Source organism: Novipirellula herctigrandis (assembly GCA_007859835.1).
GTDB classification, from domain to species: Bacteria; Planctomycetota; Planctomycetia; order Pirellulales; family Pirellulaceae; genus Novipirellula_A; species Novipirellula_A herctigrandis.
This window is the reverse complement of sequence record SJPJ01000001.1, coordinates 1,065,795-1,157,702: the sequence shown is the minus strand read 5'-3', so window position 1 is coordinate 1,157,702 and position 91,908 is coordinate 1,065,795. Positions and strand designations below refer to the sequence as shown.

At 52.7% G+C, this 91,908-nt stretch carries 64 protein-coding genes, 1 tRNA gene and 3 pseudogenes (1 of these 68 cut by a window edge); 33 read left to right on the top strand and 35 right to left on the bottom strand.

Translation table 11 applies throughout. The features are described 5' to 3' along the window. Nucleotides 1-631: 631 nt before the first annotated feature. Complete coding sequence (locus tag CA13_RS03930; RefSeq protein WP_146394690.1) at nt 632-1,255, bottom strand: IS110 family transposase; 624 nt, start codon at nt 1,253-1,255, stop codon at nt 632-634. A gap of 1,067 nt (nt 1,256-2,322) precedes the next feature. Here CA13_RS03930 and CA13_RS03925 point away from each other — a divergent pair. Continuing rightward, a complete protein-coding gene (locus CA13_RS03925) occupies nt 2,323-2,940 on the top strand; it encodes a hypothetical protein (protein ID WP_146394689.1) in 618 nt (205 codons plus the stop codon). Nucleotides 2,941-3,319: 379 nt separating this feature from the next. On the opposite strand, the gene CA13_RS03920 is transcribed toward CA13_RS03925, so the two are convergent. After that, nucleotides 3,320-3,550, bottom strand: a complete 231-nt coding sequence (locus CA13_RS03920) for a transposase (RefSeq protein WP_146394688.1) — start codon at nt 3,548-3,550, stop codon at nt 3,320-3,322. A 117-nt stretch (nt 3,551-3,667) separates the two neighbouring features. Here CA13_RS03920 and CA13_RS34620 point away from each other — a divergent pair, with 117 nt between their 5' ends. Next, nucleotides 3,668-3,835 (top strand): hypothetical protein, encoded by a 168-nt coding sequence (locus CA13_RS34620; protein ID WP_419193911.1) that lies wholly within the window; start codon nt 3,668-3,670, stop codon nt 3,833-3,835. On the opposite strand, the gene CA13_RS34615 is transcribed toward CA13_RS34620, so the two are convergent. Continuing rightward, nucleotides 3,832-3,957: a hypothetical protein gene (locus tag CA13_RS34615; protein WP_419193910.1), complete on the bottom strand. Its 126-nt coding sequence runs from the start codon at nt 3,955-3,957 to the stop codon at nt 3,832-3,834. The genes CA13_RS34620 and CA13_RS34615 overlap by 4 nt on opposite strands. A gap of 1,146 nt (nt 3,958-5,103) precedes the next feature. Here CA13_RS34615 and CA13_RS03915 point away from each other — a divergent pair. Together CA13_RS03915 and CA13_RS03910 are read left to right on the top strand one after the other, a co-directional pair. Beyond that, nucleotides 5,104-6,558: a right-handed parallel beta-helix repeat-containing protein gene (locus CA13_RS03915; RefSeq protein WP_146394687.1), complete on the top strand. Its 1,455-nt coding sequence runs from the start codon at nt 5,104-5,106 to the stop codon at nt 6,556-6,558. A gap of 395 nt (nt 6,559-6,953) precedes the next feature. After that, complete coding sequence (locus CA13_RS03910) at nt 6,954-7,625, top strand: ankyrin repeat domain-containing protein (RefSeq protein WP_419193909.1); 672 nt, start codon at nt 6,954-6,956, stop codon at nt 7,623-7,625. Nucleotides 7,626-7,643: 18 nt separating this feature from the next. Here the strand turns inward: CA13_RS03910 and CA13_RS03905 are convergent. From CA13_RS03905 to CA13_RS34610, 3 genes and pseudogenes are all read right to left on the bottom strand, one after another. Further along, a pseudogene (locus tag CA13_RS03905) lies at nt 7,644-7,898 on the bottom strand (transposase); the annotation flags it as partial. A gap of 26 nt (nt 7,899-7,924) precedes the next feature. Beyond that, nucleotides 7,925-8,326, bottom strand: a pseudogene (locus CA13_RS03900) (transposase); the annotation flags it as partial. A gap of 170 nt (nt 8,327-8,496) precedes the next feature. Continuing rightward, entirely contained in the window at nt 8,497-8,661 is a 165-nt protein-coding gene (locus tag CA13_RS34610) for a hypothetical protein (protein ID WP_419193908.1), read from the bottom strand. Here CA13_RS34610 and CA13_RS03895 point away from each other — a divergent pair, their 5' ends adjacent. Both CA13_RS03895 and CA13_RS03890 read left to right on the top strand, forming a co-directional pair. Further along, on the top strand, nt 8,662-9,921 hold the full coding sequence (locus CA13_RS03895) for a type I restriction-modification enzyme R subunit C-terminal domain-containing protein (RefSeq protein WP_419193907.1): 1,260 nt from the start codon (nt 8,662-8,664) through the stop codon (nt 9,919-9,921). It begins immediately after the preceding gene. Nucleotides 9,922-9,975: 54 nt separating this feature from the next. Next, the gene (locus tag CA13_RS03890) at nt 9,976-10,368 is read left to right on the top strand and encodes a hypothetical protein (RefSeq protein WP_146394684.1); all 393 of its coding nucleotides are present in this window, start codon (nt 9,976-9,978) and stop codon (nt 10,366-10,368) included. Between the two features lie 59 nt (nt 10,369-10,427). Here CA13_RS03890 and CA13_RS03885 read toward each other — a convergent pair whose 3' ends face one another. The 3 genes from CA13_RS03885 to CA13_RS03875 form a co-directional block, all read right to left on the bottom strand. Continuing rightward, entirely contained in the window at nt 10,428-10,631 is a 204-nt protein-coding gene (locus CA13_RS03885; RefSeq protein ID WP_146394683.1) for a hypothetical protein, read from the bottom strand. A 142-nt stretch (nt 10,632-10,773) separates the two neighbouring features. Continuing rightward, entirely contained in the window at nt 10,774-11,016 is a 243-nt protein-coding gene (locus CA13_RS03880; protein WP_146394682.1) for a hypothetical protein, read from the bottom strand. Nucleotides 11,017-11,125: 109 nt separating this feature from the next. Then, nucleotides 11,126-12,340 carry a hypothetical protein gene (locus CA13_RS03875; protein ID WP_146394681.1) on the bottom strand — a complete coding sequence of 405 codons (1,215 nt, stop codon included), beginning with the start codon at nt 12,338-12,340 and terminating at the stop codon, nt 11,126-11,128. A gap of 361 nt (nt 12,341-12,701) precedes the next feature. Between CA13_RS03875 and CA13_RS03870 the strand changes: the two genes are divergently transcribed. After that, the gene (locus CA13_RS03870; protein ID WP_146394680.1) at nt 12,702-13,904 is read left to right on the top strand and encodes a hypothetical protein; all 1,203 of its coding nucleotides are present in this window, start codon (nt 12,702-12,704) and stop codon (nt 13,902-13,904) included. Between the two features lie 3 nt (nt 13,905-13,907). Here CA13_RS03870 and CA13_RS03865 read toward each other — a convergent pair whose 3' ends face one another. From CA13_RS03865 to CA13_RS03835, 7 genes are all read right to left on the bottom strand, one after another. Continuing rightward, nucleotides 13,908-16,772: a hypothetical protein gene (locus CA13_RS03865; protein ID WP_146394679.1), complete on the bottom strand. Its 2,865-nt coding sequence runs from the start codon at nt 16,770-16,772 to the stop codon at nt 13,908-13,910. Between the two features lie 349 nt (nt 16,773-17,121). After that, nucleotides 17,122-17,949, bottom strand: a complete 828-nt coding sequence (locus tag CA13_RS03860; RefSeq protein ID WP_146394678.1) for a LysM peptidoglycan-binding domain-containing protein — start codon at nt 17,947-17,949, stop codon at nt 17,122-17,124. A 539-nt stretch (nt 17,950-18,488) separates the two neighbouring features. After that, a complete protein-coding gene (locus CA13_RS03855; protein ID WP_146394677.1) occupies nt 18,489-19,964 on the bottom strand; it encodes a hypothetical protein in 1,476 nt (491 codons plus the stop codon). A gap of 14 nt (nt 19,965-19,978) precedes the next feature. Next, on the bottom strand, nt 19,979-20,932 hold the full coding sequence (locus CA13_RS03850) for a thiamine pyrophosphate-dependent enzyme (RefSeq protein ID WP_146394676.1): 954 nt from the start codon (nt 20,930-20,932) through the stop codon (nt 19,979-19,981). 4 nt (nt 20,933-20,936) lie between these two features. Beyond that, entirely contained in the window at nt 20,937-22,844 is a 1,908-nt protein-coding gene (locus CA13_RS03845) for a 2-oxoacid:acceptor oxidoreductase subunit alpha (protein ID WP_146394675.1), read from the bottom strand. Nucleotides 22,845-23,180: 336 nt separating this feature from the next. After that, on the bottom strand, nt 23,181-24,413 hold the full coding sequence (locus CA13_RS03840) for a glycoside hydrolase family protein (RefSeq protein ID WP_146394674.1): 1,233 nt from the start codon (nt 24,411-24,413) through the stop codon (nt 23,181-23,183). A gap of 482 nt (nt 24,414-24,895) precedes the next feature. After that, nucleotides 24,896-26,413, bottom strand: coding sequence for a sulfatase family protein (locus CA13_RS03835; protein ID WP_146394673.1), 1,518 nt, complete (start codon nt 26,411-26,413; stop codon nt 24,896-24,898). A gap of 575 nt (nt 26,414-26,988) precedes the next feature. Here CA13_RS03835 and CA13_RS03830 point away from each other — a divergent pair. Then, nucleotides 26,989-34,551, top strand: coding sequence for a right-handed parallel beta-helix repeat-containing protein (locus tag CA13_RS03830; protein ID WP_419193906.1), 7,563 nt, complete (start codon nt 26,989-26,991; stop codon nt 34,549-34,551). 132 nt (nt 34,552-34,683) lie between these two features. Here the strand turns inward: CA13_RS03830 and CA13_RS03825 are convergent, their stop codons facing one another. From CA13_RS03825 to CA13_RS03810, 4 genes are all read right to left on the bottom strand, one after another. After that, on the bottom strand, nt 34,684-35,265 hold the full coding sequence (locus tag CA13_RS03825) for a YeeE/YedE thiosulfate transporter family protein (RefSeq protein ID WP_146394671.1): 582 nt from the start codon (nt 35,263-35,265) through the stop codon (nt 34,684-34,686). Then, nucleotides 35,258-35,797 (bottom strand): YeeE/YedE thiosulfate transporter family protein, encoded by a 540-nt coding sequence (locus CA13_RS03820; RefSeq protein WP_419193905.1) that lies wholly within the window; start codon nt 35,795-35,797, stop codon nt 35,258-35,260. The genes CA13_RS03825 and CA13_RS03820 overlap by 8 nt, the downstream gene beginning before the upstream one ends. A 761-nt stretch (nt 35,798-36,558) precedes the next feature. Then, nucleotides 36,559-39,252, bottom strand: coding sequence for a sensor domain-containing protein (locus tag CA13_RS03815; RefSeq protein WP_146394669.1), 2,694 nt, complete (start codon nt 39,250-39,252; stop codon nt 36,559-36,561). A gap of 517 nt (nt 39,253-39,769) precedes the next feature. Beyond that, on the bottom strand, nt 39,770-40,885 hold the full coding sequence (locus tag CA13_RS03810; protein ID WP_146394668.1) for an AI-2E family transporter: 1,116 nt from the start codon (nt 40,883-40,885) through the stop codon (nt 39,770-39,772). A 178-nt stretch (nt 40,886-41,063) separates the two neighbouring features. On the opposite strand from CA13_RS03810, the gene CA13_RS03805 reads away from it, so the two are divergent. Next, a complete protein-coding gene (locus CA13_RS03805; protein WP_146394667.1) occupies nt 41,064-41,432 on the top strand; it encodes a potassium channel family protein in 369 nt (122 codons plus the stop codon). Between the two features lie 49 nt (nt 41,433-41,481). Here CA13_RS03805 and CA13_RS03800 read toward each other — a convergent pair whose 3' ends face one another. Beyond that, nucleotides 41,482-43,962: a glycogen/starch/alpha-glucan phosphorylase gene (locus CA13_RS03800; RefSeq protein WP_146394666.1), complete on the bottom strand. Its 2,481-nt coding sequence runs from the start codon at nt 43,960-43,962 to the stop codon at nt 41,482-41,484. 599 nt (nt 43,963-44,561) lie between these two features. Here CA13_RS03800 and CA13_RS03795 point away from each other — a divergent pair. The 6 genes from CA13_RS03795 to CA13_RS03775 all read left to right on the top strand — a co-directional run bounded on the left by CA13_RS03795 (nt 44,562) and on the right by CA13_RS03775 (nt 49,303). Then, nucleotides 44,562-46,130, top strand: a complete 1,569-nt coding sequence (locus tag CA13_RS03795; RefSeq protein WP_146394665.1) for an FMN-binding glutamate synthase family protein — start codon at nt 44,562-44,564, stop codon at nt 46,128-46,130. Next, the gene (locus CA13_RS03790) at nt 46,127-47,374 is read left to right on the top strand and encodes a sensor histidine kinase (RefSeq protein WP_146394664.1); all 1,248 of its coding nucleotides are present in this window, start codon (nt 46,127-46,129) and stop codon (nt 47,372-47,374) included. Before CA13_RS03795 ends, CA13_RS03790 begins: the two co-directional genes overlap by 4 nt. Before the next feature lie 41 nt (nt 47,375-47,415). Next, the gene (locus CA13_RS03785; RefSeq protein ID WP_146394663.1) at nt 47,416-47,961 is read left to right on the top strand and encodes a response regulator; all 546 of its coding nucleotides are present in this window, start codon (nt 47,416-47,418) and stop codon (nt 47,959-47,961) included. After that, a complete protein-coding gene (locus CA13_RS03780; protein ID WP_146394662.1) occupies nt 47,958-48,482 on the top strand; it encodes a hypothetical protein in 525 nt (174 codons plus the stop codon). Before CA13_RS03785 ends, CA13_RS03780 begins: the two co-directional genes overlap by 4 nt. 344 nt (nt 48,483-48,826) lie before the next feature. Beyond that, the gene (locus tag CA13_RS34605; RefSeq protein ID WP_419193904.1) at nt 48,827-48,961 is read left to right on the top strand and encodes a hypothetical protein; all 135 of its coding nucleotides are present in this window, start codon (nt 48,827-48,829) and stop codon (nt 48,959-48,961) included. Between the two features lie 9 nt (nt 48,962-48,970). Further along, complete coding sequence (locus CA13_RS03775) at nt 48,971-49,303, top strand: hypothetical protein (RefSeq protein ID WP_146394661.1); 333 nt, start codon at nt 48,971-48,973, stop codon at nt 49,301-49,303. A gap of 70 nt (nt 49,304-49,373) precedes the next feature. Here the strand turns inward: CA13_RS03775 and CA13_RS03770 are convergent, their stop codons facing one another. Beyond that, nucleotides 49,374-51,602, bottom strand: coding sequence for a GH39 family glycosyl hydrolase (locus CA13_RS03770; RefSeq protein WP_146394660.1), 2,229 nt, complete (start codon nt 51,600-51,602; stop codon nt 49,374-49,376). 627 nt (nt 51,603-52,229) lie between these two features. Continuing rightward, complete coding sequence (locus CA13_RS03765) at nt 52,230-52,475, bottom strand: hypothetical protein (RefSeq protein ID WP_146394659.1); 246 nt, start codon at nt 52,473-52,475, stop codon at nt 52,230-52,232. 43 nt (nt 52,476-52,518) lie between these two features. Between CA13_RS03765 and CA13_RS03760 the strand changes: the two genes are divergently transcribed. Then, entirely contained in the window at nt 52,519-53,022 is a 504-nt protein-coding gene (locus CA13_RS03760) for a hypothetical protein (protein ID WP_419193903.1), read from the top strand. Between the two features lie 77 nt (nt 53,023-53,099). Further along, the gene (locus CA13_RS03755; protein WP_146394657.1) at nt 53,100-54,620 is read left to right on the top strand and encodes a sialate O-acetylesterase; all 1,521 of its coding nucleotides are present in this window, start codon (nt 53,100-53,102) and stop codon (nt 54,618-54,620) included. A 64-nt stretch (nt 54,621-54,684) separates the two neighbouring features. Here the strand turns inward: CA13_RS03755 and CA13_RS03750 are convergent, their stop codons facing one another. Then, nucleotides 54,685-56,415, bottom strand: a complete 1,731-nt coding sequence (locus CA13_RS03750) for an alpha-L-fucosidase (protein ID WP_419193902.1) — start codon at nt 56,413-56,415, stop codon at nt 54,685-54,687. A 281-nt stretch (nt 56,416-56,696) separates the two neighbouring features. Here CA13_RS03750 and CA13_RS03745 point away from each other — a divergent pair, with 281 nt between their 5' ends. Beyond that, the gene (locus CA13_RS03745; RefSeq protein ID WP_146394655.1) at nt 56,697-58,082 is read left to right on the top strand and encodes an outer membrane protein assembly factor BamB family protein; all 1,386 of its coding nucleotides are present in this window, start codon (nt 56,697-56,699) and stop codon (nt 58,080-58,082) included. Nucleotides 58,083-58,405: 323 nt separating this feature from the next. Next, on the top strand, nt 58,406-63,625 hold the full coding sequence (locus tag CA13_RS03740; RefSeq protein ID WP_146394654.1) for a glycoside hydrolase family 2 protein: 5,220 nt from the start codon (nt 58,406-58,408) through the stop codon (nt 63,623-63,625). 135 nt (nt 63,626-63,760) lie between these two features. On the opposite strand, the gene CA13_RS03735 is transcribed toward CA13_RS03740, so the two are convergent. Both CA13_RS03735 and CA13_RS03730 read right to left on the bottom strand, forming a co-directional pair. Then, nucleotides 63,761-64,840 (bottom strand): glycoside hydrolase family 62 protein, encoded by a 1,080-nt coding sequence (locus CA13_RS03735; protein WP_419193901.1) that lies wholly within the window; start codon nt 64,838-64,840, stop codon nt 63,761-63,763. A gap of 117 nt (nt 64,841-64,957) precedes the next feature. Further along, complete coding sequence (locus CA13_RS03730) at nt 64,958-66,418, bottom strand: FMN-binding protein (RefSeq protein ID WP_146394652.1); 1,461 nt, start codon at nt 66,416-66,418, stop codon at nt 64,958-64,960. 271 nt (nt 66,419-66,689) lie between these two features. Between CA13_RS03730 and CA13_RS03725 the strand changes: the two genes are divergently transcribed. From CA13_RS03725 to CA13_RS03695, 8 genes and pseudogenes are all read left to right on the top strand, one after another. Continuing rightward, nucleotides 66,690-66,881 carry a hypothetical protein gene (locus tag CA13_RS03725; RefSeq protein ID WP_146394651.1) on the top strand — a complete coding sequence of 64 codons (192 nt, stop codon included), beginning with the start codon at nt 66,690-66,692 and terminating at the stop codon, nt 66,879-66,881. A gap of 1,416 nt (nt 66,882-68,297) precedes the next feature. After that, nucleotides 68,298-69,113, top strand: coding sequence for a hypothetical protein (locus tag CA13_RS03720; RefSeq protein ID WP_146394650.1), 816 nt, complete (start codon nt 68,298-68,300; stop codon nt 69,111-69,113). Nucleotides 69,114-69,190: 77 nt separating this feature from the next. Further along, the gene (locus CA13_RS34600; protein ID WP_419193900.1) at nt 69,191-69,376 is read left to right on the top strand and encodes a hypothetical protein; all 186 of its coding nucleotides are present in this window, start codon (nt 69,191-69,193) and stop codon (nt 69,374-69,376) included. Further along, a complete protein-coding gene (locus CA13_RS03715) occupies nt 69,369-69,620 on the top strand; it encodes an excisionase family DNA-binding protein (protein WP_419193899.1) in 252 nt (83 codons plus the stop codon). The genes CA13_RS34600 and CA13_RS03715 overlap by 8 nt, the downstream gene beginning before the upstream one ends. 222 nt (nt 69,621-69,842) lie before the next feature. After that, nucleotides 69,843-70,538, top strand: a complete 696-nt coding sequence (locus tag CA13_RS03710) for a hypothetical protein (RefSeq protein ID WP_419193898.1) — start codon at nt 69,843-69,845, stop codon at nt 70,536-70,538. Next, a complete protein-coding gene (locus tag CA13_RS03705; protein ID WP_146394648.1) occupies nt 70,538-72,277 on the top strand; it encodes a DNA polymerase in 1,740 nt (579 codons plus the stop codon). Before CA13_RS03710 ends, CA13_RS03705 begins: the two co-directional genes overlap by 1 nt. A gap of 141 nt (nt 72,278-72,418) precedes the next feature. Then, the gene (locus tag CA13_RS03700) at nt 72,419-72,841 is read left to right on the top strand and encodes a helix-turn-helix domain-containing protein (protein ID WP_146394647.1); all 423 of its coding nucleotides are present in this window, start codon (nt 72,419-72,421) and stop codon (nt 72,839-72,841) included. Nucleotides 72,842-72,954: 113 nt separating this feature from the next. After that, a pseudogene (locus tag CA13_RS03695) lies at nt 72,955-73,989 on the top strand (tyrosine-type recombinase/integrase); the annotation flags it as partial. A gap of 331 nt (nt 73,990-74,320) precedes the next feature. On the opposite strand, the gene CA13_RS03690 reads toward CA13_RS03695, so the two are convergent. Next, a tRNA-Val gene (locus CA13_RS03690) sits at nt 74,321-74,394 on the bottom strand. 536 nt (nt 74,395-74,930) lie between these two features. Between CA13_RS03690 and infC the strand changes: the two genes are divergently transcribed. After that, nucleotides 74,931-75,461 (top strand): translation initiation factor IF-3, encoded by a 531-nt coding sequence (infC, locus tag CA13_RS03685; RefSeq protein WP_146394646.1) that lies wholly within the window; start codon nt 74,931-74,933, stop codon nt 75,459-75,461. Nucleotides 75,462-75,601: 140 nt separating this feature from the next. Continuing rightward, on the top strand, nt 75,602-76,432 hold the full coding sequence (locus CA13_RS03680) for a Nif3-like dinuclear metal center hexameric protein (protein ID WP_419193897.1): 831 nt from the start codon (nt 75,602-75,604) through the stop codon (nt 76,430-76,432). Between the two features lie 67 nt (nt 76,433-76,499). On the opposite strand, the gene glgB is transcribed toward CA13_RS03680, so the two are convergent. The 4 genes from glgB to CA13_RS03655 all read right to left on the bottom strand — a co-directional run bounded on the left by glgB (nt 76,500) and on the right by CA13_RS03655 (nt 82,451). Beyond that, on the bottom strand, nt 76,500-78,752 hold the full coding sequence (gene glgB, locus CA13_RS03675) for a 1,4-alpha-glucan branching protein GlgB (RefSeq protein WP_146394645.1): 2,253 nt from the start codon (nt 78,750-78,752) through the stop codon (nt 76,500-76,502). 141 nt (nt 78,753-78,893) lie between these two features. Then, nucleotides 78,894-79,649 (bottom strand): ribonuclease H family protein, encoded by a 756-nt coding sequence (locus tag CA13_RS03670; protein WP_419195080.1) that lies wholly within the window; start codon nt 79,647-79,649, stop codon nt 78,894-78,896. Nucleotides 79,650-80,044: 395 nt separating this feature from the next. Next, nucleotides 80,045-81,088, bottom strand: a complete 1,044-nt coding sequence (locus CA13_RS34595) for a DUF308 domain-containing protein (protein ID WP_419193896.1) — start codon at nt 81,086-81,088, stop codon at nt 80,045-80,047. Nucleotides 81,089-81,200: 112 nt separating this feature from the next. Continuing rightward, nucleotides 81,201-82,451 carry a hypothetical protein gene (locus CA13_RS03655; protein WP_146394642.1) on the bottom strand — a complete coding sequence of 417 codons (1,251 nt, stop codon included), beginning with the start codon at nt 82,449-82,451 and terminating at the stop codon, nt 81,201-81,203. Between the two features lie 190 nt (nt 82,452-82,641). On the opposite strand from CA13_RS03655, the gene CA13_RS03650 reads away from it, so the two are divergent. After that, nucleotides 82,642-83,517, top strand: a complete 876-nt coding sequence (locus CA13_RS03650; protein WP_419193895.1) for a DUF6263 family protein — start codon at nt 82,642-82,644, stop codon at nt 83,515-83,517. A gap of 33 nt (nt 83,518-83,550) precedes the next feature. Here CA13_RS03650 and CA13_RS03645 read toward each other — a convergent pair whose 3' ends face one another. Further along, a complete protein-coding gene (locus CA13_RS03645) occupies nt 83,551-84,504 on the bottom strand; it encodes a lysophospholipid acyltransferase family protein (RefSeq protein ID WP_146394641.1) in 954 nt (317 codons plus the stop codon). Nucleotides 84,505-84,776: 272 nt separating this feature from the next. Then, nucleotides 84,777-85,751: an SPFH domain-containing protein gene (locus tag CA13_RS03640; protein ID WP_146394640.1), complete on the bottom strand. Its 975-nt coding sequence runs from the start codon at nt 85,749-85,751 to the stop codon at nt 84,777-84,779. Nucleotides 85,752-86,388: 637 nt separating this feature from the next. Here CA13_RS03640 and CA13_RS03635 point away from each other — a divergent pair. Together CA13_RS03635 and hemE are read left to right on the top strand one after the other, a co-directional pair. Then, the gene (locus tag CA13_RS03635) at nt 86,389-86,838 is read left to right on the top strand and encodes a DUF2721 domain-containing protein (RefSeq protein ID WP_146394639.1); all 450 of its coding nucleotides are present in this window, start codon (nt 86,389-86,391) and stop codon (nt 86,836-86,838) included. 96 nt (nt 86,839-86,934) lie between these two features. Next, entirely contained in the window at nt 86,935-88,854 is a 1,920-nt protein-coding gene (gene hemE / locus CA13_RS03630; protein WP_146403386.1) for a uroporphyrinogen decarboxylase, read from the top strand. 97 nt (nt 88,855-88,951) lie between these two features. Here the strand turns inward: hemE and CA13_RS03625 are convergent, their stop codons facing one another. Next, the gene (locus tag CA13_RS03625; RefSeq protein WP_146394638.1) at nt 88,952-90,319 is read right to left on the bottom strand and encodes an EF-hand domain-containing protein; all 1,368 of its coding nucleotides are present in this window, start codon (nt 90,317-90,319) and stop codon (nt 88,952-88,954) included. A gap of 92 nt (nt 90,320-90,411) precedes the next feature. Further along, entirely contained in the window at nt 90,412-91,038 is a 627-nt protein-coding gene (locus CA13_RS03620; RefSeq protein ID WP_146394637.1) for a bifunctional 4-hydroxy-2-oxoglutarate aldolase/2-dehydro-3-deoxy-phosphogluconate aldolase, read from the bottom strand. A 520-nt stretch (nt 91,039-91,558) separates the two neighbouring features. Between CA13_RS03620 and nifJ the strand changes: the two genes are divergently transcribed. Continuing rightward, a protein-coding gene (gene nifJ / locus CA13_RS03615; RefSeq protein ID WP_146394636.1) for a pyruvate:ferredoxin (flavodoxin) oxidoreductase crosses the window boundary here: on the top strand, nt 91,559-91,908 show its beginning. The gene runs 3,214 nt beyond the window's last position; the window shows 350 of its 3,564 coding nt (coding positions 1-350); it begins with the start codon at nt 91,559-91,561; the stop codon falls past the right edge of the window.

Sequence of the window (91,908 nt, the reverse complement as noted above, 5' to 3'; positions counted from 1 at the left end):
GCAGCCACGGTTACACCAACTCAACCCAATTCAGTTGCCAATCACCCCGCGAAGCAGCGGCCGTGAATAATCCGGGCTAGCGGTTCTGTTGGCAGAAGGTGCTTGGCTTCTTCCTCGAGGTAGAGTTGAGGCGGTTTGCTTGGTGGTCGGTTGCTAGTGAGGTTCTTCTGGGGATGTCGATTCTGTTGCAGTGAAGAAACAGAAGTCGCATCAAACATCTATTTAGGCTCGCTACCAGTAATCGTTTCTAATCAGCGGTAGGTCTGACCACGTGATGCACGCAGCAATCACGTGTCCGAGAAGTACGGACTAACGGTCAGACGGCTTGAGAATCTCATCTTGATCCGGGGAGGTCCACTCAATGCGCCGTGGGCTCGGAGTTTCACCAGGTCAACCTTGGTCGTCGGGCTGCGTCGATGTTGACGCTGCCACGCTCCGCTAAGCAGTCGGTTGTCCTTCGTCGGTGATTCCTCGCAGCGTGCCAGTTATCCGCCCGAGCTCTGATGAGAACGACTGTGTCTTATCGAAACATCAAATTCACATCGAATGCTTGGCCCCGTTTAAGCATGTAGTAGACCGCCCGTCCAAGTTTGCACGACAGCATTGACATCGCGCGAGCCTTTCCGTGTTTCTATTCGATCCGGTTGCTGTAGTCCGTTGCGGCAACAGATTCTCGCTCGAGCAGATTGCAGGGATCACTGAGGCCTTCGCCATTGCCAACTCGGTTGGCTTTGTACTTGATGTTTTTGGGCTTGGGGCTTTGGGGTTTGGGGAGGTTGGGCTGCAAGTGCAGAAGCTGGATATGGGTCAGCGTTTCGGCTCGCCGACGGACGAGATGGGTGCTACGCCGCATCAAGTCTCGCGCCGCTCGTCCTGCTTTGGGATACACATGGGACAGCGGAAAGTTGCCGCCGCGAATCAGGCGTGCTAGTTTTTCCGAGTCAATCGCGTCGGATTTCGTTTCACCACCGTGAATCGCCTTTAAATACAACGCGTGTCCCAGAATGAAGGGGAAGTTGTGTTGGTCGCAAGCATCCGCGAGCCAGTACCAGTTGAACGTGGGCTCACATCCGATGACAATGTCTTGCGTTTGGAATTCGCACAGCCGTTCAAAGAGCCGCTCAGCATGTTGACACTGAAAATACCGATGTAATCGTTTTTCGCCGAGCTCATCGACGACACAAACGTGCAACGTTTTAGCGCGCAGATCGATTCCACAATACAATGGGTGTTGTTGGTTGTCCAATTTCATCATGGACTGCTTGGGTGGTGGTATATCTAGCCAGACCGAATCAGCCTACGAGCTGAGTGGAAAGGTACCACCGCGCGGGCCATGATGAGTATCAATTCGTTGCACACGGAGCCGCGAAGCCGGGCGATTCGGAATGGAAAGTCAACTCCCGTGACTCGGTTATCGCGGTCGTTATCCGATTGAATTATGAACGAAAAAGAACCCTACGTCCCGATCGCTGACAGGCTAAACCAAGATGTTTGGCATGACAATTTCGTGCCGAAATACAGTGCTCTTTCAAACGTAAGACCCAGCCTTCTCGTACTCGTCGGCGTCTGGATGCTATTCGCCCCCACTGCAATTGGCTCTGCCTGTTTTGCGTTGTCTACGCTTGTTGGCTCCGACGATCTCGGTGTCCGATTAATTCTACTTTTCAGTTCTGTCGCCTGGAGCGTTCTGATTTTCGCTATCCTACTCAAACAGACGAAGCGCTACTTGGACCGAGATGGCGCCGGTGATAGCGTTGACTGTGATAGCGTTGACTGTGATAGCGTTGACTGTGATAGCGTTGACTGTGATAGCGTTGACTGTGATAGCGTTGACGGGGATGCTTAGGCAAAGCTCGAACCGGTGTGGTGCTTTTTCCACGGCGGATAACAACGCCATGAACCGCCGTTTGCTCCGTCTTCTAGCACGCAAACGCTTTGACCTTCGATTGCATTTTTTTCTTCACTAAACTTTTAACTGTTGGCCCGCAAACGCGGATATCGCCAACGTTCGTCGACAGTAGCAATACCGAATACGACCAAACACTATTGGGACGGGGGCTTTATGCCATTCTCTTAGCCGTCCTTAGTCGCCTCTTGGGCTGAGCGTGGAACCCGAAAAGAACCTCGTGTCTCTTTCTTTTCCGATACCGATTTCACGTTAATCGAGCTGATTGTTTCGCCAGTGCCACAGAAAAAAACAACTGTAGAATCCAGGGTGCAAACCATATCGACTAGATTTCACCGGAATTCAGGGTCATAATGTTCAGGTTGCTCAGCAAACGAGTGCCGTTACTTCACCTAAGGTTTTTAACAAGGGCTGCCATGAGACACCAACTCCTTCCCCTGAACGTCATCGTTATTGCCATCGTCGCTTCGCAATTCACGATCGTCAATTCTGAGGAGGCGGCAAAGAAGGTATCACCTGAATCAGTCGTGCCTACAGAACTTGACCGACACGAAATCCGCATACGATCGCTGGATCGATCGTATCGTGAATCGATCATCAGTCTGAATGAGGCCTATCAGATGGATCGCGAGTCCCTTCGAAAAGCGATCACGAAGAAGTTGACAAAGCAACAAGAGTTACTCACCGAACAAGGTAAATTGGACGAAGCGGTTGCTGTGCGCGATCGCATCAGGCAAGTGAGTTCAGCGCGAATCTTGCCACCCCTGGCGGTTGGCGTCACGTCAGACTTGCCGACCCATGGAATTGTGGGAACTTGGCGTTGGAATAACGGCGTCGACGTGCGTAATCTTTCCGATGGAAAGACAAACGGAAACTGCACATGGAAATTGGTCGATGGCAGTAAGAACGAGTACCTATTCAATTGGACAAAAATCCCAGCCGACCGCGTCAGGCTTTCTGAGAACGGTCGCGTTTTGGAAGGCACGAAAGCAAACGATCTAACGTTTCGCGTCTGGGCCGTGCGAATCGACTGATTCCATTGCGCCGGCCTCGATTCACTTGGTTTGAATTCTTTGATCAATCGGGCATGTCGATGTTTTGAGTCCACCCTACTCCGCATTCTGTTCAAAGGTCTTTTTATTGCAGCACTGATGCATCACAACCAGACTGATTTTCAACTCTCTTTGGGTTTCATGTTTTGCAGCGAGTTGTTGGGAGCCGGTGACATTCGGCCGAACGACTCGGTAACTCGGATCATTTGATTGGGATCCCATTCTTTGTCGTCTCGCAGCATCGCGCAGGCAACCACAGCGATCTTGCGAGCCAGTGCGAGGCCAGTGCGACGCCAGTTTTGGTCTTGCGTGTTGTTTGTTTACCACGGATCCGTTCGTAGACGCCTTTGGCCCATTGGTTTTATCGTAGTGAGGCCCAACCACACTCGACCAGGATCGTGCGTGCCAACGGGGGGCCTCGCTTGGTGATGCGTCCGTTGCGATCGGTTTCCCCCGACTGATATTGCTGCGGAACCAAGCCGAAGGAGCCCGAGACTTGTCGTCCGTTCTCAAAGCGATGTGGATCGTCGATGCACGCGACCAGGATCTCGGCCGTGCGTGGCCCGACGCCGGGAATTGTCATTAACCGCATGATTCGCGAATCAGCCTTGCCGATGACTTCGAATTTCTTGACGACGGCGCCAATCTGCTGCGTTAGCGAATCAAGGATAGTCCGTTCGATGTCGAGTTCGTCTTTCCAAAGCTCGTCGTGCCGACACTGGGCCAGCGGCTTGCGAAACGAATTGATGCGATCACGTCCGGTGTGCCAAGCTTTATCGCCCGTGTCAATCGTGATGCCCTAATTAGCGATCCAGGCTCGGATGATGTTCTTGGTTTTGTTGATGCGTCTGTCGAGCGTCTTACGATACTTGACTAACGATCCGAATTGCGTTGACGGCCACTGCGGTCTATTTTCCCGTTTTCCTTATCGCCTGCTTCCTGGATGATCGTGTATCCGATGTTCCGTGACTTCTTGTTGCCACCCTCAATACCATTCATTTCGCGGTGATGTTTCTGAACCTTACAGCCTTACTGCTTACTGGCTGCGACTGGGACTTTCGCAAATTCAAAACCCAAGCCGGTAATCGATGGTGGCTTGTAGCTATCGTCATGACTGGCGGCGTTGGTTAAGTTTGCTACATTGTTAAGTTCAAGGTGTGGCGGCACAACGATCAATCCGCTGCACAACATCCGCTGCACAACATCCGCTGCACAACAAATTGGCGTGCACCCGAGCAGTGGTCGGGCTGTTCTACGGGATCAACGTCGGTCGGCGCAACCGGGGCATGCTAAACGTTATCTGGCGCTGACCCCCGGTCAGCCACTTGTGAACTCAATGGAACTGTCCACACAAAGCAGAAACTCGCAAGCGGTTAGCCGAGGGGATTGGCTGGCTTTCGGCGTTTGGTGGATTTTGCTCATATTCGGATATTTCTATGTAGCCGGGGTTCTGTGCCAAAGAGACAATCCGTTCCGATCCGGCAATCCTGGATTCCGCGATTTCGTTCTCGTGGCATTGGTTGGCCCTCTTCTCTTCTTTGCCGGCCCGAGACACAATTGGAAACCCGCCAGGTTTTCTGTCAGGGACATTTTCCGGTGGAACGGTCTGTGTTACCTGCTTCCCTTCTTTTTAGCCCTCCATTGGGAATACCTGGGAGACGCGATTGGTGCTCAGTTCTCATTAAAACCTGCGGATCTCCATTCATTGGATTCGCGTGCCACAACAGTGTTGGCGGTTGCGGTTTGCATTGTCATAACGCTTCTGACATTCCACCTTGTCTGGGCACACCGGGCAGCAATTCTCTATCCGTACATTACCTTCCTGTGTGGCATTCCCTGCCTCATTTGGGCCATCACGATTGTTCTCGGGGACTCGCATTACCTACATGTGCATCATTATTGTCTGGGTGCGTTTCTCTTCCCCTTTTTCCGGTTTCGCAACTTCCTGTCGCTCGTTGCTCAGGCTACATTTCTTGGCTTAGCAGTTGAGGGGATCAGCCGCTGGGGCATGGACCCCATGTGGTACTCGGCAGTGGCCAGATAACCATCGCATCCATAGCAGTAGCGGTGGCCAGCGGATTTTGAAATCAACGTCAACTCACGGCGCCCGGTGATGCGGGCGTTATGCTCAGAAAGGAACACACGATGCCTCGTTGTCTCACATTACTATTCTGCTGTTTGCTTGGAGCGTTCTTCCGCCAGGACGTCCGGTCCGCAGAATACCGTGTCGATTCGCAACAAGTGTTTGATCACCTGAAGGCCAAGACCTTCATGCCTGGTGATTCGATTCTCTTCAAGAAGGGCATCCGTTTTACAGGGATGTTCAACCCCAAGGGTACAGGTAGAGAAGGGAAACCTATCATCATTGATGCCTACGGGAAGGGTGATCTTCCGGTTATCAATGCCAACGGAACGCATCGTGCAGGACTTCTTCTAAGAGATCCATCTTTCTGGGAAGTCAACAGGCTTGAGATCACGAATACGAACGGGTCAGATGACGATCAAGGGGAGCTGTTTGGTATTTACGTTCTGGCTGACGGGTCGGAAGGTGTGTTTGAGCACATCTACATCAACGATTGCTTTATTCACGACGTGAACGGGAAGGTTGCCGGTAAGCAACGCGGCGGAATACACGTTCACATCAAGAAGTTGAAGGCATCAAGATTTCACGACTTGCGCATCACCAACAATCGAATCGTTCGCATTGGCGGAGTCGGCATTGGGAACGCTTCATCTTGTGGAAACGTCACCATCCTAAAGGATGGGAAGGTGGAGTCCGCACACTTGTGGACACGAGTTTACGTTTCGGACAATACTGTTGATCACACCGGACGGAACTGCATCATTGCCAGGGTGAGCAGAGACGCGATCTACGAGCGAAATATGCTGGCCAACAGCAGTCGCTATAGTACTGGGCACAGCATCTTCAATTTCGATACTGACGGCATAAAGATCCAGTACAATGAAGCATATGGCAATGTTGGGCCTGGGGGCAAAGACCGTGGTGGATTTGACGCAGATTACAGTAGCGCAAACACGTATATCCAATACAACTACAGTCACGACAACCAGTGGTTCTGCGGCATCATGAAGAAACCCAACCACAATGTGACGATACGCCACAACATCAGTCAAAACGATAGGCATGGCATCTATTTCTATGGCTTCGAGAAAGAGCAGAAAGCCTCACGAATCTACATACACAACAATACTCACTTTGTGAGCAAGGACCTGTATGTGAAGGTCTTTGCTGAGGACCGGACGCCACTCAATTCGACTTTCGAGAAAAACATCTTCTACTTTGAGGGGAAGGGCGAATGGGGCGAGAAAGCGAAAGGCATCGGGACGCTCTTCAGGGACAATGTGTATTACGGGATCCCTCCCCACGTGTCTGACAAGCAAGCCGTCACCCGCGGTCCCAAGTTTCGCGAAACTGGCACTGCAGGTACTAATATAGACCTTAAGACAATGAAGGCCCTTTCGGGATACCGGTTGGACGATGGCTCTCCCTGCCGAGGATATGGCGCAAGCCTGCCCCGTTGGCGAGAAACGGAGGAACAAAATGAGGATAACAAGCGGGACGCACAAGACGGTTTGTAGCCGCGTGTGCCTCCGCGACGCTCTGTTGCCAACCCAGAATCCACACCATTCATGGAGGCACATGGCGCCATTTTAAACTTCCGAGACGCGATCAACTGCTCCTACGCAAAATGGCGATGCATTCAAGAGCCTTCACTCATGACTCGGCGCCGACCCACGAGGTGGTATGTCAGGGCACGGAGGCGTCCTCGGGTCTTTTAGAGGAGGTACGCATTCATTTACAGGAATGGACATTCGACAAGTTCGTCCGTTTTACCGACAGTTGGTAGGATGAGTGTCCGCCCTTTTGACCACGTCATGCTGGCGCAAGCACAATCAGATCGCCGTGCAGTCGTTGCGCTATCGAACATCACATTTACCGTTCGCGACATCCAACATCGCAACGGAACAAACGCATGCACCGAAGCCGAAGCGGCCGTGCAGTCTCGCTTCGCTCGTTCACGTCTACTTCCGGCCCGGTGATGCGGAACGTTCTGTACCAACATGGACCTTGCACCTTGGAAGCATCCGACAAGAAAATGCCAGATATCGACACCTTCATTGAATTAATCCGCGACCATCGGAATAGGGAAGCGTTGGAAATGCTCAAAGCGTCCCCAGCGCTGGCTACGGAACACTCCGATCAATCGGGAGAACTTCACGGCGCTTCACCACTTCATTGGGCCGCGCATCGCAATGCCACGGAAGTGTGCCAACGTCTCATCGAACAAGGTGCAAATGTGAACGATTCGGCAAGTGATTGGTGGCTGACACCACTCTCGTGGGGCGCTGACGCTGGCAGCGCCGAAGCGGTTGAACTACTGCTCAAACGCGGTGCCGATGTCAACCAAAATGCAATTGTGGGAACAACGGCCCTTCACGCGGTCGCGATGGGTGGGTCAACGCAAGGCAAAGGTGATCCGAACGCATATGAAACGACGGCTGAAATTCTGATCCGCAATGGTGCGGACATCAACCGACGAACAAATAAGCACCGGACCCCGTTGGATGAATCGATCGACAACGAAAATGATGCCGTCACAAAGGTACTGCGGCAACACGGGGCGATGGCTTCCAAGACTACCTAGAAAAGGGTCCATCACGGTTTAGTGTGGGTGTAAATCCAGTCCACCGCAGTAAAAGAAGATCGCTGTTTTGTAGTTTTCTTTGTTGCGGTAGCAACCGACGGGTCGCTTGACGGACTGTATCTTGCTGTTGATTCCCTCGCCCACCGCGTTGGTAATTCCATGAGTGCAGTAGCTGACCACGTTGGCCAGTCGCTCTTTGATGGTCCGGGCGAACTTCTTCATCGGAGCAAGTTTGGTGTAAATCACACTGCGGTACCAAGCGTCGAAATAGGCCTTTGCCTTAGCGGCCGTCTCGTGGTGCCAAAGATCCCATAGCCCGCATCGGACATGATAATCGAGTTAGGGGGTAGTTGCTCAAGACCCTGGCGAGCAAGTTGAGTTTCGGAGACCGCCTCGGGCCCGTAAATCGGTCCAACTTGCGGAAGCATCGCTGCGCCGCTGGCGAGTTCATGGAAGACCGTCAACAGGGCGCAAGGCCAGACGCCTTCACCCATTTGATTGCTCGCTATTGGAAACGCTTGCTGTAGTTCTTTCTCCGGTGCAAGAGCCATCGTGGTTCCGTCGATCAAAAACACGCGTCGACCGTCCATTGTCGGCTCGGTGGCAGAAATGACACCTGAGCTAACTTCCTGGGCAAACCAACGAATGACTTCCAAAGGCAATTGAGATCGGGCACGACTGTAGCCGCCCGAGGCGGTACTCTCGGCAAGGCGATCATCGTTGCCAAAATCCAAGCTCACGCTGATTTCATCAAAGAACGGTTCGACATCAACTGCCCGCACTACAACGGCGAGTTCGCTCGCGCAATCAGGTTCAAAACCGAGTACGCTCAATCGCTGATCGATAGCTTTTGCAACAAAGACAAAATGCCTCAAATTGCGATCTCGGTCGACATGCTCAATACGGTAATCGATGTTCCGGAAGTCGTGAACCTCGTTTCTTCAAACTCATTCGGTCGAAAACCAAGTTCGGGCAAATGGGCGGTCGCGGCACTCGACGGTGTCCCGAGTTGTTCGGTCCAGGCAAAGACAAGCAATTGTTCTACCTCTTTGACTACTGCCGGAACCAGGAGTACTTTAGCCAAGAACCGCCGAGTTCAGGTGGTTCGCTTAGTGAATCCCTTCGGGCAAAACTGTTCAACGCTCGGTTGGAACTGATCGGGGTGTTGGAAACCCGGCCGGCGATGGTGAAAGAAGTAAAGAGCGGATACGTTGCGGAATGTGAAACGGTCGTCCCGCAAGCTGACGAAGATGACTTCGATCCCAAATCAAAAAGACTGGTCCAGCGACAAGTAACACGAAGGCTCTACACCCAATTTGCGTCGATGAACTTCGAGAATTTCGTCGTCCGTACGCATCGGCCAGTCGTTGAGAAGTTCGCGAAGGCGGAAGCTTGGGCGAAGCCGAGTGACACAGACAAAGACGAGTTGGCTCATCAAATCGCTGGATTGCCGACGCAGTTGGATCGGGAGTCGGAAGACGCCAAACGGTTCGATTTGCTGGTCCTGAATCTGCAATTGGCTCTGTCGAGTCGTGAACCATTTTATGAACGCTCGAAAAAGCAGGTCGTAGCGATTGCGGGACTGCTGGAGGAAAAATCAACGATCTCGAAGGTGAGGAAGCAGATGAGTTACATCCAGGTTGTGCAAACGGACCCATGGTGGGAGGACGTGACCGTGCCGATGCTGGAAGTCATCCGTCGGCGATTGCGTGATTTGGTTCAGTTCATCGAAAAGAAAAAGAGACAGCCGATCTACACTGATTTCGAAGACTTGCTTGGCGACGAGACGGAGGTCGGATTCCGCCAGTTTGCGGGCCAGGACACCTTTGAACGGCTCCGCAGTGAAGCACAAGCTTCCCTGCGGGAGCATTTTGACATCGACGCCGTGCGGAAGCTTTGGACCAGTGAACCACTTGCCCAGCACGATTTGAATGACTTGGAGAGCATTCTGAATGACAATCAGATCGGCAACCCAGAATACGTCGAACAAGCGAAACAAGAATGCGAGAGCTTTGGGTTATTTGTTCGTTCGCTTGTCGGACTCGATCGAGAGGTTGCGAGGAGGCTGTTTGGTGAGTTCCTGCAGGGCAGCGAATACAACGCCAATCAGATCGAGTTGATCAACATGGTCATCAACCATCTGGTCGACCACGGTGTCGTCGGCGTTTCGATCTTGTACGAGTCCCCGTTCACCGACGTTTCGCCCCAAGGGCCTGACGCGATCTTCAGTGCGGAACAAATAGACAAGATCACGCAGTTGTTGGAGGAGATCCGCTCGACGGCGGTTGCTGCGTAACATCGGTTAAGAGAAAGGAAAGCCAGAGTCCGTATCGTTAAACCTGCAGCGGAGATGTCGTTTGACGACGACTGTTTACAGCTTTCGGGCTTCGCCGATCAGCTTGAGGGATACTTGCAAGTCGACCACATCTTTGTTCCTGGCAGCTTTGTTGTTGGCTTTGAAGCACCTTTTGAATTGGGTAAGACGGCATTCTTGGCAATGTGGTTTATACGCATGCGCGGCGAATTGAAAAACGATTCCGACGGACCCATTCCCGTTCTCCTGAATGTTTGGGCAGGCGACTTCGCTGGGGACTCTCTTCTATCGATCGTGCTTTCATTTGTTTCCGAACTTGAGCAAATGCAGAGTGCGCCAGCGAGTGATCTGAGTGCATTGAAGAAGGTGGCCAAACAGGTCGCGTGGTTCGGAGTCGGTTACGACAGGCGTTACACCCAAGCTTTCTAATCCGCTCTTTTCAAATTCAAGTTCCGCTTACTTTGAATCATGGCGTTCGCGAACTTCGGTCAACAACCGAGCTGTATCCTCGGATACAGTTGTGGTTGCCTTATCTTTCGTCTCTCGTGCACGTCCAGCAGAATTGCAGTCCAGGCATCGGTAACGTCGTCGGGCAAGTCCAACGTACCGCCGTCGCTTCCTTCGACCTTAACGGCAGTGGCCAATCGCTCCACGGCATGGTTTCGTGAAGACGCGGGAATCGCGTTTTTCATCTTTATTGAATCTATTCAAGGAATTTTGGTAACCCTGTCTCAGATCACCTATTCCGCTTTTTGAGAAACGTGCTCGCAAGATGAGCAACCGTGCAGAATCTTTTCACCTGCTGGCGAGAGCAATGTGAACGCGATCATTCATTTACGCGGTCAGTTGAGGTACTTTCCAACCTTTGCGGGGAACGTTAATCAGCAATCCCAATCGACCAGCGCGGTGCAGGTGCGTTTTGATTGTTACGTAGTCGCGTCGCCGTTTTTCGGCGACATCCTTCGTTCGAACCGGCCTCTCGCCGTCGAACATCTCCCGCACCACCTCTGCCATCTTCTCCGGTTCGGTCAACGGGCGATCCAAATCTGCGTCGGTGAACTCAAGCACATACTTCATAGTTCCGCTCGATTAGACCATCAAGACTATAGCAACCTCTCCGTCCCGAACGCCACGGCAACACGTTGGGTTTCGATCAACCAGGACGGAGCGTTTCACAATGGCTTTCCTATTGGTCCGACGTCTTTTTGTCCGACTTGGGTTCCGGTTTTTTGTCGGTGTTCTTTGATTGGTCTCTTGGTGGTGGCCCAGCACCATCGCGCGGACCACGGCCACCACGATTGCCACGGAATCCATCGGGTGGTCCCGCGCCGAAGCCTCGTCGAGAGTCGCCCAATTTTTTGACTCTTGAGGTGAGTTCTTCTCGCGAAATTTGTGCGTCATCGTCGCCATCCGCAAGTCCGATTCGATCCCACATTGAGTCAGGGGCTTCGTCCTTGGAAAGCTTGCCGTCATTGTTGGCATCGTGAGTATCGAAAATGCGATCGATGATAGCTGCTACGGGAGGACCGTCTTGCCCCATTGGTGGGCCACCACGAAAGCCACCACGCATGTCTGCGCTGGGTGGCCCACCGCCGGGACGCCGTGAAGCGTCAGGGCGATCGGGTCGCGGTTGATCGGGTTTGGCGCGCTCCGTTTTGGCTTGTTCCGGTTTGGCTTGTTCCGGTTTGGCTTGTTCCGTTTTGGCTCGCTCCGTTTTGACGCGGTCGCTGTCACGTTTGCCCTCTTTTCGCTCGAGACCTCTTGCTTGTGGACCTCTTGCTTGTGGACCTCTTGCTTGTGGACCTCTTGCTTGTGGGCCTCTTGCTTGTGGGCCTCTTGCTTGTGGGCCTCTTGCTTGTGGGCCTCTTGCTTGTGGGCCTCTTGCTTGTGGGCCTCGATTCTTGCCGCCATACCAGTGAGGACCTGCCGGTGGTCCGAAACCACGGCGTGAGTGTCCCATTGCGTAGCCTCGCCCAGCGAATCCCCTGCTATGTCGCATTCCGAACGCCATTGCTCGTGATGGCCCGCCGCGGCCTCGTTGCATCATCGGTCTCGAACCTCGTTGGCTTCCACGTCGACCTTGATAGCCGTCACCGCGGCGGTTTCCTTGGCCAGAGCGAGTGCCGGCAAGCTTTGGTCTAAGTTCTTCCGCCGTTAAAGCATGGTCGTCGTTCTTGTCGAGCGTGCGGAGGGCGTCGGCTGAATTTTTGATCTCGTCATCCGAGATCGTTCCGTCTTTGTCTTGATCGAGTGCAGCCATAATGGGGAGATGTTGCATCATCCCTTGTGATGGCGGGCCTCCACGTCGGCCTTGTTGCCAAGGCGGTTGTGCATCGGCGACCGCAATCGGAAGCCAACTGAGTATCCCTGTGACAAGCAGGACGCGTTTGAGTTTACACATGAGTGGATAGTTCCAATGAGAAGAGTGATGTGCGTTACTAGTATTTAGAACACCACAATCGGTCGGAGGTTTCGCAGAGAATCAATGAGTGCAATTGTCCGTGTGCCCGCTAACCGCAAACTATGCCAGCCCTGCAAAAAGCGTATTGGGCAATTCGCGGCAGTGACTGCCATGGTTTGTCAAAGAACTACCATGGTTTGTCAATGAAGTTGTTCGTGGACCGAGCGAACCGCCCCTCTTAGGTTTGAACGCAGATTTGAAAATAGGACTTGCACCAACTACCATGCGAATACCTATGGTGATGGACGCTACTGAAACGGTATAACTGTGCGTCTGTATCCACTGCAACGCTGAGGAATTGATGGCAAACAGAGAAGAACTGAATTGGACGGATCGTCACCGTGGTAATCACGTATTGGCCATTGGTGAATATGCCAATCGCATCCGTTCGGTTGTCCTGTTTTTCCTTTTGTTTGTAGCGGCGTTTTTACCTTCTCTCGCCGCCGAATCTCAGACGACAAAAGGTATCTCCCGCCGTGTCACTCTCGATGGCCCTGGGAATTCAGGAGCGATCCCCTGCGACGTGGTCCAAGTTTTGGACCCCGGTGGAAATCTAAGAGAGTATTTCATGGATGTCGATTCGGTTGTTTGTGCTGACGCAAAGTGTGAAATTGTCACCGTTCGCATCCACTTCGACCCATTAGGCAATTACTTGCAGTACGAAATCCCGTCGGGTGGCAATTTGACAAAATGGGGGCACCAACCTTTTTCACGCGCGGACCATAATCGTCTGCACCAAATCCTCTTGGACCCCTACTCCCAATTGAAGTCGATCGGGTGGGACCAGATCACCATGCCAAAGAGTGCCGCAACGGGCAGCGACGCTAGCGATGGAATCTCTGGGGCAACGATGCTGTCGAAGAAGAGTGTTGTCGTGGTCGGGGCCGCCTATACATGTTGCACCCTTTGGCATTGGAGCCATGGTGAAGTCGAGAATGTGATTCGCAACATGACCGCCGATGCTTGTGGCAAGCAGGATTTGATCCAGTATTTGCGTAGCGGACGCGAAAAGTATGTCGTGTTCGCAGCAAACCAATTGCAAATGCAACGCAGGTTCGATACTGAGACGTTGTCTGCGGTGGTGCAAATCATGCGTCAGGGTGACGCGAAACTTGTCGATTCGGCGTTGGAATACTTGGAAAAGGCATCGGCCGAATCAGGAATCGACTTTTTCTTTCGTTGCAGCGTGGAAGAAAGTTTGCTGACCGATTCCACCAAGAGAGTTAGGTTTCTTGAGGCTTTAAGGGATTCCACTCAAAAGTTTCCCGCGGGCTATTTGGATCAATTTAGCGGTTGGCTCGGGCGAGCGGACAGTTACTACGAAGTCCACTTGCTACTGAGTCTGCTAGAGCAGCAAAGTCCGCCGACCGATGAAGCGGTCAACGAAGCGATACTGCTGCTCCGAAGCCGCAACTCGCTCGTCGTTCGTCGAAGCTACAAGTATCTAAATTCGATGGAATTGACTGCCTCACAACAACGCAAATTCGATTCGTTCGAGCAATAATGTCTATTGCTTGACCTCGTCCTGAGTACCGGATTTCAACTGCATGGTCGCGCGCAGACCTTCGTCTTGAAAGGATAACGAGGTTTCGATCACGTCGGTCGGATTGAACATCAGTCCCAGAACGGGGCCTTTCTTAGGGTCGAGGTGGTAACCCTGTAGTGTCGAAACGTAGGATTGGATCTGGTCGTCCCATTCGTATTGGCCACCGCTTGGCTCGATCAACGTTTGTCCAAAAAGTTGGCGGTACACTTCCTTTGGTTCACGGTCGGGATACCGGTGGCGCAAATAGTTAAGGATCGGGATGTTGCCCCACGACAAACGATGCATCCGATTCATCCCCGAGCGAGAGTTGACGCTACTAAGCACTTCTGCGCCCGTCCCCGAGATGTGAGTTTTTAGCTGAGACTCGAATGCCGTTTCCTGTGTGCTCTTCTCTTCGTCGATATCCACGGAGGAAGCGTTTTCTTTTCGCTGAAGATGGCGATCGATGGCTCGGCGGATAACGTTTTCATTGAAACTAACCGTCAGCCCATCCGGCGTAGTGACGTAGTAAATATTCGGCAAATCCCTCGCATTTCCGATCGGTGTTGAATCGGCCGCGGTTGCCTTGGCGAACTCGATTTCCTTGTATTGGATCAAATCCCAACGGACTAAATTCGGCGCGGACCGTTCAAAGAATCCACGAACTGCGGCGACAAACATTGCTTGTTTGAGGCTGTCTTTGGACGGAAAGAATACTCCGATTGGAAACTCTTTGGCCATGTCTTCCGTTTTCCGTTGCCACGGCGAGCGATCGGCCATGCGTTGGATCCACGCTTCGTCTAGGTCAACGTAGAGATGTACGGCATTGTCGATCCAACTGAGGATATTGATCCTTAGGTTGCCGTTGGCAACATTGGTCGTCCCGCCGCCAAGAAACGCCGACACAAATTGAAATTGTGGCGCGTTCAAATCTAACGCCATCACAAACGACAACAATTCTTCTTCGTGTCGATCGCCAGCGTGTGGCTTCAAATGAATATCGCCGATGAGCGATTGCCAAGTTCGATATTGGGTTCCCAACATCAGCGGGATCACTGACAAGTCGGCCGCAAACGCATCGTCCGAAAGCGAGAGTTTCAAGGCGATTGGATCAAACACATTTCGCCACCGGCGTTGGTAACGGTCTCGCCAAGTGACGTACAATCCTACTTCGCCTGCGGTAGCCGTCTTTAAATCTAGCTCAACAATCGGTGTTTGAAAATCAAGTGTTCCGTAACGATCCGATTGGACACCAGCGGAAGTGAGGGTCAACGCACCTGCTGCGTGCATGTTGCTGTCGATGTGTATTTGCGTTTCTCCCTGAACGGTTTTACGCACCAACGCATCCGCATTCTGCATCGATATTTCAGCGACCGACGCGCGAGCTCGTGTTCGGCGGGATGCACTGATTCGCCATTTTGGGCCGCACCATCGGCGAATCGCCGCGTCGGTGACAATGATCAGAGCGGATTCCGCTTCGCTGCCACGTCGATAACGTTGGCGAAAGAATTTGTACTCGTCCAATTCCATCATGGATGTCGATCGATCGGCCACGGTGTTGAGGATTGCCATCATCTGGGCAATTGAATTCGAAACAATGACTGCGTCATCAACCACAGCCACGAGGCTGCAAAAGTCTCGTCGTTGGTTGGACCACTGGGCGATCAAGTGGTCGTTAACTTGATGGTCGATACGTTTGACATGATCATGGCGTGATGCTTGCAGAGCAACTTGTGCGAGGAGTGCTTGATGCAGTAGCGCCGGTTGGCTTGTCTGCATCAGTACCGCGACGTCGGTTCCCGTTCGGAAATAGGGATCGGACCCGGTCACAACCACTTCGTCAATTAACGCCTCGCCGACTTGACGGGTCAGAGCGTCAAGCGGAAGTCCGAGTTGATCTTGGTAAAATCCGAGTACATTGGTTGTTTGGCTTTGCGGTTCGAACCATTGGACAATCGGGCGTGCGAGTTCACTGCTGCGATCGATGATCTGTGTTAACTTGGTGAATGATGGAACAAAGACGGCGTATTGGTCGTGCGGAATGATCGCAGCGAGCGGATCGAGTTCGGTCGGTTCCTTGGACAGTCGCCGTGTCCAGTTGATTTCGCGAACGGTGATGCCCTCCACATCGGCGAGGTCTTGTAGTTCGTCATTGGCAGAGTCGGCTCCGGCCAATTCTCGATCAAGTTGCAAGTTCTCGCTCACCGCTCTACCACCGCTGACCAATTGAATCGTATCATCAATGCCGGTCCTTCGTCGCAACGGCCAATTGGGGCCAATCGGTGTGGCGGTTTCACCAACCTTTTTAAGCGACTCGATTGCCAAGTGGCGAAACATCGCTGAGCCAGCATAGTCGGTAGACCAAAAGAGTTGAAAATGACGACCTTTGGCTTGATGGAAATCGCTCGAATCGCAAGGCACGATGGAAGTTTCATCAATATGAAAATCAAATTTTGCAAGCGACGAATCCCGAGGATGATCGGGGTGCCGGCGAAGCAAGTAGAATTGGCCATCGACAGCAACGCCCTTTGGCTTGGCTCCTACGATTCGATACCCGCGGTACTCGTTATTTCGATCTTCGGGTTCGATCAGGTAGGCTTCGGATCCGATCGGGACGACGACTCGCGGAGTCGTTTCCATTTGGTAGAACGACGGCTTTAAGACTTCCGGATCCGAAACAATGTGCGTCTTGTCGAAATCTTTGATCAACTCACCGACATCGATCGAATAATAGTCTCGATCCTCGGCGGGTTCTTCGGCCGCGACGTCGCCGTGTGTGAATCCGCACGGTTGTGTTGCAAAAATGGCAAGAAACAGGATGCCGACGTGATTGTAAAAGCGTGACACGGTTTACCTCGATTTCGATGAATGAGCTATGTCGAACTAGCTGTCATCTTACCAAAGAGCCCATGCCGGCGATCACCGTGCGCAAAACAAATTGCTTTTTCGCTATTTCATTTTCAGCGTCGGTGAAACGTGGAAATGTGTCGCTCGGACGCCCATTTTCAGGACGAAGTAACGGAGCATTTGTCACGAGCAGATAAGAACGGTGTCGGATCGGCAGACACCTGTCGGCTTCCGCCGGCAAATTTGCAGCTGTCTCAGCGCGAATGAAACGAGCCTTCCCGTCCCTAAACGGACCAGACCAACAATACCGTTCCACGTTTCATGGGTTGCTAAGCGGGTTTCGGAGTGTCTATGGAACTCCCTCACCGGTGGAGAAGACAGATACATCGCCAAACTTGTATCCACCCCATATGTGGATACCGGCGCCGGCGAAGGGGATGGGAAGGGTGTAGACGCCCTTCTTTGTGATTCCGGCATTCTTGATTGCATTCTCTGTCAAATACCTGAGCTTCTTGAACTTGTCTAACGTGTCGACGGCCTTACCGAGTCCTTTGATCCCTTTCAAGAAATCCCCAAGTTTCGTATAGATCGCTAGGTCGAAGTCCCAACCACCGGAGACACCGTTCATCTGCGCGGCATTCTCGTAACCATGGGCAATCACAAAGACGGCTCCAATGCTAGCGCCCAAGCCAGGTCCAAACTTAAATCCATTGATGTTGAGCCATGCATTTCGAACCTTCGATGTGTCGTCGCCAATGTTATAGATCTTTGCCGTTAAGTCATGCGCCCCGATCACAAACAAGTCGCCCGAATGCGATTTTCCGAGTCCGGCCCAAAGTGTTGATTTTTTGGCAGGCACATTCCCCGGAATGGTCATCGGGGGCGTCTTAATGACTCGCAATGGAATGTGGATGATTCCTGGATTCGCTCGTGATGTGAACGTCCAATTGTTTCCATCACGCGTGCTTTGCACACAGCCCACATTTTCTCGCAAATACCAATTCACTTCGGCTGGATTACGCGTTTTGTAATTCGCGACAATCAGATCCCAAACCGGCATGTTGTTCGCCTTTGCCACGCTCCACCAATTGTCACCATCGCGAACTTTGTAGGGAGTACTGTTCGGAGGTTTGTAGTTCTTTGGCAATGGATTCTTTGGACGCTTTTCGATTGGCATCGGACTTACTCCTACGATTGGGTCAAAAGCAAAACTGGCGCGGAGCTAGGTTGCTAAATTTCGCTTCGTCGTCTTCACACCAACCTGCTAGAGCATTTTTGTCAGTGATGTCGAAGCAGCCCAAGCGAGAACCTCTCCTGGTGCCGCAGTGCTAGGACAAACCTCTGGCGTGATTTGTGTGAAGAGAAGTGCGTGTGTTCAATGCTTTGGCACGTTGACCAAATTCGTTACATGAACAGAGCGACGCAAAGAACGTGCCGGGAATGGGAAAGCTAAAAACCACTTTGGTGTTGCGTGGATTTTGCAGTCAAAATTCTCCACCACGGCGTGTTCTCGTGCCGAGAGGTTTTTGTGGTGAGTCGGTACAGCACTGCGGCTGGGCTTATGCACACACATTCGAGTAGGACGAAAGTAGCTGAGCCAAGTGGACTCATCGATCGGTTGCTCTTTCGCAGACCGATTGAGTTGGCATTCGCGATGATCCGCTCGTGGTTAAGGATCTTTAGCGTGCGAGAAACAGAGGCCGTAATTGCAAGGACTCAGCTCACGTTGATTTCGGACGGATCGACGCCGGTTAGATGAGCTACGAATCGGCGTACGGCTTCGGCGACTGCGGTTTGTTCGCGACAGGTGGTTTCCGCTTCCATTTGTTCCTTTAGGCTGTCCACATGCACTCCGAATTCCGCGTGCAGTTTCGTGTGGGCTTGTTGGATATGCGGGTTATCGATCCCGGCGATTTGCTGGAGCGTTCGCCACAGGTGCATCCGGTCGGCGGTCTGAACGACGACTGCATCGGAGGCGGTTTTTTGCGCCGTTTCGCCGTTGCAGTCGATCACCTCAATGAAAGGAGTTCTGCCAACGCGTTGCCGACGATTAAGTTCAAGGTAATCCGTCATCGGAATCACGTGTTCCGGTTTCTCAGCTTCGGCGATCAAGTCAAATTCGGCTACGAATGACGCTTCACTCTCTGCGAAGTGCGCGAAGGTGTACTCGTCGCCTTCCGTGCCGTTGTCGCCGGCTTCGGCAGACGCGTTCACCCAAACATCCTCGACCGCAGGGTTGTTTGACAGATCGAAGCAATTCACAAAATGCCGCGAGGCATCGGGATCATAGAAACAAAGCGGAAATGCCCGTGAACGCACGGCACGCTGTGCACGTTGGTGAAAATGATCAGCCTCTTCATGATCGAGAGGACTCAGCAGCGATACAACGCCTGGGCGCGGCGCGGTTAGTCCGGCAAACAGGTTTTCTTCAAACTGTGGATCGGCGACACAGGTTTGGACGAAGTGCACACCGCGCATCGCCAGCGGAATCATTTCAACGGCCATCGATACGGGCACGCTTGGATCGTGTACTGATGCGTATTGGGTACGTAGATCGGACCGCACGGTAACAATCTTGATCGGTTGCCGGCTCTCAAGCAGCGACATTGCTTTTCGCAGTTGTGCACTCTGGTTCGCGTTGATACGTGCGACAACGATAAATGGCGGACACAGCCGCAGTTCCGCAGGGCTTAACTCTTGCCAGTCAAAATTGGCGAAGGCAACATCATGGATTTCCGGTTGATACTTGGATCGAATTTCTAGTTGGGCAATCCGCAACGCGCGGAACACGCTGGCCATGTGATGGAGATGCTTCTCGGCTGCTTGATGAATGCGAAGTTCGTCCTCTTCAATGTCAACCGATTCACAGCCGGAAACCGTCAGGCTGCCATCGTCCTTCATCGATTCCAACGATTTCAGAAGTTCGTTGATCCGGTCGAGACGAACCGAGTCCATCGCCAATGCACGGGCGCTGGGGCCGAGTACCGAGGAAAGCGACGACACATCCAAACTAGCCGTTGCGTAGGGACCAAGGGCCTCTTCAAGTTTTTCGGTGTTGTGTCCATGGCGGTGATAATCGTCGAGTCGCACAAGATTGTTCAACTCGTGAATCGTGTGCGTGATCGCTTCTCCGAGCGCGGCACAGTGATGCTGCCAAACCTCTTGGACGGGTTGAAGAATCTTGGTTTGCATGATCCATCCTGCTATCAAACGGTGAAACGATCCAGAGTCTTATCGAGTAGATCCACAAAGGTCGCATGATCGGGACGTTCATGCCTTTCGTGACGGACGTCCTCGTAGACGGGGAGCTCGGGATTGTGGTAAATCAGCCCCATGGGAGCGGGGTCGACCGTCACAGCAACTTTTTGTGCTGCGTTGATGTTACGTTGATCGTGTGCTTGCGCCGGACCGCGTTTCAGCAGCCACGGGTCGATCGGGACGCCTTCATTGTTTTCAAGGAATACCACGGGGAAATTGCGTCCGCCTTCACCGAAGGCTTGTGGCATGAAGACCGGACAACGCTGCAAAATACGGACAAAGGACAGCCCGCGATGCTCCCATGCTTTCTCGATCGTTTGGTCGAGGTGAGTGGGTAGCCAAGTTGCCGTTTGCGCGACGAAGGAGACATTCGTCATTCCGACGACGACACTCAGTGGGTTCATCGGCTGCAGGTAGGTTCCTCGTGGCGTCGTATTGCTGTGAGTGCCGTCGGGCGATGTGGGCGAGACTTGGTTCTTGGTCAGTGCGTAGATCGCGTTGTCGAGCACAAGGACGACTGCGTTGATGTTGTAGCGAATCGCGTGAAGCCAGTGGTTACCACCGATGCTAAAGCAATCGCCGTCACCCATGGTCACGATCACCGGCAACTCAGGTCGTGCCAATCGCACGCCGGTCGCGATCGGCAGCGCGCGTCCGTGGATGCCGTGAAATCCGTAGGTCCGAAGGTAATGCGGCAGACGACTCGAGCAGCCGATCCCCGACACCGCGACGGCATTTTCAGGCTCGACGTTGTTCTTTTGCAAAACACGTTGCAAGGAGGCGAGAACTCCGTGGTCTCCACAGCCTTTGCACCAGCGAGGATTTTCAGATCCGTAGTCTTCGAGGGAGTGTGCTTGGACAGCATTGCACTCGTCGAGGCACTCTTCAGCGATCGTTGACATGGCTTCAGTTTCCTTTTTCAGTAGTATTCATGGAAACGGCGTTAGAGACGTTTTCGGGTTCAAGGTCGAGAGTTTGGCGAATCTCGTCAGTGATTTCGACAGGCATGAAAGGACGACCTGGGACTTGAGCGTAGCAATCGATATCGATCAGCGTCGCCGCGCGAAGGATCCACGCCAGTTGTCCGTAGCGCCGATTTTCGTCGGTGATGAACGGATCGTTCTTGTCATCGCTGTAGTTGATCTCGACGGTCATGATCTTTTTGAAGCGTGAAAAGATCGCTTTCAGGCCTGGCGGCAGTGGACTGAGGAATTGGATATGAAGAGAGGAAACCGAGATGCCATCGGCGCGGGCCGAGTCGACCGCTTCTTCGATCGCACCACGTGTACTGCCCCAACCCACAATCAGTAAATCGCCCTCGTCCGCACCATAGACCGGCGGTCTTTTTAATCCTTTTTGCAGTGCCGCGAGTTTCCGGCTTCGCATCGTGTGTCCGGTCTGATTGCGAACCGAATCGTAACAGGCCTTGCCATTGCGATCATGGTTGAGCGACGTGGTGACACCCATCCCGCCTGCTTGGCCAGGGATCAGACGCTGTGAAAGTCCGGTCTCCGAATCCCAATCATAGGGCAGAGCACCCGGTTCCACGGGGCTCAAATCCAATGGCGGCCGGCGTGGAGTCATGCTCACATCGGGACGGTCAAAGATCTGCTGACCGGTGGCCAGATTCGCATCCGAGAGCACGATCACAAGCATCCGAAACTCTTCGGCGATTTTTCTAGCGAGTGATAGAATGTAGTAGCACTCCTCGATCGAGCTGGCGGCCATGACCACTTTCGGTGCATCGCCCGGTGCCCCATAGATCGCGTGTAGCAAGTCCGATTGTTCAACCTTGGTCGGCAATCCCGTACTAGGGCCACCGCGTTGCACATCGACAATCACAAGCGGCGTCTCGGTCATCACCGCAAGGCCCTGAAATTCGGTTTTCAACGCCATGCCGGGACCGGACGTAATTGTCAGGGCGGTTTTTCCTGACCAGGAAGCACCGACGGCTACACCGATTGCCGCGATCTCGTCCTCGGCTTGATGTACAAATCCGCCGAACTCCTCAAAGATCTCCGACAACATATGCGAGGCCGACGTGGCGGGAGTGATCGGATACATCGAACAGAGTTCAAATCCGGCCGCGACGGCACCAAGGGCAAGGGCCGTGTTTCCATTCATCGCGACTTTCGTCGTGCCCGCCGGAATCGCTTCGATCTCGTAGCAGGTCTCGAGATTCTCGATGCCATATTGGTAGCCTGCCTCGGCAAGCGTCACTGCCGTAGCGATGACCTCTCCGGATTTCTTTTTGAAAATGCCTTGAATGACTTTCTTGAGTACCGGCAATTCTTTGCTGTAAAGTGCACACAGAAGCCCGACGGCAAACATGTTCTTACCGCGACCGGTGTCGTCGACATACTTCGCCGTTTCACTCTCAAGAGGGATCTCAATGATCGTCGCGCCTTGCGACTTCGCCTGACTCAGAACTTCGCGGTAGCTCTGTTGGTATGCCGTGTTCGGATGGGTGGCCCAGTGGTCATCGATGACGACAAGCACATCATCGGCAAGGCCGCCGGTTTCAAGCCGCGACAGAAGGGCCATTTCATTGAAGGCCAATACCATATTTGCGCGGTTACCGGAGTTCGTCACGCGGCTTCGCGAGGCAAGTCGAATGCGGTTTCCGCTGGCGCTGCCGGTCGTGTGAGGTGGGGGCTGGATCTCCGAGGGAATGATCTCCACAGTCCACAAGCCGTTGCCAGATTTGGCACACAACTGTGCGAACGCCAATGCCGCCTTTTGGGCACCTTCGCCGGCGTCGCTGACGATTTCAACAATGTGTTCAGGGAGTTTGACGATGCTCGGGCCGCTCATAAGCAATGAATTGGGGTAGAGAGAATCGGAATGGACTCGGGTTTCGCTGCACGATCTCAGTTTGTCAAACAAAGATTATAAGGGTTTTTCGGTGAAGGAAACCCTCTGGAGTGGTATCCGGTCCAGACTCGCCCTTCCTCTGGATCTCACTGTCGGGTTGAAGGGGTTAAGGAGGGTAGAAGGGACGGAATTCACACATTCGTTCCGCCTGTGCGACAATTACGCCACCCCCCGCGGTTGACGGTTGGCGTGCAAAAGGCGTCTCGAAATTGACAAGTTGTCGCAGTACGCCCGCCAATCAACCTTCCGCGATTCATTGTGGTCCCCTTCGGGCAACTACTTTTTGCTTTGCGGATTGACCAAATGTTTGATGCTACCTCGGAAAAGATCGTCCGGCGTCATGATGTCCCGGCGGTATTGGAATCCCGTCGCTTCCACATTCGTGATGGAAATGGTTTCCTCCTCCGGTTGCATGTTGGCGACTGCCGCGATGGAGGGACCGCGGTACCCCGGCTCCGAACCCTCTTCAATACGGACAATGGAAGCGTGGAGCTCTTTTGGATAGTACTCCAAATGTGGGTATCGAGTGACGATGGGACCATCCCGATAGACCGCCTGTACGCCCTCAACTGTGATTGACTTGAAGCTGCCAGCAACCTTCTCCGTTTCGGGCCCATACTTCTTCTTCGAGACGAACGGGTTGGCGATGTAAACGCAAAACTCGCTGCCGTCGGAGCGGATGTTGCGTGCGACCACATCGCCATGTTTCATCGTGTGCGGCTGAAACATCAACGCCGCTTGCCCGTTCTTGCTCGACACGTTTTCGACAAGAATATTGAACAGGCCACCAACGCCGGACAGGTTCATCTTCTTGTAGCCCGTTTCTAGACGCACGCCGACGCCGCCGACACTCTTGATGTTCCGAAAGATCATGTTTTCGCCTGAGTGCGCTTGAATCGCGCCGTAACCGTAATGCGCATCGTTCGCAGTGAGGTTCTCGATCAGGCCGTTCCGGGCGATTTCTGCAACACCATCACGGACACCACCCCATCCGAAGGTGAACGAACTGTAGACCGTCCGATTGTCGTTCACCGTGAAATTCGCAACGCGGAAATTGTTACAGTCATTCACACAGACTGCCCTTAGGTTCGACGTCATTCCTGTAAAGTCAAATACGGTTCGGTCATCAGACCCGATCAATGATGTGTTTTGAACGGCCTCTTTCATGCCAAAATTGAACAGGTTTCCGTCCTCCTCATTTCGAGGCCGAAGGACAACCCCGCTTTTGAAAATCACATGAACATTGCTTTTCATTTGGATGTCCATCAGTCGGTACTCGCCTGCGGGAACAACAACGTGTCCTCCGCCGCCAGCGTGAACATCGTCAATCGCTTTTTGAAATGTTTTGCTGTTATCTTGCGACTTTACGGGGTAGTGTGCGGATCCAATCGCTACGGTGAGCTTGGGATTTTGGTAGCTATCCGAAGCGATATAAGCCGCATTTGAACCAGTCGCATCTAGAAACGGGATTGCAAATAACAACGCCAAGATAAATTTGTTGATGTTCATGTCTCTAATTTGCGTAATGGGATGTTTGCGTTTGTAATGGGATGGGTCCGTTTATGACCCTGGTGTTTCCACCCGATTGGCGAGGTCCGTTTTCTCCTGAACTCGGTTTGCGTTGCCGTTGATGTTTCCGGTGGCGAGACTCGTCAATTGTTTTGACTGAAAACGAGAAAAAATTGTTTTGACTGAGAACGAGAAAACGCCAAACATCTCGACGAGTTGGGCTACCACTCTACACCCGATATCAAAGGCGAGACGGAATCGACCAAGGTGGCGGTGGATGGCAAAAGAGAGTTCTCTATTACCGACTTTTCTCGGTAAGTGACTGTTCGGCATTGATGGATTCTTGAACGGCGTCCGAAAAAGGACGATGCAAACTTACCGCAGAATGAATCTCGCGAAGCGACGCCCGCGAGACTGCCCTGACAGACGAATCCAAATTTGCATCATTCGATCGGCTTTGCTGATGCCAGGTGCATCTCGTACTATCCCGCCTTCTTCTTGCTGGCTTTGTCACGTTTGAGACGCATTTTTTCAATTTCGGTATCGTCCAACCGCTCCATTTCCGCTGTTAGTGCTTGTTTTAGCTCTTTGATCTTACCCGCGTATTGAGGGTCGTCGGCAAGGTCGTTCATCTCGTTTTGATCGTTCTTGAGATTAAAGAGTCGGTAGACAGGAACGTCGGGGTAATAGATCAGTTTCCAATCGCCTTTGCGAATACTGCGCGAGACATGAAGGTAACCGCCGTAGATCAAATCACGTCCTTTGTCGGATTCTCCTTCGACAATGGGAAGAAAACTCTCGAATTCAATTTCTGGTTTTGGCACTTCCAAACCAGCCAATTCCATCGTGGTCGGAACAATGTCTTGGATGTAAACATTCGCATCAACCGTTCGGCCTGCTTCAATGCTTGGGCCTTTGACGATCAAGGGTGCGCCAAGGCTATGTTCATAGACATTTTGTTTTCCCATTAAGCCATGGTGTCCGACGGCTAGTCCATGGTCGGCCGTGTAGAAGATATAGGTGTTCTCGTACATGCCCCGCTTCTTGAGTTCGTTGAGGATGATTCCAAGTTGGTCGTCGAGATGCGTGATCAATGCGTAGTACTCTTGGCGATTGACCTGGATAGCATATTCCGTTCTCGGGAATGGAGCGAGGCGAGCGTCACGCAATGCTTTGCCGCATTTGATTTCGTCTTGATACGGATATTTGGGCAGAAAGTTTTCTGGGACCTTGATGCTATCGACGGGATAGCGATCCACATAACTCTTGGGTGCCTGCCTTGGATCGTGGGGTGCGTTAAAAGCGAGGTACATAAAGAAAGGTTCGTCTTTCTTTTCAGCGGCCTGATCAATAAATCCAATCGCTTCGTCTCGCAGCACTTCGCTCCAGTGTTGTCCGCCTTCCCAGAAACCTCCCTTGGACGTGTCCCAGGGGAGCCAGGTCTTGTCGTTCTTGTCTTTCGGGCGAAGGTAACCTTCTTGGGTATCCTTCGGCATGCCGGGACGTTCGGTTCCCACGACATCGAATACCTCGTTCGTTTTGAAGAAGGGAACATGCCACTTGCCGGCAAAATAAGTGGTGTAGCCGGCCGACTTCATCCGCTTGCTCCACGAGGTGCTCGTATCTGGATAAGGATTGGGCATCGATTTATCGCGGTTCCTCGAGTTCCATTTGCCGATTTGTTGGTTAACCGATCCGCAGTGCCAAACCGTGCGCCCTGTGTTAAACATGGCGCGACTGGCTAGGCAGACTGCTCCGGAGTAGGAACCCATGTTGTAGGCTCGAGTGAACCGCACGCCACTTTTGGCAAGTGCGTCCAGGTTGGGTGTTTGGACTTCGCCGCCTTCACACCCCAACGTTTCCCAACATTGGTCGTCCGCCAGGATGAAAATGATGTTCGGCTTCTCTGCTGCGTTACAAACGGTCGCAGCCGGCACGAGCAGAGTGAGTGCGACGACCGCAGCCAAGAATGAGATCGTTGGGCAGGATTTTTGATTCATGGTTCATTGCCAAGAGTAATTCGGAAGGTCGAGTGAAGATATTGGACTAGGTCAGTTCTAAAAAAACTACTTTCCATGACCGTCATTCGCAAGTCGAGAGAGCAAAATCACCATCGAGGGAATTTGTTCTCAGTGAAAACGAATTCTTGTCCCTTTGTGCGATAACTTTCGATGTTTTGGGGCCTTCGGCAATGCTCGGACGGGTGAAAGTAATCTCGCTACGAATTGTGCCGTACCGGTCGCGACGCGGGGCATGGCATTGGTCATTGGGGTTCTTGCACAGTCCCACATTGTACACGTGTTCGCCGGGGAGGTGCGCAATCACGCAAACGTGTGTCCTTTCGGGCCGTTTGGCACATGACTTGATCCACTGAATGCGTTGCTACCCGCTTTTTGGTAAAGAGGCTGCGGAACGCGAAATGAAGCGAAGGAATGTGAGGCAACATACGGAGAATTGATGTGCAATTCAATTTGCAGAGAGTGAATAAACAACAATTCGAATAGACCATTGTGTGCGGAAATTCAGCAGTCGTGCTTCTGTGCACATGTGCAAACCGTTTACAGCGAGAAGTACAATGCGAAAGTCTACTTTGCTCAGCAAACTTCGAAGACGTCGACGCACCAAGAGCTTGGAACCGATTCGCCAGAAACGGAGTCGTCGCCACATCTTGCCAATCGAGCAGTTAGAGGACCGACGATTGTTAGCCGTGTGGTCCGGGACATTGAACGCCGATACGACTTGGACAAACGCCGAAGTCCAAGAAATCTCCGGAGACTTGACGGTCGCCAGCGGCGTCACGTTAACGGTCGAGCCTGGTACGATCGTCAAGCTCCCATCGGCGAACGCTCATTTGTATGTCAATGGCTCTTTGAATGCGCACGGCACCACCGCAGAGAAAATTATCTTCACGTCGATCCGAGATGACATCGGGGGCGACACCAATGGCGACGGGAATGCAACCACACCCGGAAGAGGCAACTGGGCAAGAATCCAGGTGAATGGAACCGCAGCGATCTCCAATGCCGAAATTCGCTATGGCGGCCACTACTTTGGTTCGATGCTCGAAGTCAATGGTGGCGATCTGACGTTAAGCGACAGTACCGTGCGCGATTCGGAGACCGACGGTGTAAGAGTGATCGGCAGCGATTCGGTTCTTACCAATATTGCCTTCAACAGCAACAGTAACGCAGCGATCAGTATGGATTTGAATTCAAATCCATCGATTACTGGATCCACTATGGTGGGGAATGGAATCAATGCCATGCAGGTTGACCCGGGGACGCTAACAAGGGATCTCACTTGGGATAACCCAGGAATCGTCTACCGGCCGGATGGCGATATCACCGTTCCAAACGGAGTCACGTTGACGATTAATGCGGGCCAGATCGTCAAACCGTTCGGCAGCAATACGCACTTGTTCGTCGACGGCGCTTTGGACATCGCGGGAACGGCTGAGGATCCCGTTGTGTTTACTTCTGTTTCGGATGACACCCATGGCGGTGATACCAATGGTGACGGCGACGCGTCGACGCCAATATCCGGTCACTGGGCACGGATTCTGATGCGGGATGAGAGTACGAATAATCGCATCGACCACGCTGAGTTTCACTATGGTGGACACTACTTCGGCGCAATGGTGCAAGCGGTAGCCACGGATTTGACAGTATCCAACAGCAAATTCGTTAACTCGGAAACCGATGGTTTACGGCTCGATGGGTCCGATGCGATCATCACGGACAACTTCTTCGAAAACAACGCTAACGCCGCAATCAGCATGGACTTGAATTCCAATCCCGACATCAACGGCTTCACTTGGTCGGGCAATGGGATCAATGGCATGCAGGTGGATGCGGGTCCGTTGCAAAAGGACTTGACTTGGAACAACCCCGAAGTGGTCTATCGACCCGATGGCGACATCACGGTTCCCACCGGAACGACACTCGCGATCGATGCGGGCCAGATCGTCAAACCGTTCGGCGCCAACACACACTTGTTCGTCAATGGCACTTTGGACATCACGGGAACGGTTGAGGATCCCGTTGTATTCACGTCGATTCATGATGACACCCATGGTGGCGACACCAACGGTGATGCCGACGCAACGTCGCCCTTACCCGGTCACTGGGCGCGGATCCAAATGCGGGACGACAGCATCAACAACCGCATTGATTACGCGGAGTTTCACTTTGGTGGCCACTACTTCGGGCATATGGTGCAAGCGATCGCTACGGACTTGGCGGTTTCCAACAGCAAATTCGTTAATTCGGAAACCGATGGTCTACGGCTCGATGGGTCCGATGCGATCATCACGGAAAACTTCTTCGAAAACAACGCCAATGCCGCGATCAGCATGGACTTGAATTCCAATCCCGACATCAACGGCTTCACTTGGTCGGGCAATGGGATCAATGGCATGCAGGTGGATGCGGGTCCGTTGCAAAAGGACTTGACTTGGAACAACCCCGAAGTGGTCTATCGACCCGATGGCGACATCACGGTTCCCACCGGAACGACACTCGCGATCGATGCGGGCCAGATCGTCAAACCGTTCGGCGCCAACACACACTTGTTCGTCAATGGTACTTTGGACATCACGGGAACGGTTGAGGATCCCGTTGTGTTTACGTCGATTCATGATGACACCCATGGAGGTGACACCAACGGTGATGCCGACGCAACGTCGCCTTCACCCGGTCACTGGGCGCGGATCCAAATGCGGGACGACAGCATCAACAACCGCATTGATTATGCGGAGTTTCACTTTGGTGGTCACTACTTCGGGCATATGGTGCAAGCGATCGCTACGGACTTGTCGGTATCCAACAGCAAATTCGTTAGCTCGGAAACCGATGGTTTACGACTCGATGATACCGATGCGGTCATTACGAACAACTTCTTCGAAAACAATGCCAATGCCGCGATCAGCATGGACTTGAATTCCAATCCCGACATCAACGGCTTCACTTGGTTGGGCAATGGGATCAACGGCATGCAGGTGGATGCGGGTCCGTTGCAAAAGGACCTGACTTGGAATAACCCCGAAGTGGTTTACCGACCCGATGGCGATATCACCGTTCCAGCGGGGTTGATGCTAACGGTCGATGCGGGCCAGATCGTGAAGCCTTTTGGGACGAACCTGCAATTCTATGTTCGTGGCATCTTGGACATCACCGGCACCGCATCGGATCCGGTCGTGTTCACTTCGATCTACGATGACACCCATGGTGGCGACACCCTTGGAGATGGTGACGCATCGATGCCCTCACCGGGGCAATGGGCGCGGATTCTGTTGCTGGACGGTTCCGTCGACAGTCACATTGAACATGCCGAGTTTCACTATGGCGGCCACTATTTTGGCGCGATGGTTCAAGCGGATGCGAGTGTGGTGACGATTGAAAATAGTCTATTTCGAAATTCGGAGACCAATGCGATTGTTGGTTCAAACAACGCGTCAGTCGATGCTACGAGTTGTCTCGTGTTTGATAATGTCGGCTCGGGGGTTGTTGCTGCCTCCGGTGCATTCGTTACGGTGGTCAACAATACGATTGATAGGAATTCGCGTGGGATTCTTTCGAGGGGAACTACGTCAAATGTGAATTTGGTCAACAGCGTTGTGTCGTTTAATACCCAGGGAGTCGTCAGCGAATCCGGTGGCACGGTCACCATGCAGTTCAATGATGTGTTCAACCCGGACGGAACCAACTTTGTTGGCGTAGATGACCCAACGGGAACTGACGGAAATATTTCCGCGGATCCAAAATATATCGATGCCATCAATGCCCGCTACCAACTTCTAAGTGGTTCGGCAGTGATTGATGCAGCCAACGGAGATCTTGCGCCAGCGACTGATTACGATGGCAATTTGCGATTCGATGATCCCGGTATTGCGAACATTGGTATCGGTGCTGAGCCGTGGTATGACCTTGGAGCCTTTGAACGCCAAGAAGGCTCGGACCCGAAGAACCTCGTCATTGAAAATGTGGCGGTCGACAAAATGCAGGTCGGAATCGGCGATCCGATCAGCATAAGTTGGACCGTGCGAAATGACGAAGTGTTGCCCATCGACGGTGGTTGGATTGATGTCGTTTTCGCATCCTCGGATGAGATTTGGGACATTGGCGATGTGCCGATTGCAGAGATCATGCGAACCGACGTGCTTGCACCAGGTGAATCTTACAATCAACAAACCAACATCAATGCGCCTCCTAGTCGCCAAGGTGATTTGTTCTTTATTGTTCGCACCGATGCGCGCCAGCAAGTTCGTGAATCGGTGGAAAGTGATAATCAAGCCTTCACTTCGACCGAGTTGGACGTTCCTGAATTGGTCCTTGATACGCCGCTTGATTCATCGTTCTTGGGCTCAGGCGAATTGCAGTACTATCGTATCGACGTTCCCGGCAACCGGACGCTCACCATTTCGCTCGACAGTGAGGCGACCAGCGGATCGACATCGATGTTCTTGCGTCAGCAGGACATTGCGTCGTCGGTTACTTTTGATGCAGCCAGCCCAAGTGTTTTTTCGCCCGACCAGCAGCTTGAGTTGGCTGAAACGGACCAAACCACCTATTACCTTACTGTTCGCGCGGACTCGGGTGCTGCGGCATCGAGCCCGTTCACGCTTAATGCCACCCTGCCGGGATTCAAACTCAGTGCTGTCTCACCAGCGGTCGGCGGCAACTCGGGTGAATTGACACTTGATGTGGTGGGAACGGATTTGACACGCATCGCAAGAGTGACGTTGGTCAGCGAAGACAACACGGTTGTCACGCCTATGCAAACGCGGTTTACCGATCCAACAAGTCTGTCGGTCACGTTTGACTTACAAGGGGTGGCTGCGGGTAGCTACGATGTACGAGTTGTCTCGTCGGTTCCGGTAGTCGAATTCGATGAAGAGGGAAATCAAACCACGGGCGAAGTCATTGATGGCGATGCGACCTTGGTTGACGCATTTGAAGTGGTGGATGAGGAACCGACGCCATTGACCACACGATTACTTCTACCATCGGCAGCACGATTCGGTCGAGTGTTCCCAATCCATCTAGAAGTCATTAACGAAGGAATGAACGACGTTACTTCACCGCTGCTATTGGTTCATAGCCCATCGGGAACGCCGCTTTCGCTAACGCCGGATTTCAATGCCAATACACCGAGCCAAGTTCAAGTGATGCCGCTCAGTGATCGTGGATTACCGACGGTAATGAAACCCGGTGACCGAGTCTTGATCCCGGTGTATGCATCGGCAATAACGGAACCGGATTCAACCTTTGTCGTCCAGGATCTGACGGTTCCTTCAACAGCACTTGCTTGGGATGATGTCGAAGCGTATTACCGTGACCAGACAACCGATGCTCAATGGGCCGAAACATGGGCCAATTTCAAGAGTCTTGTTGGTGACAGTTGGGGCGAACTTCATGATGTGATGCGAATGGCGGCAACCGAGCGCGTCATGCTTCAGCCACAGACGACGTTTGTGGCGGGGGCCGAATTGATTCGTGATCTTATGATTCGTGCCTCCTTTGGGGAACAAGACACTAGTCAATTTTTGACGTTCCCAAACGGCATGCTCGATCCTGACCCATTTGGGATTGGGGGGGCGGACGAATCGGCTGCTTTAGGCGAGCGATTGACAGCTCTGGAAGAGCCGATCCTTGCATGCTCATTTGCAGCCGCGGAACGGGGCGCTAGCGGGGAAGATGTCGATGAGAATGAGGATGGTTGTGCGTACTTCCGACCTCGGAATCCCGTGATTTTGGCGTCGATGGAAGCGTGGGCGCAAACCTCCGTGATTGCTGCGCTATCGGGGCGAAACGGCACGCTCGCGTCAAGCCTGTTTGTCGAGTTTCTCAATAACGACGCTCCGTCTTACCATACGTTTAGTGAGAGTCACGAAGTCGTTGATGGTACCCTTGCACACGCCGGATTCCGAAACAGTTCCGTCACGCGGAGAGTTCTGCAAACGGTTTTCAATGATGCGACGCATGAAATTGGTCGACGACTTGATCCTAGACTGGCGGCCGGATCACCAATCACCGCGGAGCAGTTACCACCATTTGAGTCCGTCTCGTTTCCAGTTGAAAGTTTCTTTAGCCAAGTCGGACAACTGGACAGCCGATTGAGTCCGTGGAGTACAAAACGTGGTGGTGACAACGAGAGTGTTTACTTCGCCGATGCGTTGCATTACGGTGGAAGTGGCGATACCTTTTCGATTCCAAACGCAATCGCCGGCGGTGTCGGAAAAACGGATAAATCACTTCCTGAAGAGTTGCAGCGCACCTATGGCAGTGACGTTTTTGGTGATGACGAGCGGCGGATTTTTGGCAACATTATCCTCAAACGGATCGTCGACGAAAACGATAAGACGATCAGGATCGAAGCAAAAAGCGATTTGCGTGTATTTATCAAGGACACGATCGATTTCTGTCCTGGTGATCTTGGCGACGGGTTGACGGTCAAAGCAGCTACCGTCCCCCTGGCAAACCTCGAAGCCAATGGCTGGGCCTATGATGTTGGATTTCAAGTTGAATTTGCCAGCGAAGTGATGAACGGTAGCATCCGAATCCCACGAGATTTTGACAAGGATCCGGATGATCCGGAACCGCCTCCCGAGCCCGAGCCGGAACCAGAACCGCCAACGACTTGCACCGGAGAGAATGTGCCAGGTGAACATCCTGAGTGTGACCCCGGTGACCCGCCTGACGATGTACCTACCGTTCGTCCGCGTGATCCCAATGACATTCGGGGACCCGCCGGTGTAGGAGAAGAGGGGTGGATTCGGCAATCGGAACTACTGCCCTATACAATCCGATTTGAGAATGATCCCGAGCAGGCCACCGCAGCGGCACAAGAGGTGATCGTCTCGAATCCGCTTAGTGATAACATGGATTGGGAGACACTCGAACTTACTGGTATCGGGTTCGGTAGCCAAGCGGTTCAAGTTCCCGCCGGGCGTCAAGAGTTCTCGACCATTATGCAGACGACCAATGTCGACGGCACACCTCTTGATGCGATGGTGGACGTTGTGTTTGATCACGAAACCGGAACTGTCACTTGGTCCATCCGTTCCGTGGATCCGCTAACAGGCTTGTTGCCAGCAGATCCGTTTGCAGGGTTTTTGCCCGTCAATGATGAATCAGGCAGCGGCGAAGGATTCGTGACCTATACAATCCGATCCAAGGCGGATGTTGTTACCGGTGATGCCATTGAAAACCAAGCGTCGATCGTTTTTGACATCAATGATCCGATTGTCACCAACACCGCTCTTAACACCATTGACGAACTGGCACCGACCAGTAGTGTATCGCAACTGCCCGAAGCGTTTAGTACGACCGCCTTCATGGTTGAATGGTCAGGTACCGACGGCGCCATCGGCTCAGGGGTTGCCGCTTATGACGTCTATATGTCAATCAATGATGGTTCGTTTCAATTGGCACTCGCTGACACTCCCGCAACGAGTCACGAATTCACCGGCGAATCGGGCAACACATACTCATTCGTCAGTACGGCGGTAGATCAAGTTGGCGTGAGGGAAACAAAGACGCTCGTCGCCGAAACGACAACGCTCGTCATCATTGGCGCATGGGTCAACAACGACAATATCTATGACGTGGACAAAAGCGGTGACGTGACTGCGTTTGATGCCTTGCTAGTCATCAACGAATTAACGGATCAATTGGTGCATGACTCGGAAACAAGCCGCTTAACGCCACTTCAACCCACGGGCTACGAAGACCGCTTCTTTGACGTGGAAGCAGACGGGATGTTAACGGCGCTCGATGCACTGCGAGTCATCAATGTCCTGCTAATCCCTGACTTGGTCGCGGGTGAATTTGCTCAGGATACCATCGAGCCGATTCCATTTTCTGTCGATTGGCTGGGTGATTTGGTCGACGATTCGGACAGCGATAACGATCCCTTCGGTTCGCCTTGGGGCGAACCGGGGATGACTGCAATTGACCAACAATTTGCCTCTCAAGATTCCTTTGAATTTGACGAATCGGAAACAAGTCAACTTCGGCCGATGATCCAAGCCAGTAAGTCAACGACAGGCGAATCGGTAACAGATGGATTAGAGAGTAGTCTTCGCATGTTTGCTGATGATGTCGCGGAACAATGGAGAGTCGATCAGTGGTATCGTTAGGTGTCTACTGAATTGTTTTTCCGGTTCTGCTTTTTGGCTCCTGTTTTTTCGATGCACGCTTGCTACGTGGTTTGCCATCGTAGCTCTCAATCAACGGCTTTTTCCATTCTCAAAAAAGCTTTGCGATGACAACTAGGTGTTGTCGGCTTGCGGATTGGAATCCTCCGCTTTACGTTCCGTCCGATTCAGAAAACGGAACAAGAGGACTGCGATGATGGCCAACGCTGAAATGAAAATCCACGGTGACAGTCCTGTGATATCCGGCAAGGTTACCTTGCCATAGTCCCACACGGAAAGCAGGTTTGCTTTGAGCATCGCATACACTTCGGCATACGCCGCAGCTCCGACGAGCATGCCCACTATGCCGGCAATGGCGTGCCGCGATCCATCACCGAGTGCGGCCACCCCCGTGCCTGGGCAATAACCAAGTACCAACATGCCAATTCCAAATAGGATGCCTCCAAGAGCATTCGCCAAAAGCGTCGCAGCTTTGACATGCAATGCGACATCACCCAATTGGTGCATTGCATAAACACCGACTGAGCCGACGACGACGGCCGTTAACATGGTTCGTAAAACGGTGTGATCAACCCATAGAAATTGGCCGACGATTACACGGTAACGAGTCACGGCTCCGCGCTGTAGAAGCATGCCAAACACGATGCCGGTTGCCAATCCAAGGATCAAGTTTGTTGGCGTATCAATACTAAACATGGCGTTGTCCTTCCTTTCCAAATAGTACAAACGCGGTCACAATCCCGGAGGCAAAGAAGGAGATGAAGAAGACCCAGCTGCTAACACTGAATTGAAGTCCGCCGCTGATGCCATGCCCCGACGTACAACCGCCTGCCATGCGAGATCCAAACAGCACCAAAAAACCGCCAACGAATGCGCCGGCATAACGTACCAACCGGCTTGCCCCAAATCGCCACTTCCACAAACTGGGCACATCCTCGGGTTGATAGGAGCGACTCAGTAGTGCTGAAATCAATGCTCCAATTGGCAACCCAATCACCAGCATCATTTGCCAATCCAATGCCGGTTTGTCCACCAGGTACTTAACGTAATAGGGGTTGCCGGTAACGTGTTCTATGGAAAAGATCGATTCGATCAGTCCAGCCCAACGCACAAAAGTCGTGCTTGTTCCGAGAGCCTTTCCCATGAATCCGAAAGTAATCCAACTTAAAATCCCAAGTCCGGTTCCTACAACGTAGGGTGACCAGCGGGACATCTTCAAGTATTTCATCACAGCATCCAATCTCCACAATTCGTTAATCAATCTGGAAGCATTCTCTATCTTAAACACTTCGGCCGAGGCCATGTACTGACACGAGCCCGACAATTCTTCGTTGTCGATGGAAATGTCCCGCGAGTGTGCTTTCCTGTCACGACATCGCGTTCGTAGCGGAAGGTTTCCTAGCGAGACGACTTTGAAATCGGGTGTCGGCCCCCACGGATTGGCAACTTGCGTTTTGGCGGGTTGCGCCGGTGCCAATTGTCGTGGCTGCTAGGTGAATCTCTAAATGGCCGGTCAAGAACGCCGGTCAAGAACGCCGGTGAATGTGGGGCCGGTGAATGTGGGGCCGGTGAATGTGGGGCCGGTGATTTTCAATACGGATAGGTAGGTATTGCTTGGCTATGCCTTCTCATTTCCGTCGCGATTTCTATTGCGGAACGGATGAGGCGCACAGCCATCTGTTTTCGAAACGCAGTCGCACGATACTGAGCAAAGCGGAATCCACAAGAGCGTGATAGCTCCGTGTTGGAGAGTCATTGATCGGACAAGATGATCTCGGCGGCAGCTTCAATCCGCAATCGATTAAGATGTTGCATCGGAGTCGAATTGGTCAGCTGGCGACAATTGTCGGTGAAGCGTGTTAGGCCTAGCCCAGATGCTTGGGGCATGCGGTGCACGGGCGATTGTTGGGCTCGGTGCAACTCGCTGTTTCCGAGATCCTTATGGAAAGTCCGACGCTACGCTGAGTCGCCGGGATTTTCTATGGTTACTTACATCGATGAGAAAGGAACCATGTAGGTCATCTTCTGCGCCCAGCCATTAGCAAAGGCCATCGCGCCCGTCGTGCAGGCCTGTAATCCCATATTTGTTTTTAGGAAGTGTTCCAGGTTTTCGACAGGCATTGGTCGAGCAAAATAATAACCCTGCATTGATTCGCAGCCGAGTTCCTGCAATGCCTTTAGCTGCTCGAAGGTTTCCACTCCCTCGGCAACTAATTTAATACCAAGGTTGCGGACCATCACTACTAACCCATGCAGTAGGGCGGCTTCGCCGGTCGAGTCTTCGATGTTATCGATTAGAGAGCGATCCACCTTCAATACATCGACAGGAAATTGATTGAGTGCGGCAAAAGAAGCTGTGCCTGAGCCAAAATCGTCGATGGCAAGTGTGACTCCCAACTCTCGTATCGATCTCATTGTGCGAGCTGCTTCATTGACGTTCAATGCAAATGATTCTTCAGTCACTTCCAGTTGAAGGAATTCGGCTGGTAAACCGGTCTTTCGGAGTACACTCGAAATGTCGTTCGGGAGATTCGGGTCTTCGAATTGTTTGCGAGCCAGATTGATGTTGATTTGCCGCGGTGCGACACTGCCTAGTGTTTTCTGCCAATCAGCACACTGTTGGCATCCCGTCGATAGCACCCACTCACCAAGACGTAGGATCATGTCCGATTCTTGGGCGATTGGAATGAATTCAGCTGGACTGATCGATCCAAATTTCGGATGCTGCCATCGCAGTAACGCTTCGACTGCGGTTATTTCGCCGGTGACCAACGAAACGATAGGTTGATAGTGTAGTGACAGTTGGTCGGTTCCGATCGCGTCACGCAGTTCATTCTCCAACTGCATGCGACGATGGACTTGGGTATGCATTTTGTCATCAAAGATGACATGCTGTGCCCTACCCGCACGTTTGGCTTCGTACATCGCGGTATCAGCATCCCGCAAAATGTCTTCACCGCGATCATAAGTCGAAGGTCCGTTGACGATTCCGATACTGGCTGTCGAGAAAAACTGTTGAGCTCCCAATTGATACGGCTCAGCGAATCTCTGTTGCAGCTTTTCCGCGAAAGTGGCGGAGTCTTCCGCTTGATCCAAGTCCTCAAGTACCACGACAAATTCATCGCCACCAAGGCGTGCGATGACGCTTACGTAGTACGATGCAGCGGGATCATTCACCTCGCCCTCGGTACGCAACCGATCTGCTATTTGTCGAAGTAGTTCGTCGCCGACATCATGGCCCCAACTGTCGTTAACTGACTTGAAACGGTCGAAATCTAAAAATAGGCAAGAGAACTTTGTTCCGCGTTTTTTTGATCGAATGATTGCCCCCCGCAAATGGTCCAGTAGCAGGACGCGATTAGGAAGGCCTGTCAAAGAATCGGTGACTGCCGCTGCAGCGAGTTTCTCTTCGTAGTGCTTTTGTCGCGTGATGTCTTTAGCGATCCCAAGGTAGCCCGTGATTTCGCCGTTATTGTCTCGGAGGGCTGTGACTCCCAACATCACTAACACATGGGAGCCATCTTTTCGGACGTACGTCCATTCAAGTTCGTTAGGCAAACCCAAATTGGTTTTGCAAACGAAAACATCGAAACCTGGCTCTAGGTCGATTTGCAAATCGTTGCTGAAAGTTTTTGCCCGAGCCGCGACTTCGGATTCAAGGTGGAAAATCGCAGGCGTGTGCTGGTCGACCAATTCCTCCGAAGTGTATCCGAGCAAACGTTCAGCGGCTGGGTTGAAGTTCGTGATGGTCCCAGAAGGTGTCGTAGCGATGATGGCGTATGCCGCAGAATCAAAAATTGCTCGCTGCAATGCGTTTGCCTTTGCGGCTTCCGCTTCTTTGGCAAGCCGTTCGGTGATATCCATGATGATCGCCAAGAAGACTGGGCGATCCGCCATCATCGACATTTGCAATCGTACTTCGACGTCGTAGTCGGTCCCGTTTGCTCGACGGTGAACGGTTTGAAAAACGAGGAAGTCCTTGGTTTTATTGCGCAGAGGTTCGATCGACTTTTCGAAATCCAACAAGTCGAATGTTGGTTTGATATCGACGGGCGTCATTTGACGCAGTTCGCTCATGGCATAACCGAGATTGCGTCGAGCGCCCTCGTTTACGAATTGGAACAGCAACGTCTCGGCATCAAAAATGAAGATTTCATTGAGGCTGCGTTCGAGGATCACGCTGTGTTCATTGCGTTCCAACTCCAATGCTCGACGTTCCGTGACGTCCTCGATATAGCCAATGTATCCGCCATCGTGGAATTGATCGGTCGTAACCGGTCGTGCGCGGGCGCTGAGATGGCGAATCTCGCCATCGGGTCGCCGGATGCGAAACTCCATTTGATACTCAGAACCGGCTAAAAAGTAGCGGTTCCATTGATCCATCACTTTGGAAAGATCCTCAGGATGTATGCACTCTAGCCAACCGCTGCCAAGCGTCTGCTGCGACGTCATGCCGGAAATTTGTTGCCAAGCGTGATTCGTATAGACGTTCGCACCGCTCGCATCACACTTGAAGATTCCGATCGGTACAAACTCAGCAATCGAATGTAACTGTGTTCGGCATGAAGGCTCGTCAAGTGTCAGAAGTGAGTTCGGCACCGTTAACGGAGCAGACGCAGCAGTCCCGTGCGGCCCTTCAGGGTCCGTCGGATCGCTGTGTATGGCTTCGTCGTTTTGGATCATGTTGTCGTAGTTCTTTGCCGCCCGTGAGGCGGTTGGTCGTTCAATTGCCCAAGTGACCGCTATTGGTTTACGGTGCAATCTGATTTTGGGGGCCGCATCGTTCGTTTGGGATTGTATGGATCGTGAGCTTTCTGCGGATCGAAAGGCTTCCACCTTGGCTTGGGCCAACTTTTGACTTGCTCGCTCCGCTGTGTGAGGAATTGGAGAAAGCTACCAATTCAGTAAATACTTGGTCGCAATCTATCCGTGCCGCTGATTGAGCCCCACTTTTTGGCAGATGGTGAACGGTTTCCGGGCATCGCTAACGACTGTCAGGGCTGTAGTGATTTCTCTACACCGGTGTAGGTCACGTCCTGACTGGAATAGTGGAGCTCAGGCGAAGTGTTTGAAAAAGCACGAACAGCGTTAACGCTCCGCAGGGGTGGCGTGAATTCGCTGAAAGGGGGGGCGAGATTATGGCAATCCACGATCGACCTTCCTATGCTCGAGACCTCCTGAGCCTAAGTCGTGCGTTCCGTTAAGTGTCACCCCATCGTCCGGCGAGCATGCTGGAAATCGGTTTAGTGGCTTGAAAGCTTTCCAACGCGATTTTGATTCCGGCGGTGATCGGTGTTGCTAAAAACATACCGGTAATGCCCCACATCATTCCCCAAAACATCAACGCGAACAAAATCACCACAGGGTGCAGGTCAGAGGATTTACCCATTAGTTTTGGCTCGATTAGATTGCCACTAAGGATTTGTATCGCGGAAGTCGTTCCAATAGCCGCGAACATCCAGCCGAAGGTTCCGTCGGGATGCAGCAGAATAAACGGAATGGGCAGCAACGTGGCAACAATCGGTCCCACGTTCGGGATGTAATTCAACAGGAACGCCAACACGCCGAACGTTAGCGACATAGGAACGCCGAATAGCCAGAGTGTTATCCCAAAAACGCCACCGGTAATGATCGAGATGATGGTTTTAAGAGACAGGTACGAACGCACTTGTGTATTGATTCGATGGATCGGAGCACTCGTTCGATGCACATCCGCAGATCCGAGTAACAGAAAGAAAACGTAGATCAGCACGACCACACTGGTCGTCGCCAAGTTGAATAACTCAGACGACAACCGAGCTAATCCATTTCGCAGGAACTCATCAACGGTCTGCTGCAGATTTTCAAGCGACTGACCGATAGGTCGTCCTTTTGGTTTTTCGATGTGCACCGACGTTTGGTTTGGCAAACGTTCGCTGTTAGCTTCCGAGCCTGTCTCTTCGATTTCGGCCCAATTGGGTTTGGCAAAGGTCAGTTCGATCTGCTTTTCAATCGAAACAATCAGTTCGTTAACCCGATTTCGGTACGCGTCTCCCTTATCAGCCATTTGAACAACAGAGAGCCACAAGCACAGGCCTAGTACTACCATCATCGCAAGACCTAAAAGAAACGTAATCGCAGCAGCGATCAGACGATTCACGCCCAGTCGTTTTTCAAGTGTTTCCAGCAGTGGGGTGATCCCGCTGACCACAAACAACGCGACCACAAACGGCACCAACACGGGCCGTAGCCAATAGATCATGTAAGTCGAAACTGCGGTGGCAATCACAGCCAAACAAACCGTCTCGATACTTGGGTAAGATTTTTGGGATTCCATTGCGTTATCCGAGTTGGGCTACGCCATTGTTTTCGACAACCTGAGTGGTTGCATCACGGTTTTGTATGGCGACGAGGCATCTTGAATCGCATTGTACCGATTTCGAATCACCGTAAGACTGTACAATGCGGTGTCGAATGTCTGACCCTAACATTATTGTCCACTTCGTGTTTGAGTTATGCCTGAACGTAAGAAGCCTCGTCTGAAGAACTTTGTGATTTTTAGTCGGTATCTGTTTCGCTATACCGTCTACGTACGCGAAGTCTTGTTTGGTTTGCTGTTGATCATCATGCTGTGTGGCATTGCTATCTCCTACATCGAACGGATGGATTTGGGGGAGGCGATTTACTTTGCGTTCGTGACCGGTTTGTCCGTTGGCTATGGGGATATCGTTCCTGTGACACTCGGAGGACGCATTCTGAGTGTGTTGGTTGGATTGATTGGGGTTGTCTTCACCGGTTTAGTTGTTGCGATTGCGACGCGTGCCTTAGCGGATGCGACGGCCCACCGTTGGGAAGAGCTCGAGCGTATGCAGAAGGACAAGTAGTCTTGTCGCGATTTGCTCTCGTCGCAGCATGGCTGCCTATGCCTTATGTCTAATGACTTATGGGGCATGGTTTGGCGTCCCAGATGTCGGCGGCGTATTCGGAAATCGTTCTATCGCTCGAGAACTTTCCTGACGTAGCAACATTGATGAGTGCTCTGCGAGTCCAAGCATCGGAGTCCGCATACAACTGGCCAACTTGCTGCTGAGTTTGTGTATAAGAGCTCAAATCAGCAAGGTGCATGAAGAAATCGCCTTTCAGCAGAAGCGATTCGCGAATCGGTTCGAATATTCCAGGCTCATCTTTGCTAAAGTGATCATTGAAGATGGCGTCAAGTGCGGCTCGTGTTTCTGGTTCGTTCTCGTAATGCCAGATTGGTTTGTACCAACCACGCGTTGAAACAACTTGTTCCGCCGTCAAACCGAACAAGAAAAAGTTTTCTTCGCCAGCTTCCTCTGCCATTTCAATCGTCGCTCCATCACGCGTACCGATCGTCAGAGCCCCATTCATCATGAATTTGATGTTGCCGGTTCCACTGGCTTCATAGCCCGCTGTCGATATTTGTTCAGAAAGATCGCTGGCAGGGATCAACCGCTCGGCGAGTGACACGTTGTAGTTCGGCAGAAAGACCACCTTGATTCGTCCGTGGCAAACAGGATCGGCGTCGATCTTTCGAGCGATATTGTTGATCAGCTTGATGGTAAGTTTCGCTAAGCGATACGAGGGAGCCGCTTTGCCGGCGAAGAAAAACGTACGCGGTGGCATCTTCGTTTCCGGATTCGAGCGAAGGCGGTTGTACAAAACGACGATGTGAATCGCATTGAGAAGTTGACGCTTGTACTCGTGGATTCGTTTGATTTGGCTATCGAAAATCGACTTTGGGTCAACCTCATGCCCCAGGGCTGACTTCAACCACGAGGCAAATCGTTCTTTCGAGACTTGCTTCGTCTTGCGAAAACGAGCGATGAAATCGGAGTCATTGACCAATGGCAAAAGGCGGCGGAACTCCGTGAGGTCGGTTACCCATTTGTCACCGATCGCTTCACTGATGAGGGCGGATTGGTCTGGGTTGGCTAGCTTGATCCAGCGTCTCGGCGTGACTCCGTTGGTCTTGTTATTGAATCGCTCGGGGTACATTTCGGCAAAATCATGAACGACTCGACTGCGCAAGAGATCCGAATGAATTTTGGCGACACCGTTGGTGCTGTGCGTGCCAATGATCGCGAGGTTAGCCATCCGGATTTGGCGAGCGGGTCCCTCTTCGACAATGCTCATTCGCGTTGCACGGTTTTCGTCACTCGGGTGCGACTTTTCTACATCGTCGAGAAACCGGCGATTGATTTCGTAAATGATCTCCAGCAATCGTGGGCAAATCAATTCAAAAAATCGAACGGGCCATTTTTCGAGTGCCTCGGGCAGTAGCGTATGATTCGTATACGCCAGCGTGCGAAGCGACAAATCCCATGCTTCGTCCCAGCTTAAGTTGGCATGATCCAACAAAATTCGCATCATTTCTGCGACGGCCATTGCAGGATGCGTATCATTCAATTGGATTGCTACTTTGTCTGGCAAATGCTGCCAATCCTTATTGGACTTCTCATAACGCGCAACAATGTCGGCGAGCGAACAGCATACGAGGAAATACTCTTGAACGAACCGCAATACCTGCCCCGCTAAGGTCGTGTCACTTGGATACAGTACGCGCGTCACGGTTTCGGCAAGCAGTCGATCGACGATTGCACCAACAAAATCACCTGAGCTGAATTCGCCGAAGTCAAAAAAATCGGGTGTTGCAGCGCCCCACAGACGCAGTGTATTGATCGTTCGACCTCCATAACCAACGACGGGGCGATCATAAGGGACACCGAGTAGTTTTGATTCGTGTCCTGGGATCGTAACGAGGACTCCCTTCTCCATGCCAAAGCGACACCCCACCGGCACTTGAACCGTTTCACTACGCCGAGTTACTTCCCAAGGATCAGGCCGAGCCAACCAGTGGTCCGGTTGTTCTATTTGAAAACCATAGTTAATGGTTTGTTTGAAGATGCCATACTCATACCGCAAGCCATAACCGATCGCGGGAATCTGAAGCGTAGCAAGCGAATCGACAAAACAGGCAGCAAGACGCCCCAGCCCGCCATTGCCGAGTCCCGCATCGGGTTCTGTTTCGATGACGTCGGTCCAATCTTGTCGTGGATCCGAACGCAAATCGTCGCGAACAAACTTGTCGACACCGAGGTTGATGATATTGTTCACCAAGGTGCGACCCATTAAGTATTCCATGGAAAGGTAATAGACGCGTTTAGGGTTTTCCTTGTCGTGCGTTTCCTTGGTTAAAAGCCACCGCTGAGTCAACAAGTCACGCAGTGATCTGGCGACCGCCTCGAACCGTTCGCGTTGGCTCGCCGCATCCATGGACACGACATGATCAAAGACGACGTGACGGTCATAGTATTCATGTTTTGCATCGTGCGGAAATTGGAACTCACCGCATTCGTATTGCTTAAGCGGGTTCGGATTTGAGGAGTTCATGGATCGACCAACTTGTTGGGTAGAAAGGTTAAGTTGAGTGATTTCCAATCCTTGGTAATTATCGAGCCTTCGTTCACATGTTCCGTTTGACGTCGTGAACGAATGTTTTTGAGTAGACAAAGTGACGCGGGTCTCTTTCCTCTTCTCAGTCGTGCGTTCTCAACAATATCGTTTATAGCATCATGCTTCGGGCCAAGGAGTCGATTGGGGCTTGTTTGCCCTGGGATTATTTCCTGCGTTGAGAGTCACCACGCGGAATCGGAATGGAAAGAAGCCCCAGAAGCTCTTGGTCGTTTTGCGAAGGAAACCAAACGCTAACCCGTTGCGGCTGAATTTTACGGGACTATACCTTGTGCGGTTGAGAGCCTCCGCGAATGGAAATCGGTGCATTTGGTCGCGAAAAACGTCGCTTTTGTTGCAAAGTGCGGTTGCCCAAGATTCCATTTCGACCGTTGTGGACGGAACACGCCGCGTTCGTCGCCCATGAAAAACTCTGATATCTTGTTGGCTTCCATGGGCTTGTGGCAAAAGCTCTACTAAGCATCACTGCACATACAACGCACTGCACGTACGAAGCCCCGCACAGGAGAGAGTTAGAAATGTGGTATTGGTGGACAGGCCTTGCCGTTGGCGTGTTTTTTTTGGTCGTTGTCGTCTATGACCTTGTCCAGCGGAAGCACGCAATTCTACGGAACTTTCCAATAATCGGTCATTTCCGGTATCTACTGGAAATGGTGGGGCCAGAATTGAGGCAATATATTGTCACCAGCAACGACGAGGAGCGACCATTTAGTCGTGATCAGCGTCGATGGGTCTATGCGTCGGCGAAGAAGCAGAATAGTTACTTTGGCTTTGGATCGGACAATGAGATGGAGCAGACGGGCAACTATTTGATTCTGAAGCACGCTGCGTTTCCATTACCTTCGCCTAAGGCGGGTGAGCCGGGGTACGATCCCGGGTATCGAATTCCCTGTGCCAAAATTCTTGGAGGTCATCGTCAGCGAACCAAGGCGTTTCGCCCTGCTTCGGTCGTCAATATTTCGGCCATGAGCTTTGGCTCGTTAAGTGGTCCCGCGGTGGAGGCGATGAATCGCGGTTGTAAGCTAGCAGGTTGTCTACATAATTCTGGCGAAGGAGGGATTGCACCCTATCATCTTCATGGCGGTGAGTTGATCTGGCAAATCGGAACCGGCTATTTCGGTTGTCGCGATGCAAATGGCACTTTTAATCTCGAGAAGCTGAAGGACTGTGTTTCCAAGTATCCCATCCGCGCAATCGAAATTAAACTTAGCCAAGGTGCCAAAGCGGGTGTTGGTGGTATCGTGCCTGCTTCGAAGGTGTCCAAAGAGGTGAGTCAGATTCGAGGGGTTCCAGTTGGAAAAGACTGTGTCAGCCCATCGACGCATTCTGCGTTTGACGGACCGGATTCGATGTTGGATTTCGTTGAAAGGCTTGCCCAGGAGACGGGGCTTCCCGTCGGCATCAAATCGGCTGTTGGGCAAATTAGTTTTTGGTCCGAGTTGGCAGACTTAATGTCGTCTTCCGATCGAGCGGTCGATTTTATTAGTATCGATGGCGGCGAAGGAGGTTCCGGGGCGGCTCCACTTGCTTTTTCGGATCACGTCGCGCTACCATTTAAGTTGGGGTTCGCACGTGTGTACCGCCAATTTGCTGAGCTGGGTTTGCATGAGAACGTCGTGTTCATTGGGGCAGCAAAATTAGGGTTCCCGGAATCTGCTATGTTTGCGTTTGCACTGGGATGTGACATGATTGCGATTGCTCGCGAGCCGATGATGGCGATCGGATGTATTCAGGCCCAACGTTGTCATACCGGTCATTGTCCAACGGGAGTGGCAACGCAAAATCGTTGGCTGATGCATGGGCTTGACCCCACCGACAAGGCTGCTCGATTGGCAAACTATATCGTGAATTTGAGAAAGAAAATTTTGATGCTCAGTCGGACATGTGGCGCACTGCACCCGGGACTTATCAGCGGCCAGCATCTTGAGATTCTTAACGGCACATTTGGTTCGAGTACTCTTTCGGAATTGTTCGGATACCGAGACGATTTTGGAATGCCAGGGATAACCGATCGACAATCCATTGAATCAATCATGTTAGCGCATCAAGAAAATGGCTTGGCCCCAATAGAATCGACATCGCTATGAAAGTACTCGTTGCCGAAGATAGCATCGTCATGCGTACGGTCTTGGTCTCACACCTCCAAGAGTGGGACTACGAGGTCTTTGAGGCGCGAGACGGCAAAGAGGCTTGGGAGCTCTTCCAAAGTGAAGACTTCTCGCTGATATTGACGGATTGGATCATGCCAGAGATCGATGGCTTAGAACTCATCCGACGGATCCGAACTTCGACGCGACCAGGTTATTGCTATTTGATTTTGCTGACTGCGAAATCGGATAAAGAGGATCTGATCACGGCGATGGAGGTTGGAGCCGACGACTTCCTGGTTAAGCCTTGTGATCGCGAGGAGTTGCGAGTTCGGCTTCGCGAAGGCGAACGTATCATTCGATTGCAGCAAGAGTTGGCCCAACAAAACCAACAGCTTCGCGAAACCCAGGCCGCGTTGGTCGAAAGTGAAAAGTTAGCGAGTCTGGGCCAATTGGCGGCGGGCATGGCGCACGAGATTAACAATCCCATCGCATTTGTAACGAACAATTTAGCCGTGCTTCGACGTGAACTCGGCCCTATTATCGAGTTGGTCAGGAAGTACGAACAGACGCGTGATTTCCTTGATGATGCGCCTGCGGAACTGCTTGAAGACTTGCATCGGATCGAAGCAGAATGTGATCTTGATTGGGTTGGCGAACACTTGCCGCAATTGCTACAGTCGTCAACTCAGGGGCTTACGCGTGTCCGCGACATCATCAAGAACCTTCGTGACTTTGCACGTTTGGATCAAGCCGGCTGTGATGATTTGGACTTGGGCCAAGCCGTCATGTCGACACTGCAAATCCTCAAAACCCAAATCGATGAAAAACGTATCCGAGTGGAATTGGACGCAGGGTCGGTGCCAACCGTGTTGTGTCGTCCTGACAAGATTCTTCAGGTCATCTACAATGTGATTCTCAATGCGGTTCAGGCCAGTGAGTTGGGTGCGGAAGTGATGGTTCGCTTGATGTCGAATGATGAATCAGTGATTATCGAAGTTGAAGATAACGGTTGCGGAATGGAGAAGGAAACACTTTCTCGCGTATTCGAACCGTTCTTTACCACCAAGCCCGTCGGAACGGGGACCGGATTGGGGATGGCGGTTAGTTATGGGGTTGTTGGTGACCATGGTGGGGCGATTACGATCGATAGTCAACCGAACCAGGGAACAACCGTGCGAGTTGTCTTGCCAATCAAACCGTCTGACGACTCGATGACGGCGTCCCTGTCCAAATCGACTTAGATGCCAATGACTTTGTCCATAGCCACACTCGGAGTTAATCGATGCCAGCGACAACCAAACACGCAATCTTAATCGTTGATGATGAGCCTGACGTGTTGTTCTCGCTGGCTGCGTTGCTGCGTCGCGATTTCCAGGTGTACACTGCGGCCAGTGGCTCAGAGGCGTTGGAGGTCATGGCCGAACATCCGGTCCACGTCATCATGACGGACCAACGGATGCCAGCGATGACGGGTGTCGAGTTGATGCAACGTGTGTGCGCGGAATACCCTCAAGCGGTTCGGATTGTTTTTACCGGCTATGCCGACACGCGCGCAGTGGTCGATGCGATCAACAGCGGAGACCTCTATCGCTATATCACCAAACCGTGGGATCCTGATGATCTCGTTGATTTGCTGCGTGATGCGGCATCGCAACACGATGCAATGGCGGCAAAGGTGGAACTGCTCAATGAATTGGGTAGCTACTTTGAGGATGCCTTGCGTGTGACCAATGACGCTGCGGCAAGGGATTCAGAGTTTCTGCAAGAATTCCAAGCTCGTACGCTAAAACTTCGCCGCCAATTGGAACTCATCGGAGAGGCCCAATGAGCGATCGCGAGCCCGCGTGGCTAGTCGTTTTGATTGACACCGAATTGCTGCGTTGGTCCGCCGTCGGCATTGACAGTCGTGGTCAGGCGTTTCCATTGATTCAAAGCGAAGCGGGAAATCTTGATGAATACAAAGAATTGGCAGCGGATGACCAAGTCTCGTTTCTAAGGCATCGCTTGTCAGGTGTGCTGCAGCGAGGGTTTGATCGATTCTATGCAAGAGGGAAAAAGGCCAGTCACATCTTGCTGATTTCGGATGGCCCCTTTCCCAATAGTGCCGAAGGCGTCACCAAACAGTTGGCGGAGCATTTTGTCGAGTGGATGATAAATCCGCCGGTTGCTTTCCTGATGACACCGTCCGCATTCAATGTCGGGCATGAGGCTAAATTTGACGTCATTGCGGGTGATTTTCTCCGATCGAATTTGGTGACGCTATCGAGGGCAATCGATGGAATCGTTTCCCAATTAGGGCAACCTGAATGCTGGGAATTGATACCCAATGCAAAGAAACATCCGGGCTGAAACGTACATCCATTTTCGGGTGACGCGTTCTGAGCGGGTGGCTTCGGGGCGACCGGCGGTAATGGCATTTGCAAGCGACCGAGTGGGCTCCGGTGTAACCGTTGTCATCGCGACTGATAAGCGGAATCAGATTGGTTCTGCTACTCATTGTTGGGTGCGAGATGCGATGGCTGTACACAAAAAGTGTCCGTTTTAACCCCGCGTTGTTTTTCGTGTGGTGTAGGCAACTAGGTCGTAGGCACGATAGGGCACGATCATGCTCGCAGTCTTCAGTACGCTGATTGTGTTAGCCGTATCCCTGACTGTGCTTCGTATCGCGACTGTGTCGGTGATGATGACAGGGCGTGTCGAAAGACCTTGCTCAGTTTCAAACGCTTTCGGCGTTCACCGGTGCAGGCTTCACCACGAATGAATCCGAGGACATCGTCAATCATCCGTTACGGCGACGGATCATGATGTACTTGATGCTTCTTGAGTAGATTGGTGTTGTGGTAACGATCCCCTCGGCGGTGCTGGCTTTTCAAAACACGGGCGGAAGTGGGGATTGGACGGGGCAATTGACGGAATGGATTGGCGTCTTGATCGCTGGTTTGCTCCTGCTCCTGCTCCTGTTATTTGCGAGCAGCCGATCGATTGAACGAATCATGTGGGCTATAAACAAGTGGGGCCTGCGGCGATTTGCAAATAGGGAAGTCCACGACTACACACGTCTGCTGCGAGTTGGTCGAAACGACGTGATCCATGTGTTGGCGGTAACCAATCAATTGGATTGCACCGAAGAAGAAAGGCAAGCAGAGTTCAGATCGCCTAGAGGTGATTGAGTTGAGGTTGAGACCAATCATCATGCGGCAACGCGTTGCTTGATCTTTGGTGATCCATTGTGGAGATGGGTTAGTGCCTACGAGCAATCTTTAAAAAGCGTACGCTATGCCCTGGCATCGAGATGTTCATCGTTGCCATCCCATCAACAATCGTTAGCGATTGTTCATCCTGTAAGCGACTGGGCTGAGCAAGTTGATTGTAGAGTTTTCGGTTTTCTGCTAACAGTTTAAACACTGCTGGACCAAAACGTCTCGACGGCTGGCCTCCGAAAATGGGCGATTTGGGTAGAGGTTCGAGTCCCGCACGTTGGCAATCTTCGTACAATTTGTGCATGAACACGCCGTGTTCCTTATCAATAGCCCACTCGGAAATGGTCCATTGGTCGTCGTTGTCCAATTGTTGTGACTTCAATGTCAGATCGATCTGTTCGGGGATATTTGCATCTCGCTGAGGGCGATGGTTATAGAGCAAGATGAAAAACGTGTCGTTCTTCAAACAAGCCAATGCACCGGCTTGAGCGGCCGATTCGCCTTCCACCGCGACCGGCAATCGCTGGCCATTGTGCATCTGCTGTAGCATCCCAATCACATTGGCTCTCGGACGCAGGATCCCAGAGGTTGTTTGTGACCATTCGTGAACTTGCTCGACATTTAAATCGTAAATGCGATCCGCTATCGCCGCATACCAACTGGCACTCCACTCGGTTCCTTCACCGCCGTACAAGCGGTTTCCGTATTCATCGGCTAATACGCCAAATTCAGCAATCGATATCGGAGTTCCCTGCAACGACGGATAGCGATCCAATCGGTCTTTCATCCGTTGTATGGCAATGTTGATCGAGTCTATGGATCCTCCGACGCGACCATACCACGAACATTGCAAAAAGGAAATTCGCGTACAGGGTTCCGTTGCCGTACTTGTCATTCCTGTCCAAGTATTCGTTCCCGCGCCGCAGTGATCGACAATGTCCAAGCCCCATTTCGTCTGACCGTGTAAGTTTACTTTGTTAGAATCCGAGGGATTCAATACGTTTCCAGGACCGATCTGAGCATTAGGAATCACTGAACAAACCGCATCGACGGTACAGTCATAGTGACGCAAGTATTCCTGTTTGGTTCCTTGCCAATGCCCAGGATACAAATCAGGTTCGGTACCAACTCGAAATCGCCACTTTGCAACGGTTTCTATTCCAAACGAATTGGTCATTGCAGTGACGGCTTGTTGAACGTATTGATGCCAAACGTCCAAATCGGTGGCCGGTCGCGTATTGCCGTATTTCGCGTTCTCACCCGATTCGCTCATTGCGAAAGGGATATTGTCGAGCACGATTCGCGGCGTGTACCCGGCGTCGAGAATGCCTTTCAAATAGACTGTCATATCAGTGAAATTCGAGCTGACGATCTTCTGCCTTGTATGCTGCTCAGTGACGCCTTGGAACCATTTGTTTCGGCCGTCAACACGACCACCCAGCAGTCGCACGCAATTGACTTCCTTCATGAACGGCTTTTCCTGCTTGACCCTTTGGGCATAATGAGGATCGGCAAACATGTGCTGGCTTGTGAAATTATTGATCGACCAAAAGTTGTAACACTCGCCCACGGCGCGGTCTCCGTCGACGACGACGGTTCGGCGACCGGGCAGCAACTCCGCCGGTGTGGAATACAGGCTCGAAAGCGTCGCAGAATGAAGGGTGCCCAACCAAATTTGTTGACTTCGGCGAGCACCTAAATATCCAACGTTCGGCCAATCTTCAATCAACTTGCCCGTTTCTTGGCCGACCAACTTGCCGTCAAGTTCCAGGTAAAACCGAATCGTATCGTCCTTTGTATGCCAACCAAAAATGGCTTCATGATTGGTGAGGGCAATCCATGACTCGGATTCGCGATACTGAATCGATGCATGATGATCCCGGTCGGATTTGTAGACTGCCGTCAAACGACCTTTCTCTGCAAACAATGTCACGTGAGTATGTGAACGGTCTCCCACATGAAAGAGCGTTTGGCGAGCTTCTGATGGCCAATTTGACGAGAGTCGAAAACTTATACGGATCGTTCCTGATTCTGCGGAAAGTGAATCGGCAAGCGAAACCGATATGCCCTTATGGCTCAATCGGATTTCTGCATGACCGTCGGCGGATTGAACCCGCTGGGCATCGCCGATTTGAACTCCCTCAGGTGATTGCGCAATCGAAGTGGCGTCGATCGTGACATCCGCATTCGCAGAGCTAAACGACGATCCGCAGATGAGAGCGACGAAAGACAACAGACAAGCTTTGTCGAAGAATCGGGTTTTAATCATGTGAGAGTTCTTGTTCGCGATAGTGGGTGAGAACTGGACCGGAAATCAAGTGCCTCGTCTATTCAATCCGGTCTATTCAATCCGGTCTATTCAATCCGGTGTATACAATCCGTTGCATTCGGCAGCTCTCGTTCAGTAAACGAGTTCCGGATGGTAGAAATTTTGATTGCCCGGTTTTCTCGGAAAACCGCTGGTGAGAAATTTGGTACCGATAACAATGTCCATCTCGTTGCGTATTTACATCCGTGACTGTCATTTCGTTTAGTAGACTACAATGTTCATGGCATTGCCATTAAAGAAAGAGGAAGGAAGGAGGGAAACGTCAATCGAACGGCGCCAAATCAAGTCAAACGGTCATCTTGACTTTTAATCCCGCAACGTCATGCGATGTGCTATTCTACACGGCGTTGCTTCCGACTCCTCTCGACCCCCTATCGATAAGGCTAGTGCAATGAAACGTTACGAAGTTCTATCACGTAATGCACCGATCATTCGAACCATGGTCATTGGCTTGGTCTTTTGCGTACTAGTTCCATGGACGAGTGCAGGCGACGAAAATGAGCAGCCGAACAGAGCCGCAACCGATGCGGATCGTTACCACCAAAAGAGTGATGACGACAGCGATACTCAGTCGTCATCGGCCAGTGTATCATCGGCCAGTGAATCATCGGCCAGTGTATCGAGTTCGTCGTTCTCGGAAGGCCTGTCCAATGGAAGAACCCGTAGCAAGAGCGCTGTCACAGGGCGTACGTCCGGGAATGCCTCGGGTGTTGGCTCGGCCAATAGCAACGCTAGATCGGAGAGGTTGCGAGATGGCGGGCAGGCTCGGTCAAGTGATGCATCAAGTTCAGCGAGTGCAAGATTTGGCGGCACCAACAGGTTCTCAAGGCGAAATAGCCACTCGAAGAATCAGCCCATGGCATCCAACGCTTCCTCGTCAACGTCAACAGTCATTAAGAACGGTATCCGAATTACGCGATCGGTTCACGCAGATGAGGACCAGAAGGTGTCGAAGCTCAATGTGGTTGACAAAACACAAGAGATCGCGGTTCGCGAAATCAGTGATGGGGCGATTGAAATCCGAGTACGTAGTCTCAAAAAGAACGCCGATGGAAGTATCACCGAAAAGGTTTATTCTGCGGTATCGCGTGACGAGTTGAAAGAGCAAGCTCCTGAATTGGTTCGCAACATCGAACGCTACGAAAAGATGGCTGGATTTGCGTCTGCGACTGTTGGTCCTAACGGTGGCAACGCGACGAGCCGCGCCGGGAACAATAGGTTTTCAGTGCCGATTCCCAATGAACATCTTGATGCGAAGGAAATGATGCAGAGTCAATTGCGCAAGATGTTGGAGCAACACGCTGACCATCCTGAAATGCAGCGCATGATACGAAGGATGATGCTAGACGTCGGTAAGTAGCGAAGACTCGTTTGGAATTGGATCAGGTCAACGTGTGTGCTGACGATATGGCACACACGGCTAGAAATGTATAGGAAATGGCAATGAAGAACGCGATGTTTTCGATCGGCCTTGTACTAATCGTGCCTCTATTTGCAATCGGTGCAGAGGAGGCCAAGCTTGCACAGGTTTTCTCGGATCACATGGTCTTGCAGCGAGAGAAACCGATTCCTGTATGGGGATGGGGTGGCAAAGGGGATCACGTCAACGTTGAGTTTGCCGAACAAAAAAAGGGTACCACTGTTGATACCCATGGCAAGTGGATGGTAGAGCTCGATCCGCTGCCTGCCAATGCAGAGCCGAGCGAGTTGGTCGTGACGTTTCCCGACGGGGCGGCAGTGACGATTCATGACGTGCTTGTTGGTGAAGTTTGGCTTGGGTCTGGGCAATCCAATATGCAAATGACGGTCAGCGCCGCAAAGGATTTTGAGACCGAACAAGCGGCTGCGGCGTTGCCACTGATTCGTATGTTCAAAGAAGTGTCAAAAGCCGAGAAAGAGCCGAATTTAGACGCCAGCGGTGAATGGTTGGTCTGTTCACCGAAGACAGTCGGAAGCTTTTCAGCGACGCTGTTCTTTTTTGGTCGTGAACTTCATCGTGAATTGAATGTTCCTGTTGGGCTAATTAATTCTTCCGTTGGTGGTACGCCGATTGAGTCGTGGATTGCCGCAGAATCGCAACGACAACATCCCCAATTGCGATCCACACTCGAACCGACTCGCGCCGTTGCTCCGACGGAGGAGCAACTGAAGGCGAATTACGCAAAGGCACTACAGAATTGGGAGAAGAGATTGGCCAAAGCAAAGGCAGAGGGCAAAAAGGCTCCGAAAAAACCGAAGGATCCTCTGGTAACCTTGGCGCGTAAAGGGAAAGCAGGACAGTTGTTCAATGGAAAAATCTCGCCGTTGGTTCCCTATGCCGTCCGAGGTGCCCTTTGGTACCAAGGCGAAGCCAATTCGCATCCAGGTAAGGGATTCGCATATCAATACCAATTGCCGCTGCTCGTTTCTGATTGGCGTGCACGTTGGGGCGACGAGTTTCCGTTCGCTTGGGTACAGCTTCCAAATTACAATCGCCCCGGAGAAGATTGGTCGCTGGTACAAGAGGCGATGCTAAGAACGCTCCGGCTTCCGAAGACAGGTATGGCGATCACTGTCGATATCGGTGAACCAACGAACATTCATCCCAAGAACAAACAAGAAGTCGGACGCCGACTATCGTTGTGGGCGTTGGGGGATGTCTACGGTAACGAGGTCGAAGCAACCAGTGGGCCACTGCCGACGGGCCATCAAATTCGTGGATCGAACGTCATCCTCTCTTTCTCGCATACTAACGGTGGTTTGAAAGCGAAGGGGGGCGACTTGAAAGGCTTCGAGATTGTCGGTGAAGACAACAAGTGGGTTGCCGCTGACGCCCGAATTGAAGGCAGCAAAGTCTCCGTTTCGAGCCCGTCCGTGGCCAAGCCCATCGCAGTGCGATATGCGTGGGCGCCTAATCCGGACTGTAACCTTTACAATGGTGCCGGATTGCCTGCGTCGCCGTTTCGCACTAAGGAATAGGGTGCATTGCCGGGTGGTGATCTGCTCGGTCGTGTTTTTTGGTCAAACCGAAAGTGATTTCGGTTTACGGTTCCACGACGAGGATCGAATACAGGTCTAAATGTGGCATCGTGACTATTGCGCGACCGTTTTGCCACTCGATTTCCAGCGACTTGCCTTCCGGTTGCATCACAATGGATTTCGGAGGTTGATCCAAACGGATTGACACGGTTAGTGGGCCAACGGGTTTGATCTCTTTGATTCCTTCGTCCGGCGCGTTCGCGTGCGGACCGGACGAGTTGACGAGATGAACCGTAAGGTTTCCATTCAACATGCGTGGACTCACATCGACATCTTTTGAACCCACCACTTCCACAATCGGATTGGGGAGTCCATGTCTCAGTGCGTCTGGAAATGCGGCGTCGACCTGATCAACGACGACGATCGAGGAATCGGCGATTTGAGCCAGTTCCTTATCAAAAAGCTTTTTCGGGCCGGTCCCGATTAGTATTAGACGACCACCCGATTGCGCATAGGCAGCCAATTCGTCGCGAAAGTCGGCTTCAAGAAAAGTCCATCCCGGGATGACGACGACAGGCCACTCGGACAAGTGCCCGCGCAGGTGATGCTCGCTAAGTATTTGCACGCCATATTGGTTTTGCAGCATTTCCGTGAGAGCCATTCGCAGCACTTTGACGCCGTTGGTGCCGTTCCAATGGAATAGGCTTGGCGATGCTCGATAATGTCCAGCGGTCGAGTAAAGCAGTGCGATTTGCGGCACGGCAACGGAGCGGTGACAGTAGGCTTGACGGTCACGACAGAACTTTGCAACCTCGGCCATGACGTCCATCTCGGCTGGGGAGCGAATCGCGCCGTCCCGATCCTGTTTGAAGTAGGCTTGATACCCACCGCCGATGGCAAGTACTTGCGAGGCTTCTTGCATCAGTTGCACCGCAGGTTTTTGTTTGTTGTTTTTGCGACTGAATGACCATGACATCAAGTCCCAGGGGACGCCCTGATTTTCAAGACAACGACCGGCAAAGCGAGCGGAGTTGACACTGTTGTCCGGTGCGAAATCACCCGACAAACCAGCGACATTTGCAAACACAGGTTCGGGCATATGATCACTGAACGCCCAATTGCTGATCACTTGAAAGTCCGGGTGGGACGCCTTCAGTTCATCCACGTAATGACGCAAGTAATTGCGAAAGCCTTCGCGATGAAAATCCATCCACTCGTTCCAATAGGGATCACTCTGTTTATAGGGAGCGGATTTTGCACCCGTTTGGGCGCAGAATTTTTGCACGGTCGCCTCGCTGTAGTCCGGCGTCGTTCCCCAACAATCGCCATCCACCCAGGCACCGTCCACACCATATTCCCCCGCCAGTTCACGGAGTTGGGGAATCATCAGTCGATCGGCGTATGGCCCGAACACGGAGGTCGCTTTCGCGTTGGGTTTTCCGTTGCCATCCACCGCAGCCCAATCGGGGTGGTCGGCGACGGCCTTATAGTCCCATACCCCCGAGTAGTGCATGAAGAGTGGAATTCCCCGCTTCCGTGTAACCTCACGCCAGATCCGCAATGGATCGCCAATGAATCCGGGCGCAGGATTTCCCACCTTGGTTGGATAACTTGAATAGCCGCGATGCCCTTTGCAGTCGATTTGAATGTAGTCGGGGTTGACCTTGTCGATCACCATCTCAACCATCTGTGGCGTGGTTCGTTTGCCAATGCTGTTGCAATCGTCGCCCGCATGAAAATCAAAATGGATACCTAGAAAAGCATCCGCACGTTTCATGCGTGGCGAAGGGCCCACGTGAGTCTCTTTTGCGACGGCGGGCGAAGCCAACATCGAACAAGACAATAGCAAGCACCAGCGTGCGGAACGGGGACAGTTTTTTTGCATCAATAACAACAGATTCATTGCATGTCTCAGCGGGAGGTGGGATTGGCAACGCCCAAATGCCGATCGTAGTGCACGATGGCAGCTTCAAAACATTGCCGGAGGGGAGCATCGGAGTGTAGCAAATTTCGCTCGGCTTTACACGCTAAATGAAACCGTTATTGTGAATGGATTGAACTTGAGAATCTTGGAGCATGCTTTTGAATCCTATTCACTTGAGTCGAAATACGGACGGTGGCTACATCGTTGTAAGTCGCGAGTTGATCGCGATTTGTTTCTTGACGCTTGCAGCGATGTTGTGCGTGCCAGCAAAAAGCGAGGACTGGGAACAGGACTGGGAACATTGGCGCGGTCCGACGCGGAATGATATTTCGACGGAAACATCGGGCTGGGACGGCAACCGTTGGATCAAGGGCGAACTATGGCAAGCGTCCGTTGGCGAAGGAAGCTCGTCGCCTCTTGTCATTGAAAAGCAAGTCTATTTGACCGGTTGGTCGAATGGCCGCGACACGCTTTTTTGTTTGGACGCGGATAGCGGCAAGGAATTATGGCGTCAATCCTACAAGACGCCTCGCTATGGTCGCGTTGCTGTAGGCGACCAATCTCTCTATTCGGGGGCCTGTTCAACACCGGAATTTGATTCGGAAACCGGCTTGTTGTTTACACTCAGTGCCGACGGGGACCTCAACGCTTGGGATACTCGCAAGCAAGGGAAACGCGTTTGGTCCTTGAATCTGTACGAGCGTTACCAAGCGTCGCAACGTCCTGAGGTCGCCAAACGCAAAAAGACTCGCCGTGACTACGGTTATACAAGTTCGCCACTGGTCGTCGGCGATCAATTGATTGTTGAGGTCGGTGGAAAGAGCGGCAACCTCGTCGCATTCAATAAACGTGACGGGATCGAAGTGTGGCATAGCGAAAACCGCGACGAGGCGGGGCATACCGGCGGCCCGGTGCCGATCAAGGTCGAAGGAGTCCCCTGTTTGGCCGTGCTGACACTGCGAAATTTGGTCGTCACTCGAATCGATCGCGGCAACGAGGGCAAGACGGTCGCGGTCTATCCCTGGACGACTGACTTTGGAAACAACATTGTCACAGCCGCAGTCTTTGGTGATTCGGTCATTATTACTTCGGCTTACAACCATTCGGCGATGTGCCGACTTAGGATTTCACTTCGTGGTGCGACAAAGGTTTGGGAAACCGATGGAATCGCGTCGGGAGTCTGCACTCCGATCATCCACAAGGATCGAGTCTATTGGGCGTGGCGAGGTGTTCACTGCGTTGACTTCAATAGCGGCGTCGAATTGTGGACCGGTGGCCAAGTTGGCTCACAAGGTTCCTGTATTTTGACTAGCGATGAGCGTTTGATCGTCTACGCCAACCGAGGTCAACTATCGCTTGTTAACACTGCAAAGCAATCGCCTACAAAGTATTCGGAGCTCGCCAGCAAGACGGTGTTTGCATCGACCGATGCATGGCCACATGTTGTGCTGTCGGGTGGCCGGCTTTTTTGTCGTGATCGAGACGGAAGCGTCCGATGTTTTACCGTCTCATCAAATCCTCTAAACGCCAAGCAGTAAGCACCGCCATCCGCGATGGTGATCGAGTTTATTGTCACATTCAACACGGTCACACGCAAAACGAATGGTCCGCTTTGATCCTGTGCGTCGATTCGTAGTGACCGTCTAAGGAAATCGACAAGTCAAGAATTCGTCCGACACGACGTTTGCCATATTTAACCACGCATTGTCGAAAATTCGATATACTTGGGACTAAATCGGTTCGCAAAGCCTTGGCCACGAACCGTGGCTTGACCTGACGAACCGAGCAATCGCCCACCGTTGGTTTTCCGCCCCTCCCCTCCCGCCGACACTTCCTTCCCTCTTTTTGCCGAGATCATCCGATGAGGATCCCTACTTGCTTTGTGTTTGTCTGCTGGATGTCGCTGGCGACGTCGCTTTCCGCAGCCGATTACGTGTGGATCGAAGGGGAGCAACCGGCGACAACGCCTGCCTTGAAACAAGTCGAAGGCGTTGAGCAAGTTTCGCCCCGCAACGGATTCGAATTTAACGGTTGGGGACGAACATCGATCATTTCGAACGAAGTTTTGCTACATGTGACTGTCTCCAGCAGCAACGTTGAGAAATATGTGCCCGAAGAAGGAATGGTATTCGGATATGACTTTGTGCTTGATCGTACCGGTGAGCAGAACATTTGGGCGAGAATTGGCTACGAATGGGTTCGAAGTGATTTCCAGTGGCGAATCGACGATGGTTCTTGGCAGATGTGTTCGCGCCGGACCCCGACGACCAATGTTCAACCGCTGCAAACATGGAACGAATTGGCTTGGATTCAGCTAGGCAAGATTGACTTACAGGCTGGCAAACATCGCATCGAGACGCGGCATAGCGTTGCCAAGGAAACGGACTCGCGCGGCGAGCAGCGAACCGCTCGTATCCTTCACATGCTCGATGCCATTTGTATTACGCCCAACGTCTTTTTACCGAACGGCAAATGGAAACCGGATGATAAGTATCAAGAGGACAGTGACCGGCAGGCGGTGGAACAGGTGTACGACATTCGTGCCGACGAAACACCTGCCGACAACGCACCTGCCGAACGGTTCGAGACGGTTCTAAACGGTCTTTGGGCGATCGCCCCATGGGATGAGAACGACGTCACGGATCAGAGCCGCTTACAGGCGACCGAAGAATTACCCGATCTCGATAAGTTAGCCTGGTATGGTTATCGGGTTCCCAACGACCGCGACGTTGACCGGCCTGAGATGAGCTTCTCTCATCGCTACCTCGTCCGAACACGGTTGGATGTGCCTGCGCCGCTTGAGGGTCGTGGGTTCTTCCTTGATTTCCAAAACTTTAATCTTACGGCTAGCGTGTTCGTTAACGGTCGGTTCTGTGGTTTTTCGAAAGCGCACAGTACGGCTTGGCAATGTGACATCACGCCGGCCGTTAAACCGGGCGAGATCAACGATTTGGTTGTTGTCTTTAAGGACGCCTATTACGGATTGAGTACGAAGTACGCCGACAAAAACGAGTATGCGATTGGTCCGCGACGGTTTTGGAATCTGCCACGGAGCATGATCACCCATATGTCGGGGGGCCAGCACCTTGACATGCCGACCGCCTGGGATACCCGCACCGGGATGCTTGAACCTGTCACGCTAGTCGTGGCGGGGCCCGCCTACACCACCGACGTGTTCTGCAAACCTTCGGTCGATGAAAAGAAGCTGACGTTGGCCATCACGCTACTGAATCCTGATGACGACGACGTGACACTCCAGGTCGAAAACCAAGTCGTGCCATGGAACGGCGGCAAAGGTGGAGAGGTCGAGAAGACTTTTTCTGTGCAAACAGTGACGATCGAAGGCGGGGCGGCCAAGACGCTGCAGACGGAGGAGCCTTGGGCCAAGCCAACATTGTGGTGGCCTGATCGCCCACACTTGTACTGGGTCGTCACCACGCTGAAGAAAGATGGCAAGGTCGTGGACGTAAAACGCACTCGGTTCGGATTCCGCCAATGGAAATGGGACAGCCATATGTTCACGCTCAACGGTGTGAAATGGTCGATGTGGGCTGACACAAACTACACCGTCAGCCCACAAGAATTCATAAAGCTATGCCAGACCAGCAACATGAACCAAATGCGTTATTGGCGTCAAGGAATGTGGGGTGGAATGACTCGTCGACAAGTGCTCGACTACTTTGACGAAAAGGGAATGATCGTCCGTAGTAGTGGTGTTTTCGACGGCCAAGGAGCCAATTATGGCGGTGGTCTACGCGTGCCGGATACTTCGCAGCCCAAGGATGATCGCGGCCGCTATCCATTGAAGGCGAAGCCGGAATTATTCGACAACTGGAAACATCAGATGACCGCGTGGCTCCGCGAGGAAAGGAACCATCCGTGCATTTACATCTGGTCGGTCGAAAACGAAATCGCCTACATCAATTCCAACAACTTGGGCCAATGGCGAGAGGTGGAACCGGCACTTCGCGATGCTGTTGAGCACGTGATGGGGATCGATCCCACGCGTCCGGCAATGGTCGACGGTGGCAACGCATTGCGTGATGAGTCGCTGGCGGTTAACGGAGCCCATTATACGGAATTTATGGGTACCTCTTTTCGCGATTTTCCCGACGCTGCGTATACGCGAGATCCTTTTTACAACACGGTGCAACGCGATGCATGGCGGATGGTTCCCGACCGTCCAATCATGAAAGGCGAAGTCTACTTTGCCAACGGCTATTCGACCGAACGCTTCGCCACGATCGGAGGCGACCGCTGTTTCATCGGAGTAGGCGAGACAATGGAGGCTCGCGGTTTGTGGGCAAAAATGCTCTCGGAAGGCTATCGCTGGGCCGAGGTTGCTAGTTGGCACTTTTGGATGACCAGTAGCCAACGGCAATACTACAACAGTTGGAGCCCCGTGGCGGTTCTTTGTCGACAATGGAATTGGACTTTCGCAGAGTCAGAGAGTGTCGAACGAACATTGAAGGTTTTCAACAGCACTCGGCATTCGGATCCCATTGACGTTCGCTGGGAGGTCGTGCTCGATGGTCAACGGATCGCGGAAGATTCTCGAAAATTCCATGTGCCTGCGGGCGAGGCGGAAGAGTTTCAAATCAAATTTCAGCTGCCCGCTGTGGATACACGTACCGCTGGGCGGTTTCTGCTCACAGCAACTCGCAATGGAACGGAAGTCTTCCGAGATGAAAAGCCGCTTGTCGTCATTGCACCAGATCGAATGTTGAAACCGCAGCTATCCAAAGCGGAATTGGCCGTCTTCGATCCACAAGGAACCGTGAAGGCGTATCTGGCGAAACGAGGAATTCCTTTCACCGAGATGACCCAACCGGACGTAGCACCGCCAACGGCAAAAGTGATTGTATTGGGGCCTGATGCCGTATCGGCGGAATTGGCAGCCGACCCGTTCTGTTACCGCTACGCGATGCAGGGCCGCCGCGTGATCGTTCTTGACCAGACGCATCCACTGCGCTACCAAGCGATCCCGGCGGATGTTGTTCCAACGGACTACGTAGGACGCTTCGGTTTCTCGGAAGACCTGAGCCATCCCCTGTTCTTAGGACTTGAACAGTCCGACTTTTTCACTTGGGGCAATGACCACGTGCTGTATCGTAGCGCTTACCGCAAGGGATCCAAGGGTGGTCGAAGTTTGCTGCAATGCGATGACCAGCTCAGTTGTACTGCACTGGTCGAATCCTCCGTAGGCGATGGCCTGCTGCTGCTGAGCCAGTTGGCCATTGGCGAAAGACTGGAATCTCTTGGGGTTGCCCAAGCGATGTTCAACAACCTGTTGAATTACGCTACTGACTACGTCCCGGTCCGTAAGGAAACCTACGCAGTAATCGAAAAGGACGGTCCCGAAGCGAAACTGCTCGATTCATTGAATTTGAAGTACCAACTTGTCCGCTCGCCCTTGGATGCGCTGCAAGCGGATGCGATCGCCGTTGTCAAGGCAACACCATCGAACCTACGCATCCTAGCCGACGAGAATCCTCAGGTTCAAGAATTCTGTGGGCGTGGCGGTTGGTTGATGCTGTGGGGCCTGACTCCGGAAGGTTTAGCCGACTACAACCGCATTGTCGAACACGAACACGTCATTCGCCCGTTCCAAATGGAACGTGTGTTGTTGAACGTACCACGCGATTCGCTAACCGCTGGATTAACGCTCCGAGATGTCGTGATGGACACGGGCGAAAAGGTCTACGGTTGGATGGCGCTAAAGTGGCCCGATGAGCAAGCGTTTCGATACATCGTTGATCACACCGACATCGCGCCCTTTGCCAAGTTGCCGACCCCCGAAGCGTTGGGGAAAGAGTCCGGTCGGGCAGCCAAAGGCAGCGATCATTGGCCCGCGAACTTGACCAACGGATTCACAGCCGATGATACTTGGCGGTTCACCTATTCGATCATCCTAGACGCAGGCCACAAGACAAAATGGACCATGGATTTGCCTAAGGAAGAAAAGCTAGTCAGCCTGAAAATCAAGACCAACCAAATCTATCACAAGATCACCAAGATCAATTTGTATGTCGACGACGACCCGGATCCGATCGTGGCTGAGCTCCGCCCCGATGGGGAGATCCAGGAAGTTCCTCTTGTTGGGAAACGCGGCAAACGCATCACCTTTGAAATTGCGGATTGGGAAGAAACTGGTAACCAAAACGTCGTTGGTATCGACAACTTTTGGCTGTACGTACAGCGGGACGAAGCGTATCTCAAAAACACGCGATCGTTGTTAAATATCGGTGGGTTGATGCGTTACCACCGCGGGAAAGGCGGGATCGTTTTAAATCAGTTAAATATCCTCGACCAGGAAAAACTGCCGCTAAACAAGATCAAAAAAGCTACCATCACAAAGGTATTGCTGGCCAACCTGGGCGCCGTTTTCGCTGGCACCAAGACGATCGTGGCCGGCGCGGAATTGCAATATGAACCGGTTCTGATCCCCGATGCACGCTTCAATGCTTTCGTCAATCGGCAAGGCCGACCAAGATGGTTCTCAGGCCCTGGGGACGTAAGCAAAATGCCAGTTGGCGACCAGATGTACGCGAATGTCGATTATCATTTGTCCGATTTTTCGACGTCGCCTGTGCCAACCGTCATGATGCTAAAGGGCAGCGGCAGCGAAGTTCAAGAAACGGAAATTGAAGGCATTCGAGTGGACCGTACGGCGGATGCGGTGTTTTTTCTGCATGCATTCAATCCAAGCGGTTCGATTGAAGGGTGGCAGCGTCAGACCAGCGAAGCGATCCGGCGCAACCGATCGTTGCCCGAGGCGCCCGTCGTGTTCCAGTACGTGATCCATTACACCGACGGTGAACAGCGCATTGTACCGGTCTCATGGCAGACAGGAGTGGGGAACTGGGTCAGCAACACACCGATCGCCTTGCCGAACGCCGCAGTCGCCTGGACCGGACAACTCGACGATGACAACAAAGCGGTTGTCTACTCGATGCAGTGGAATAACCCACGTCCCGACGTGCCGATCGAGAGCATCGATATTGCATCGAGTCCCGACGGTCAAAAATGGGGGGCGCCCGCAGTGTTTGCAATCACGACCGCTAAGGCAACCGGGCGATGAGACCCGTTCGTCGGATTAGTTAGCCATGGAGGACCATACAATCGGCGCTGACAAGCGGTTTACATAGAGGGCTCAAGAAGCCGGGTCGACGATATGGATGTTGGTCTTCGCCGGCGTCTTTGAGTGCAAAAACGGCTATTTCAGTTTCAGCATGCCGAGTCGCCATGGAATTTGGCCGTAGTTCCCACGTTGATACTCTTCGTCGTTGGCGCCTTGGAACAGCAACGTAAGATCATCGGGATCGACCTCAAGCTTTTGGTTGTATCCGGTGCGAATTAATTCACCGTGGCTGTATGACGTTGCCCACGACGTGCGCTGGTTGACGACGTTCTTGGTCGAAACCAGTGGTTTTTCCTGACTCGCTGCTAACGGACTCCATGTGCCGTCAAGCCTATTGGCGACAAAGCCTTTGAAGTAACGTCGCTTGCCTGCTTGAGCTTCGACGACCGTCAGGAATTTATCGTGACCGCGCAACGCATATGTATGGCTCGCCTCGAAAATATCTGCTCGCAACACTATTTGCGGGTCCGTCCATCCTTTATTGGGAAACTGATTGATCGACGTTTCTGCACGCCACATTTGTCCATTGAGCGTAGTGAAGAACAGGTGTGCCTTTGAGTGATCACAGATAACCCAAAAATCAAGTCCCGCTTTCGTACCTTCCTTCACGACATAAAGTGGTTCGGGTAACGTCCATTTGTGCGGATCCGAAATATCGTCGTTCGTCGAAAAACAGGGGCCGTACTTTAAATCTCGTGTCGCATCTTCGGCTTGATAAACGAGATACCACTTCTTATCAGGCTCGAAATAGAAAATTTGCGGAGCCCCGTGATATCCCATCGTCAAACTTAGAACGGTCCAATCGGCATCTTTGGCGTCCGACCACTGCTCAAATGACAGATAGCCAATTCGGATTCGTCCGTCTCCTTGCTTTGCTTTACGCAATGTGCAGAACAGGTGCCATCGCCCATCGAAACGAACAATGCTTGGGTCTTTGATTGCCAACCATGGATGTTCAGTGGATTGGGGAAGTCGATCCTGGTCTATCGCCAAAAGTGGCGGGCTGACCTGCCAGCGAAACATTCCGCTCTGCCATATCCCAGTAGCAACCGGTTCGTGGTTCGTGGTTTGCCCGAAACCTGTGGTTTGCCCGAAAGCGGTGATCCCGCAAGCACTGATCCCGCAAGCGGTGCCGAAGAACAGGGCAATAACCATCGGCGCCGTTGAATGGATTCTGCGGCAAATTGAACGGATTCTGCGGCAAATTGAACGGATTCTGCGGCAAATTGAACGGATTCCGCAGCAAATCGGAATGACCTGCATTGTCCACATCTATTTCACTCCCTTGGCCATCGCGCGGGCCGTTGCATGAATGATCGCTTGTGAAGTGACGGTGGCCCCCGACGTGCCGTCGACACTTCGGAAACTTTGGTTGGCGATGATTTGATTGGGAGTGTCCGTAAGAGCGGCAAAGAACTGCTTCTCGGTGTGCTTGGTCACTCGGACGCTTTGGATTTGCGAGTCGGAGATTTTTACTTCTACTTCTAGTTGCCCGTTGTATCCGACGCTGCTGGCAGTGTACGTTCCATCTCCAACACGACTGACGTCGGCTCGATCAAACAACTCAATCGCCTCGATTGCACCATTCGCTCTCGCTTGGAATCGTTTTAGGTACTCTGCGTTTCGAGCGGTATTCCGATCAATCACTTTCTGGTAATACTCAATCGCTTCGTCATATCGCCCCGCGCCCCGCAACGCGTCGCCTGCATTCAAAAACGCCTCGTTAAAGAAATTTGTTTTCGCGTAGGTGTCGGTAACACGTAATGCCATGTCGATTTCGCCCATGTCACCGAGCAGCTTGATGGTGTTAAAGTGCAACCGCTTACCCTGCAATTTTTCCAGCGCCATTGGGTCGTTGCCTAGCCGCCAATAGCACTCTGCCAGAAAAACGCCGGTCTCTTTGTCAATCGGCGAATTGGATTTCTGCAGCCAATATGCTGCCCTTGGGTAGTCTTGTAGGAGAGTGAAATACATGTCGCCAAGCTTTTCCATGTCGCGAGTGAGTCGCAGCGGATCTTGCTGATGACGCTTCATGCATTGATGGACCAGCTTGATACCAGACTTCCATCGCGAGACGTTAGGGTTAATGCGTCCCCAAATATATTGTCCGACATTCTTAGACTCATTCCATGGGCCGGGCGACCGGAGAGGCCAGTCAAGGTCGAGCGAAGCTGGATGATTCATCGCAGTGGAGGCGAGCCAATCGGGAGGAGTGTTGCCTGCCTTTTCAATGATTTGAAGCACCTCTGCCTTGGTTCGGTTTCCTTGCTTTTTCGTTGCTAATCCCGAGGCCTGCGTGTCCGAAGTGTTGGGTTCGGAAACGATCTTGGGAGTTAGCACGAAACGCTTGCCGTTGAGAGTCACTGCATGCACGTCGCTGTACGGAAAGGTGCGAGAAACCTGTTGACCCCCGAAATGCAACTTGAAGTTGAATTCCTTGGCATCCTTGCGAATCTCAAGCATTTCTCCCTGGACCGTCGTCCCATTTGTAAACTCCACTAAATCCTGAGCACAACTCGGTGCGGTTCCAAGGACTAGCAGCACTGTTACGGTGGAGGCGATGAAACACAGCGTGTCACGGACGCAACGCAGCGAGCTACCACTCGTTGTCGCGATGTCCCAGTTCAGCGGGTTGTTGGAATCGTGCCCAAAGAATGGCAATTTCCGCAATAACGGATGCAGGCGTTTTAGGACCAGAGTCCATCCTTGTCGGTGTGTGGATAACAGATTCATGGTGCCATTCTACTATCGGAGCTTCACGGGCACATATCGATAACGGCACATATCGATCAATTGGGAATTGATGGTTCCATTTTGACGTGTCCTGGACATCCCCTTTGTCTTTCACGGCCACTTCACGGCATGGGAGAGCTGAGTAGGCACAACCGTCCTACGACATTTCGACATAGGAGCAAGCGGAGCATGGATCACCAAAAGGGCGTAGATATCCCTCAAGCACACGCACAAAAAAAGCCCTAAACCGTTACGGCTAAGGGCTTTAGTGATGGGCAATACAGGAATCGAAACAAGCGGTGAAAACACTGTGAATTGCGGGGCGAAACCGCAAGGTGATGTTTCGGCGGTTGCATCGGCGGTTGCATTGCACCCCGTTTCACCCGAGTTGTTGGGCGTCATTCGTCAATGGGAAACGGAACATGGTAGCCGCGATGATGGGACCGCGGTACGCAATCGCTGAGGCGTTGTCTAAGCGTTTCCGCACGATCAATCGCATCGGTCGGAAACGGTGTTACACGGCAAGCTGGGGCCGTCTAATCAAGTTACGACTGGGGATAGCGTGGTAGGGTGTAGGTACTACTTTCTACCGAAAGGGTCCGGAGCTCCAAGTGGAAAAGTCACAAAATGTAGTATTGACGCACACGAACGGTGGGGGGGGGGCGTGAGAATGTGGGGGCGGGGTCGACACCATGACCGCATGCCCGCCTGGTTACGCTTCCGCAAAATTGACAGATCGGTATACCCTACCTTTGGCGGGTCCTCCCGGGCGGCTGTGGCGCTCGTTGCGGGTGGCTTTCCGAAGTCCTCCCACTGGCTCGAACCAGAAAAAACTAGACTACGACGACGACACGTCTAACCCCGAGGTGGTTGTTTTCTGGGGGCGGGTGCCTGCGTAGACCGTGCGACCGCGCCCGCAAGAATCCGCAAAATGAGCGATCGGATCGACATAGCAGGGGGGGCGGAAAAATCTGGTGACCGACACGCCACGACTGCCCTTTAGCCGATTCCGTCTACTAGTGCGGCAAAATGAAGCTGCAAGGATAGTGGTTGCACTGGAGTTATGCAGTGTAGACAATGAACGCCGCGGGCTAGTCACTCGCGAATCTAACCCCATCGGCTGACCCCGATGGTTTTGGGTAGGCGTTCTGCAAACGTCGTGCGATTCAACTGGCTACTGGCGTAACCTTTCGGCCGTGGCCGTTGAATCGGCCCGCTACGAACGAAAGGAACGGCAATGTCAGATTACTGGCAGAGTATCGAGGGTTTGACGCGACGAAATTTAGACTTCTTAGAGGATCCTGATGAAACGTTTCATTCACGTTTCAAACGTAAGTTTGTTTGTCAAACAAACGAAGGCTACGTCGAAATAGACCCAGTAGATTGTCGCGGCCTTTCATTCGCTGACTATTCCACTATGGACGCATCAGGATCTATAGAACACTTCGCAATTATGATTCGTGGTCGTATTGCTGCGATCGTGCAATCTGCGATTCCATCCCTGAACTCACGTCATCGCCCCGTTTTGCGTTGGCTAACGGAACCAGAGCTGAAGGAGTGGTGGAGTATTCACCAAACGGTGGTTCCCGAAGATTTGCATTCTCTTTGCTTTCCAATGCAGTGTGTCCGGTCAGAGCTACTTTGGCAGATAGAAAAGACCGAACAGCTTATCGACAAACGCGAGCAGGCATTGCACGGTTTGCGTGAAGGTTGCGGCGCGACGGACCGCCGAGAAGGGATTGAGGGATTTGTTTACCGACTGGGGCACGCTCGAAACACTATACGAGAAAAGTACCAAGATGATCTCGAACTGATTGACACAATCGAATCTGCCAATGCGCGGTTGATCTTCGCAGCGTCCAAAGCCGGGCTTTGTTCGTTGACGGCGACATCGGATGATGCCGCCCGTTGCGTCGTGCGATGGGGAATCGCAACTACCGGGCTTTATGACAAAGAGGTTGAGCAATGGCCGGTTGATGAAGCAATTGGCCGGCTTGGGGACGAAACGCTCGAGACAATCAACAATGTTGAACCAAGTATTATCGCTAAGGAAATAATTCATCAGTGCACGACAACAGCGCCAAACCAAGCCAAAATATTCGAGTTGCTCCGTAGCATAGCTAATATTTCAGGTACTCCCTTACAAATTGTTTCGATAGATACTGGGGCAACCGAACTTTTTAAGTCACGGATTGAATTGGCCAACGGCTATGAAAGAACAATTGAATATGACGTGAACGATATTGGGGAGCCTCCCAACTTTGAAGCAACCCCATATATTTTCGATCAGATCGATGTGGAGTTGCGAGAGGAAATTGTTCGCTGTTTTCGCTTCTGGCTAGGTGAGAACCCAGAGGCGAGTATTCCAGTCGCCGCGAAAGCGAGTATCCCACACGCCCCGAAGGCGGTCCGGAGTAAAAATTCCAAAGGCCCTCAGGAACTGCGCGACGAACGCGACGACGCTTTGCTTGATCGGTTTGGTGTGGACAGTAAAAAACACCCGAGCTATCCCGATTTGGCAAAATGGCTCGAAACCGTATCAGCTACAAATGATTGGACACCGATAGAAGCTAGTTCGATGCGTGATGCGTTGCGGCGGGCGTGGGGCAGGCGAAATTTCGGTTTACCTTGGCCGTTTGATGGTCGCGGCAAGGGCAAGAGAGCAAATAAGGAAACAAGGATAAAAGGAAAATAGAAATCCTGTTTTCGCTCTTTCAATGAGGGCGGCAAATTGTGGGTGTGTTGATTCATTCCCCGATTGGAGCCGACGAAATGAAACTTTCGGAAACCCTGCCACCACCCGAAATGGTGGCCCAGCAAATTGCCAACGCCCGCCGTGAGCGGGAACTGTTACGACGCCTTTACCGGCTGAGCCTTGACGCCCGAGCTGCCCGACGTGAAACGGAACAAAACGTTCACTCCCCCGTCGATGATCGGCAGGAGGGCGAACGTGGATAGTTTCACTCCCGTTGAACTTGAAACGCTTGCGGACGCGGTGGCGGAACGTGTCGCGGATCGACTGGCAAACCGCCGTCGGTTGCTCACTCGTCACGAGTTGTCCCAAGTGATCGGCGTATCGGTGCCGAAGCTGGACACGATGTTGCGGGACGGTGAATTGCCCGTCATCCGCGTTGGTCGCAAGGTGTTGTTTGATCCCCATGCGGTGATTGCACACTTGGCTATGAATTCGCGGGGTGCGTGATGCTATGCGAATTCTGCCACAGCAACGTGGCCGTCCACCACCAACACCGGACGTCCTACGGATTCGCTAGCGTTTGCGATCCGTGTTTTCGGGCAACCATTGGCTTGCCACCGTTACGCAAACAGGCTCGAAACCCAAGGGGTTGTAGCCACCAACTAGAAACCAAAACAAAAGCGGCCGGCATCGGATTCAGCGATACGCGGCCGCAAGAGGAAATTCACTATGAACAATGATAACAAACCTGAACGCCGTGTACGAAAGAAAGTCAATGCGAAAGCGCCTAACGAATTGCCTGGACTCGAAGCGCAAACCGACGAACCGTCGGGGGCAAAAATGTCCTCGATGGTTTCGGATGCTGCGACAACGGACCCATTCGACCCGGCCGCGTTGCGGCTGAATCCGAACACGGCCGCCGGCGCGATTGGCGTCAAGCGTAAACTTGTCACAGTGAAGTGTGGTAAGCCCGATAAGATGGAATTTTGCCGTGTGCATCCCGAGCCGGCGTATAGGATCGATACAGCCATTATCGAAGATAAGACGAACCGCGAAACCTATTTGGTTGCGCCCGCGTTGTGGTCATCGCTACCGGACTTCATTTCGCTGGTTCGCTTGTGTACGGCGGTGAATCGACACGGCACCACTTTTCTATGGCAGGCAAAGTTACCGGACCCAAACGGCCGGCCAATGGATTGGCATACGTCGATGTTGGAAGCGCAGGAACTTGCGGTGAAAAGTTGGGTCCGCGTTCAAGCCGATATGAACGCCGGCTCCTACGCGGTGTTTGAAGCCACAGGAAACTTGCCAGAGCCCGAGTGGCCGGAATTGTCTTTGCGTGAAATCTTGGAACTTGCGTTCAAGACACGGTTTATTGATTCGATGAATCATCCCTACTTGCAAGAGTTGTTTGGGGCAGCGTAATGGATTGGCTAAATCGATTTGATTCGGTTTGGCTTATCGACTTTGAATTCTCACAACCACCTGGCGAGCGGCCCATTGTCGCTTGCTTGGTGGCCCGTGAGTTTCATTCTCGCAAGCTACTCCGAATCGGGATGGACGAATTAACGACGATGAAGCGGCCGCCGTTTGATGTTAGCGAGCGCTCGCTATTCGTCGCTTACTTTTCATCCGCCGAATGGAATTGTTTTCTGTCGCTTGGTTGGCCCGTTCCGATTCGTGTACTCGATTTGTACTGCGAGTTTCGTAATTTGTTGAACGGCATTTCCTTACCCGCAGGCCGGGGCCTACTCGGTTGTTTGTCTCACTTTGGTTTCGATTCGATGTTGGCGAGTGAGAAACAGGAAATGCGGGACTTGGCTATCCGTGGCGGACCGTACACGGCCGCCGAAATGTCGGCGCTACTGGACTACTGCCAAAGTGATGTTGACGCAGTGGATAGGCTGTTGCCCGTGATGAATTTGGCAATCGACTACCCCCGAGCGATCTTGCGGGGCCGGTACATGCGGGCGGTTTCGTCGATGGAAACCGCAGGCGTCCCCATCGATATGGAAACGCTGGCTATGTTCCGTCGGCACTGGTTGACGATCAAGCGGCAATTGATTGCATCGGTAGACGAATCCTTTGGTGTGTTCGATGGTGAGACGTTCAGGCACGATCGATTCGCGGACTATCTAATCCGAAACCGTATCCCGTGGCCAAACACCGATAGCGGACGACTGGCGTTGGACGATGGTACGTTTCGGCAACAGGCGAAAGCATATCCGCAAGTTTCGCCCCTACGTGAACTTCGTCACTCGCTATCGGAAATGAAGTTGGAGAAGTTGGCCGTCGGATCGGACGGTCGCAACCGCGCGATGCTAAGTCCTTTCGCTAGTCGATCCGGCCGCAATCAACCGAGCAACAATAAATTCATATTTGGTCCGTCGGTATGGCTCCGAGGACTTATCAAGCCGGCCGTCGGACGTTCCATTGCCTATGTCGATTGGTCGCAACAGGAACTTGGCATAGCGGCCGCGTTGTCCAGCGATCCCGCACTAGGGCAAGCGTACGCTTCCGGTGATCCCTATTTGGAATTCGCGAAGATGGCCGGAGCCGTCCCACCGTCAGCAACGAAACAGAGTCATCCGGCCGAAAGATCGGCGTATAAGGTTTGCATGTTGGCCACCCAGTACGGTATGAGCGAATACGGTTTGGCGGCAAAGTTGAACAAGCCCGTGGCTTTCGCTCGAAACTTGTTGCGCAGGCATCGTGAGACGTTCCCCGTGTTTTGGCGTTGGTCCCAATCGCAAGTTGACGCGGCGATGTTGGGTGGGAAATTGCAAACCGTGTTCGGTTGGACGATCCATACCATCGGCGGTGACAATCCGCGTTCACTGGCCAATTTTCCGATGCAAGCGAACGGCGCTGAAATGTTGCGGCTGGCGTGTTCGATGGCGAGTGAAGCCGGCATCACCATTTGTTGTCCCGTTCACGATGCAATTTTGATCGAAGCCGACACGGGACAAATTGACGAAGCGGTGATCCAAGCCCAAACGATCATGCGAGAAGCCGGCCGGATTGTGCTGGACGGTTTCGATTTGGAATCAGACGCGAAGATTGTTAGTTATCCGGCGCGATACATGGACGACGACCGAGGGCAGGAGATGTGGGACAAGGTGTTCCGTTTAGCATCCGAAGCCGAAAGCAAACATGGGACATAGCGAGCCGTTGAAAGGTCGGCTGTGTCCCAAATTGGGTTCGCTGTGTCCCGTGAAAGGTTCGTTGTGTCCCACCCGTACCCTATCTACTTAGAGTCTTATTAAGTATCTCCTTAAGAATCTTATTATTAAGTAAGTAACCCTATGGACTTGGAAACCTACACGGCCGGCCCCGATGACGTGGCGGCATTGTTCACCGTTCAAGGTGAAAGACGGATCGACGCGAAAGGCAAGGCTAAGCCGGCATCGGTGCCACTCCCGAGACACGGACATGGTGAACGCTTCATCCGTGGTCCGATCCCGCTGGCTTGGTTCAAGTTGGTTCCCGGCTGTGGCCGACAAGCCGAAGCGGTGGCGGTGTTGCTGTGGTACGCGGCCGGCTACCAACGTCGAAACCCCCTAAAGTTGTCACCCACCGTCCTTGCGGAATTGTCCGTCCACCCCAAAACAGCAAGGCGAATATTGCGAAAGATGGCCGAACGTGGTTTGGTCCGCGTTGAATCGCGCCGTGGCCGGTCCCCAATGGTGACGATTGTTTCGCCCGAGCCGGCCGGAGCATCCGAATAGAAAGTTTGTTACACTCGAAAGCGCAACGGCTAGTCCCGTACAGACGAAAACCGGCTTCACCACCGGCCCGCCGTTGCTCTTTCTCTCCTTTGGTGACGTTGAAAGGTGATTCAATGGCAAGTCTACGCTTAGAAAATGACCGCGGCCGCAAGGGCTACCGCTTACAGTTTCGGGACGCGGAAAAGCGAAACCGGACAATCTGGCTTGGGGACGTTCCCGAGTGGCGAGCGCAGGAAGTGAAGGATCACGTCGAACACCTGCTAGATCAAGTGAAGAAAAAACGTCCGCCGGAAATGGCAACGGCCGATTGGCTTAGTGGTATCGATGACGACTTGCGAAATAAATTGGCAAGGTGCGGTTTGTGTGAATCGGTCGCGAAACGTGTTGCGAAAGTTTTGACGCTGGAAAAGTGGATCGACGAATACATTGGCGAGCGCCAAGACGTGAAGGCATCGACGAAAGAGAGTTTCACAAAAGCAAAAGCAAACTTGCTTACGTTTTTCGGTCGCAAGAAACTGTTGCGTGACATTACACCGGCTGAGGCGAAGCGGTGGCGAGTTTGGCTAAAAACGAAAGGCAACCGCCGGGATAAGAATCGAAAGTGGATGGCCGAAGATACTGTGAGACGTCGAACGGCAACCGCGAAACAGTTTTTCTTAGAAGCGGTAGAACGAGGCTACATGCCGGCGGACCCTTTCGCAAAGTTGCCTAGTTCGATTCAGGGAAATGCGAAGCGGCAACATTTCGTACCTGCCCCCGTCATCGAAAGTTGCATGGCGCATTGCCCCGATAGCGAGTGGCGGACGATTCTTGCGTTGGCTCGCTACGGTGGCTTGCGTTGCCCGAGTGAGTTGGTCGCGTTGCGGTGGTCGGACGTCGATTTGCCGGCCGGTCGCATGACGATCCATGCTAGCAAGACGGAGCACCATGCGGCTGGCGGTGTTCGCGTTTGCCCGATCTTTCCCGAGTTGCGCCCGTATTTGGAAGCAGCATGGGACGCGGCCCCCGATGACGGAAGCGCGGAATTCGTGGTCACCCGCTACCGACAATCGACCCAAAATCTACGATCCACCTTTCTGTTGATTCTGAAACGGGCCGGAATCACCCCGTGGCCGAAGTTGTTTCAAAACTTGCGAGCGAGTCGCGAAACAGAATTGTTGGCTCGCTATCCAGCCAAGGACGTGGTTTCGTGGATCGGCAATTCCGTCCCCGTGGCGATGAAGTCCTACGCGATGGCAACGGACGAAGCGTTCCAAGCGGCATCGGACCCAAAAGGGCAAACCGTGGCCGCCGCGCCACTGGTGAGCGATCCCGAGCCGGAGACCGACGATTTGGGATGCAACCGCGGTTGCACTGGCGGTTGCATTTCGGGTCTATTTGGCACTATTGGGGGGCTGGGTGATTCGGCTGGAAATGAAAAAAACACCGCGAAAAGCGGTGTTTTTATAGTTCAGGATAGCAAGGGAAACCACTATCTAATGGGCAATACAGAACTCGAATCTGTGACCTCCACGATGTCAACGTGGCGCTCTAACCAACTGAGCTAATTGCCCTTTTTGAGTCGGGACTCAACAAGATGTCGAATCTTGATGACCCTCGACAAGGTATCGTTTCGACGGTTACCCCGCTCGTCCTTGAACTTGCGGTCTCCCGTTCAGCCTCGGTAGTCTGTGCCGAACTTGCCGACTCGTCAAGTATGTTTCAATCCGGTTTTTTTTGGAGCGAATCAAGCCGAATTCCAGCGCCTGATCCCCCTGAAAGTGCTAACTATTGTAACCGGCGACCCTTAATGAGCCTGTTTTGCTATCTGTTCTGGTGCAAAATGCGGATTTCAGGGGTTTCACTGTTGACGTTTACCACCGCTGAGATGGATACTTTTGCAATGCATTTGGGCTTGACGGCCCCTTAAACCGCCCCTATCGCCTATATGATGAGGTAAAGTGGTTTGCAGATCGGGATGGGACTGCGTTGGTCCCCCCCAAACACCTTTTGGATTTACTCGATTTTGGTCGCCTTCGAATAAGGTATCCGGGATCGAACACTTACCTATTGTGCCGGAACCGCCATCCGGCCGGAGACGTTTTATTTAGTGGCATTGGCACGAAAAACCAACCAGCAAGAATCTCGCGATACCGTACGCATTAATAGCCAGATCCGAATCAGTCCGGTTCGAGTCGTCAGTGAAGAGGGGGAACAGTTGGGGATAATCCCAACCGAAGCAGCCCTCGATCGAGCACGTGACGCTGGCCTCGACTTAGTGGAAGTTGCTCCCAACGAGCGACCGCCAGTTTGCCGAATCATGGATTACGGCAAATTCAAGTACGAGAAGAACAAGAAACAACAAAGTAGTCATACCAAGACGAAGACCAAAGAAATTCGACTTCGACCCAAGACCGGTAACGAGGACGTACGCACCAAGATCCGCCAAGCGGAAAAATTCTTGGAGCACAAGGACAAAGTCCAAGTAAGCGTTCTGTTCCGTGGCCGCGAAATGGCGCACATCGAAGAAGGCCGAAAGGTCATGGAGATGGTCGTCGAAATGCTAAGTGAGGTAGGCAAGGTCGAAACGCCACCGCAACAACACGGACGACGAATGATCTGCATGATCGCACCAAAATAGGTGACGAGGTTGATTTAGTCGCGGATAGGTTTTGAATCGGTCCGATGGTCGGCTAGTCCGGTCGCCTTTGCGTCGCAATGATCGTTTAAGGTCGGGCTACGCCCACGCGCCGAGCGAAGGGGCGACAATGGGGAAATTCAATGGTAAGCGTGGATCGGGTTTGTCAATGCTTGGCCGAGATCGCGCCTCTGCGATTGGCTGAGTCCTGGGATAACGTCGGTTTGCTAGTCGGTGATCGCAAATGCGAGGCTAGCCGTATTATGACGTGTCTGACGATCTCTCCTTTGGTGGTCGATGAAGCCGTTGACGAAAACGTCCATATGGTTGTCACACATCATCCGCTGCCCTTTAAGCCGTTTTCCCGGATCACGTCCGATACCATTGCGGGCTCAATGCTGCTGCGATTGATCCGAGCGGGCGTTGCAATTTATAGCGCTCACACTGCATTCGATTCGGCAGCCGCAGGGATCAACCAACAATGGGCTGACCAATTGGGACTTTGTGATGTTCGTCCGTTGGTCGATCTAGAGCTCGACGGCAATCCAGCGAACCCAGATCCGACTAATTTGGGCAGCGGTCGCTACGGGACTCTCGTCGAGAAGGAGTCGTTGTCGGAGTTTGCTTCGCGTGTATCAAAGCTGGTATCCGGCGATCATTGGCGATGTGTTGGTTCGTTCAACAGGCCGGTCCGCCGATGTGCATTCGCGTGCGGTAGCGGTGGTAGTTTCTTGGCAGCGGCCCATCGAAAAGGTTGCGATACCATGGTCACGGGCGAAGCGACGTTTCACACTTGCCTTGAAGCCGAGTCGCTTGGAATCAGTTTGATTCTGATTGGCCACTACCAAAGCGAACGCTTTGCGATGCAGCGGTTGGCGGAACAGCTTGCAGCCGAGTTTCCTGAGTCAAACGTTTGGCCAAGCCGTCGCGAGTCCGATCCGATATCGATCGGGATCAGCGACAGCTTAAACTAACGGCGCTCTTCACGGAAATCTCCGTTGCGCCGTTCGCTGTGGTCGGTACTTCGACAGCACGAGCTGCCTACTGTTCAAGGCGGAAAATCACGGTTGCCAGCGGTGGCAAGTCGATGGAGATGCTATCGGGGCGACCGTGTTGGCCTTCGCCAAAAGTCTTTCGTCCTGGATAGTTTCCCACATTACTTCCGCCGTAGGCTTCTCCGTCGCTGTTGAAAATCTCTTTCCAATAACCACTTTCGGGAACACCGACGCGGTAACCTTGGCGAACGACTGGTGTGAAGTTGCTGCAGACGAGGATTGGCGGAGCACCGTCAAGTCCTTTGCGAAGATAGGACAAGATACTGGCATCCGCATTCATGCAGTCAACCCACTCGAACCCTTCGCCACTAAAGTCGAGTTGATGCAGCGCGGGGTTCTCGACTACCAATTTGTTCAAGTCGGCAACCAGTTGTTGCACGCCACGGTGGGTGGCGAAATCGAGCAGAATCCAATCCGGTCCATCATCGTCATTCCACTCGTTCCACTGAGCGAATTCGCCACCCATGAACAACAGTTTTTTGCCTGGGTGGGTCCACATGTAAGAGTACAACAAACGCAGATTTGCGAACTTCTGCCACATGTCACCAGGCATTTGGCTGATAAGTGATCCTTTGCCGTGGACCACTTCGTCGTGCGAAAGAGGCAACATGAAGTTTTCGGTGAACGCGTAGATCAAACTAAACGTTAATTCGTTTTGATGGTATTTTCGATGAATCGGCTCGTTTCGCATGTAGGTCAGCGTGTCATTCATCCATCCCATGTTCCACTTGTAAGTGAACCCAAGGCCGCCATCGTACGTTGGGCGGGATACTCCGGGCCAAGCGGTTGATTCTTCAGCGGCTGTAACCACACCCGGGAATTTTTCGTGAACGGCGATATTGAATTCGCGAAGGAAATCGAGGGCTTCGAGATTTTCGCGGCCACCATATTGATTGGGAACCCATTCGCCATCTTCGCGGCTGTAGTCGAGGTACAACATCGAAGCGACCGCGTCGACCCGCAAACCATCGATATGGTATTTGTCTAACCAAAACAGTGCGTTGGCGACCAAGAAGTTTCGAACTTCGTTGCGCCCATAGTTGAAGATCATTGTGCCCCAATCGGGATGCTCGCCTTTGCGTGGATCTTCATGCTCGTAGAGCGCCGAACCGTCAAAGCGACGCAATCCATGACTGTCTTTGGGGAAGTGAGCGGGGACCCAATCAATGATCACACCAATACCGTGTTGGTGCATATAGTCGACGAAGTACATGAAGTCTTCGGGGTTGCCGTGGCGGCTGGTCGGTGCAAAGTAGCCAACCGCTTGATAGCCCCATGACCCGCTGAATGGATGTTCGTTAACGGGCATCAACTCGACGTGAGTGAAATTCATACGGTGGCAATACTCAGCCAATCGTCGGGCCAAGTCGCGGTAGTCGAGCCAACCGTGCGTTCGACCGGGGCCTTTTTGCCAGCTTCCCAGATGGACTTCGTAGACATTCATGGGTTCGTGCATTGGATTCCACTCGGCCCGCCCGTCGATCCAATCGCTATCGGACCACTGAAAGGTCGTTAGGTCGGTGACGATCGATGCAGTCAGTGGAGGCAATTCTGCGGCGAAGCCAACGGGGTCACTTTTGTCGACCCATTCGCCTTGTTCGTTATGAATCCGGAATTTGTAGCGGTCGCCTACTTTTGCTCCAGGAACGAACAGTTCCCAAATCCCCAGATGCGCTTGGACCCGTGCGACATGTTTTCGACCGTCCCATCCATTGAAATCGCCAACAATTTGGACGCTGCGAGCGTTCGGAGCCCAGACGGAAAAGTTGACGCCCGATTGTCCGTCTACCGTGCGAAGTTGGGCACCGAGTCGATCGTAGATTTGGTGGTGTTTGCCTTCGCCGATCAAATAGCGATCAAAGTCGGTCAAAATCGAAGGGATTGCGTAAGGGTCTTGCATTTCAACTAGCTTTCCGGATTCGTTAGTCATCTGGATGTGGTACTTTGATTTTTCCAATGCGGTGCTACTACTAGCATCGCGTTTCGGGCGCGATCCGTCGACCATAGGATCACAAATCGCCTCAAAAAATCCAGCCGGGTGAATTCGCCGCATCGCCCGTTTTTGGCCGCTTGCCCGGTCGATCACCCATGCGGCTTTCGCGTCCGGAAGGTAGCTGCGGACGGCCACTGCCGCATTGCCGCGATAATCGATCGTATGCGGTCCCAACAGATTAGAAGGGTTTTCGTGGGTTCCGTCGATGAGTTTGGTGATCGACGAGAGCGAAACTTGAGTGTGCATTTGAGATACCGAAATCAAAAAATACGTGAAAGGGTTGTGGAAATTCAGTCCGTTTTGCCACAAAGGGCAGTCCGTTTGGCCGCTCGGAAAGGGCAACCGAAGGCGGCTTGATCAATTTTCAGATGTGTTTTGCGGTTTTGCTCACGACATTTCGAGCAATTCCGCGGTGGTCAGTTGGCGACGTGCTGGGGCGGCAGCCGCAGCCGATGTCGCTCCGCTGAGTAGCCACCGTCGCAGCCGGTCGCTTGGTCGTTTGATTGGATCGCGATCCGAATCGTGACCTGCAACCGGGCCTGCTGTGTGGTTGGCAGGAACGGCCTCATGTGGCGCATCGATCCGCACGGTGACGCCGTTTTTCGATTCGCAGCGTTTCGACTCGAATGAACGCTTGGCTTCACGACCTGAGCCAGCGTCCATCATCTTGGGGCGTTGCACGGGGCTGACCAAACGAGATGAAACCAAACATGCTTCGACACGGTGGATCCCAAGGGCTCGGTCAACGCGACGCCACAAATCCGCATGCTGGACATCAATGCGACGACCGAAATGTTCCCACACAAAATTGTTCTCGCGCCATCGCGGTAAGGAATCGGCGAGTGAACGAATCAAGTAGCGGTTGTTACTCAACAGCGTGACCGACGATGGACCTTCGATTGCTTCAAGGCCGCGCACGGCTGCGAGAAGAGTCAAGCGATTGAGGTCACCGTGTTCACTGTCTCCGGCGGTAAAGACGGGGGTACCGTCAGCGGATTCGAGTGAGAAGTTCCAAACGCCATCGGTCAACGATGTCGCGCGAGCTTCGCACACCAATAAGTATTCCGAGATCATGCGGTCACCAAATGGCAACGCATCATCATCGCTGTTTGCACCAGCGAGGTCGGTTGAGGAAGAGAGCATCACGAATGGGAGGTCCAACAGGATGGGTCAGTAGGCTCGCTGCGATCATGCCGTGATCGTTGCGATCCAATAAATTGGAATGAGTCGGTCCATCGTTACACGTCATCTCTTCGCGTGCGGCCTGCGATACGGATGCAGAAAACGCAGCAGCGAAACGGCGTGTAGAAGGAGCGTCGACAAACTCAACCTGTTCGCCACAGTTTAGCCGAGTGAAAAAGTGATCCTGGTTTGACACCGGCCACTACGAAAGATGCGACCGAAATAACCGGATCCTGTTCGTGAATCACGATCCGGTGATAGCACGCTGCGGTGCGAGAGTGGATGCTGCGGTGCGAGAGTGGCTATCGTGCACCGCGGATTATCAAATCGGGAAAGCCGATGCTCCGCATGATCGCTCAACTGCCGGTAAAAACTAAGGCGATAATTCCAAACACGATCACGAGAACCAAGACAATCAGAACGGCCCATACTGCGGGATGCGTTTTGTACTTGATATGGGGCGTCGCCGCGACGACTTGGCGGTAATGATCGCTACAGACATATTTCCCTTTTTCGGAAAAGAAAATGTAGAGGAAATAGGCGCTGACTAGTGTCCCAATGGGGATTCCCAAAAGCCCGGGGATGGTCAAGACGCCAGCGGTAATCCGAGCCCATTCTTGCATGCGACGAAGTCCACGGCCGACAAAGAGTTGCAATGCACCGAAACCGAGATAGAAGACCGAAAGAACCATAATAATCACACCGGCTTCAGGGTTTTTCCCGCCTGCTGCAAGCGTCGCAATTCCACCAATCAGTGTGAGTACCCCCATAAAAAGCAAGAGCACTGAGCCGAGCAAATACAAAAGTCCAATGCCCTTCATAGAAGCTTCGTGTGACAAATATTGGTTCCGAGTCCGTTCCGCATCGTTGTTTCCTGCGGCGACCGGACCGGCCATGCCACCGCCGGACGGCGGGCTGTATGGATTTGCGGCCGCAGCGGTATATGGATTATTGACGGGCGTTTGCGCCGCCGGTTGCGGTGCTGAGAATGCGGCTGCCGGAGGTTCGGAGAACGAGGGAAAGCCGCCGTCGCCAAACGCGTCCGGTGATTCCTGTTGCGAAGGGGCAGGTTGCGAAGGGGCAGGTTGCGAAGGGGCAGGTTGCGAAGGGGCAGGTTGCGAAGGGGCAGGTTGAGCCGACCCAGGGACGCGAAGGTGTTGCTGGCACTTCGGACATGCGACCGTCGATCCGGCTGCCGATTTTTTAGCCGCCAGGACCTGCCCGCAAGGACATCGGATTTTGATGACGTCGGTCGCCGACGCAGCGGGTGTGGCGGCAGCACCAGGAACCAAAAGTGTCGTTGAGCATTTTGGGCATACGACTTTTGCGCCCGCGGCAGACTTTGCGGCGGATAATTCTTGGCCGCACTGGCAGCGGAACCTTACCTTGTCGGAACTCATCGGCGTTTCCTTTGTCAGTCAAGCGGTTTCAAAGATAGTCGGTATTGTAAGTGTACAGGGCTCGACCGGCCGAAAAAACTAGCCTGCTATGGAGTTCTCACGAAACAACGGTTCAGGTTGTTGTGACGGAGATTAGCCAATTGCGGATTGGGCAGAGTTGGCTTGCTTCTACTTTCTCCGGCACAAACACGCGCACTTCGTTTTCGGCGAAGCGTGTCAGGTCGATCGTTGCATTGTATCGCCATTCTCGCTCTAAAGTCCAATCGTGCGTCTTGCCTTTGGCTTGAAAACGAAATTTGTCCTCGCTGGTGAGTTGTTTCCGATGCTCTTTTTCACCGTAGATGACGGGTTTGATCCCAAATCGTTTGGCCGCATCGATCTGAACTGCGATCCCGTACGGTTCGCCGTCCCAGCGGCTGACATGGGAGCGAAACGACCGTTGTTTTAGACATTCCACAAGCGACCGTTCCGAGAAGCACACCACAGGGTACTTTTGAGCACTCGTGATTGCACCGGCCACCAGTCGCCCGGAGCGGACGATTCGCATTAGCGTTTCAAGCGGTCCGCGTGACGTTGGATTCGCAAAGCCATCGGAGTGCCCGAGGAGAAGTTCGTCTTGGTGCTGCTTTGGTGTCTGGCCTGGCCAAGGTCCTAGACAGGATCGCGTGCAATGGATCAACCATTGTCCGTCGCTCTGCATCCATCGGGTATCACCGTCAATGATCGGTTGATAAGTATTGCCTTTGACGCATGATTCCATCGCCTGATCGGTATCGGACAAATACCACCCGATTGCACCGGATTGGATCAGCTCGGGGCCAGCGGTTGGCAATTCGTTTAGCACCGCGACTCGGCAAGAGGAATCGCGGAGGGCGAGCAATCGTCGGCGGAGTGCTTGGTCGATCTTGCCTCCTCGGCGGACGTAGGCTGCATCGATTTGGTCCGCCAAACCAATGAGCACTGCGTCACGCGGTAGGGCATCATTTGACTGGATCACACAGTCAACCAAAACGGTCTCCGTGGTTGCATACGAAGTGGCTTCTTTGCCGACGATCAGTCGTACGACGGGAATATGGAAAAGCTCCGCGGCTCGAATGGCCAACTTTTCGATGGCCGATCCGGCAGCCACTAAAATCCGGGCGTGACGCTGACGGAGATCCATCATCCGGCGGCTCAGGAATTGGCAAACTTGACGATGTAAATTCGGATCATGACCCAGGCGGCTACTGACGATTCCGACCAATGGCCCTGGTGTATCGAGAACTTCGGCGGGCGAGATTTGCTTTGCTTGCAATTGAATTGGTTCGCAAGCCGCCAACCGTAATAGACGTTTTTGACCGTTGTGAGGCGATGGTTCAAGCATAGGCATCCCTTTTGGAAACGTAAACGAATCGTACCACAAAAAGTCTCTGGGGAATTTCTATTGCAGCGTTTGCCCTGATTTGCGACTCTGGCAGCACTAGGCGTGAAACACCGTTTTGGCCCAAGTTGTTTTGTTTCCCTCTCGGATGGAGTCGATTGCCGTGAATCGTTTTCTTTGCGTAGCATGTTCGATGCTTTTTTTCGCCAACTTTGCCACGTTCGTGCTGGCCGACCCAGCGGATAGCCCCGCTTCCAAGGACGCGTCGCACAGCGTATTGGAGCGATTTTCGCTCCGTTACCATCTTAATCCCGGCGAAAAACTACAGTATGAAGTCACTCATCAAGCGAAAACAAAAACGCGGATCCGCGGTGCCGAAGAGATCTCTCAGGTGCACACGATTAGTCAGCGACACTGGGATATTTTGCCGGCAACACCGGAAGGCGAGATGGTGTTTGATCATGTCGTTGATTCGGTCGAAATGACTCAGCAACAAGGTGAAGCGGAAGAAATTCGTTGGGACAGCATGAGCGGCGAAGATCCACCGAGCGTGTTTACGTTAGTCGCCGAACAAATGGGTAAAAAATTAGCAACCGTGACGATCAATCCAATGGGCAACGAGCTCACACGTGAAGACCACGGTGGCAGCAAGGCGTCGTTAGGGATGGGATCGTTGACACTTCAATTGCCTGAAAATCCAATTGCGATTGGTGAATCATGGAACGTGCCTCACGAAGTAAAGGCAAGGTTGGAGAACGGCGAAGTGAAAGTGATCAAAATCCAAGAACGGTACACCCTCGAAAAGGTTCAAACCGGCGTCGCAACCTTGTCGATTCGTAGCGAACCGCTAACGCCCATGAACGAGGATTCCGTGCGAGCACAGGTGGTCCAGCAAATGAGCAACGGAGAAATTCGTTTCGATATCGACAATGGCCGGTTGCTCAGCAAGCAGCTCGATTGGGACGAAACGGTAGTTGGTTTCCAAGGAGCAAATAGCTTGATGGAATACCGCGCTCGGATGACCGAGCGATTAGTCGAAGGCGTACCGCATACGGCACAAAAACCTTAACAGCGGCTAAGCCACGACGCTATCGCGAACGCGTCACGCCACTTCCTTTAGCAACCGCTTTGCGACTCGAGCAGGCGGTTTGCGCCATCGGCGATGCAACCACCAATATTGTTCAATCGCCAATTGGATCGCGGTCGCAAGTGAATCGTTGTACCACTGGGTCAGCTTTGTGACCGATTCACAAACGCCATCTGGATCGTCCAAAGGGTCCGCAACGGCGACGCAGCCCGCTTCGAAGTGCATTGGTTTTCCATCGGTACGAATCGTATAGCTGACCATCATCGGTGCATTACTGGTCAGGGTGAACAATGCCAATGCTTTATGGCTTGACGCTGGGACTCCGAGGAAATTGACCCAGCAACCCTTGTCGCCGGCGTGCTGGTCAGCTAGCAAGGACAGCGCGCCGCCGTTTTGCAGATGACGATCGATTTGCGGCGCACAGCCTTCCTTGTCCACCATTTGTTGCCCCTTCGCACCGCGGAACCTCTCGACCCAGCGATGAAGGAACACGTTATCGAGCCTTCGTGCGATCGTTGTGGACGAAAACCCCATTAGCCCCAACACGTAGCCACCGATCTCGAAATTGCCAAAGTGACCTGTTACGCTGACGGTTGGCCGCCCCGAGAGTAGATTGCTGAGCACCGCGCGATTGTCACGAAATCGAACGTAATCACTCCAATTCGTTAAGTGCAATCTTCGTTGTGCCCACGCGATTTCGCAAACCATCAGCAGCAGGTGTCGCCACATTTCCAGTTCCAAATGGTCGCGACTTGCAACGGTGGCAGCGGGGAAAATTTGACGCAAATTCTCGTCCGTTTCCTTATGCCGGATTTTCAACAGGCAGGTAGCGACCCATGCCACGAAATCGGCCATCCGTTTGCCCATGTCGAGCGGAAGCGTTTGGATGATGGAGACCAACATCCGTACGATGATATAGGCAATGAAATCGATGGCCAGTTGCGAGTATTTTTGTAGCGAGTTTTTCACAGCGATCCAGTCCGTGTTTCGATCCAGTCCGTGTTTCGTGGCAAACCCCGTTTTATCATCGGCAAGCGACAAAGCGAAGTAGGGTCCTTTTGGGCCCCACTGCTCATCTTGGCTGCCTCGTCCATTTGGGTAGCCTCGTCCTTTTTGTTAGCCTCGTCCTTTTTGTTAGCCTCGTCCTTTTTGTTAGCCTCGTCCTTTTTGTTAGCCTCGTCCTTTATGGCAGCCCAGCAGGATATTTTGCCAACCTGGTGAGGGGGCCGATTCTTTTTCCGCTACGACCCGGTTTGCACGACGGGTTGGGTGTGACGATCGCTACACAATACGACGAGCAAGTTCGATACTAGCGTCGCTCGTTGTTGCGGATCGAGTTCGACAATGTTGTCACGTTTTAAGTGTTCGAGAGCCATATCGACCATCCCGACGGCACCGTCGACGATTTTCGTCCTGGCGGCAACAACGGCGCCTGCTTGTTGTCTCTGCAGCATCGCCGCCGCAATCTCCGGTGCATACGCTAGGTGACTAATGCGGGCCTCCAGTACGGTCACCCCCGCCTTGGTCAAACGTTCTTGGATATCTTCGCGAAGCTTGTCGCAGATCACGTCGGTGCTGCCGCGGAGTGAAATCTCATGGTCTTCGCTGTCATAGGGATAGCGAGTTGCCAAGCTACGCAGCGCCGCTTCGCTTTGTACTTCGACAAAGTGTTCGTAATCGTCGACTTCGAACAGCGCTTCGGCCGTATCGGTTACTTTCCAAACGACGACCGATGAGATTTCAATGGGATTGCCATCTCGATCGTTGACCTTGGACGGCCGGCTAGCCGTTCGCGATTTGGCTTTCACCACCGTGCCCGCAGCATCCTTTTGCTCGGGGGTGGATGAAGATCCGGTTTCGAAGTTGCGCACGCGGAGACTCACTTTTCGTTTCGAAAAAAACGGATTCACCCAAAAGAACCCTGACTCTTTCACCGTTCCCTTGTACTCACCGAAAAGTAGCAGTACGCGAGAATCATTGGGAGCGATTGCCATCAGTCCAAATAAACTGATCAACGCGCATGGGAAAAGCATGATGGCCAGGATAATGACCAAACCGGCTTCGGTTGCGATGCCAGCAATGAACAGGACGAGGGCAAACAAGAGACCTCCTAGGCAGACAAATAGCGGTAACCAACCAGCCGATGGAACGACCAGCTTCTCGGCGTGACTCGGATCAGGGGTCTGTTGAAAAAAGGCTTTATCTTGCTCGGACATGTTGTTCGCTCGTTCGGAGAGGGAAGTGGAAATCTCAATCACACAGCGCGGTATCATCGACCGCAATATTCTATGGCACAAACGGCGCCCATGGGGGGCGCGACCGCATTCTCCTTTTCCACATGTCTCTACTTCGGGCGGACCGCTGTGCTAGCTGGACAGCGGGCAGTGAGCAGTGGGCTGTGGGCAGTGGGCAGTGGGCAGTGGGCAGTGAGCAGTGAGCAGTGAGCAGTGGGCAGTGAGCAGTGAGCAGTGAGCAGTGGGCAGTGAGCAGTGAGCAGTGGGCAGTGAGCAGTGAGCAGTGGGCAGTGAGCAGTGGGCAGTGAGCAGTGAGCAGTGAGCAGTGGGCAGTGAGGTTGTTGGTCCCATATCTATTGGTGAGCGGGTTTCGAGGTGACCGGATTTCGAGGTGAGCGGATTTCGAGGTGAGCGGATTTCGAGGTGAGCGGATTTCGAGGTGAGCGGATTTCGAGGTGAGCGGGCGACTTCACTGCCTATGACATTGATCGATCCATTGTTGGACCTGTACTGCGGCGAAACTTCCCGTGGTGCGAAACGTCCCGCTATGGTTATTGCCGATGCTTTTTTTCCGTTTACGATTCGGGAACGTTTGGCATTTCGACCTTGGTAGCACCTTATGACACTTACAGAACTAGTACCGATTTTGCAGCTTTCGATTGGCCCCGTTATCCTCGTTTCGGGGGTCGGTTTAATTCTACTGAGTATGACCAACCGAATTGGGCGCGTGATTGACCGGTCGCGGCAATTGGTCAAGACGCTTCGCGTTGATCCAGACGCGGACCGAGACATTGTTTTGGATCAACTTCGGATCTTTTCACGGCGGGCCAAAATCATTCGAGCGGGAGTTGCGTTTGGCGTTTTTAGCGTTTTGTTGGCCGCTCTGCTGGTGATCGGTCTCTTCGTTGGAGCCTATTTTCACTTCGATTTTGTTGGCCTGATTGCGGGTGATTTTATTCTCTGCATGGTCTGTCTGATCGCATGCTTGGTGTTGTTTCTTGTCGACATTAACTTGTCATTGACGGCACTTTGGCACGAGATTCCACCGGAAGGTCAGCAAGGCGATTGAGTGGAATGGAGCAAGAAAACCGACCCTACTGAACTTGTTCCAACCGGCGTACAATGGGGCAAAATGGACGATCCCTCCTCTTACCCACTTCGCCCCATGCCCAAGCCGTCAGCGGATTTTAATCACTTGAACATCGCGGCTCTCGAAAGTCGCCGTGCGGAGGATATGGCTCGATTAATCGAACGCCATAATGGAACCGCTCACGTCAGCCCCTCGATGCGAGAGGTGCCGATCGATCCGAATCGAGACGCGATTGATTTCGCTTATCGTGTGATGACAGGTCAAATTGGGACGATGATTCTGACAACTGGCGTCGGTTTTCGTTACTTTCTCAAAGCGATCGAACGACACCTCGATAAACAGCGTTTCCTTGATTCGCTTTCGGATATCACCACGATTTGCCGAGGTCCCAAGCCTGCGGTCGCACTGCGCGATGTTGGTTTGACGGCCACGTTTCGCGTACCGGAACCGAATACTTGGCGAGAACTGCTGCAGACGATCGATTCGCACGTACCGATCGCGAACCAAAATGTGGGGTTGCAGGAGTACGGCGTCACGAATGCTTCCCTGATCGCGGGTCTCGAAGCTCGCGGCGCGACCGTCGAACCTGTTCGCGTTTATGGTTGGGAATTTCCCGAAGACATTGGGCCACTTGAAGCCAATGTGCAATCGATCGCAGCGGGCGAGCGTGACGTGCTGCTGCTGACCAGTGCTCACCAGATCGTCAACATGTTGCGAATGGCCGAGCAATTGAACATGGTCGAACAACTTCGCCGCGGATTACAGTCGACGGTGATCGCGTCGATTGGGCCGACCACGACCCAAATGGCGACGGAATGTGATTTACATGTCGACATGGAGCCATCCCATCCGAAAATGGGGCATCTTGTTACCGAGGCGGCGGCACGCTCCGAAGCACTTGTGAATTCAAAACGCCGTCTGCAAGTTATTGTCAAAAGCAAAGGAGATTCAGTGACGCGTCATCCATCGCACAATAGCCTGTTTATGCGTGCGTGTCGCAGCGAGGCGACCGAGCGGACACCCGTTTGGATGATGCGTCAAGCGGGGCGTTACATGGCCGAGTATCGCGAGGTTAGAGCGAAGCAATCGTTCTTGGAACTGTGCGCCAATCCGAAACTTTGCAGCGAAGTGATGTGTACTGCGGTCGATCGGCTAGGCGTCGATGCCGCAATTATCTTTTCGGATTTGTTGCCGATTTTGGTACCGTTGGGGTTCGAGCTGGAGTTTGTTCGTGGCGACGGACCGGTGATTCACAATCCGATTCGTGAAGCCTCAGACGTGTCGCGAGTGTTGCCGTTGGATCGTCCCGAGGAACTTGATTTTGTGTACGAAACGGTACGCCAAACGCGTGCCGATTTGCCGGAAACCATGCCTTTGATTGGTTTCGCGGGTGCTCCGTTCACGCTGGCCAGCTATGCGATCGAAGGTGGCGGAAGTCGGCAGTATTCAAACACAAAGAAATTGATGCACGAGGATTCGTCGGCTTGGTCGGATTTGATGAGCAAGTTGTCCGACGCAATCACGGTTTATTTGAATCACCAAGTTGCCGCGGGTGCTCAGTGCGTTCAGTTGTTTGACAGTTGGGCGGGGTGTTTATCGCCTGCAGACTATAGCAAATTCGTTTTGCCTTGGATGAAGCAAATCATCGCGGGGATTGATCCGTCTGTGCCGGTGATCAATTTTGCGACTGGAAATCCTGAGTTGTTGCCGCTGTTGAGAGGCGACCGCCGAACGGTCGTTGGTGTTGATTGGCGAATTTCGCTCGATGTGGCTTGGCAACGAATTGGCCATGATTGCGCCGTTCAGGGCAACTTGGATCCAACGGTTCTGCTTGCGGATCGTGATGTGATTCGCAAAAGTGTAGCGGATCTATTGCAGTCGGTTGGTGATCGACCAGGGCACATTTTTAATTTGGGCCATGGCATTTTAAAAGAAACGCCCGTAGAGCATGCGATCGAATTGGTCCGAAGTGTCAAGGAATTGTCGGCCCGGTAACCCGCCCGGAAAACTTGTCCGTCCGATTAGTTTGCGGGGCCAGTGGCGCGGGGCCAGGGGCCAGAAACATTGCGGATAGCTGCGCAAGAGACGGCGATTACCGTCTCTTCGAGCGATTCTGCATCCACTGAGCGTACTCGCGAACCGTAATACGTCCGTCGCGATCGGTGTCGGCTGGTCCGGGATTCAGCAGCATCGATTCCCATTCCGATGGCGTCAGTGCATTGTCATTGTTCTTGTCATTCTGAGAAATGATCCGTTCGGCAGTCTTGACTAACCGGTCGTCTAACTTGGCGTCGCTCGGCACGGATGCGTTTGTGGCGCCACTGTCTGGCGAATCGCTGGTGGAAGTCGAGTGACTTGGAGGAGCGTTAATTTGGACTCCGTCCTCAACCGCTTGTAGCACTTCATTGACGGTGATCACGCCATCGCTATTCAAGTCCGATTTAAAGAACTCTTCGATCACTTCATCGTTCCATTGATCGGCGAATTCAGCCATGCTCACTTGGCCATCGCCGTTGGTGTCTTTGTCCGTAAAGAAACCTGGTAATCCGTCGGGTGTCGATGCGGATTCAATTCGGTAGGAATTGCGTCCGTTGAAGTAATCAACCTCACTAGAGGATTGTTGATTGTTGCGATTTCGGTCGCGGTCTCTTTCTCGTTGCTTGCTCGCTTCTTCCTCTTCACGGACTTCACGGCGTCGGGCATAGCGGACCGCCAATTCGGTGGCCGACAATTTGCCGTCGCGGTTGGAATCGAAATCCATCGGAGTCCCGGAAAATCGACCGTTTTGAAGTTCTTGTTTGGATAGTTGCCCATCGCGATCGCGATCGTATCGGCGGATCCGTTCTTGAGCTTCCCGTTTATCTTCATCCGACACTGCGGCAGTCATTAATTCGGCGCTCGGCCCAAACCCAAGCAGTGGGATAAGTTCTTGGTCGGTCCCAAATCCAGGGACGAGAAGTTCTGCGGTTAGTGCTTCGTCCTCACGACTTTGATCGCGGTTTCCACGGCCGCCTCCGTTATCGCCTCCACCTTGTTCACGCATTTTAGTGAACGCTTCGGAGATCTTTTTCAGCGGGACCGGTTTGCCCGGTTCAATACTTTTATCCATTTGCTGGACCCGGCCAATAATAAATTGTGCTGGCCCTTGTTGTTCGTCTGGGTCGAGGATGCCATTGCCGTTGCTATCGAAACGCTGCAACATCGCCGCGGGGTCAAATCCGCCGCGGCCTGAATCACCACCCCTGCTCCGGCCGCCGCCGAAACCACCTCCAGGACCGCCTCCACCGCCGCGATTGCCGCCGCCACCGGGAGGACCGCCACCAAAACCACCGCCGCCACCAAAACCACCGCCAGGTCCACCGCCCCTTTGCGGTTGAGCCGAGACCTCGGCCGACGGGAAAACGTGGAATGCCACCAAAATGGAAAATGCGGCAACGAAAGTCAGGATTTTGTTGTTCATATCGGATTAAACCGCCGGGGCCGAGCAAGGTTTCGAAGCGAAATCGAAGCGTTCTTCATTGTAGCTGCAAAACCCTTCCTGACCCATAAAAATTAGCTTCCTAGCGACTGTAATCGACGAGTCGCTTCGGCTGTCAAACGCTCGATTTCGCCGAATCGACCGCTATTGATCATGTCGGATTTGACCATCCAACTGCCGCCGCAAGCGATGACCGATGGCAGTGCCAAGTAATCCGCCAAATTGCTTTCGCTAATGCCTCCCGTCGGAATGAAACGAATTTCGCCATAGGGACCTTGCAGTGCTTTTAACATTTTAACGCCACCGATCTGCTCGGCCGGAAAAAACTTGACTACTTTGAGGCCTAGATCCAATGCCATTTCAAGGTCGGTCGGGCTGGAGATGCCTGGAAAGACTGGCATCTGTTTGTCCAAGCACCATTGGACCGTCTTTGGATTGAGTCCGGGTGAAACAACAAATCGGGCTCCCGCATCGGCCACTTGTTTTGCTTGATCGACACTATGCACAGTCCCGGCTCCGACAAGAAAATCAGGGCGGGATGCAAGTGCGGCGATCGAGGCAAGTCCAGCTGGTGTACGCAAGGTGATTTCGGCGACCGGCAATCCGCCAATGGAAAGTGAATTGGCCAATGGAACCGCGTCTTCGACACTTTGGATTGCGACGACAGGGATGATGCGAAGTTTGGCAATTTGGTCGAGCATTGGAAAGCGCTTTCATTGAAATAGGATGGCGGAATCGCAGAGCAAAATCGTGTAGGGCGAAATATCGTAGGGCGGTGCGAGCTGCAAGCGAAGCGAGCTACCGCTCGGATTGCCTTCGCTCACTCCGGTTGGTCTCTAGAATCGTGTCATGATAACAGCAATTTCAGCAATAACGGATGTTGTGGCTATTGGCAACAATGGCACCGGTTGTATGGGCTCGGTATTTGTTTCGCCAAAGACAGATTGACGCAGTTCGGTTCGCTTTTGTTAAGGAAATCGAGCCGATCGTCGCGAGCCCATTCGTTCCCTTTTGATTCGTTAGTGGCTATATTGTCGCTCTCACGTCTCAAGCTTTGGCGAGGCGTTTGTGAATACCCATCTAATGGGTTAGCATTGGCACAAGAATTCAGGTGGGGTATGTCGCTCAGACGTACCTGGTCGGATTTCCTTCTTACGGGAATTCCCCCGCGAGTTCCTTCAAGAAAAACGACAAAAAATTAGATTCGGGAGAGAATCGAGTATGGATAATGGTTACGTCACGGTGGATGGAAACGAAGCGACCGCTCGAGTCGCGTTTTCCACGAATGAAGTGATTGCGATTTATCCGATCACGCCTTCGTCGACAATGGGCGAACTGGCCGACGCCTGGGCCGCAGCGGGGCAGAGCAATGTCTTCGATGTGATCCCCCAAGTGGTGCAGATGCAAAGCGAAGGAGGGGCTGCCGGGGCGCTGCACGGTTCGCTCCAAGGCGGTGCCTTGTCGACCACGTTCACCGCATCGCAGGGCCTGCTGCTGATGATCCCCAACATGTTCAAGATCGCGGGCGAGTTGACCTCGGCGGTGATCCATGTTGCTGCTCGCAGTTTGGC

Excerpts from the sequence above, each read along its gene's own strand:
- CA13_RS03930 (WP_146394690.1), bottom strand. The coding sequence starts at position 1,255 with ATGATGAAATTGGACAACCAACAACACCCATTGTATTGTGGAATCGAT.
- CA13_RS03925 (WP_146394689.1), top strand. The coding sequence starts at position 2,323 with ATGAGACACCAACTCCTTCCCCTGAACGTCATCGTTATTGCCATCGTC.
- CA13_RS03920 (WP_146394688.1), bottom strand. The coding sequence starts at position 3,550 with ATGCGGTTAATGACAATTCCCGGCGTCGGGCCACGCACGGCCGAGATC.
- CA13_RS34615 (WP_419193910.1), bottom strand. The coding sequence starts at position 3,957 with ATGAATGGTATTGAGGGTGGCAACAAGAAGTCACGGAACATCGGATAC.
- CA13_RS03915 (WP_146394687.1), top strand. The coding sequence starts at position 5,104 with ATGCCTCGTTGTCTCACATTACTATTCTGCTGTTTGCTTGGAGCGTTC.
- CA13_RS03910 (WP_419193909.1), top strand. The coding sequence starts at position 6,954 with ATGCACCGAAGCCGAAGCGGCCGTGCAGTCTCGCTTCGCTCGTTCACG.
- CA13_RS03890 (WP_146394684.1), top strand. The coding sequence starts at position 9,976 with ATGTCGTTTGACGACGACTGTTTACAGCTTTCGGGCTTCGCCGATCAG.
- CA13_RS03885 (WP_146394683.1), bottom strand. The coding sequence starts at position 10,631 with ATGAAAAACGCGATTCCCGCGTCTTCACGAAACCATGCCGTGGAGCGA.
- CA13_RS03880 (WP_146394682.1), bottom strand. The coding sequence starts at position 11,016 with ATGAAGTATGTGCTTGAGTTCACCGACGCAGATTTGGATCGCCCGTTG.
- CA13_RS03875 (WP_146394681.1), bottom strand. The coding sequence starts at position 12,340 with ATGTGTAAACTCAAACGCGTCCTGCTTGTCACAGGGATACTCAGTTGG.
- CA13_RS03870 (WP_146394680.1), top strand. The coding sequence starts at position 12,702 with ATGGCAAACAGAGAAGAACTGAATTGGACGGATCGTCACCGTGGTAAT.
- CA13_RS03860 (WP_146394678.1), bottom strand. The coding sequence starts at position 17,949 with ATGCCAATCGAAAAGCGTCCAAAGAATCCATTGCCAAAGAACTACAAA.
- CA13_RS03855 (WP_146394677.1), bottom strand. The coding sequence starts at position 19,964 with ATGCAAACCAAGATTCTTCAACCCGTCCAAGAGGTTTGGCAGCATCAC.
- CA13_RS03850 (WP_146394676.1), bottom strand. The coding sequence starts at position 20,932 with ATGTCAACGATCGCTGAAGAGTGCCTCGACGAGTGCAATGCTGTCCAA.
- CA13_RS03845 (WP_146394675.1), bottom strand. The coding sequence starts at position 22,844 with ATGAGCGGCCCGAGCATCGTCAAACTCCCTGAACACATTGTTGAAATC.
- CA13_RS03840 (WP_146394674.1), bottom strand. The coding sequence starts at position 24,413 with ATGAACATCAACAAATTTATCTTGGCGTTGTTATTTGCAATCCCGTTT.
- CA13_RS03835 (WP_146394673.1), bottom strand. The coding sequence starts at position 26,413 with ATGAATCAAAAATCCTGCCCAACGATCTCATTCTTGGCTGCGGTCGTC.
- CA13_RS03830 (WP_419193906.1), top strand. The coding sequence starts at position 26,989 with ATGCGAAAGTCTACTTTGCTCAGCAAACTTCGAAGACGTCGACGCACC.
- CA13_RS03825 (WP_146394671.1), bottom strand. The coding sequence starts at position 35,265 with ATGTTTAGTATTGATACGCCAACAAACTTGATCCTTGGATTGGCAACC.
- CA13_RS03820 (WP_419193905.1), bottom strand. The coding sequence starts at position 35,797 with ATGAAATACTTGAAGATGTCCCGCTGGTCACCCTACGTTGTAGGAACC.
- CA13_RS03815 (WP_146394669.1), bottom strand. The coding sequence starts at position 39,252 with ATGATCCAAAACGACGAAGCCATACACAGCGATCCGACGGACCCTGAA.
- CA13_RS03810 (WP_146394668.1), bottom strand. The coding sequence starts at position 40,885 with ATGGAATCCCAAAAATCTTACCCAAGTATCGAGACGGTTTGTTTGGCT.
- CA13_RS03805 (WP_146394667.1), top strand. The coding sequence starts at position 41,064 with ATGCCTGAACGTAAGAAGCCTCGTCTGAAGAACTTTGTGATTTTTAGT.
- CA13_RS03800 (WP_146394666.1), bottom strand. The coding sequence starts at position 43,962 with ATGAACTCCTCAAATCCGAACCCGCTTAAGCAATACGAATGCGGTGAG.
- CA13_RS03795 (WP_146394665.1), top strand. The coding sequence starts at position 44,562 with ATGTGGTATTGGTGGACAGGCCTTGCCGTTGGCGTGTTTTTTTTGGTC.
- CA13_RS03790 (WP_146394664.1), top strand. The coding sequence starts at position 46,127 with ATGAAAGTACTCGTTGCCGAAGATAGCATCGTCATGCGTACGGTCTTG.
- CA13_RS03785 (WP_146394663.1), top strand. The coding sequence starts at position 47,416 with ATGCCAGCGACAACCAAACACGCAATCTTAATCGTTGATGATGAGCCT.
- CA13_RS03780 (WP_146394662.1), top strand. The coding sequence starts at position 47,958 with ATGAGCGATCGCGAGCCCGCGTGGCTAGTCGTTTTGATTGACACCGAA.
- CA13_RS03770 (WP_146394660.1), bottom strand. The coding sequence starts at position 51,602 with ATGATTAAAACCCGATTCTTCGACAAAGCTTGTCTGTTGTCTTTCGTC.
- CA13_RS03760 (WP_419193903.1), top strand. The coding sequence starts at position 52,519 with ATGGCATCCAACGCTTCCTCGTCAACGTCAACAGTCATTAAGAACGGT.
- CA13_RS03755 (WP_146394657.1), top strand. The coding sequence starts at position 53,100 with ATGGCAATGAAGAACGCGATGTTTTCGATCGGCCTTGTACTAATCGTG.
- CA13_RS03745 (WP_146394655.1), top strand. The coding sequence starts at position 56,697 with ATGCTTTTGAATCCTATTCACTTGAGTCGAAATACGGACGGTGGCTAC.
- CA13_RS03740 (WP_146394654.1), top strand. The coding sequence starts at position 58,406 with ATGAGGATCCCTACTTGCTTTGTGTTTGTCTGCTGGATGTCGCTGGCG.
- CA13_RS03735 (WP_419193901.1), bottom strand. The coding sequence starts at position 64,840 with ATGGTTATTGCCCTGTTCTTCGGCACCGCTTGCGGGATCAGTGCTTGC.
- CA13_RS03730 (WP_146394652.1), bottom strand. The coding sequence starts at position 66,418 with ATGAATCTGTTATCCACACACCGACAAGGATGGACTCTGGTCCTAAAA.
- CA13_RS03725 (WP_146394651.1), top strand. The coding sequence starts at position 66,690 with ATGGGCAATACAGGAATCGAAACAAGCGGTGAAAACACTGTGAATTGC.
- CA13_RS34600 (WP_419193900.1), top strand. The coding sequence starts at position 69,191 with ATGAAACTTTCGGAAACCCTGCCACCACCCGAAATGGTGGCCCAGCAA.
- CA13_RS03710 (WP_419193898.1), top strand. The coding sequence starts at position 69,843 with ATGAACAATGATAACAAACCTGAACGCCGTGTACGAAAGAAAGTCAAT.
- CA13_RS03705 (WP_146394648.1), top strand. The coding sequence starts at position 70,538 with ATGGATTGGCTAAATCGATTTGATTCGGTTTGGCTTATCGACTTTGAA.
- CA13_RS03700 (WP_146394647.1), top strand. The coding sequence starts at position 72,419 with ATGGACTTGGAAACCTACACGGCCGGCCCCGATGACGTGGCGGCATTG.
- CA13_RS03680 (WP_419193897.1), top strand. The coding sequence starts at position 75,602 with ATGGTAAGCGTGGATCGGGTTTGTCAATGCTTGGCCGAGATCGCGCCT.
- glgB (WP_146394645.1), bottom strand. The coding sequence starts at position 78,752 with ATGCACACTCAAGTTTCGCTCTCGTCGATCACCAAACTCATCGACGGA.
- CA13_RS03670 (WP_419195080.1), bottom strand. The coding sequence starts at position 79,649 with ATGCTCTCTTCCTCAACCGACCTCGCTGGTGCAAACAGCGATGATGAT.
- CA13_RS34595 (WP_419193896.1), bottom strand. The coding sequence starts at position 81,088 with ATGAGTTCCGACAAGGTAAGGTTCCGCTGCCAGTGCGGCCAAGAATTA.
- CA13_RS03655 (WP_146394642.1), bottom strand. The coding sequence starts at position 82,451 with ATGCTTGAACCATCGCCTCACAACGGTCAAAAACGTCTATTACGGTTG.
- CA13_RS03650 (WP_419193895.1), top strand. The coding sequence starts at position 82,642 with ATGCTTTTTTTCGCCAACTTTGCCACGTTCGTGCTGGCCGACCCAGCG.
- CA13_RS03640 (WP_146394640.1), bottom strand. The coding sequence starts at position 85,751 with ATGTCCGAGCAAGATAAAGCCTTTTTTCAACAGACCCCTGATCCGAGT.
- CA13_RS03635 (WP_146394639.1), top strand. The coding sequence starts at position 86,389 with ATGACACTTACAGAACTAGTACCGATTTTGCAGCTTTCGATTGGCCCC.
- hemE (WP_146403386.1), top strand. The coding sequence starts at position 86,935 with ATGCCCAAGCCGTCAGCGGATTTTAATCACTTGAACATCGCGGCTCTC.
- CA13_RS03625 (WP_146394638.1), bottom strand. The coding sequence starts at position 90,319 with ATGAACAACAAAATCCTGACTTTCGTTGCCGCATTTTCCATTTTGGTG.
- CA13_RS03620 (WP_146394637.1), bottom strand. The coding sequence starts at position 91,038 with ATGCTCGACCAAATTGCCAAACTTCGCATCATCCCTGTCGTCGCAATC.